The organism is Serratia sp. AR11 (assembly GCF_056376275.1).
The window spans coordinates 5283874-5397450 of sequence record NZ_CM150739.1 but is presented as its reverse complement, the minus strand read 5'-3'; the positions used below and the strand labels follow the sequence as shown (position 1 = coordinate 5397450).

Sequence of the window (113577 nt, the reverse complement as noted above, 5' to 3'; positions counted from 1 at the left end):
GGCCGCATGATCGAGGTGCAGGGCACCGCCGAGGGCGAGCCGTTCAGCCACGATGAGCTATTGGCGCTGTTGGCGCTGGCCCGAGGGGGCATCGATACCATCTTCCAGGCGCAGAAAGCGGCGCTGGCAGACTAATTATTAAGGCGACTCAAGGGTCGCCTTTTTTACGCCCGGCGATCGGGCGGCAGTATTAACAGATCTAACGACCAGACGAGGAGAAGCAGTAATGAAAGCCTATCAGCGCCAGTTTATCGAGTTCGCGCTTAACAAGCAGGTATTGAAATTCGGCGAGTTCACCCTGAAATCCGGCCGGACCAGCCCGTATTTCTTTAATGCCGGCCTGTTTAATACCGGGCGTGATCTCGCGCTGTTAGGGCGCTTCTATGCCGAAGCGCTGGTGGATTCCGGTATTGAGTTCGACCTGCTGTTTGGCCCGGCCTACAAAGGCATTCCGATCGCGACCACCACTGCGGTTGCATTGGCAGAACATCATGAGCGTGATGTGCCGTACTGCTTTAACCGTAAAGAAGCCAAAACCCATGGCGAAGGGGGCACTCTGGTAGGCAGCCCGCTGCAGGGCCGTGTAATGCTGGTGGATGACGTCATCACTGCCGGTACGGCGATCCGTGAATCGATGGAAATCATTGGCGCTGGTGGTGCCACCCTGGCTGGGGTATTGATTTCTCTCGATCGCCAGGAGCGCGGCCGCGCGGATATTTCTGCCATTCAGGAAGTTGAGCGTGACTATCACTGCAAGGTCATTTCCATCGTGACGCTGAAGGATTTGATTGTTTATCTGGAAGAAAAACCGGAAATGGCGGATCACCTGGCGGCAGTTCGTGCTTATCGCGAGCAGTACGGGGTTTAACGCGGAGTCTACTATGCCGGGCGCAACCAAACGCGCCCGGCATAGGGTTTATTGCAGTTGTGCCGCCAACAGTGGCCAGCGGCCATCGAATTCTTGCGTTGGGCGGTAGCGGAATTCGGAGCGTACGTAGCGTGACAGCATGCCTTCACAAAACGCCAGTAACTGGCTGGCCAGCAGCGTTTCATCCACGATAAAGCCTTTGCCTTCCCGCAGTTTGCGTTCTTTCAACACCTGGCGCAGCTGCGCCTCGATGCGTTCAAACAGCTGGTTGATTCGCCCCTGTAGCCGATCCTGCTCAAACATTAGTGCGTGGCCGGTCATGATACGCGTCAGGCCCGGGTTGCGTTCGGCAAACCCCAGCACCAGTAGCAGAATCAAACGCAGGCGGTTAAAGGTTTCTTTCTCATCCTGCAGGATCAGGTTGATGCGCGTGATCAGGCTGTCTTCAATGAACTCGATCAGACTGTCGAACATCCGTGTCTTACTGGGGAAGTGCCGGTACAGTGCAGCTTCGGAGACTCCGACGTTAGCGGCAAGCTTAGCGGTGGTAATACGCTGGCTGCCGTCGCTGGATTCCAGCATTTGGGCTAACGCCTGCAGTATTTCTTCGCGCCGGTTCCTTTTGATTTTTTCTTTTTCTGCCATGTCTGATTAGACCCTTGCTAAAACTGCTTAGACTTTCGAAAACCCGGGCATCGGCCGCTGCAGAGATTATCTCTGTGCGGCTTATGTGATGGCTTTTTTTACGATGCTGGGGTCAGCGGCCTTAACGACCTGTATTCTCCGCGCGTCCTGGTCTGCGCTGAAATCGTAGCCGGGCAAACCTTGCCGCAGAGCTGTCCTTCTCTCCGGTGTGGCAAGATTTCAGGTGACGCTTCCCTGTCGGCAATCGGATATCGCTTAGTGGCGGCCGGAGTGGCCAAAACCACCGGCACCACGTTCGCTGCTGTCGAATTCTTCAACCAGATTGAACTCAGCTTGTACCACCGGCACAAATACCATCTGCGCGATACGTTCGCCGGGTTCAATAGTGAAGGATTTTTGACCGCGGTTCCAGACGGAAACCATCAGTTGACCCTGATAATCGGAATCGATCAGGCCGACCAGGTTGCCCAGCACCACACCGTGTTTATGGCCCAGACCGGAACGTGGCAAGATCACTGCCGCAAGATCGGTATCGGCGATGTGAATAGCCAGGCCGGTAGGCAGCAGCTGGGTTTCACCCGGTGCCAGTTCAACGGCGCTGTCCAGGCAGGCGCGCAGATCCAGGCCTGCAGAGCCAGGGGTGGCGTAGGTCGGTAATGGGAAATCCTTGCCAATACGCGGGTCCAGGATTTTAACGTCGATTTTTTTCATCATAACGGCTGACTATCTCGTCTATTAAACGTTGGCCAAGGAGTGCCTTGTCGCTCAGCGCCAGGCGCTTTTCTCCATCCTGCCAAAAAAGGTGCAAGGCATTGGTGTCACTGTTAAACCCATGCTCTGCAAGCGATACATCATTAGCGCAAATTAAATCCAGTTTCTTACGCGCCAGTTTTTGTCGCGCGTATTCTTCCACATTTTGGGTTTCGGCGGCAAACCCCACGACAAAGGGGCGCTTTTTCGTCATTGCGGCAACGCCGGCGACGATGTCGGGGTTTTTTACCATTTTGAGGATGATTTCATCACCCTGTTTTTTTATTTTTTCATCGGAAATCTGTTCCGCACGGTAATCGGCTACTGCGGCGCAGGAAATAAAAATATCTTGCGCTGCGGCGCGCTGCTGTACCGCCTGCTCCATTTCCAACGCGCTGACGACGTCAACCCGGGTGACCCAGGGAGGGGTTGGCAGATTGACCGGCCCGGCTATCAACGTGACCTGTGCACCCCTGGCAGCGGCGGCGCGGGCGATGGCAAAACCCATCTTGCCGGAACTGTGATTGCTGATGAAACGTACCGGATCCAAGGCTTCGCGCGTCGGGCCGGCGGTGAGCATAATCTTTAAATGTTGCAGATCTTGTGGTGCAGAGAAATGGCTGTTCGCCAGTTCGACAATTTCCAGCGGATCGAGCATGCGACCTGGGCCGACGTCACCGCAGGCCTGGCTGCCGCTGTCTGGCCCCCACAGCAGCATGCCGCGCGCCTGCAGAGTTTGCAGGTTGGCTTGGGTGGCGACGGCACGATACATCTGCTGGTTCATGGCGGGGGCTGCGGCAATGGGTGCCGCGGTGGCCAGGCAAACCGTGGTCAGTAGATCGTTGGCCATGCCGGCGGCGACGCGCGCCAGCAGATCGGCGGTGGCCGGAGCCAGGATCACCAGATCTGCCCATTTACCGAGCTCGATATGGCCCATGGCCGCTTCGGCGGCGGGATCCAGCAGATCGTCTGAGACCGGATGGCCGGAAACGGCCTGCAGCGTCAGCGGCGTGATAAAGGCTTTCGCCGCGCTGGTCATTATCACACGCACTTCGGCGCCTCTGTCACGCAGGCGGCGTACCAGTTCTGGGCATTTGTATGCGGCGATGCCGCCACTGATGCCAAGCACAATATGTTTGCCGGAAAGTCCCGTCATCATGATTGTCCGATTGAATCCGAAAGATGTGCCATTTTAGCATAACCGCCAGACAGGTGAGCGATTCCGCTGTGTCTGCAGTGCGTTACATTGTGCTTTGCGCAGTACTTCGCAATGTTATCAAACACCTGTCGTTGGCCTCTCCGCTGCGTGGCATGCTGTGGCGTTTTCAGGGAGGCGAAGATGAGCAGTCAGGGAATCACCTTGTGGCCGGATACGCTGGCACCACGGGAGAAACTATTGCGTTACGGAGCATCGGCGCTGTCTGATGCGGAGCTGTTGGCCATTTTTCTGCGCACCGGTTTTCCGGGGGTGCACGTCATGCAACTGGCTGAACAGTTGTTGGAGCAGTTTGGCTCGTTGTATCACCTGATGTCGGCGGATCATTCGGTTTTTTGCAGCCACAAAGGGCTGGGCAACTCCAGTTATTCGCAACTGCAGGCGATTTCCGAGTTGGCGTTCCGCTTCTTTTCCAGCCATCTGGCGCAGGAAAATGCCATGCTTAACCCCAGGATGACCCAGCATTATTTGCAAAGTTTGCTGGTACATCATGAGCGGGAAGTGTTTTTGGTATTGTTTTTAGACAATCAGCACCGTGTTATTCGCCATCAGGAGATGTTTGCTGGTACCATCAGCAGCGTTGTCGTATACCCGAGAGAAATTGTGCGTGAAGCGTTGAAGGCTAATGCGGCCGCCATTATTCTGGCGCATAATCACCCTTCGGGTAAGGCGGAACCCAGTCATGCCGATCGTTTGATAACCGAGCAAGTGGTTAATGCCTGCCTGTTATTGGAAATCCGAGTGCTCGATCATTTGGTGATAGGTCGGGGTGAATGTGTCTCTTTTGCCGAGCGCGGATGGCTTTAAGCGATTTTTTCGCGATCCTTCTGGGATCTTTAGCTGTTCGGGACTTGAGCACTTACGCTTCAGAGCGTATACTACGCCACCTTTGAGAATCTTGGGTTTGGCGTAAGAGCCTATCTCAGCAGGTTTCTAACCTGATGTGTGGTTTCTAACCTGATGACGAGAGTCTCCTCAGTATGAAGTTTGCTGAGATGGGCTCTAAAAGCCTGACGAGGCGGCCATACTCTATACGAAGCTCGAGCTGATTTGATTTTTGGAGAATAGACATGTCACGAGTCTGCCAAGTTACTGGCAAGCGCCCGGTGAGCGGTAACAACCGTTCCCACGCAATGAACGCGACCAAACGCCGTTTTCTGCCGAACCTGCACTCACACCGTTTTTGGGTTGAGGCTGAGAAGCGCTTTGTAACGCTGCGTGTATCTGCTAAAGGTATGCGTGTTATTGATAAGAAGGGTATTGAGACGGTCTTGGCCGATCTGCGTACCCGTGGTGAGAAGTATTAAGGAACTGCATCATGGCTAAAGGTGTTCGCGAGAAGATCAAGCTGGTTTCTTCTGCTGGTACTGGTCACTTCTATACCACCACGAAGAACAAGCGTACTAAGCCGGAAAAATTGGAACTGAAGAAATTCGATCCAGTTGTCCGCCAGCACGTGATCTACAAAGAAGCTAAAATTAAATAATTTTAGTGGATTAATAAAAACCCGGCTCAGGCCGGGTTTTTTGCATTCTAAAGGTAGAAAACCGACAGGAGAGCGCCAGATGCCTGAATTACCAGAAGTTGAAACCAGCCGCCGCGGTATTGAACCTTACCTGGTTGGCCATAGTATTCAATATGCGGTGGTACGCAATGCACGCCTGCGCTGGCCGGTCTCCGAGCAAATTCTGGCGTTGAGCGACCAGCCGGTACTCAGCGTACAGCGTCGCGCCAAGTATTTGCTGATTGAACTGGCTAGCGGCTGGATTATCGTCCATCTGGGGATGTCAGGCAGTCTGCGGATGTTGGCGGAGGAAACCGAGGCTGGAAAGCACGACCACGTCGATCTGGTGATCAGCAATGGCATGACGCTCCGTTATACCGATCCGCGCCGTTTTGGTGCCTGGCTATGGTGTGACGATCTGGCGACCAGCAATGTGCTGGCTCACCTTGGCCCGGAACCCTTGAGTGAAGCCTTTACCGGTGCCTACCTGTACGAAAAATCACGCAACAAGCGGACGCTGATCAAACCCTGGTTGATGGATAACAAGCTGGTGGTGGGCGTGGGCAATATCTACGCCAGTGAATCGTTGTTTACCGCCGGGATCCTGCCTGACCGGCCTGCAGGCTCGCTGAGCAAGGTAGAAGCCGAAGTTTTGGTGGCAACCATTAAGGCGGTATTGCTGCGTTCGATTGAGCAGGGCGGTACCACGCTGCGTGATTTCCTGCAGTCGGACGGCAAGCCGGGTTATTTTGCGCAGGAACTGCAGGTGTATGGGCGAGCGGGTGAGCCTTGCCGCGCGTGCGGCACGCCGATCGAGTCCGCCAAGCACGGGCAGCGCAGCACTTTCTTCTGCCCGCGCTGCCAGCGCTGATTATTGCGCGGCGAGTTTTTCGAACAATGCCTGGGTAACCACGGCCGGCAGGAAAGGGGCGATGTCACCGCCGTGGCGCGCCACTTCTTTCACCAGCGAGGACGAGATAAACGACCACTCTTCGGAAGGCATCAGAAACACACTTTCCAGCGTCGGCATCAAATGGCGATTCATATTGGCCAACTGCAGTTCATATTCAAAATCAGATACCGCACGCAGGCCGCGAACCAGAATATTGGCATTCTGATGAGCAGCAAAATGCGCCATCAGTTCACTGAACCCCAGCACTTCCACATTATCCAGATGAGAGGTCACCTGGCTGGCTAAAGCTACGCGCTCATCGAGTGTGAACAGTGGTTTTTTACTCGGGCTGGCGGCAATCGCCAAAATGACGTGATCGAACATCAATGACGCACGGGTTACCAAATCCAGGTGGCCGTTGGTCATGGGATCGAAAGTACCGGGATAAATGGCTTTACGGGTCATGATTCACTTCTCTGAATAGTTGCGGCCCAATGCCCAGAGTGCGGCATATTTATTGAAAGTATATTGCGCGTTGACCACGGCTAACAGCAACCCCTGTTTACCGTCCAGGAAGCCGGCACGCAGCAGCCAGGTTTTGCAGAAGGCGCCAAGAGTGTGGGTCAGTATCGAAAGATAGCCGCAGCGCTTGCCGGCCTGGTGGCGTTGGTTGGCCCATTCTTCGGCATAACGCAGCTGTTTGCGCTGGAAGGCAAAAAAGTCGCGACAGGTCAGATGCAGTAGATCGCCGTTAAGCGGCACCACTTTCGCCCCGTTGGTATTGAGCGACTCATGCACCAGATTGTCGTTATAGCGATAGCGCTGGTTGGCGTACAACCGGTTGACGCGATCCGGGTACCAGCCGCTGTGACGCATAAAACGCCCGAGGAACAGGTTGCGGCGTGCGCAGCTGTAGACTTGATTATCGTCCGGCGCAGTCAACGTTTGTTCAATTGACTGGCGCAGTTCCGGGGTAACGCGTTCGTCTGCGTCGATCATCAGAATATAGTCGTGGCTGGCGTAACTCTGAGCCAGTTGGCGCTGTTTGCCAAACCCCTGCCAGTCGAGGTGGGTGAATACTTTGGCACCCAAACTTTCGGCCACGGCGACGCTGTCATCCTGACTGCCGGAGTCGAGCATGACGATTTCGTCTGCCCAGGCTACGGATTGCAGACAATCCGGCAGCAGCCCGGCTTCGTTCTTGGCGATAATCACCACCGACAGGCTTTTGCGCGCGCTCATTTAATGACTCCGAGGCGGCAGATGCGGTTCTAACAATTGCAGCAGGCGCTGCAGCGCTCCCTGGTTTTGATACAGCACTTCTACCGCGTGGCGGCCGTAATAGCGGCGATAGTCTTCGTCGGTGAGCAGCGTAGCCACTTCCTTGACCAGTGAATCTTCATCGGTCACGGTGATCAGACCTTCGGCCTGTGACAGCTTGGCGCAGATATCCTTGAAGTTGAAAATATGTGGCCCCATCAGCACCGGGATGGCGTGCGCAGCCGCTTCCAGCGGGTTATGTCCACCGCGCTCCACCAGGCTGCCGCCAACGAAGGCCAGATCGGCAATGCCGTACAGCAGCATCAGTTCGCCCATGGTATCGCCGATCACCACCTGGGTACCGCCGGAAGGGATTTCACCACTGCTGCGCAGGGTGTAGCTGAAGCCGGCTTTTTGCACCAGCTCTTTGGCCGTAGCGAAGCGTTCCGGGTGGCGTGGCACCAGGATCAGCAGCAGGTCAGGGTGTTTTTCCAGTAGTTTACGGTGCGCGGCCAGCAGAATGCTTTCTTCACCTTCGTGGGTGCTGGTGGCGATCCACACCGGGCGACGCGGCGCCCATTGGCGGCGTAACGTGATTGCACGCGCAGCCAGCTCCGGGGTAACTGAAATATCGAATTTCAGGCTGCCGGTTACGGTCAGTTGTGAGCGTTTCAGGCCGAGTTCGACAAAACGTTCGCCATCTTCCTGATTTTGCGCGGCGATCAACGTAATGCGGCGCAGCATATCGCGGACAAAACCGCCGATTTTTTTATAGCCTGCGGCAGAGCGGGCGGAAAGTCGGGCGTTGGCAATGACCAGAGGGATCTGACGCTGATGCAGGGCGTTAATCAGATTGGGCCACAGCTCGGTTTCCATGATGATGACCAGCTTGGGGTTCACCTGATCCAGAAAACGATGCATCGAGCCTGGTAGGTCGTAAGGGAGATAAACATGATGAACGTCTTTACCGAAGGCGGACTGCACGCGTTCTGAACCAGTCGGCGTCATGGTGGTCACAGTAATCGGTAAATAGGGGTAGCGGTGGCGCAGTGCGCGGACCAACGGGATGGCCGCCAGCGTTTCACCCACGGAGACGGAGTGCAGCATGATGCCACCCGGTACGACTTTTCCGGCGCAGAAGCCATAGCGTTCTGCCCAGCGTTTACGGTAGGCTGGAGCTTTGCGGCTGCGCAACAGTAAGCGGAGCCAGATCAGGGGTTGGATGAGGTAGAGTAGTACCTGATATAAACGCAGCAACATTCTATCAATTTCATTTATATGGGTTATTCAGAATAGTACCATAACTGGAAGGGAAAGGCGCTAATTTGGTAACCTTGGGTGTCAGTTTCAGACAACAGGCGAGAGATTTCGCTGATAGGCTTGGAATGAAGAATATTTTAATTATTCGCCGCGACAATATTGGCGATCTTGTTTGTACCACTCCGCTGATCGAAGGGGTGAAAATTGCCTATCCGGATGCCAAACTTTATCTGTTAATCAATAAAGTCAGTCAGGATGTTGTTAAAAATAACCCGCACCTTGAAAAGGTCTTCGTCTATAAAAAGGCAAAGCACAAGGCGAAAAATGAAACCACATTGGGGGTTTATTTCGAACGCCTGATGATTTTTCTTAAACTGCGTAAAATAAAATTTGATGCGGCGATCCTGGCCAACCCGGTTCCCTGCAAGTACAGCCTGCGATTGGCAAAAATGGCGGGGATCGGCAATATTATTGGTGCAGATTTGGGTACGCCTGAGATTCATCATCCTTTTCGTAAGGAGAATTTCAGCGGCAAGCATCAGGTAGAGCACACCTACAGCTACCTTTCGGCGATTACCGACCAGCGTATACCCATCCCCCCGGTGCGGGTGTACCTGACGGCTGAAGAGCGCCAGCAGGCGGCGCAGCGTTTGCAACAATGCCTGCCGCCGGTCGAGCGAGTTTTTGCGGTTCATATCAGCAGTCGCAGCCCTAAGCGGCGTTGGCCGATCGAGCGCTATGCCGAAATTATCAACCGCTTACTCGCCGAACAGAATACGGCGATACTGATTTTCTGGTCGCCACAGGGCACGCTAACGCCGGATGATGTTGGCGATCAGAAACGCGCAGAGCAGTTGTTGGCGTTATGTCAGAGTGAGCGCGTGGCGCTGTACCCAACGGCGTCGGTGCGTGAACTGCTGGCCGGTTTTGATTTATGCGACAGGGTGCTGTGCAGCGATGGCGGGCAGATGCATCTGGCGGCGGCGTTGAATAAAGACATGGTGGTGTTCTTTGGCGATACGGATAAAGAATCCTGGCATCCATGGTCTGGACGCTACCAGATTCTGCAAACCGAATCGGGCGACTGTATTGATGTTCCTGTTGAGGACGTCTGGCAAAAAATACAGGCACTAAATTAATTAACTATAAGGCAGGGATCCCCTGCCTTATTTATTTCTTGAGTGCCAGGTATTGCTGACAAATAGGCTCTAGTCCATAGCTCAACAGTTGTTGGTAATTAATCTCTGGTGGGTTGGCGTAAATGTCTGCCATTTTCTCCGACAGTGATTTTTCATTAAGTTCCGCCAGTGCGTTATCCATTCCCGCTTTTTCCAGAATTTCCGCAGGCCCGCCGGGGCAACGGGTGCTGACCACCGGAGTACCACAGAGTAACGCTTCCACCAGCACGTTACCAAAGCCTTCGCTGTCAGAGCTAAGTACCAGCAGTGATGCGTGCCGAATAAACGGGTAGGGATTGGCCTGGAAGCCGAGGAACAGTACTCGGTCTGAGATACCCAACTGGTTTGCCAGTTGTTTCACTTCCTCTACGTTGGCTTCGCTGCCGGTGCCAATCAACGCCAGCGGGGCTTGTATGCCCGATTGGGCATAGGCCTTCAACAGCCGATCGTGCCGTTTGTGCGGATGAAAGCGGCCGACGTGTACCAGATAATCTTTGCCTGCCAGCTCACAGGGTTCCGCCGCCTGCTGCTCGATGGCGGCAATATCAAACGGATTATTGATCACCGCCAATCGGTTTGGGCGGATCGGCAAGTTCTGCTGCAAGTCGTTGCCCACGGCTTGTGAGACGGCAACGATATTCCTGCCCTGGTAAACCTGGGTGATTTTCCGTTGTTTCAGCCAACGATCCAGCCCCTTGCGATGGCCCAGATAGGAGGTCGACAGGATACCGTGAATACAGAACCACAGGCGGTCCGACGTGAGCAACTTGCTGCGGCTGACGATGCGATCGGTTTTATGCAGGTTGGAGAACACCAAATCATAGGCACCCTGTTGGCGCTCATTGTCGGCGATCGCCCGATCCAATGCGGCGGCGCGGCGCGACAGTTCGGTCAGTTTGCGCCATGGTGAGCGGCTATGGTCTGCGACCACCTGATAGTGAATGCCGGAGGGAATTGGATAGTTACAGACGTCGCGCAATGAAATCAGGCTGACGTCATGGCCCATTTGCTGCATTCCCTGGCACAGGGTCAGCACCACTTTTTCAGCGCCTCCGCCTGGCAGGCCGTCGATAATCATCAGAATACGCATAGTTAATCCAGCAGCCGGTTATAAAGGGAGATCAGCTGTTCCGACAGGCGCGCCGGGGTAGCCGACATGATACGCGCTCTTGCTGCCTCACCCATGGCGGAGCCCAGGGCCTGGCGTGGTAGCGCTACGATCGCCGCGACCAGCGCGGGGACATCAAGGGCATCGGTAACAAAGCCATTTTGCCCCTGCGTGATAAACTCCGAGCCGCCGCAGGTGGTGCTGGTAATGACCGGCAAACCGCAGGACATGGCTTCCAGAATCACGTTGGGGAACGGATCGTACAACGTGGGCAGCAACAGCGCATCGGCGGCCTGATAGAACGGCAGCGTTTGTTTCTGCACCCCCATAAATCGCACCCGATTGCTGCAGCCCAGTGATTGCGCCAGCGCCTGATAACGCTTTTCCGCCTTATCCTTACCTACCACCAGCAGATAGCTGTCGGTCGCTGCGACGGCACGGATGGCAGCGGCCAGCCCTTTGCGTTCAAAACCGGAACCGACAAAAACCAGGCAGTGAGCCTGCTGCGGGATCTGATACTGCAGACGCAACTGCTGGCGTAGTTCGGCATCGGCGGGCGGAAATTTTTGATTATCAATGGCATTGTAGATCACCGTGATTTTATCGGCGGGGACTCCGAAGTCATCGATGATTTCCTGCTTAATCATTTCGGCATTGCAGATAACGGCCTTCAGCTCCGGCGCAGCGTACATTGCCCGTTCTGCGCACATCACGTAACGGTGATAGCGATTGGAGAACAGCCATTTACGACGCCACTCCGGCAACAAACGAGCCCGCTGCAGTAACCAGCGGCGATGCACGCCATCACCGGCGCGGTAAATATCGCAGCCTGGGATGCGTTCATGGCTTTGTACCAGATCGAAGTTTTCTTTCTGCCACAGTGCTCTGGCCGCTTCGGCAAAGCCACGTTCACGGCTGATGCGGCCGAATTTTAGCGGGTTACACAGGTGGATATGCCAGTTTGGATTGGCGTCACCCTGCCATTCACGGGTGATAACGTTCAGGTCGAGGTCCTGTTGTTCCAGCGCCTCAAGGGCGCGGGAAACGAAACGCTCAGCGCCACCGTCCGGGCGGTATTTTTGGCGAACGATCGCCAAACGAAATGCTTTCATGCAAGCTGGCTCCGCGCGGCTGCAATCACCGCGTCTGTAGGAATAAGGTCCAGATAACGTTCATCGGTGCCGGTATCGATGGCGTCCGGATCGGGTAAGTCGCCGTAGTCTCCGGCCCATATCACGTTGCCAATGACCTGCCAGGGGCGCCAGAACACCAGTTTGGAAGGGCCAAACAGTGCGATGCAGGGGGTCTGCAGCGCCGCGGCCATGTGCATGGGCACCGAATCTACGCCGATAAACAGTTTAGCGTGGTCGATCAGGGCGGCCAGTTGCCTCAGCGTCAGTTGACCCGCCAGCGAAATTACGCCCTGTGGCGGGCAGAGTGCCAAGATGCGCTCCACCATTTCACGTTCTTTTGCGTCCGGCCCGGAGGTGACCACCAATTGGTGACCATCGGCCTGTAACGCGCTGATAGTAGCCGCCATTTTTTCTTCGCTCCAGCATTTGAAGAACCAGCGGGAAGTGGGCTGCACCACAATAAAATCACCGCTAATGCCCTGTTGCTGCAACAACTGTTCGCAGGTCTGCCAGTCCTGCGGCGGGTAGCTCATGGTCACCTGTTGGCTAATATTTGGCAGGTTGAGTGGTTCTAACAGTGACAGGTTCTGTTCAACTGTATGCAACCGGGCGTGATCGCTCACCGGTACCAAATGGGTATGACAATGGCGCCATAAGAAGCCCTGACGTTTGGGAAAATCGAACCCCAGACGAATACGCGCGCCGGTCAACCTGGAGAGCAGGGCGCTGCGCCACTGATCGGCCAGATTGACCACCAAATCGTAACTTTGGGCCTTGAGCTGCCGAATCAGGTTAAGTTCATGGCGCAGATGCGCTTTAGTGCCCTGTTTTTTCCACTGGCGATCGATAGCGAAGACGTTTGTCAGAGCCGGGTGGCTGGCCAGCATCTCCTGAGTTTCTTTATACAGCAGTACGTCGATCTGCGCCTGCGGGTAATTTTGCCGCAGGGTATTGATGACCGGTGTGATCAGCAACATGTCGCCGTGGTGGCGAAGTTTAACGATCAGAATACGCTGTATCGAGGTATCAGGAGCAAGGGCTGGCGCGTCGTTCATCATGAGTCGCTTTCAGGGAAACCAATCTTTGATTCTAAATGACCCGATCGCATGTGGCTACTGTTGCTCGGTTTTCTTGCCGCGAAGCGAAAAAATAGCGTAGAGGAGAGACAAAAGGCCTTTAACGTTGTCCAAACCAGGCAGCGAAGTCGTTTGCCCTGGCGAAACGCCCTGCGTAACATAATGTATATCTATGGATATCAGGCTTTCTATTTATGACCAAACCGGCATTTCTCATCACCATTGATACCGAAGGCGATAATCTGTGGCAAAACCACGATCGTATTTCGACCGAAAACACGCGCTTTTTGCCGCGCTTTCAGGCGCTGTGTGAGAAATATGGCTTTAAGCCGGTGTACCTCACCAACTACGAAATGGCGGTGGATGCAGAGTATGTCGAGTTCGCCCGCGATGTGATTGCGCGTAATACCGGGGAAGTTGGCATGCATCTGCATGCCTGGAACAGTCCGCCGCTGACGCCATTAACCGACGACGACTGGCGACATAAACCCTATCTGATCGAATACCCGGCCGATCAAATCCGCGTCAAGGTCGATCATATGACCAAACTGCTGGAAGACAGCTTCCAGACCAAGATGCTCAGCCACCGTGCCGGGCGCTGGGCGTTTAATGAATACTATGCGGCTTTGCTGCTGGAATATGGCTATCAGGTGGATTGCTCGGTGACGCCGCGAGTTAACTGGCAATATTCACCGGGTAATCCACAAGGCAACGGCGGTACCGACTACCGTAATTTCCCATCGCAGGCCTATTTTATCGATCCGGAAAATATCGCCAGGGCGGGTTCCTCACCGCTGCTGGAAGTGCCGATGAGCATTCAGTATAAGCATTCGGCACTGATGAATACGCTAAAGCAGGGTTACGATAGCCTGCGTGGCAAACAGCGTTCACCGTCGGTCCACTGGCTGCGGCCCAGCGGCGGTAATCTGGAAAAAATGAAGTCGGTGGCGGAGCAATGTCTGGCACAGGGGCATGACTACGTTGAGTTTATGCTGCACTCGTCCGAGTTTATGCCCGGCGGCAGCCCGACCTTTAAAACGCAGCAGGATATTGAAGTGTTATATCGTGATTTGGAGCAGCTTTTTGCCTGGCTGCAGCAACGCACGGTGGGTATGACGTTGGCCGAATATTATCAACTTAAAGTGAACTGACATGTCGAAAAAATGGAAAATTAAGGTCGCGGATTGGTTTTTGCGACGCTATACAGCAAAGACCGACCGCTTCCAGGATAAAGCGACTTTCGACAGTCAGCTGCAGTTTGACAATATCGTCATCTATTCGACCACTGCGTTGGGTGACTTTATGTTTAACACACCTGCATTGCGTGCGATGCGGGAACGCTACCCTGATGCACATATTACGTTGGTGGTGCATAAAAAGAACCAGGAACTGGTAGAGAACGGCCGCTATTATGATCGGGTGGTGTATTGGGACAGCAAAATCAAAACCATGCGCCCATTGCTAAAATCATTGCGTGAGCATCGACCTGACCTGGCGTTGATCCTGCACTCACATCTGCCGTATGACATTATTAGCGCCGTTTTATCCGGGGCTAAATATATTATCAGGGATAACTACAGCTCAGGTATTTGCGGGCTTGAACCCTGGCTGACCAACTATATCTTCCATTACTACGGCCACTTTATTCGTCGCAAGCTGGAGCTGATTTCCATTCTGGGCTGCCGTAGCGATGATCCCACCATGGAAATTCCAGCGCCCTACCAGCCAGGTGTCAAAAGCAGTGAGCACTGTACGATTGGATTCCAGCTTGGGGCCTCTACCGAATCACGTTGCTGGCCGGTTTCGCATTTTGTCCGGCTGGCCGACGAACTGGTGGCCAGGCAGGCCAACGTGCGTATTGTACTGATTGGCGGGCCTTTTGATGAAGGGAAAGCGCAGCAATTCCTGAGCCAGGTCAGTCCTGAAACCAGGACATGCGTCGACAATCAGATTGGTAAAACGGGGTTGCAGGGGCTGCTGACGCTGATCGACAGCTTCCACCTGTTGATCACCGGCGATACCGGACCGTTGCACCTGGCGGTGGCGCTGAAGGTGAAAACCATCAGCCTGTTTGTCACTGCCGATTCACGCTCTACCGGGCCGATTCAGGATCTGGAACTTCATCGGATCATTCAGGTTTCCCGTACCGGCTATACCATGCCGCTGGAGGTGGAAAGCCCGATGGGGGTGATCCAGCCACAGCGCATTTACGCCGAAGTGGTGGATCATCTGTCGTTGGATAAAGCGCAGCTTTAGCCGCGCTTTATCCATTGCCAGCGGATTTTTGACACGCAGGTATCGATCCAGGCGTACCGCATTTGCCGGATTTTCTTATGCGGTACGCCGCTGTTGCGGCATACGTCAGCCAGGCGCTTGAAGGTACGTAGTGTTTCCTGCTCATAGTGATAGTAACCGTGCAGCGCTTTCGACATTCCTCTGATTTCTGAGAAACAGTTCCCGAGCATCAGAGCCGCCAGCTGGCGCAGTGGCTCGTCACCTCGGTGCTGTTCGACAAAACTCAGCATTTTCTTGAGTGCAAATAACATATCTTCAATATCCGTAGGCCGGATATTGCGGGTAATACCTTGGCTGTTATCTCGGTAAAAGTAGAGCGCGTGGTCGAGATGGGTTATTTTCCGCGTTTTGAAATACTGAAAAGGCGTGAAAATGACATCTTCATAGCGCCGACCATTTTCAAGATACTCCCCCTGAAGCAAATTGCGGCGGTACACCCTGGTCACCATATGCCACAGTGATTTTTCAAATACGGGAAGTAAGGGATAAATTCCATTTGATTCAATGTCATAGTCCGTTTGACGGACAACATCAAAGGGCTCATCCTCTGGGGCAGACGTATCAAATTTATGATAATCGAAATCAACCAGATCGTACTTGCCAGACTGTAAAAGTGGGAGCAGCGTTTGAATATATTGACGGCTAACGACATCATCGCTGTCGAGAAAAGTGACGTACTGACCCCGAGCATTTCGTAACCCGGTGTTTTTTGCATGTGCGACGCCTTGATTCTCTTGAGAGATGAATTTGAAATGCTCATGATCCTTAATGTAATTCAGAACTTTCTCTTCTGAACCATCAGTAGAACCGTCATTTATAATGATAACCTCAATATCACGGTCCAACTGAGGACGTAATGACTGCAGGCAGGCAATAATGAAATCATCACTGTTGTACAGAGTGATGATGATACTAAGCAAATAAGATGATGATGTCATAAGCTTATACCTGCGTTATCGTTTTCTTTACAATGAGTGTGCTGAGTATTATAGCAAGGCAGAAAACAATAGTTACCTCACTGCTGAAGAATACAACGTCGCTGCAGCCATAGGCAAAAAGAGCGATAGTGACCGATAACAGCATAGGGTTACGATAGGGTTTGAATGAGAAATAAAACAAACCAATATAGAGGGCCAGTAAAAAAACCACGCCCCAAATGCCTTTTATTGAAAACGTTTCAATAAATTCGTTATGCATATGGACGGTCAAATAAGGCAAGACGCCAGATAAAAGAGGCCTCTGGGCCACCAGTTCGGTGATCTCATGGGCACGTTGCTCTGCAGATTGCCCTAACGGCGCGGACAGACCAGCTTGCATTCCTGCTTTCTGCATTGAAACTCTTGATATTATAGAGTTTTCTCTTTCTGGCTGAGATGCGAGTTGCAAATCTGTCTGGAAAGCCTCTATACGTTGTTCGATCTCGCCCTTAAAAATGAAACCGCAGAGGACAAAAATAGTCAGTAAACTTAATGATAGTTTAGCTTTATTTTTTGATGAAATGAAATCCTTGCTTATGAAAATAGAGACACCCAAAATTATTGGATAAGCTATTATTGAAGAGCGCGTCCCTGTTAATATAATTGAAGAGAATGTCAACAAAAATGCACAAGAATATAGGAATAGGCGGTATCGACTCTTCAGCGTAAGGATCGTATACATTACTACTAAATTGATTGCGGTAATGATATAAGCGGCTGCGGTAGCACGATCAAAGTTAAGTTCCGCTCGATCTATTTTTAACCATGCACCTTGATAAATAACATATGCATTCACTGCTATTCCACAGAGCATGACAATGCTTATCAGGTGTTTTTTAAAGTCTAATTTTTCATTTACAGCTATTAAAAGTATAAATGCTGTGGCGATCTGTAATTTTCCGGATGAGGTATATGAACGGTATATATTTATGTAGTCCCCAGGTTGTTTAAAATATGAAACCCAGAGTACACTTGCCATGCCAATGGTGAAAAATAGTATTGGAAGAATTAAATTTTTATAATTTTGTGTGTAAAATTTAAAGTTAAAAATAAGTGCGATAAAAGAGATGTAGCTGGATATGTAAAACATATCCCTTCCAGTATGCGAGTTAAAAGGTGTGGTACAGAATGCAATCGCACATCCCAAATAAATGAGATAACTGAATGCTGGATGAGGAGCTTTTACTGTCAGCATGCGTCTGAGCTTCCGGATTAATTAATTAAGAGTGATGAACGATCGCAGCGCATCGTCAAATTCTGTTTTGAACATAGCGTAGCTGAAATGTTCGGCCGGGTAACGTTGCGCATTTTGACTCATGATTTGATAGGTTTCTGGCACCATCAGCCTTTCCACCGCATCCGCGCACTCAAGGTGTGACAGCAGTTTCGGCGTTACCAGGGTATCGCTCAGCGGATCGTAGACATCGTGAGGGAAATCCACCAGGATGCCGGTCAGGCGTTGATGTTCTTCAATCGTCGCCGAAGGCGTTAGCCCAATACCGCAGCATCCGTCTTTAATTACCTCGGGTTGGCCATCGACCTGCGGGAAAATCACCGGGACGCCGAAATATAACGATTCCATGCAGGATAAACCAAAGGGCTCGGTGATCGGCGTACTCATATAGATATGCGTGCGGTTGAAGAAGTCGGCGACGTTATCCTGAAAGCCGCTGAAAGTGACCCGGTCGCCCAGCTCAAGTTTTTGCGCCAAGGCTTCAAATTCTTCCCTGTCGGGTCCCTTGCCCGCAATTTCCAGAGTAACATCATGCCCACGACGCAGCAGTTCTTGCATCATCAGCAACGACACGCTGATGCCTTTCAGGCTGACCAGGCGCGAGGCGGTGCCGATCCTGATCGGTTTACTGAGCGGTTTCAGGCTATCGCTGATACCGGAGGGCGTTTTCAGCCGATTGATCACCACGTGATTCGGGCAGGGCAAATTAAAGCGCAGTTCCATCACCCGTTTTGAGGCAAATGAGGCCGAGATCACCCCGTCCAGCATGGCGAGAAAACGTAAGGTCTTTTGATTCTTTGGGTAGCGCCATGAACAGCCGTGATCGTAATACACCAGCTTGCCGCGTTTCGGTTTGGCGGCCAGACCGGGCACCAGGTCCCAAACGATCACCACGTCGGCATTGGCCTTTTCGATTTTGCTTTTCAGCAGGTATTTGCGCAAAAACTGCGGGCAGCGCAGTGGCAAAGCGTTCACCAGCCGGTTGGCAAAGGTGACTTTCTGGCCAGGCATTTGCCGGCGGATCTCTTCACCGACCTCGCTACTGATGCAAATCACCTCGTTACTGCCGTCGGTGGTGTCGTTGATATACTGCAGGAACAGGCGTTCGACTCCACCCATTTTCCCTAAATTGATAACATGCAGCTTTTTCATCCAATAACCTTTTGCAACTCTGCCCAGGCTGCGTCGGCGGTGAGGGTTGCCATGCTTTTTTCTGGGGAAATCAATGAGTGTTGATTCTGACCATAGCCTCCGATCAATCCTGGATCGGTGGGGCCGAACAGCGTGATGTTCGGTCTGTCTAGCGCGGCGGTCAGGTGGCTGAGGCCGGTATCAACCGAGACCACGGCTTTCGCACCGGCCAGCACTTCGGCCACCTGCTGCAGGCTGAGCTTGGGTAAAACCTCCACCTGTGGGAAACCTTCCGCCAGACGCAGTGCGCGTTGACGCTCGTGCTCTGCGCCCCACGGCAGTTTGATCTTCAAACCGGTTGCCTCAGTTAACGCAATCAGCGCACGCCAGTGTGTTTCCGGCCAGTGTTTCTCATCGCGAGTGGTAGCATGTAAAAACACCAGATACTGGCCGGCATCGGCTGGCAGATGGCTGAGAAAACGGGCCGCAATGGCGTAATCGCCGACGCTGTCGGGTTTTTCGTAGCCCAGGCTTTTGGCAAACAGCTCGCGCGTACGCTCAACGGCATGTTGCTGTTTGTCGATATCGTAGCGGTGGTTGTAGAACCAGCTGGCGAAGGGCTCACGGGCGCTTTTGCTGTCCTGACCGTGTTTGCTGCCTTTGGCGATGCGGGTGATCAGTGCGGCGCTTTTGATTAGCCCCTGGGCGTCGATCACCGCGTCGTAATTTCGTTCCTGCACCACACGTTTAAAGTCGCAGCGTTGCTGGCGAGTTTCGCTGCCAAACCAGTTTTTTCGCCAGCGGCGGATTGCCACCGGGATCACGCGGTCTACCGCCGGGTGCCAGGTGGGAATTTGGCTGAAACCTTCCTCTACCACCCAATCGAAGCGAATGCCGGGGATCGCCCGCATCGCGTCGGTTAACGCCGGCAGCGTATGGAGCACATCTCCCATGGAGGAAGTTTTTACAATCAACACCTGCATGTTTATTCCTCGCTGGCGGCAAGTAACGGCGTCAGCGCGTCCAACACCTGCTGTGGCTGAATATCGATCAGGCTCTGATGATAACCCTGCTCGGCATCGCCTTTGCGTATCTTATGGTAACCGCTTATTAAGCGGATCACTTTGGCCTTGTCGGACAGCGGCGGCGTGAAGTCCGGGCTGCTTGGGCCGTACAAGGCAATCAGCGGCTTATTTAACGCGGCTGCTACGTGCATCAAACCGGAGTCGTTACTGACCACGGCCGAACAGGAAGCCAGCAGGATCACCGCTTGCTCAAGCTGGGTTTCCCCGGCCAGATTCATGCAAAAGCCACGGGAGTCATCATCCAGCGCGGTCCGTATCTGCTCACCCGCTTCATTATCTTTGGCGGAGCCAAACAGGGCGATTTGATAACCCCGGTCGATCAGCTTCTGCGCCAGAGCGGCATAGTGATAGTGCGGCCAGCGTTTGGCCGGGCCAAATTCGGCGCCTGGGCAAAAGCCGATAATCGGCCGATGGTCGGTCAGATTGAAGGCGGCGGTGGTTTCGGCAATCTCTTCGTCGCTGACCTGCAGTTGCGGCCACAGCAGTGGCTGCGGCAGATCTTCTGCGCGCTGAATGCGTTGTTTATCGTAGGCCAGTGCCACGTAACGCTGCACCATCAGTGGGAAGGCGGCTTTGTCCAGCAAGCGAATATCATTCAGCACGCCATAGCGCATTTCCCCGCGCCAGCCAGTGCGTTGCGGCACCTTGGCAAAGAAGGGCACCAGCGCAGATTTGAACGAGTTCGGCAGCACATAGGCGCGATCGTAGCCGTTGGCTCGCAGGGCATGCCCCAGTCGTCGACGTTCACCGAGTGCCAGCGCACCGTGGCCCAGTGGCATCGACAGGGCCTGATTGACCTCTGGCATGCGCGCCAGTAATGGACGACACCAGGCCGGTGCCATCACATCAATTTCTGCCGTCGGGTGCTCGGCCTTCAGGGTGCGGTAGAGACTTTGCGACATCATCATATCGCCAACCCAAGAAGGGCCGATAACCAGTATTTTCATACCCTACGTCAAATCCCTTCAGCTTAAGCGGTGCGGTTTAACCAGGCCATGTACTCTTTCACGCCTTCGGCGACCGTTTTGAACGGTGCGTCATAGCCGGCAGCGCGCAGTTTGGTCAGGTCGGCCTGAGTGAATGCCTGGTAGCGACCCTTCAGTTTTTCCGGGAACGGAATGTTTTCTACCGCACCTTTCTGGTGGAAGTCGACCACGGCATCGGCGACCGCCTGGAAGGTTTCCGCACGGCCGGTGCCGCAGTTGAAGATGCCGGATACGCCGCTTTTCAAGAACCACAGGTTCACTGCCGCCACGTCGCCGACGTAGATGAAGTCACGCTTGAAGTCCTGGCTGCCGTCGAACAGTTTTGGGTTCTCGCCACGGTTGATCTGGCCGTTCAGGTGGAACGCCACGCTGGCCATGCTGCCTTTGTGGCCTTCGCGCGGGCCGTAGACGTTGAAGTAACGGAAGCCGCAGATCTGTGATTCTGCCTCAGGCAGAATTTCACGGACATATTGGTCGAACAGGAATTTTGAGTAGCCGTAGACGTTCAGCGGTGCTTCAAATTGGCGCTCTTCGATAAATTCTTCGCGGCCGCCGTAGGTGGCAGCAGACGAGGCATACAGGAACGGGATCTCACGATCCAGGCAGTAGTGCAGCAGGTCTTTGGAGTACTGATAGTTATTGTCCATCATGTACTTGCCGTCCCACTCGGTGGTGGAAGAGCAGGCGCCCTCATGGAAGATGGCGTCGATTTCGCCCAGATCGTCACCGGCAATGATGTTGGCGATGAAATCTTCTTTATCGATATAGTCGGCGATATCGAGATCGACCAGGTTGGCGAATTTGGTGCCGTCTTTCAGGTTATCTACCACCAGGATATCGCGATACCCTGTGTCATTCAGCGCCTTAATGATATTGCTGCCGATCATGCCGGCGCCACCAGTGACGATAATCATTGGGTTACCCCTGTTATTCTGCCCGGTGGGACAGGCTGTCCCACACACAATGTCGCTTATAATAGCATTTCATGTCGCCGCAAACATCGGACGGGCTCCGAATATCCCGCGTTGTCGAGTGCTGCAGCACTTTGCCGTGATATCTGCTGCAATTTTCATATTCTCTCCCGCAGATTCTCGTCAGTTTGGTTACAAATCAGTAAAATATGTTGAAAACAGACCAATCCTGGAGATAACCGAATGTCCGCGTCTTTTTATCAGCAGTTGGAACAACAACTTGAGACCACCCGCAGCGAAGGTTTGTTCAAAGAAGAACGCATTATTACCAGCGCTCAGCAGGCGGATATTGCCGTTGCTGACGGCCGCCATGTGATCAACTTCTGTGCCAACAACTATCTTGGCCTGGCCAACCACCCGGCAATGATTGCGGCAGCCAAGGCCGGTATGGACAGCCACGGTTTCGGCATGGCGTCGGTGCGCTTTATCTGCGGCACCCAGGACAGCCATAAACAGCTGGAGCAAAAGCTGGCCGATTTTCTCGGCATGGAAGACGCCATTTTGTACTCCTCCTGCTTTGATGCCAACGGCGGGCTGTTCGAAACCCTGTTGGGCCCGGAAGACGCGATTATCTCCGATGCGTTAAACCATGCGTCGATCATTGACGGCGTTCGCCTGTGCAAGGCGAAGCGCTACCGTTACGCCAACAACGACATGACCGAACTGGCCGCGCAGCTTGAGCAGGCGAAAGCCGACGGCGCACGCCACATTATGATCGCCACCGACGGCGTGTTCTCAATGGACGGTGTGATCGCCAACCTGAAAGGGGTGTGTGACCTGGCGGACCAATATCAGGCGCTGGTGATGGTCGATGACTCCCACGCGGTCGGTTTTGTCGGGGCCAACGGGCGCGGCACCCACGAATATTGTGAAGTCATGGGCCGCGTCGACATTATTACCGGCACCCTGGGCAAGGCATTGGGCGGCGCTTCCGGCGGTTATACCGCAGCGAAAAAGGAAGTGGTGGAGTGGCTGCGCCAGCGTTCGCGCCCATATCTGTTCTCCAACTCGTTGGCACCGGCTATCGTTGCCGCTTCGATTAAAGTCCTGGAACTGCTGGAGCAGGGTGACGCGTTGCGCGACCGCCTGTGGGCCAATGCCAGCCTGTTCCGTGAAAAAATGACCGCGGCGGGCTTTACGCTGGCCGGGGCCGATCACGCCATCATCCCGGTGATGTTGGGTGAAGCAAAACTGGCGCAGGAATTTGCCAATGCGTTGCTCAAGGAAGGCATTTATGTAACGGGTTTCTTCTATCCGGTGGTGCCGAAAGGCCAGGCGCGCATCCGTACCCAGATGTCCGCCGATCATACCCCGGAGCAAATTGAACGTGCGATTGCGGCGTTCATTCGTATCGGTAAAGATCTTGGCGTTATTGCATAAGGTAAAACCATGAAAGCATTGTCAAAACTGAAAGCGGAAGAAGGGATTTGGATGACCGATGTGCCTCAGCCGGAGCTGGGCCATAACGACATCATGATTAAAATCCGTAAAACTGCGATCTGCGGTACCGATGTTCATATTTATAACTGGGATGAATGGTCACAGAAAACCATCCCGGTCCCTATGGTGGTCGGCCACGAATATGTGGGTGAAGTGGTCGCCATCGGCCAGGAAGTCAAAGGCTTCACCGTAGGTGACCGCGTTTCCGGCGAAGGCCATATCACCTGCGGCCATTGCCGTAACTGCCGTGGTGGCCGTACGCACCTGTGTCGCAACACCACCGGCGTGGGCGTGAACCGTCCAGGCTCATTTGCTGAATATCTGGTGATCCCGGCGTTTAACGCCTTCAAAATCCCGGACAATATTTCCGATGAGCTGGCGTCTATCTTCGACCCGTTCGGCAATGCGGTTCACACCGCGCTGTCGTTTGATCTGGTTGGCGAAGACGTGCTGGTTTCCGGTGCCGGGCCGATCGGCATCATGGCGGCGGCGGTGTGCAAGCACGTTGGCGCCCGCCATGTGGTGATCACCGACGTTAACGAATACCGCCTGGATCTGGCGCGCAAAATGGGCGTGACCCGTGCGGTGAACGTCAGCAAAGAAAACCTGAATGACGTGATGGCCGAGCTGGGCATGACTGAGGGCTTTGACGTTGGGTTGGAAATGTCCGGTGCGCCACCGGCGTTCCGTACCTTGCTCAATGCGATGAACCACGGCGGGCGTATTGCCATGCTGGGTATTCCGCCGTCGGATATGTCGATCGACTGGAATCAGGTGATCTTCAAAGGGCTGTTTATCAAAGGGATTTACGGCCGCGAAATGTTTGAGACCTGGTACAAGATGGCAGCACTGATCCAGTCTGGTCTGGATCTGACACCTATCATCACCCACCGTTTCTCAGTCGACCAGTTCCAGCAGGGCTTTGACGCCATGCGTTCCGGCCTGTCCGGCAAAGTGATTTTGAGCTGGGACTAGTTTTTCAATCCGGGTTTGATGTGGGTAAAAGGGCCGGAATTTCCGGCCCTGAATGACGTGGTCAGGTAATTAACCGCACAGCCGCGTACGGTGCCCCGGTCAGATAGTTTTAATACACATCACCTGGTATTTACCATCGGTAATGGTAATACCTGCAGTTTCGTGTTCAAACCCTGCGAAGGTGTCATCCCATTTTTGCAATGCGCGCAGGTAGGCAATTTGCGCACTTTCTTTCCCATCGCTGCCTGCTTCACCGAATTTTTCGCCGGACATCAGCATAGGGATACCCGGTGGATAAGGGAGAACCGCATTGGCTGCTACCCTGCCATGCAGGTCATCAAGACCGACCAGCTCACATTCGCCTTGAACCATTTTTTGGTACGCGGCACGCGGTGTATGCACCGGTGTTGGCAGATCGTCATAGGCCTGATTAAGCAGTTTGCCGAGGTTATCCTGTTTCAGGAAGGCAAACATCTTATCACCGAGATCTTTCAGGCCCAGGGCGCCGTACTCCGCGCTGTATTTTGTGGCAAGATCCGGCAACACTTCGGACAGTGGGGTGTTGGCGTCATAATGGCGCTTAAAGGACAGCAGCGCTTCCAGCAAAGTCCCCCATTTGCCTTTGGTCACCCCCATAGAGAACAGGAACATCAGTTGGAAGTCGGTGGTGCGGGTTGGCACAATGCCGTTGCGGGCTAGCCAGGCGTTAACCAGGGCTGCCGGCACCCCGGTGTCTTCCAGCGTACCGTCCACTTTAATGCCCGGAGCCAGGATGCTGACTTTGACCGGGTCGATCATCGCCCAATCCGCGTCGAGACCTTTGAAGCCATGCCACTCATCATCTGGATTCATTACCCAGTAGCTTTGATCGGTAGCCAGAGCCTCTGCGGGGATATCTTGGAATGGGACGTCTTTTTGCGTTTTGGGATCGAGGCCTTCTTCGATATTCCAGGGTTTAAAGAACCACTCACCTTTTTTCTGGAATTCTGCATACAGGCGGGCTAATGCCTGGCGGAAGTCCACTGCTTCATTGATGGCCTCTTGGGTTAGCGATTGGCCGCATTCCCCGTCCATCATCTGTGCGGCAATATCGTTAGACGCGGCAATGATATAAGACGGTGAGGTGGTGGTGTGCATCATATAGGCTTGGTTAAAGCGCGGGAAATCTAATGGAGCCGTTTGGCCATTACGGATATGAATGTAAGAGGCGGGCGACAGCGCATTGAGCATTTTATGGCTGGACTGGGTGGCAACGATCGTTGATGCATAAGGTGCCTTAGGCGCTTTTGGATCACCACGCATGGCAAAGTAATTTTTATACATCGGGTTAAAGCGGGCATAGCCATACCAGGCTTCATCAAAATGAAGCACTGGAACTATACTTTCCCGTCCCGCCCCGGGACTAATAGCGCGCTCTATCGCTGCTACGTTATAACAAATACCGTCATAAGTACTGTTTGTTAGTACAAGGTATCCATTATCCCGCTCGCCAAATGGATTATGCAGCAGTTTATATTTTATGGTGTTGTACCACATCTCTGAATTTGGTACTGGCCCAATAATCCCATAAGCATTGCGGATGGGGTTCATATAGACCGGTGCGGCCCCGGTGAGAATTAGCCCCTGCTCGATTGATTTATGACAATTACGGTCGACTACTGCAGCCAGTTTCTCGGTCAAACAGGCCTGCATCACGCTGCGGTTGTTGCCAGAAGTGCCCACCACGCCGGAATAGGATTGTTGTGCACCAAACACGCGGGCAATGTTTTTTTCGCTGTCTTTAAAGGCACCGGTATGGTCCAGCAATGAGCCCATTGCGGTTCGTTCGATGCCTGAATCGGTGCGAAACAGGTTCTCGCCATAGAAATCGTGATAGACGCGGCCGGCTGGCGTTTTGGTAAAGCCCACCCCGCCCTGGTGCCCAGGTGCCGACCAGGAATATTCATGGGTCTGGTTGTATTTCATTATGGCCGACATCAGCGGCGGCAGTAGCTGCTGTCGGTAGCGTCTAATGGCGGCCATAATGCGCCCGGCGATAAAATCAGCCGAGTCTTCCAGGATCCAGGCGAATTCACTGATTTGTTCCATCATCTCGAGGCTAAGTTCTTTGGTGACGGTGCCGCGGTCGCTCAGCAGAAACACCGGCGCATTTTCTTGGCGCTTATGTAGTTTATCCAATAAGTTCTGTGCGGGATCGACTTCTTTCGGGTCCATGCTACGGGCCAACAGCAGGCAATCAATAGGCTCGTTAGCGTCGATAATGGACTCACCGTCCGGCACAGAAGTGGCGCGCATGACTTCAATATCACGGTTATTCAACTGCTTAATCAGGCGTTCTATTGCGGCGGTGGGGTAACCGCCTGGTGTTGTAAACTTGCTTTCTACCAATAGTGCTTTCATATCAATTAACTCCATTTATGTATTGATCGTTGTTTAACCTATGCCTGTTCTGCCGACGTATTATTGACATAGGTTAATAAATATTAACTTTTTCTGGTGGTATTAATGTCTTTGCGATCATGTGAAATGGAATGATTGGTATGGTTTTGCATTGAAATTATTTGATTTATTTTATTATTGTTGCTTTTGTTTTTACATTTCTGCTATTTCAAAATGATATTTTTATCATCATAATTAAAGAATTATTAATGAGTTTATCGGGTGTGATGATCGGGATTACGGGCAGGTGTGAGGGGATTTCAGGAAAAGAAAAGCGACAAGCAGAAGGCTCTGCTTGTCGCCTGTTTTAGCGGGAAAACTTACGACTTGGTTTGTTCCGGCCCTGTCCAGCGTTGCCACTGGCGTTGAATAAATGTCACGGCGGGTGACTGCGCCACGCTTTCGCCGATCACGCTCATCACCTTGCCGGCGTTGACTTTTTCTTTCGGCAACTTGACCTTGCACTGCTTGATACCGCCAGTGAACGGGTTCTTCGGCTGCGGTTTCGGCGGTTTGGCCACTGGTGGGACGTAACTACCGCCGCTGCCGCCCTGCGGTTCATTCAGCAGAGAGCTGGGTTTTACCAACACAATATCGGCTGGTAATGTCGGCAGCATTTGCTGCAACACTCTTACCGTTGCCGGGCGCGGGTGGCCAATGGCGATGGCGGAGCCGTTGCGTCGTGCCAGCTCGACCGCGCGGTTGAACTGACGGCGGATGTCGGCTTCGTTGGCGGTATCGTCCAGGAATACCTTCCGCTTGATCACCTTCACGTGTGTGCCGGCGGCAGCGCGGGTGGCCTGGCTATTGCCAATGGTCATGCTGTCGAGGAAATAGAGCTGGTAGCTGTCGAGCGCCTGCATCACCTTCTGCATGGCCGGCAGGCTGGAGGTCATGGCGCTGCCCATATGGTTATTCATACCCACCGCATAGGGCACATTATTGACCGCATTGCGGATAATGCGCTGGATCTCTTCGCTGCTCATCGAAGGCTGCAACGTATCGCGTTCCAGCGGTTGCTTGCTGAGCGGTGCCATCGGCATATGGATCAGCACTTCGCGGCCCTGACTGTGGGCGCGGGTGGCCATTAAATGGGCATGAGGGGCGTTGGGCAGTACGGCGACGGAGATAGCCGTCGGCATCTGCAGCACGGCACCTTCCTCATGCGGGCGATAACCCACGTCATCGATAACGATGGATAACTTCCCTGCCTGTGCGGCACAAACCTGCAGCAGACAGCCAATCAATACGACAGTACGGGTTTTGATATAGCGCAAATCTATCTTCCCAACCACGGCAGTGGGTTAACGGCCTGACCCTGGCGACGAATTTCGAAATAGAGCGACGGCGTTCCCTGGCCCCCGCTGGTACCCACTAAGGCGATTGGTTGACCGGCACGCACCTGCGCCCCGACATTGACCAACGCGCTTTGGTTGTAGCCATACAGACTCATGTCGCCCTTACCGTGCTCGATGACGACCACCAGGCCATAGCCCTGTAACCAGTCGGCCAGCAATACGCGGCCATCGGCAATGGCTTTCACTTCGCTGCCTTCTCTGGCCTCAATGACCATGCCTTTCCAGCGTAGCTCGCCCTGCAGCTGTTCGCCGAAACCGTGCAGTGTGCGGCCGCGCACCGGCCATATGGCCTGTCCGTTTGGTCGACCGAGGCCGCCGGTACGGGCCATCAGTGAACGGTCGGCTTCGCTTGGTTTATAGCTGGTGCCGGTTTTCTTCGCCTGCTGTTCTTTGACGCGAACCTGTTCGCGCACCTTGGCGGCTTCACGCGCTTCGCGTTCCGCACGGGCGCGGGCTTCTCGTTCGGCCCGGGCAATTTTGTCGCGCATGCGGGTTTCGTTCTGACGCAGTTCCACCAGACGTTGCTGATCTTTTTCCAGCGAGGCTTCCAGTGCGGTCAGCGTTTTCTTACGTGCTCCGCGTGCCTGCTCCAGCTTCTGTTGCTGCGTCTGTTGCTCGCCCAGCAGCGATTTCTGTTGGCCTTGCTTGGCGACCAGCGTAGTTTTTTGCCTGGCCAGTTCGGCGCGGGTTTGTTTCAGCTCTTCAATCGTTTGCTGGCGTGCTTCGTTCAGATAACCGAAGTAAGCCAAAATACGTTCGCTGCGTTGGCTCTCTTCACCACTAAGCACCAACTGGACGGCGCTGTGCTGGCCCTGCCTAAAGGCGGCATCGAGTTGCTTGGCAAGGATTTCCTGCTGGGTTGACTGCTGTTTTTGCAGCTTGGCGATTGAGGCGTTCAGGCCGGAGATATCTTTCCCCAACTGGCTCAAAGTGCCCTGGGTATCACGCAGCAGGCGGCTGGCCTGCGCGATGGTTTTTTCTTGCTGCTTAAGCTGATCCTGCAGTGAGCTGCGCTGTTGCTGCTGCTGTTTAACCGCCTTTTCTTTCTCGGCGATGCTCTGCTGGATGTCTTTGAGTTGGGATTTGTTGTCTTCCGCCGCCTGGCTGGCTAACGGCAACAACAAGACGCCAGCGTAAAATACGCTGGCGCACATGGTGGTCAACTTCCTTGGCGCGGTGCGTTCAGGCAGCGGTTGGCTGCCTGCGTTTGCGCTTCGGGTTACCCTTGATAGTGCAAAAAACGCCTTTTCCCTCATGGAGAAGGATTATTCCACGATGAACAGCGGCTTACCAGTCATCTCTTGCGGGATTTCCATTCCCATCAGCGCCAGCATGGTTGGTGCGATGTCCGAAAGCTTGCCACCATTGACTGCGCTGGCAGGCTTGCCGATGTAAATCAGCGGTACCGGCAGGCTGGTGTGAGCGGTATGCGCCTGACCGGTAGCCGGATCGCGCATTTGTTCGGCGTTGCCGTGATCGGCGGTGATCAGCAACTGCCCGTCGACGGCCTTAACTGCCTCAACCACCTGAGCAATGCAGTTATCCAGAGTTTCTACTGCCTTCACTGCCGCGTCGTAGACCCCGGTATGGCCCACCATGTCCCCATTCGGATAGTTGCAGATAATGGCGTCGTATTTACCACTGGCAATGGCGGCCAGCAGTTTGTCGGTTAGCTCGGCGGCGCTCATTTCCGGCTGCAGATCGTAGGTAGCGACCTTCGGTGAGTTGATCAGCACGCGATCTTCACCGGTGAAGGGTTCTTCAACACCGCCGTTAAAGAAGAAGGTGACGTGAGCGTATTTTTCGGTTTCCGAGATGCGTAGCTGGGTCTTGTCGTGTTTCATCAGCCACTCACCGAAGGTATTGCTCAGCGATGCAGGCGGATAGGCGCAAGGGGCTTTGATATCGGCGGCATACTCGGTCAACATCACGAAATCACCAAAATTGATGACTTTGGCGCGAGGGAAGCCGTCGAAATCGGCATTAACGAAAGAGCGGACGATCTGGCGTGCGCGATCGGCACGGAAGTTCATGAAGATCAGTGCGTCGCCATCATGTAATTCGGCCTTGGCTTCACCGGCGGCTTGCAGCACGGTCGGCTTGACGAATTCGTCGTTTTCACCGCGCTCGTAAGCGGCCTGCAGAGCAGCCACGGCGTTATCGGTGACGTAATCGCCCTTGGCCTGGGTCAGCAGATCGTAGGCCAGTTGAACACGGTCCCAACGGTTGTCGCGGTCCATGGCGTAATAACGGCCAATCAGCGACGCGATGCGCCCGGTGCCCAGTTTGGCAAAGGCATCGCTAAAGCGTTGCAGAGAGGCTTCTGCGCTGCGTGGCGGGGTATCGCGACCGTCCAGGAAGGCGTGCAGGTAAACGGCTTTGGCGCCGCGCTGCGAAGCCAGTTCAATCATCGCCAGAATATGGTCTTCGTGGCTGTGGACGCCGCCCGGTGACAGCAGGCCCATGATATGTACCGCTTTGCCGGCCTGTACGGCCTTATCGACCGCCGCCGTCAGCGTCGGGTTGGCGAAGAAATCGCCTTCTTTGATTTCTTTATCCAGTCGGGTCAAGTCCTGATAAACGATGCGCCCGGCACCCAGGTTGACGTGGCCGACTTCCGAGTTACCCATCTGACCGTCAGGCAGGCCGACATCCAGCCCGGACGCGGCGATCAGCTGGTGTGGCTGCTGTTGCCACAGACGGTCCATTACCGGCGTTTTGGCGTTCAGAATGGCGTTGTCCTGTTGCTCCTCGCGGTGGCCGTAACCGTCCAGGATCACCAGTACCATCGGCTTTTTGTTACTCGACATTGCGTTAACCTCGTTATGAACTTTTAAGTTGTGAATAGTCATCAACCCCTGGCCGGGCGGATGACTATTCACTCTCAAAACCGCCCGATTTTACAACGCGACCGCTTAAAAAGAGCCCAGAGAGATCAAAGTTGCGGTGAACAAGGGCGGCTTTTATGCTGTGGCATCGTGAATTTCTCAGCGTAGCCCGCAGTTTCTGCAATAGCGCTTGCTTATTGGCTGTATTTGCTGCACTCGGCAGGTATACTCTGGAACCTTGAGTTATTTTTTCCCTTAACTAACGGGAGTTGTTACACCCCATGCTGCAAGAAATTATGCAATTCGTTAGCAAGCATCCCATACTGAGCCTGGCCTGGATCGCCCTGCTGGTTGCGGTGATCGTCATGACGTTCAAGAGCAGTTTCTCCAAGGTGAAAGAGATCACCCGTGGTGAAGCCACCCGCCTGATTAATAAAGAAGATGCTGTTGTGGTTGATACCCGCAGCCGTGATGATTTCCGCCGTGGCCACCTGGCCAACGCCATCAACCTGACCGCCAGCGAAATCAAAAGCGGCAGTCTGGGCGAGCTGGAAAAACACAAGGCTCAGCCGATCATCGTGGTTTGTGCCAACGGCACCACCTCCCGCGAGCCGGCAGAGAACCTGAGCAAGGCCGGTTTTGAAAACGTAGTTACGCTGAAAGACGGTATTGCCGGCTGGAGCGGGGAAAACCTGCCGTTAGTGCGCGGTAAGTAATTCTTTAACGTATTTGAGGTGGTAATCCATGGCTAACATTGATATCTACACCAAAGCGACCTGTCCGTTCTGTCATCGCGCCAAAGCGTTGCTGAACAGCAAGGGAGCCGCGTTTAACGAAATCGCCATTGATGGTGATAATGAAAAACGCGAAGCGATGATTGCGCGCAGTGGGCGCACCACCGTGCCTCAGATTTTCATCGACGGCCAACATATTGGCGGCTGTGATGATTTATATGAACTCGATGCTCGTGGTGGTCTGGATCCGCTGCTTTAAGCGGATGACTGCCGGTTACTGAGTATCAATAAGGACGTTTAACCAAGGGTATTACACACATGTCAGAACAAAACAGCACAGAGATGGCTTTCCAGATCCAGCGTATTTACACCAAGGATATCTCCTTCGAAGCGCCAAAGGCTCCGCAGGTTTTCCAGCAGGAATGGCAGCCAGAAGTTAAACTGGATCTAGATACCGCTTCCAGCCAGTTGGCTGATGAAGTGTATGAAGTTGTACTGCGCGTAACCGTGACGGCCTCTCTGGGCGAAGAAACTGCGTTCCTGTGTGAAGTGCAGCAGGCGGGTATCTTCTCCGTAGCGGGCATCGACGGTACTCAGTTGGCGCATTGCCTGGGTGCATACTGCCCGAACATTCTGTTCCCGTATGCGCGTGAGTGCATCACCAGCCTGGTTTCTCGCGGTACATTCCCGCAGTTGAACCTGGCACCGGTTAACTTTGACGCGCTGTTCATGAACTATCTGCAGCAGCAGTCAGAAGGCGAAGGTGCCGCACCACATCAGGATGCCTGATGAACACCGTCAATGCTTCAATGACTGTAATCGGTGCCGGCTCGTACGGCACCGCATTAGCTATTACGCTGGCGCGTAACGGCCACTCCGTGGTGCTGTGGGGTCATAACCCCGAGCAAATCCAAAAGATGCAGCGCGATCGCTGCAATCAGGCATTTCTTCCCGATGTCGCTTTCCCCGATACCCTGTTGCTTGAAGCCGATCTGGCGCGCGCGCTGGCTGCCAGCCGCGATGTGCTGGTGGTAGTGCCAAGCCACGTGTTCGGTGACGTGCTGCGCCAGTTGAAACCGCATCTGCGTCCGGATGCCCGCATTGTGTGGGCCACCAAAGGGCTGGAAGCGGAAACCGGCAGGCTGTTGCAGGACGTGGCGCGCGAAGCGCTGGGCGAGGCTATTCCGCTGGCGGTGGTCTCAGGGCCGACGTTTGCCAAAGAGCTGGCCGCCGGGCTGCCGACCGCGATTGCGCTGGCTTCTACCGACGCGCAGTTCGCCGAAGATTTGCAGCAGTTGTTGCACTGTGGCAAAAGTTTCCGCGTGTACAGCAACCCCGATTTTATCGGCGTTCAACTGGGCGGGGCGGTGAAGAACGTGATTGCCATCGGTGCCGGGATGTCAGACGGTATCGGTTTTGGTGCCAATGCGCGTACGGCACTGATTACCCGTGGCCTGACGGAAATGACCCGTCTTGGCTCTGCGTTGGGGGCTGACCCATCGACCTTTATGGGCATGGCCGGGTTGGGCGATCTGGTGTTAACCTGCACCGATAATCAATCGCGCAACCGCCGTTTCGGTATTATGCTGGGACAGGGTAAAGGCGTGCAGGAAGCGCAGGACAGCATCGGTCAGGTGGTCGAAGGCTATCGCAATACCAAAGAGGTATTGGCACTGGCGCAACGCTACGGCGTGGAAATGCCGATTACCGAACAGATTTATCAGGTGTTGTATTGCCATAAAAATGCCCGAGAAGCTGCGCTGAGCCTGCTGGGGCGTACCAGAAAAGACGAAAAGCACAGCGCATAACCTAGATACCCTGCAGCTTGAAAGATGACGGGTATAAAAACGATATGCGGGGCGGCATGCTGACCCGGCAATTGAATTGGGCTGCCTGACTGCGATGCGGTGAGGCAGCCTGTTTTGCAAGGCGGAGAGGAACCTGATGTCGTCAGAAGAGTTAGAGCAGGTCTGGAATAGCATCAAATCAGAGGCAAGAGAGCTGGCTGAGTGTGAACCGATGCTGGCTAGCTTTTATCATGCGACGTTGCTCAAGCACGACAACCTGGGGGGTGCGCTCAGCTATATTCTGGCAAACAAGTTGGCCAACCCGATTATGCCCGCTATTGCGGTGCGTGAAGTGGTGGAAGACGCTTACCTGGCCGATCAGCAAATGATCGTTTCGGCGGCTCGCGACATCCTGGCGGTGCGCTTGCGTGACCCGGCAGTAGACAAGTACTCGACGCCGCTGTTGTACCTGAAAGGCTTCCATGCGCTACAGGCTTACCGTATCGGCCACTGGCTGTGGTTGCAGGGGCGACAGGCGCTGGCGATCTATCTGCAAAACCAGATTTCGGTCGCTTTTGGCGTGGATATCCATCCGGCTGCGACCATTGGTTGCGGCATCATGCTCGACCACGCTACCGGCATTGTGATCGGTGAAACCGCGGTGGTAGAAAATAATGTCTCTATTCTGCAATCGGTCACCCTTGGTGGTACCGGAAAGACCAGCGGCGATCGCCACCCGAAGATCCGCGAAGGCGTAATGATTGGCGCCGGGGCTAAAATTCTCGGCAATATCGAAGTGGGTAAAGGCGCGAAAATCGGTGCCGGTTCGGTGGTGCTGCAATCGGTGCCACCGCATACTACGGCTGCCGGTGTGCCGGCGCGCATTGTCGGTCGACCGGAAAGCGATACGCCATCGATGGATATGGATCAGTACTTCAACGGTACCAACCACGGTTTTGAGTACGGCGACGGCATTTAAGCCGGTGGGTTCAAGAATAAATTCAGGGGAGCTTCGGCTCCCCTGATGCTTTCTGACGCGGGATTAACCCTGTTTCGGGAAGTTGGTGATATCGGTGACGACGTCGTCGATCGCCGCTTTCACATCCTCTGCAGTGACCGGCGTGCTGTCGTTGCTAACGGTTTTGCCATAGGTTTTACGCACGACTTCCAGCACTGTTTTACCGGTGTCCTGATCGATCAACTCACCTTCAATATAAAGCGTGGTGTTTTGAGTTCTGTGGCCACTGGCAGCCATGGTGCCGGCAACCACCGCGGCAACTGGAACGACCTCATAGAATTTCATGTCTTCATCTTCAGCGGAGACGGCGGTAATGGCGAGTTTGGCCACCAGAACGCGCGAACCAGCCGGACTTTTCAGGATGGTAAAGCGATCCTGAAGCGCAGCTTTTATCCGCTGGGTGGAATAGGCCTTGATTTTATTCAGCGTGTCCTGGCTCACACGTGTGGTCGGTTTTTCCGCTGGGAAATAGACGACCGGCTGGAAATACAGGCCGCGGTAGTTGGATTCTTTGTAGCTTGGGTCGATCCAACGCAGCGTTTTATGGCCGCTTGGCGACGTCGTTTCTTGCAATTTGCTGTAGTCAGACAGGAACCCCGAGTACTGCTTTGTAGTGGTCACTTTGGACGAACAACCCGCCAGCAACAAACTCACTGCCAATGCCGCCATGGCAACGCTCAAGCGTTGTTTTTTCATACGATTTCCTATGATGAGTGCCGATAACCCTTACAAAAGATAGCTCATTATCTTCTGCCATAGCGAATGTTTTGGCGCTGTGCGTGCCATGTTACGGGGCGGCCTATCAGGATCGTGATGCGCAGCTTGTTTTTACTTGCAAAGCGCGTAGTCAGGATTTGATCAGCGCACCCGCATAGTCCAGTTGCCGCCAGGCTTCATACACCACTACGGCCACGGCGTTGGACAGGTTCATGCTACGGCTTTGTGCCTGCATCGGAATGCGGATTTTCTGTTGTGCCGGCAAGGCTTCGAGGATTTCAGCAGGCAGCCCGCGGGTTTCCGGCCCAAACAGCAAATAGTCGCCGGCCTGATAGCTGACCGCGCTGTGCGCGGGGGTGCCTTTGGTGGTCAGGGCAAACAGCCGCTGCGGATTTTCGCTGGCGATAAAAGCGGCGTAGTCGGCGTGACGTCGGATGCTGGCGAATTCATGATAGTCCAGCCCGGCGCGGCGCAGGCGTTTGTCATCCCACGGGAAGCCCATCGGTTCTATCAGGTGCAGTTGAAAACCGGTATTGGCACACAGGCGGATGATATTGCCGGTATTGGGTGGAATTTCGGGTTCGAATAAAACAATGTTCAACATGTAAAAAGCCCCTCATGACGAGGGGCGCAGAATAGCAAAATCTTACCGGCCTGTCTTAGGCGATCAGCGCTGATGCAACGGTAACCACAGGACTAACCGCAGGCCACCGAGCGGACTGTCTTCCGCTTTTACCCAGCCGCGATGCTGGTTGACTGCCGCTTCTACGATCGCCAGGCCCAAGCCGGTGCCGCCGGAGGCGCGATCGCGTGCTTCGTCGGTGCGATAAAACGGTCGGAAAATTTGCTCGCGATCTTCCGTACTGACGCCAGGGCCGTCATCGTCGACCACAATGGTAATGCCCTGGTTGTCCGCGCTAAACGCCACGGCGATCCTGGTGTTCGAATAGCGCAGTGCGTTACGCACAATGTTTTCCAGTGCGCTGTCCAACGCGCCGGCGTTGCCGAACAGCGTCCATGGACCGGGAGGAGCGGTGACTTCCAAATGCTTGCCCATTTGCTCGGCTTCAAAGCCAGCGTCATCGAGTACATTGGCCCAGAGCTCATTGGCAAGCAGCCGCTCACGGACCAACTCGCTTTTCTGCTGTCCTCGTGACAGCACCAACAGATCGTTGATCATCGAGTCCAGACGCTGCGCCTCGGTCTCGATGCGCTCCAGCTCACGGCCTTCACCGTGGCGACGACGCATTAACGCGGTAGCCAACTGCAGACGGGTTAGCGGGGTGCGCAGCTCGTGCGAGATGTCGGAGATCAGCCGTTGCTGAGCGGTCATCATGCGTTCCAGCGAACTGACCATTTGGTTGAAACTGGCGCCGGTCGCCAGAAACTCTTGCGGCCCGGCTTCCAGCTCCGGATGCTGTTTCAGATTGCCACGGGCGACGTCATCGGCCGCGTTTTTCAGCTTGCGTGCCGGTTTCGCCAGGCTCCAGGCCAGCCATAGCAGCAATGGGGCGCTGATCAACATGGTGACGATCAGCAGCAGCAGCGGCCGGTCGAACATCAGGTTGATGAAGTCGGATTGTGGGCTGTTGGCCGGACGAATTAAGTACAACTGGTAGTTGTCTTCACCATCGCGTACGGAGAAGGGGCCGACCAGTTCGACGCGGCCGTATTTTTTCTTCTTCGGATGGTCGGAATTATCAGATTGGCCGATAAAATTACGCACCAACTGCATTTCGTTGCGTTGCATGTTGCCAATCACCCGGCCTTCGCTGGTGACCAGGATCAGGCGCTGCCCTGGCGGGGCCCATTTTTCAATGGCGCGGAATAAACGCCGCCACCACATCAGGTCGTTGGCCGGATCGTTTTGCAACTCGGCCTCGACATGTTGTTCCAGCATCAGCCCCTGCCGCTGCTCGCTGTCCAGCAGCGAGGTCATTTGGCGGGAGTCGAGCTTGGGCACCATCAACACCAGCATCAGCACCAGGGCCAATGTGAACCAAAAAATGGCGAAGATACGTGCCGTCAAACTGTTGATCATGTTGCAGATACCATTAAGTAACCCCGTCCACGCAAGGTTTTGAACCACGGGTGGCCGTCTTTGCGGTTCGGCAGTTTACGTCGTAAGTTAGAGATGTGCATATCGATGGCGCGATCAAACGGCGTCAGACGTTTGCCCAGCACTTCCTGGCTCAGCAGTTCACGAGAGACTACCTGGCCGAGATGCTGTGCCAGCAGGTACAACAGGGTAAATTCGGTGCCGGTAAGATCCAGCGTTTGGCCGTCGAAACTGGCTTCCTGGCGGCCCGGATTGAGTTGCAAACCGTCAACGTCCAGCGTGGGTGCGCCGGTATCGACATTTTGCTGCTGCTCGCTCCAGTTGGAGCGGCGCAGAATCGCACGAATACGTGCAACCAGTTCGCGATCGTTAAAAGGCTTTGGCAAGTAGTCATCGGCACCCAGTTCCAGACCCAGTACCCGGTCCAATTCGCTGCCGCGAGCGGTCAGCATAATGACTGGCGTCTGGTGGTGCTGACGCAGCTCTTTTAACGTATCGATACCGTTTTTCTTCGGCATCATGATATCGAGCAACAGCAGATCAATGGAGCTGTCCAGAAGCGACAACGCCTGTTCACCATCGTAGGCCACGACGATAGTAAAACCTTCCATTTCAAGAAGTTCTTTTAACAGCGAGGTCAGCTCGCGGTCGTCGTCAACTAACAGAATTTTGTTCATTGTATTTTTTCCTCCTGACGCAAAATACGTCATCAACTGTTGGCATTCCATGACTTTACGTAGTTTTACATGCACTGACGCATGTTTGCAGGTGCAGCAGTACACTGCTCCTCGTTGATTCGCAAAGTGAGAAAGCACGAGGAGTTAAAATGCGTAAGGTGACCGCATTAGTTATGGCATCAATGCTGGCAATAGGTTCTACCGCTGCGTTTGCTGCTGACACTAAATCGGAAACTGTACCGACTCCCGGCAACGACGCGATGACCCGAGCACCAGGTCAGCACCACATGTTTGACGGTGTCAGCCTGTCTGAACAGCAGCGTCAGCAAATGCGCGATTTAATGCGCCAGGCGCGCCACGATCTGCCTGGTGTCAATGTAGCTGAAATGGAAGCCATGCATAAGCTGGTGACCGCAGACAAATTTGATGAAGCCGCCGTGTATGCCCAGGCGGAACAGATGGCTCAGCAACAGGTTAAGCGCCAGGTCGAAATGGCCAGAGTACGCAATCAAATGTATAACCTGCTGACGCCACAGCAAAAAAGTGTTTTAGACCAGAAACATCAGCAGCGCATGCAGCAGATGGAGCAACAAATTTCTGGTTTGCAGCAAACTTCTGCCCAGAAGTTAAGTATGACTGAGTAGTCCCTGTTTTTCCTTGCCATAGACACCATCCCTGTCTTCCCCCGCCATGATGGCGGGGTTTTTTTTGTCCATCATTCCGCTATATTGGCCCTCTCAACGTTTAACCTGGATGGGTTATGGAACCGCAATATGCGCGTTTGGTGAAATCTGCCGCGTTAGCTGCCACTGCGTTGGCCTCGATACTGCTACTGATCAAAATTGTCGCCTGGTACCACACCGGTTCGGTGAGCCTGCTGGCCGCTTTGGTAGATTCCCTGGTGGATATCGCCGCGTCGCTGACCAACTTGCTGGTGGTGCGTTATTCGCTGCTGCCGGCCGACGAGGAACACACCTTCGGGCATGGTAAGGCCGAGTCGTTGGCCGCGCTGGCGCAGAGCATGTTTATTTCCGGCTCGGCACTGTTTCTGTTCCTGACCGGCTTCCAGCATCTGTACTCTCCGGAAACGCTGCGCGATCCCGGTATTGGTATTGCCGTGACGGTGGTGGCGTTGTTCAGCACCTTGCTGCTGGTCACCTATCAGCGTTGGGTGGTAAGGAAAACCCGTAGTCAGGCCGTACGAGCAGATATGCTGCATTATCAGTCAGATGTCATGATGAATGGTGCTATTCTTATAGCGCTTGCGCTAAGCTGGTACGGTTTTCAACGGGCGGATGCGCTGTTTGCATTGGCCATTGGCGTCTACATTCTTTATAGCGCGCTGCGGATGGGCCATGAGGCGGTGCAATCGCTGCTGGACAGGGCATTGCCGGATGACGAACGTCAGGCAATTATTGATGTGATTTCTTCCTGGCCAGGGGTGAAAGGTGCGCACGATCTACGGACCCGCCAGTCCGGTCCGACGCGTTTTATCCAGTTGCATCTGGAAATGGACGATGCGCTGCCGCTGATGCAGGCGCATCTTCTGGCCGAGCAGGTGGAACAGGCACTGTTGCATCGTTTCCCCGGAGCGGATGTCCTCATTCACCAGGATCCCTGTTCCGTGGTGCCAGAGGGCCGACAGGGGCGTTGGGAGCTATAATCAATACAGAGCCTGTAAGATCGGTGCAACGGGTGAATGGCGGAGTTAGCTCAGCGTGCCATGATGGTTTTTTACCGCAATATTGCGTGACTTGAATCAATTCAGCTGGGTGTTTTTGTTATAATATCCAGCAATAAGCCGTAAAGCTGATTTTCTACAGCCGGAGAGGTTCCAGGACAATCGGCGAATACAGAATTCTTAAGAAATTGCATCTACAGTTCAGAGGTAGTCATGATCAAGAAAATCGGTGTACTGACAAGTGGCGGTGATTCGCCGGGTATGAACGCTGCGATCCGTGGCGTTGTGCGTGCTGCACTTTCAGAAGGTCTGGAAGTTTTTGGTATTTACGATGGCTACCTTGGCTTGTACGAAGATCGCATGGAAAAATTGGACCGCTACAGCGTGTCCGATATGATCAATCGCGGCGGCACCTTCCTTGGTTCTGCCCGCTTCCCGGAGTTCAGAGACGACAGCGTACGTGCCAAGGCGATTGAAAATCTGCAAAACCGCGGTATTGATGCGCTGGTGGTGATTGGCGGTGACGGTTCCTATATGGGGGCTAAACGCCTGACGGAAGAAGGTTTCCCTTGTATTGGCTTGCCGGGCACTATCGATAACGACGTGGCCGGTACCGACTACACCATCGGTTTCTTCACCGCGCTTGAAACCGTGGTGGAAGCGATTGACCGCTTGCGCGATACCTCATCTTCACATCAGCGTATTTCTATCGTTGAAGTGATGGGGCGTTATTGCGGCGATCTGACGCTGGCGGCGGCGATTGCCGGCGGTTGCGAGTTCATCGTGTTGCCTGAAATTGAGTTCAACCGCGAAGATCTGGTGTGTGAAATCAAAGCCGGTATCGACAAGGGTAAAAAACACGCGATCGTGGCGATCACCGAGCATATCTGCGATATCGATGAGCTGGCACGCCATATCGAGCAAGAAACCAAGCGTGAAACCCGTGCTACCGTGTTGGGGCATATTCAGCGCGGTGGTTCACCGGTAGCCTACGACCGTATTCTGGCTTCCCGCATGGGTGCTTACGCCATCGAGCTGTTGTTGCAGGGCTACGGCGGCCGCTGTGTCGGTATCCAAAACGAGAAGATGGTGCACCACGACATCATCGATGCGATCGAAAACATGAAGCGTCCATTCAAGGGCGACTGGCTGGAAACGGCGAAAAAACTGTACTGATCCCGTTTTAATTCAGTCAACAGAAGCCTCCGCATGCGGAGGCTTTTTTTATGTCTGCTGCGGTTATATTCCAGAATCGTCTAGCCCAACATTTTTTATTCTTTAATTGATAGCCAAGTTTCTGGCAGGCTCTGATGCTAAATCAACCGATTGAGGTTGCGATTATTTTTCCTGGGGGAGCAAGTCGATGCGTATGCGTAAATGGGGTGCAGGTCTGACAATAATGCTGCTGGCGTCCGGCGTCATGGCGAAAGATATCCAATTGCTGAACGTTTCATACGACCCGACGCGTGAGTTCTATCAGGAATATAACACCGCATTCGGTAAATACTGGCAGCAACAGACCGGTGATAAAGTCACGGTGCGTCAGTCGCATGGTGGCTCCGGCAAGCAGGCGACTTCGGTGATTAACGGCATTGAGGCCGACGTGGTGACACTGGCATTGGCCTATGACGTGGACGCTATCGCTGAGCGCGGGCGCATTGATAAAGAGTGGATCAAACGTCTGCCGGACAACTCGGCACCTTATACCTCGACCATTGTGTTCCTGGTGCGCAAAGGTAATCCAAAGCAAATTCACGATTGGGCGGATTTGATCAAACCGGGCGTCTCGGTAATCACCCCGAACCCGAAAACCTCTGGTGGCGCGCGTTGGAACTATCTGGCGGCCTGGGGTTATGCACTGCATCAGAACAATAACGATCAGGCCAAGGCGCAAGAATTCGTTAAAAACCTGTATAAGAACGTCGAAGTGCTGGATTCCGGTGCGCGCGGTTCAACTAATACCTTCGTTGAACGCGGTATCGGTGATGTGCTGATCGCCTGGGAGAACGAAGCGCTGCTGGCGGAAAAAGAGCTGGGCAAGGACAAGTTTGAGATTATCACCCCAAGCGAATCGATTCTGGCCGAGCCGACCGTGTCGGTGGTGGATAAAGTGGTTGATAAGCGCGGTACCCGTGATGTGGCTACGGCTTACCTGAAGTATCTGTATACGCCGGAAGGGCAGACCATCGCGGCGAAAAACTATTACCGTCCACGCGATGCGGCGGTAGCGGCCAAGTTTGCCGATCAGTTCCCGAAACTGAAACTGTTCACCGTGGATGATACTTTCGGTGGCTGGACTCAGGCGCAGAAGGTGCACTTTGCCACCGGCGGCGTGTTTGACGAAATCAGCAAACGTTGATGCTCAATGGGCACCAATAAAAAACCCCGGCAAGCCGGGGTTTTGTTATTTATAAGCCGGGAGAAATCAGGCTTTTTTAGCAGCAGCAGCGGCTTTGACGATCACGGCGAAAGCATCGGCTTTCAGTGATGCGCCGCCAACCAGCGCGCCGTCGATGTCCGGCTGAGTGAACAGCTCGGCAGCATTTTTGTCGTTCACGGAGCCGCCGTACTGGATGATCACTTCTGCAGCCACGGCTGCGTCCTGCTTGGCGATGTGATCGCGGATAAATTTGTGTACTGCCTGTGCCTGCGCAGGAGTGGCAGACTTGCCGGTACCGATAGCCCAAATTGGCTCATAAGCGATAACCGCGCCTTTAAAGGCTTCTGCACCCTGGGTTTTCAGTACGGCGTCGATCTGACGTGCGCAAACTTCTTCGGTTTTACCCGCTTCGTTTTCAGCGTCAGTTTCACCGATGCACAGCACTGGGATCAGACCGGCAGTTTTCAGCACGGCAAATTTCTCGGCGATCGCAGCGTCAGTTTCTTTGTGGTAAGTACGACGCTCGGAGTGGCCGATGATGATGTATTGCGCACCAATATCTTTCAGCATGTCGGCAGAAACTTCACCGGTGAATGCGCCGGACAGGTTCACGTCTACGTTTTGGGCGCCCAGAGCGATGCGGCTGCCGGCCAGCGCGTGCTTGGCCTGGTCCAGGTACATGACCGGTGGTGCGATAGCGACGCCACAACCGTCAACACTGCTCAGTTCATTGCGCAGTGCGGCGATCAGTTCGTTAACCATGTGAGTGCTGCCGTTAAGCTTCCAGTTACCCATAACTAATGGATGACGCATGTTTTTTCCTCCAACAAGGGAACGCGAGAGTCGAAATAACCACTGCCGGACCGGCAGTTTACCTGCCCAACAGTATAGAGATGATTAAGCGCGAAGGCTTTGCTTTTCGTCATTAAATGACCGGCTGTTACGGCTCGGATAGCGTCAGCTTAACCGGTTCAACAGCGAAAGTTACCCCTTTATCGCCGTTGTCCGCGACCACATAACGGATCGCACCGACCTGCTGTTGGTAAAAGCGTGAACCTTTGCCTTTCTCCAACAGGTTGGCCACTTTGCTCAGGCTTTTTTCCACCGTCAGCGCCGGTTCAAACTGGCGCATCAGTGCGGCCATATAGTTGATGGCAATGGTGCGGGCCGCCTTTTCTTCGCTGCTTTGCTGCAGCGGCAGATGGGTAATTTGCAGCGTTTTGATTTTGCCGGTGCCCTTTTCCAGCGCAGTGGAGGCGTAGAGATTTTCGTTCAGCTTGCTGGCGGCACGCGTCAGCAGTGGCGTATCGTCCTCTGCGGTTGCGATGGCGCGAAATTCGCCAATCGGCAGCGTCGGGTTGTCGCGGTTATATTTTTCGCGGAATTTGACCACCGTCAGATCAAAGGTCGGTGCCCCGGCCAGCAGATACGGCGCGGTGGGCGATGCACTGACGACGGCATCCGGCGGATCGGCCCAGGCGCTGCTGATACTCAGCAACAGGCAGGCGATGGCGATGGTTTTTCTCAGCATGGTATAACACGGCATCAAGAACAAAGATGGCTCCGATTAAAGCGATAACCCAGGGGGATTGTCAAAGATCCCGCGCCATTATCGCTTGCTGACAGGAAAGCTGTGCGTTACTCCGCGTAATGCAGGGCAGAAATCTTCGCCCGGCAGCGCCTATGTTACACTGCACGGCAGAATATGGGCAGGCTAACAACGCAGGATTCAATGACAATACAACAGTGGTGCTTTTCGTTTAAGGGCCGAATTGGGCGGCGTGACTTTTGGATTTGGATGGTGCTGTGGCTGGTGCTGATGGTTGTGGCTTTTTCTCTCGCCAGTCGTGAACTGGTGGATATCCAGACCATCGCATTCTTTATCGTGGGCTTGCTATGGCCGACGGCGGCGGTGCTGGTGAAACGGCTGCACGACCGCAATAAAGCCGGCTGGTGGGCGTTATTGCTGATCCTGGCGTGGTTGCTGGCGGCGGGTAACTGGCAGATGCTGGCACCGCTCTGGCAATGGGGCGTCGGGCGTTTTATCCCGACGCTGATCATTGTGATGATGATGATCGATTTGGGCGCCTTTGTCGGCACGCCCGATGCCAACCGTTTTGGCCCGCCGGCCGAGCCGGTGAAGTTCAGCGCACAATGAGGCCGTACGCTACCAGTATTGCTCGCTGGTGATATGGCCAGGCTTGCGGCGCAGGTGCTTGCGCATCTGCCGCTGATCCTTCAGCGTTTGCTGGGTATCCCGCACCATTTGCGGGTTACCGCACAGCATCACATGGTCGGTTTCCGCGTCGAGGGGTAATCCCACGGCCGCTTCCAGCCGTCCATCCTCGATCAGCGCCGGTACGCGGCCGGTCAGCGAGCCGGTGACCTCTTCGCGGCTGACAATAGTCTGAATGCGCAGTTTGCCATTGTAACGCTGCTGTAATTGCTGCATTAGCGGCAGGTAGCTGAGATCGCGTGCAAAGCGGGTGGCATGCACCAACACCAGATTTTTGAAGCGTTCCAGGTCTTTGCCTTCCTGCAGCATCGACAGGTAAGGGCCTATGGCGGTGCCTGTCGCCAACATCCACAGGGTGTCGCATTCAGGCACTTCCTCCAGCACGAAAAATCCGGCGGCCTCTTTGGTCACCATCACTTCGGAACCCGGTCGCAGTTGATTGAGGCGTGGGCTCAGTTTGCCTTCCGGCACGGTGACCAGGTAAAACTCCAGGTTCGGATCGCTGGGGGCATTGACGTAGGAATAGGCGCGCTGCACGCGTTCGCCGTCAATTTCCAGCGCCAGTTTGGCAAATTGCCCGGCGGTAAAGGGAGCAATGGGGGCATGGACGGTGATGCTGAACAGCCCGTCGGTCCATTGCGTGACTTGTGTAACCTTGCCATTAACCCAGTCAGCCATACTCTAAAGCTCCAATGGTCGAATCAAATAAGCGCAATGTCGTGAGCCGGAAATAGCATGCGCAGTACGCTCTATGCGATAACCTTGGCCAAACAGACGGTTAAACAGTTGCAGCTCCGAGTTGCACAGGCTGCTGCAGGCGGTGGCCGCCACGCCGATTGGGCAGTGGTTTTCCACCAGTAGCATGCCCTGCGGGTGCTCTAACAGTTCGGCCATGTAGCCATCATGCTGCCGCAGGCGCACCAATCGGGCGAGTTTGGCCTGATGGCAGTCTTCCTCAGACAGTTCTTCAGCATAGCGCTGATAAAGCTTGTCTTCGCGCGCGCTGAGCAACTGCTCCACCCCTTCCGCCCCAAACAACTGATGGGCAGCTCCCAACAGCTCTGTCGCCAGCCGATCGTGGCCATTGGCAAACTGGGCGTGGCCCTGCTGGGTCAGCGACCAGTAGCGTGTGGGGCGACCTACCTTGGTACGCGCTTCCTCGTAACCCACCAGCTCACGTTTTTCCAGAGATTGCAGATGCTGACGGATACCCATGGGGGTGATGTCCAGACGCTCAGCCAGCATTTTGGCAGAGTGCGGCCCCAAGGTTTTTAACTGCAATAAAATCAGCTCTGTTGTCTTCATAAACCCAATCCCTATGGCGTTATTTTATTTCAAGATGATGAAAATAATTATCGATTAAATGCTAAAGCCAAACTATTGAAAGTTTGCCATTTTTAACCCATAAGCAGTAGACGTACAGTTTAATTTACGAGGCTGGTTGGCTTTGCTGCCACTGTGACGGAGATCAATATTTGCCGGAAACTCGCTAAAAAAATTAAATTTGTTAGCTTATGCCGCCATAGAGGGCTGCTCGCCGTTCTGGCTGAATTAGGGGCCATACCGGGACGCTGTGACGAGTTAATACGTTAACGAAGATAATGAGAAAAATAGAAAACTTTCACCTGTTGGTGATGCTTACCCTGTTAGTGGCCGTCGGTCAGATGGCACAAACCATTTATGTCCCCGTGATTGCTGATATTGCCAAGGATCTGTCGGTGCGCTCCGGTGCCGTGCAGCGCGTGATGGCGGCTTATCTGATGACCTATGGCTTCTCGCAGTTGATTTACGGCCCGCTGTCGGACCGTATTGGCCGTCGGCCGGTGATCCTGGCCGGGATGATGATTTTTATGATGGGTGCGCTTGGCGCGCTGCTGTCCACCAACCTGACGATGCTGGTTGCCGCCAGTGCCATTCAGGGGATGGGGACCGGCGTGGCGGGGGTGATGGCGCGAACCATGCCGCGTGACCTGTATGCCGGTACTTCGCTGCGCTATGCCAACAGCCTGCTCAACATGGGCATTCTGGTCAGTCCGCTGTTGGCACCGATCATCGGTGGGGCATTGGCGATGATATTTGGCTGGCGCGCCTGTTATGCCTTCCTGTTGGTGTTGTGCGCCGGCGTGGCCTTCGCCATGTTCCGCTGGCTGCCGGAAACCCGACCGCAGCAGACTGAAAAACGGCGCATGCTGGCGAGCTTCCGCAAGCTGCTGGCGGACAGTACTTTTAGCTGTTATCTGGTGATGCTGATTGGTGCTCTGGCCGGGATCGCGGTCTTTGAAGCCAGCTGCGGCGTGCTGATGGGCGGCGTACTGGGCCTTAGCGGACTGACCGTCAGTATCCTGTTTATTCTGCCAATCCCGGCGGCGTTCTTTGGTGCCTGGTATGCCGGTCGTGACGGCAAAAGCTTCCACAGTCTGGTGTGGCATTCGGTGATCAGTTGCCTGCTGGCGGGCCTGATGATGTGGATCCCCGGGTGGTTTGGCGTGATGAACATCTGGACGCTGATTGTGCCGGCTGCGCTGTTCTTCTTCGGCGCCGGGATGCTATTCCCGCTGGCCACTACCGGGGCGATGGAGCCGTTTCCTTATCTGGCCGGTGCGGCTGGCGCATTGGTTGGGGGCATGCAGAACATGGGCTCCGGCCTGGCGACCTGGCTTTCCGCCATGCTGCCGCAGACCGGGCAGTTTAGCCTCGGCCTGCTGATGTTTGCCATGGCATTACTGATTTTGCTGTGCTGGTGGCCGTTATCGCACCGGATGCAGCATCAGGGACATACCGTATAAAACTGACAGGGCGCCGAAGGCGCCCTGATTATTTACAGCAGGAATTCGTGCAGCGCCGGGTCTTTACGATCCAGGTAGTGGGTTGAGCGGATACGGCGGATAGTGCGTGATTTGCCGCGGATCAGCAGGGTTTCTGTGGTGGCCATATTGCCCTGACGGCTAATGCCTTCCAACAAATCGCCCTTGGTGATGCCGGTAGCGGAGAAAATCACGTTGTCGTTGCGCGCCATATCATCCAGCAGCAATACCTTGCCGGCTTCAATCCCCATCTCTTTGCAACGCGCCAGTTCTTCCTCACCGATGCGGCGATTCTCGGCGCTGTCGCCTTTAACCTGGTGGCGCGGCAGCAGGCGTGCCTGCATATCACCGTCCAGAGCACGGATCACCGCGGCGGAAATGACCCCTTCAGGCGCACCGCCGATACCGTACATCACGTCGACTTCACTGTCGGGCATACAGGTCAGGATTGAGGCCGCCACATCGCCGTCGGGGATAGCGAAGACTCGTACCCCGAGTTGCTGCATCTGGGCAATAACGCCGTCGTGACGCGGCTTGGCCAGAATGACCACCGTCAATTGGCTCAGCGGTTTGCCCAGACAGACCGCGACCTTGTTCAGGTTCTCGGCCAGCGGCAGGTTAAGATCGATCGCGCCGCGCGCTGCCGGGCCCACTACCAGTTTTTCCATATACATGTCAGGGGCGTGCAGGAAGGTGCCGCGATCGCCCACCGCCAGTACAGCCAACGCATTGGGCTGACCCATGGCGGTCATGCGGGTGCCTTCGATCGGGTCGACGGCGATATCCACCGCGTCGCCCTGGCCGCTGCCGACCTGCTCGCCGATATACAGCATTGGCGCTTCATCAATTTCGCCTTCGCCGATCACTATGCGGCCATCGATATCCACTTTATTAAGCATAATGCGCATTGCGTTGACCGCAGCACCATCGGCGGCGTTCTTATCGCCGCGTCCCAACCATTTGTAGCCCGCCAGCGCGGCAGCTTCGGTAACACGGGAAAATTCGATGGCTAATTCACGTTTCATGGCAAAACCTGTCTGTGAGAAAGGGAGAAAATATCGACAAAGTTTATCACAGCGGGCGATGGTGGGACGGGGCAAAAAAAACGCGCCACCCGGAGGCAGCGCGTGATGAGGTCAACAAAGCAAAACAGCGTTAGTCGTGCTCTTCCCATGCTTGCGCGCGGGCAACCGCTTTTTTCCAGCCGCTGTAACGGAAGTTACGCTCGGTGGTTTCAATGCTTGGACGGAACTCACGCTCGATGACCGCCTTGCTCTTCACTTCATCCAGGTCATTCCAGTAGCCGATAGCCAGGCCTGCCAGGAATGCCGCACCGAGCGCAGTCGACTCACGCACTTCAGGACGCTCTACACGGGTCCCGAGGATGTCAGACTGGAACTGCATCAGGAAGTTGTTGGCGACCGCGCCACCGTCCACACGCAGCGATTGCAGGCGGGTGTTGGAGTCGGCCTGCATCGCATCCAGCACGTCGCGCGTCTGGTAGGCAATGGATTCCAGCGTGGCACGGATAATGTGGTTGCTGTTCGCGCCACGGGTCAGACCGAAGATCGCGCCACGGGCATACGGGTCCCAGTAAGGCGCGCCCAGACCGGTAAAGGCAGGCACCACATATACCCCGTTGCTGTCTTTCACCTTGGTGGCGAAGTATTCGGAGTCGGCCGCATCGCTGATCAGTTTCAGCTCATCGCGCAGCCACTGAATAGAAGCGCCGCCGATGAAGACTGCGCCTTCCAGCGCATAGTTCACTTCGCCGCGTGGGCCGCAGGCGATAGTGGTCAGCAGGCCGTGGCTGGAACGTACCGCTTCTTTGCCGGTGTTCATCAGCAGGAAGCAGCCGGTGCCGTAGGTGTTTTTCGCCATGCCCGGTTGAACGCACAGTTGGCCGTACAGTGCCGCCTGCTGGTCACCGGCAATACCGGCGATAGGAATACGCGTACCGCCTTTACCACCGATGTTGGTCTGGCCGTACACTTCAGAGGATGGACGAACTTTCGGCAGCATGGCGCGCGGGATATCCAGCGCCTCCAGCATGCGCTCATCCCAGTCCAGCTCATGGATATTGAACATCATGGTGCGCGAGGCGTTGGTGTAATCGGTCACATGCACCCGCCCCTGGGTCATTTTCCACACCAGCCAGGTATCGACGGTGCCGAACAGCAGCTCGCCGCGCTTGGCGCGTTCACGGGCGCCTTCAACGTGATCGAGGATCCATTTTACCTTGGTGCCGGAGAAGTACGGGTCAACCACCAGGCCGGTGTTGTGACGGATATACTCTTCCATGCCGTCGCGTTTGAGTTTTTCACAGATATCGGCGGTGCGGCGGCATTGCCAGACGATGGCGTTATAGATCGGTTTGCCGGTGTCTTTTTCCCAGACGATGGTGGTTTCGCGCTGGTTGGTGATGCCGATGCCGGCGATCTGATCGGAATTGATGTCGGCTTTCGCCAGCACTTCCACCAGCGTGGAGCTCTGTGATGACCAAATCTCCATTGGATCATGCTCAACCCAGCCGGCTTTCGGGTAAATCTGCGTGAATTCACGCTGCGACACCGCAACAATATTGGCATCGTGGTCTAGCACTACGGCACGTGAACTGGTAGTTCCCTGGTCGAGAGCGACAATGTATTTTTTTTCTACAGTCATGATTTTAGTCCTGCTGTTGTTAACCGTTTTAAAACTGTGCCAATCACGCTTTACGCTGCTGAGCCTTGGCGGCGGGTTTTTCTTCTTCTACGCAAACGTCACACGGCAGATTGCGGCCAATGAGCATGCGGTAGCCGAAGGCACCCAGGCAGGCACCGATGATTGGGCCAAAGATTGGCACCAGGAAGTACGGGATATCACGCGCACCGGTGAAGGCCACTTTGCCCCAGCCGGCCAGATAAGCGAACATTTTCGGACCGAAGTCACGGGCCGGGTTCAGCGCAAAGCCGGTCAATGGTCCCATAGAGGCGCCGATCACGGCAATCAGAATACCGATTAACAGCGGTGCCAGCGGGCCACGTGGAATGCCGTTGCCGTCGTCGGTCAGCGCCAGGATCAGGCACATCAGGATCGCGGTAATCACCGTTTCAACCAGGAAAGCCTGACCCACGGAGATGTGTGCATTAGGGTAGGTGGAGAAGATACCGGCCAGGGCCAGGCTTTCGTCGCTGCCACGTACCATATGGTTGGCCGCTTCAAAATCGAAGAACAGGTTGTAATACAGCCCGTAGACCAGCGCTGCGGCGCAGAAGGCTCCGGCGATCTGCGCGACGATGTAAGGTAATACTTTGCGTCCGTCAAAGCAGGCGAACAGCCACAGTGCGATGGTGACTGCCGGGTTGAGATGCGCACCAGAGATGGCAGCGGTCAGATAGATGGCCATGGCAACGCCCAGGCCCCAAATGATACTGATTTCCCACTGGCCGAAGCTGGCGCCAGCCAGTTTCAACGCGGCAACGCAGCCTACGCCAAAAAATATCAACAGGCCGGTGCCGAGAAACTCGGCGATACATTGGCCTTTTAGGGTCGGACTGGTGGTTTGGCTCATAATGTTGTTGTCCTGCAAAACGGCGGTTATGGGTTTATAGGCTCTGGGTGTGTATCGATCTGGCCTATGGGTACAGTTTTTTTCATCTCGTCCAATTATTAATTGAGGACGTGATGTAAATTTATCGTTAACGAACATAAACGAGAAATAGCGAAATCAAAATGTGTGTGCTTCGTCATAAAATTGAGCGAATTCGCGTCGTTTTGTGTTCTTTCTGCTCCATGAAACTGTGATCTGACCAGTGATTTGGCCACCGTTCGTTAACAAAGCGATTTACACGCGGTGAGTATTTTCAGTTTTTGCTGATAGTGGCGGCAGGAAAATTGCAACAGACTGCGCGTTGAGCCGGATGTTGCTAGACAGTCGGGGACAGGCTACTTACAATCGTTTTTATCGAAAGAAGCGTTTTATCGAGACAGGCGCGTTATTTTCAATAAAAGCGTGTGTCACTTGGCGCGATGCATATTCGCAGCAGTTGCAACCAGAGTTGCGGCCGTTACCTATAGATGTACGCCTTGCTATCATGAGGGGACTGAAGAATGTCATTTGAAGTATTTGAGAAATTGGAATCAAAAGTTCAGCAGGCGATCGATACCATCACCCTGCTGCAGATGGAAATTGAAGAGCTGAAAGACAAAAACAACACTCTTTCACAGGAAGTTCAGGCTGCCTCCGGCAACCACGAATCGTTGGTACGCGAGAACCAGCAACTGAAAGAAGAGCAGCACGTATGGCAAGACCGTCTGCGTGCGCTGTTGGGCAAAATGGAAGAAGTCTGATTCCGTATTGCACGATCGAAAAGGGCGCCTTAGGCGCCCTTTTTCCTGTCTGAAAATCACTCGATATCGAGTGGATCCTCGGACAGGATAATACCGGTATTGTCGGCATACAGATGATCGCCGGAGAAGAAGGTCACACCGCCGAAGTTAACGCGGATGTCGCTTTCGCCAATGCTTTCACTGGCGGCGCCGACCGGAATGGCCGCCATTGCCTGAATACCGATGTCCATCTCTTCCAGATCGTCTACCTGGCGAACCGCGCCGTACACCACGATGCCTTCCCACTCGTTCTGGGTGGCCAGACGTGCCAGTTCTGCGTTGATCAGGGCACGACGTACCGAGCCGCCGCCGTCAATCACCAGGACGCGACCACGGCCGTTTTCTTCAAGCAGCTCGAATAACAGACCGTTATCCTCAAAGCATTTCACCGTAGTGATTTGCCCGCCAAATGAAGTACGCCCGCCAAAATTGGAGAATAGAGGCTCAACTACGTTCACCTCTTCGTGATAGATGTCGCAAAGTTCGGAAGTATCGTATTTCATAGGATTTTACGTCTGTTTGCCGCTGGAATAACCAGTATATCCCTTTATTCGCCCTGTTGGCAAAATCATCAGTTCGATGGCTAACTGAGCACCACGCCGATAGCGAACAATATATTGGCCAGCAGCGCCGCCTTGACCATATGTTCAAGCATCGGCCGCATACCGGCTGGCGTAGGGTCACGCAACACGCGCAAGCCATGGCGTACCAGCAACGGGATAGCCAAGACAAACAACCAGCCCCACAGGCTATGCAGGTTGAGCAACGTGAACAGCGTAAAGCACGCCACCGCGCCGATCAGCAGCAACAGGTGGTAATAACGCGCCTTCTGCGGCCCGAGCCGGACTGCCAGGGTATTCTTGCCGTTGGCGCGATCGCTTTCGATATCGCGCAGATTATTGATATTGAGCACCGCCGCTGCCAGCAGGCCACAGGCGGTGGCCGGCAGCATCACGATGCTGTCAAAGGCGTGGGTTTGCAGGTAAAAAGTGCCTGCGACGCTCAGCCAGCCGAAGAACACCAGCACCGAGATATCGCCCAAGCCCAGATAGCCGTAAGGTTTGTTGCCGACGGTATAGGTAATGGCTGCGACGATAGAAAGCCCGCCCAGCACCAGGAAACCCACCACATCGCTGGGTTGTTCACAGGCCACGGCAATTAGCGAACTGCCGGCGATGGCGATCAGTACCACCGTCACCACCAAAGCCCGTTTCATCTGTGCCTGGGTGATCATGCCTTTTTGCATACCACGTAGCGGCCCGATACGATCTTCTTTGTCGCTGCCTTTTACCGCATCGCCATAGTCGTTCGCCAGGTTGGAGAGAATTTGCAGCAGGCCGGCCGTCAGCAGCGCCAGCAGCGCCACGCCGGGCTTCAGGCTACCTTGCCAGGCGGCAATGGCGGAACCGACGACGATCGAGGCAAAGGCCAGCGGCAGGGTGCGCGGTCGTAAACTTTCAAGCCAGGCTCTGGCCGGGGAGATGGTAGTTGATGAGCTCATTTTTCGCTTCAGAGTTAGTGGCTGTGTCCGTTAGAAATAGTTGTGGGAGGCAAATGCCTCCCACAGATGACTGACTGGACATGATTGAGCGATTATAGGATAAAACGACTCAAATCTTCATCCGCTACCAGTTCATCCAGATGATTACCTACGTAATCCGCATCAATTGTAATGGATTGACCGTTAATTTCACTCGCATCATAAGAAATATCTTCCATCAGACGCTCGAGCACGGTGTGCAAACGACGTGCGCCGATGTTTTCGGTGCTTTCGTTAACCTGCCATGCGGCTTCGGCGATGCGGCGGATACCTTCGGCGGTGAACTCGATATTGACGCCTTCGGTGCCCATCAGCGCTTTATACTGCTCGGTCAGCGAAGCGCTTGGCTCGGTCAGAATACGCTCGAAGTCTTCGGTGGTCAGCGCCTGCAACTCAACGCGGATCGGCAGACGGCCCTGCAATTCCGGGATCAGGTCTGAAGGGCTGGCGGTCTGGAATGCGCCGGAAGCGATAAACAGAATGTGATCGGTTTTGACCATCCCGTGCTTGGTGGAAACGGTACAGCCTTCCACCAGCGGCAGCAGGTCGCGCTGCACGCCTTCGCGAGACACGTCCGGGCCGGAGCTTTGGCCGCCGCGCTTACAGATTTTGTCGATCTCGTCGATAAACACGATGCCGTGCTGCTCAACCGCTTCGATCGCCTGTTCTTTCAGCTCTTCCGGGTTCACCAGCTTGGCGGCTTCTTCTTCCACCAGCAGTTTGAAGGCTTCTTTGATCTTCAGCTTGCGCGGTTTCTGCTTCTGGCCGCCGAGGTTCTGGAACATTGACTGCAGCTGGTTGGTCATTTCTTCCATGCCAGGAGGAGCCATGATTTCTACGCCCATCGGCGCTGCGGCCAGATCGATCTCGATTTCCTTGTCGTCCAACTGGCCTTCACGCAGTTTCTTGCGGAATGCCTGGCGTGCCGAGGACGGCTCCTGATGCTCTTCCGCCTGGCCCCAGTTGTTCTTGGCCGGTGGGATCAACACATCAAGGATACGTTCTTCCGCCAGTTCTTCGGCGCGGGTACGGTTCTTGTCGATTGATTGCAGACGCACCATTTTGATCGCAGCATCGGTCAGGTCGCGGATAATAGAATCCACTTCTTTCCCAACGTAGCCCACTTCGGTGAACTTGGTGGCTTCAACCTTGATGAACGGCGCGTTGGCCAGTTTCGCCAGACGGCGGGCGATTTCGGTTTTACCGACGCCGGTCGGGCCGATCATCAGAATGTTCTTTGGCGTGACTTCGTGGCGCAGCATCTCGTTGAGCTGCATCCGGCGCCAGCGGTTACGCAGGGCGATGGCAACGGCACGTTTGGCTTTGTTCTGGCCAATGATGTAGCTGTCCAGTTCGCTGACGATCTCGCGCGGGGTCATTTCAGACATAGTATTCGATCCTTACGCTTTGGAAGGCAATTCTTCAATGGTGTGGAAATGGTTGGTGTAAATACAGATGTCACCGGCGATGTTGAGAGACTTATCAACAATTTCGCGGGCGCTCAGCTCGGTATTTTCCAACATCGCGCGGGCGGCTGCCTGGGCGTACGGACCGCCGGAGCCAATCGCAATCAAATCATTTTCAGGCTGGATCACGTCACCGTTGCCGGTGATGATCAGCGAGGAGTTTTCATCCGCGACTGCCAGCAGCGCTTCGAGCTTGCGCAGCATGCGGTCGGTGCGCCAGTCTTTCGCTAATTCAACGGCTGCTTTCACCAGGTGACCCTGGTGCATTTCCAGCTTGCGCTCGAACAGCTCAAACAGCGTGAAGGCATCCGCGGTGCCACCGGCAAAACCGGCAATCACTTTGTCGTTATACAGGCGACGCACTTTCTTGACGTTGCCCTTCATTACCGTATTGCCCAAGGTAGCCTGGCCATCGCCACCGATCACTACCTGGCCGTTACGGCGTACGCTTACAATTGTTGTCACGAGCAGACCCTCGTTGAAGACGGAAAGAAGCCCTCGCAGCATCTGCTTGCGCAGACACTACGAGGCATATTGAGAGTATAGATGGGGGGGGATTGAAGCTTTTCAACCCCCAACGGAGAGGGGAATGCAACTTGACATGCCTACGCCCTTCAGACGCGACAGGGTTTTGTCCGCAGCAGCCCGGCTGCTGTATGGGCCGAGCACCACACGATTCCAGCCGCCGCCGGCGGTGATACGGCTTTCAATACCTTCAAACGCCAGGCGCGCACGCACGGATTCTGCCTGGTCGGTTGCGCGGAACGAGCCACACTGCACCATCCATTTTTGCTTCGACTCTGGCTTGGTTTCCTGCTTGGCCGTTTCCTGTTTCACTTCCGGCTTGGTTTCCGGTTTGACCTCAGGTTTCGGCTGCTTAACCTGCACCGGCGGCTGCGTTACCGGCTGCGGCTTGGGTTGTGGCTTCGGCTGAGCCGGCTGCTGTACCGGTGCTGTCGTCGCGCCGTTGTTAAACGGGTTACGCGGTTGAGTCACCGGTGGTTGCTGCACCTGCTGCTGCTGAATCTGCTGTTGTTGCACCTGCTGCTGACGGCTACGTGCGGCGGCCTGGGAAGGGTCGTTATACGGCACTTCATTGAGCTGTGTCGGACGTTGTTGCATATCCGCCTGCATTTGATCCAGCAGTTGGCGTTGCTCTGCAGTCAACTGAGTCTTGGAGTTGGCTTCACCGCCTGCCGTAGGTTCGGTCGGGGTTTGCACGCCAATCTGACGATTCTCCAGCTCTTTGATGTAGCGCCAGCGTTCCTCCGGTTTCGGCGGCAAGCCGTTACCTGGACGATTGCTGTGCACAGGCAGCAGCGGCGCGTCATCCGGCTTGTTGTGCGTAATGAAATAGAGGCCACCGATAAAGACAACCAGAAGTGCGACGGCTAACGCCAACACGGTTTTGGAAACCTTCGGAGAACTGCGTTTTTTACGGCTGGGGGTTTTACGCTTAGCTCCTGCTGCGCGCCCACGGCTTACATAGTCTTTTTGTGCCACTATTATTCCGCTGTGTCCTGATGAGGGGATAAGTCCGTCATGTTACTGAACCCTAAAATATTTGACTAGCGTTTCGGGGCAGCGGTGCTGCCTCTGATAATCAATTCACTGTCCAATAGCCGGGAGCCGCTTGCCACGGTCTGCCCGTGTAGCTGCTCCAACAGCAATAACATGGCCTGCTGGCCAATCTGGTAGCGCGGTTGAGCCACTGTGGTTAACGGTGGATCGCAATACTGCGCCAGTTTGATGTCGTCAAAGCCGATGATAGAAAGGTCCTGCGGTACTCGCAGCCCCATCTTTTTCGCCTGCGACAGCACGCCAATGGCCATCACATCACTGTGGCAGAACACTGCCGTCGGCGGTTTTGGCTGTGCCATCAACGTTGCCAGCGCCTGAGCGCCAGCCTCGTAGGTGAAATCACCCCGGGTAATATAGCTGCTTTCGACGGTAATGCCATTACGACGTAGCGCCTGAATGTAACCTTGCAGGCGATAATGGCTGAGCGGCATCTGTTCCGGCCCGGCGACACAGGCGATTTGCTGGTGGCCGAGCTGATGTAAATAATGCACGGCTTCGAAGGCGGCGGTCAGGTTATCGATGTGCACCGTCGGCAGTTCCAGCTCCGGAGCAAACTCGTTGGCCATCACCATCGGCGGCAGGTTACGCTGTTCTTCCTTGCTGGCATCGAACGGCAGGTTGGAGCCAAGCAGCAGCATGCCATCGATTTGTTTGGTAATGATCAGGTTGACGAAGGTGCGTTCCTGCTGGTTTTGCTGAGCACAGTCACCAATCAGCACCAGGTAGCCCTGTTGTGCGGCGGTTTGCTCGATCCCCTGGATCACATCGGCGAAAAACGGATCGCAAATGTCGGGGACGATCACCAGGATAGTCCGGGATTCGTTACGCTTGATATTGCGTGAGAGGGCATGAGGAGAATAGCCCACGGCCAGTACGGCCTGTTCCACTTTCTGACGCGTCGGCGTTGACACCTTTTCCGGGTTCATCAGCGCACGCGACACGGTTGCCGTTGAAACGCCCGCCATTTCGGCAACGTCTTTCATGGTTGCCATGGATAATTCTTTCTTGTGTTCCAACGCCTTTCTCCTTGCGTTAGCCCCATGCCAACGCGACGACTTCAGTTTGCTCACAAATTCTGGCGTGCGGTGGTGTTGTTATCATTTAGCGCCATCCGCGCTCAAACATTCCATCACTGTCCTGCAAGAGGTGACAAATTGCCTTCGCAGTTATTCTAAACAGAATACGTCCTGCCTTTGTTACCTAATTTGCATAAAAAGTGTGACCTGGGAAGGTTTTTTAGCGTTCGCTCGCAATTTCAAGGGTAAACGTTTGCATTGGATGAACTGAATCGGACTTTTCTGGGTTCAGCTGTCTATTGGATCGATATCCAGCGTCCATTTCACCTTACGTGCCTGTGGCAGGGTACTGACCAGCGGCAGGGAGCTTTTCATTAACTGTTGCAGTACCCGCCGGGAAGGGTGTTGCAGCAGCAGCTGCCAGCGGAAACGACCGCCGCGTTTCGACTGCAGCGCCGGGACCGGCCCCATCACCCATAGCGAGTCATCTTTCAGCGGGCTGGCTTCCAGCAGATTGCGCAGTTGCTGCAGGAACTGGGGGGCCTGCTGGTTATCGTGATCTTCCGAACGCACGATGATATGGCTGGTATAGGGCGGCAGGAACACGCTGTTGCGCTCCGCCAACGTCTGTTTGGCAAAGGCGTCGTAACCCTGTTGCAGCAGAATTTGCAGCAGTGGGTGTTCCGGGTGGTGAGTCTGCAACAAGACCTCGCCGGGCTTACCGGCACGGCCGGCGCGGCCGGAGACCTGGGTATACAGCTGGGCAAAGCGCTCGGCAGAACGGAAGTCGGCCGAGAACAGAGCGCCGTCGACATCCAGCAGGGCTACCAACGTCACATCCGGGAAATGGTGGCCCTTGGCCAGCATCTGGGTGCCGATCAAAATGCGCGAGCCGCCGCGGTGAATATCCGCCAGATGCTGTTCCAGCGAGCCTTTGCGGCTGGTGGTGTCGCGATCGATACGGGTGATCGGCGTTTCCGGGAACAGCGGCGCCAGTTCATGTTCCAACTGTTCTGTGCCGACGCCGACCGACACCAGATGAGTAGAGCCGCATTGTGGGCACTGGTGGGGGACCGGACGCTGGCTGTCGCAGTGGTGGCAGCGCAGTTGACGATGATTCTGGTGGAAGGTGTAGTAATGATCGCAGCGCTGGCACTCGGCGATCCAGCCGCACTCGTGGCACAACAGCGCCGGTGCGTAGCCGCGCCGGTTAAGAAACAGCATCACCTGATTACCGGCCTTCAAATGGTGCTGCATGCTTTTCAGCAACGGCTGCGAAAGACCCACTTTCAGCGGCAGGCCTTTCAGATCGATCAGATGCTGCGTCGCCGGTTTGGCATTACCTGCACGCTGGGTGAGTTTGAGCTGGCGATATTTACCCAGTTGCACATTGTGCAGCGTTTCCAGTGCCGGCGTGGCGGTGCCCATCACCATCGGGATGTTTTCCTCGCGGGCACGGAATACCGCCAGATCGCGGGCGTGGTAGCGCCAGCCTTCCTGCTGTTTATAAGAGCTGTCGTGTTCTTCGTCGATGATGATCACGCCCAGGCGCGAAAACGGCGTAAACAGCGCCGAGCGGGTGCCGATTACAATTGCCGCCTCGCCGCTGCGGGCGCGCAGCCAGACTGCCAGCCGTTCACTGTCGTTAAGGCCGGAGTGCAGCACCTCCACCGGAGCGTTGAAACGTTCGCGAAAACGGGCAATGGTCTGCGGCGTCAGGCCGATTTCCGGCACCAGTACCAATGCCTGTTTGCCCTTCGCCAGGATGTTTTCCAGTACGCTGAGATAGACCTCGGTCTTGCCGGAACCCGTGACCCCGGCCAGCAGCCAGGTGGCGAACTGCTCGTCTTCGCTGCGAATGGCACCCACGGCGGTCGCCTGCTCGGTGTTTAGCCGCAGCCGTTCGCCCAACACTTCAAAACCGGGCCGCCAGTCCTGCACCGCCAACGTCTGAGAGCGTAAATCGATCAGCCCCTTGGCGCGTAATGCCTGCAAGGCGCTCTCGGTTAATTCCAGTTCATTGACCTGATGGCGATAGACCGGACGTTGCAGCAACGCGGCCAGCGCTTGCTGCTGCTTGGGCGCGCGTTTCAGGCTTTCCGGCAGCGTAGCGCGGCCCTGTTCGGTAGCGAACCACTGCCACAGCGGTGCCGCTTCAGCCGGTTTTCCCTGACGCAGCAGGATAGGCAATGCGTGGAACAGCACTTCACCGATGGGGTAATGATAATAGTCGCTGGCCCAGCGCAGAATGCGCCACAGGCTGGGTGAGAACAGCGAGGCGCTGTCGAGCACGCTGTCGATGGGTTTAAGCTTGTCCAGCGGCAATTCGCTGGTTTCGCTGCAGCCGGTGACGATACCGATCGCCCGTTGCTTACCCCAGGGCACACCTACGCGCGCGCCGACCGCCGGCTGCAGGCCTTGCGGCAGCAGATAGTCGAAGGTGCGGGCGAGGGGGACCGGCAAAGCAACGTGAACAACAGGCATGGGGTCATCCAGAGTGAAAAAAAGAGTCCATCAGTTTACACTGCGCATCGGCAAATGTACGGTTCCGATTGCGCGGTACTTTTAATTCTGTATAATTTGCCGCCTTTGGTATAATTCGATACCAAATTCTTTATCAACCACGTGTGGTGTCTGGCGAAACAGGGCTGGATAGCGACACGGCCTTAACTGAGGTTTCCCATGAAACAAGGTATCCACCCAAAATACGAAGAAGTTACTGCTAACTGCTCTTGCGGTAACGTGATCAAAATCCGCTCTACAGTGGGTCACGATCTGAACCTGGACGTTTGTGGCGAATGTCACCCGTTCTACACTGGCAAGCAGCGTGATGTTGCTACCGGTGGCCGCGTTGACCGCTTCAACAAGCGTTTCAGCGTGCCAGGCGCTAAGAAATAAGATTTCTTATCGTCAGATGAAAAAGGCGCCTTCGGCGCCTTTTTTCGTTTCTACCGTCTGCAAGCAAGTGCAGACCGGCGCTTAGTATTCCCAGGTATCGGGATCCACACCCAATTCACGCATCAGCAGTTTCGCGGCTTCCGGGATTTCATCGCTGCGTTCTTTGCGCAGGTCTTCGTCGTTCGGCAGCGGCTGGCCGGTAAAGGCGTGCAGAAATGCTTCGCACAGCAATTCGCTGTTGGTGGCATGGCGCAGGTTATTTACCTGGCGACGCGTCCGTTCATCGGTAAGGATTTTCAGGACCTTCAGCGGAATGGATACCGTGATTTTTTTTACTTGCTCGCTTTTTTTACCGTGTTCAGCGTAAGGGCTGACATACTCGCCGTTCCACTCAGCCATGGGACACCTTAAAATTGTCAGAAAAATTACAAAATTCTAAAAACCGGCCAATTATGCCCGATCTTCACTGTTCTCACTAAATAAATGTCAATTTTACGCGACCAGGGTCACTGAATGCGGACGATCAATAGGCGTCGCCTATGCATTCCGGGTTAACATCGTATCGTCATCTAAAACTGGCATAATTTTAGCGGGTATTAGGCTTTTGCTCAATCTATACGCAAAGAAGTTTAGATGTCCAGATGTATTGACGTCTATCCTCACTGCGATTAATCTTTAGGCCTCATTCATCCCAATCCCGAGAGCCGAGAGACCCTATGACGCGTAAACCTGCCACGATTGCCGTACGTAGCGGCCTGAACGATGACGAACAGTACGGCTGCGTTGTCCCGCCGATCCACCTTTCCAGCACCTATAATTTCACCGACTTCAACCAGCCTCGTGCTCATGACTACTCACGTCGCGGTAACCCGACGCGTGACGTGGTCCAGCGTGCGCTGGCGGAACTGGAAGGGGGCGCCGGTGCGGTGATGACCAGCAGCGGGATGTCGGCAATCCACCTGGTGACCACGGTATTCCTGCAACCCGGCGATCTGCTGGTGGCGCCACATGATTGCTATGGTGGCAGCTACCGTCTGTTCGATAGCCTGAGCAAGCGTGGCGCTTACCGCGTGCTGTTTGTCGATCAGGGGAATGAAGAAGCGCTGCAGCAGGCGTTGGCGCAAAAGCCCAAGCTGGTGCTGATTGAAAGCCCAAGCAACCCACTGCTGCGTGTGGTGGATATTGCGGCGATTTGCGATGCGGCACACGCCGTGGGGGCCTTGACGGTGGTGGACAACACCTTCCTCAGCCCGGCGCTACAGCAGCCGATTGGGCTGGGTGCCGATTTGGTGGTGCATTCCTGTACCAAATACCTCAATGGCCATTCCGACGTGGTGGCCGGCGCGGTGATCGCCAAAGATAAAGATCTGGCGGTGGAATTGGCGTGGTGGGCCAATAATATCGGCGTGACCGGTGGCGCGTTCGACAGCTATTTGTTGCTGCGCGGCATGCGCACGCTGTCGCCGCGTATCAAGGCGGCGCAACAAAACGCCGATGCGATTGTCAGTTATTTACAGCAGCAACCCTTGGTGAAAAAGCTGTATCATCCTTCTCTGCCTCAGAACCCTGGGCACGAGATTGCACGTCGTCAGCAACGCGGCTTTGGCGCGATGCTCAGCTTTGAACTGGACGGTGATGAAGCGCTACTGCGCCGTTTTCTGTCTGCCCTTGAGCTGTTTACTCTGGCAGAATCCTTGGGCGGCGTAGAAAGCCTGATCTCGCATGCAGCGACCATGACCCACGCAGGTATGGCGGCAGAAGCCCGTGCGGCGGCCGGTATTTCCGAGAGCCTGCTGCGTATCTCCGTGGGTATTGAAGACAGTGAAGATTTGATTGCCGATCTGGAACGAGCCTTCCAGGCGGCGGCAACGAGGTAAGCATGAATGCAATTGCGGTAGCAGGGCCGGTGAGCGGGCGTCAACTACACAAGTTTGGCGGCAGCAGCCTGGCAGACGTGAAGTGTTATCTGCGGGTGGCCGGGATCATGGCCGAATACAGCCAACCGGGTGACATGATGGTGGTGTCGGCTGCCGGCAGCACCACCAACCAACTGATTAGCTGGCTGAAGCTCAGTCAAAGCGATCGTCTTTCTGCACATCAGGTTCAGCAGACGCTGCGTCGCTATCATAGCGAATTGATTGGCGGTCTGCTCCCACCGGAAACTGCCGAGCCGTTGATCGCCGAGTTTATTCAGGATCTGGAGCGTCTGGCGGTGTTGCTGGACGAAAAGCTCGACGACGCCGTATACGCCGAGGTCGTTGGGCACGGTGAGATTTGGTCGGCGCGGCTGATGGCGGCGGTACTGAACAAGCTGGATATGCAGGCCGCCTGGCTGGATGCGCGTGACTTCCTGCGCGCGGAGCGTGCCGCTCAACCCCAGGTTGACGAAGGCCGCTCTTATCCATTGCTGCAACAGTTGCTGGCTCAGCACCCGGGCAAACGCCTGGTGGTGACCGGCTTTATTTCACGCAACGACGCCGGTGAAACCGTGTTGTTGGGGCGTAACGGCAGTGACTATTCCGCAACCCAGGTCGGCGCGTTGGCCGGTGCGGAGCGCGTGACCATTTGGAGCGATGTGGCCGGGGTGTACAGCGCCGATCCGCGCAAGGTAAAAGATGCCTGCCTGCTGCCACTGTTGCGGTTGGATGAAGCCAGTGAACTGGCTCGCCTGGCAGCACCGGTGCTGCATACCCGTACCCTGCAGCCGGTGTCCGGCAGTGATATCGATCTGCAACTGCGCTGTAGCTATCAGCCGGAACAAGGCTCAACGCGTATCGAACGCGTGCTGGCCTCCGGCACCGGCGCGAAGATTGTCACCAGCCATGACGACGTGTGTTTGATTGAGCTGAACGTTGCCAGCCAGCATGACTTCACACTGGCGCAGAAAGAGCTGGATTTGGTACTCAAGCGCGCGCAAATCAAACCGCTGGCGATCGGCATTCACCCTGACCGTAATCTGGTTCAACTGTGCTACACCTCGGAAGTGGTCAATAGCGTGCTGCGTACCTTGCAGGAAGCGGCATTACCGGGTGAGCTGCGGCTGCGTGAAGGCCTGGCGCTGGTGGCGCTGGTGGGCGCGGGCGTTTGCAAGAATCCGCTGCACAGCCACCGTTTCTATCAACAGTTGAAAGACCAGCCGGTAGAATTTATCTGGCAGGCCGAAGACGGCATCAGCCTGGTGGCGGTACTGCGTCAGGGGCCGACCGCGTTGCTGATCCAGGGCCTGCATCAGACCCTGTTCCGCGCCGAAAAAAGCATTGGCCTGGTACTGTTCGGTAAAGGCAACATCGGCGCACGCTGGCTGGAGCTGTTTGCCCGCGAGCAGAAAAATATTTCCGCACGCAGCGGCTTTGAGTTCAGCCTAGCGGGCGTGGTGGACAGCCGCCGCAGCCTGCTCAATTACGATGGGCTGGATGCCAGCCGCGCCCTGGCGTTCTTTGAGGACGAAGCACAGGAGCTGGACGAAGAGTCACTGTTCCTGTGGATGCGTGCGCATCCGTTCGACGATCTGGTGGTGCTTGACGTGACCGCCAGTGAGGAGCTGGCCGAACAATATCTGGATTTCGCCAGCTATGGCTTCCATGTGATCAGCGCCAATAAACTGGCGGGCGCATCTTGCAGCGATAATTATCGCCAAATCCGTGATGCTTTCGCCAAAACCGGCCGCCACTGGCTGTATAACGCTACCGTCGGTGCCGGCCTGCCGGTTAACCATACGGTGCGAGATCTGCGTGACAGCGGCGACAGCATTCTGGCGATCAGCGGTATCTTCTCCGGTACGCTTTCCTGGCTGTTCCTGCAGTTCGACGGCACGGTGCCGTTCACCGAGTTGGTGGATCAGGCCTGGCAGCAGGGGCTGACCGAACCGGATCCGCGGGTCGATCTCTCCGGCCAGGACGTGATGCGCAAGCTGGTGATCCTGGCGCGTGAAGCGGGCTACGATATTGAGCCGAATCAGGTACGAGTCGAATCGCTGGTGCCTGCGGGGGCCGAACAGGGCTCCGTCGATCAGTTCTTCGAAAACGGCGATGCGTTGAACCAGCAGATGCTGCAACGTTTTGAGGCCGCCAGTGAAATGGGGCTGGTACTGCGCCACGTGGCGCGTTTCGATGCCAATGGTAAGGCGCGTGTCGGCGTGGAAGCGGTTCGGCCTGAACATCCGCTGGCATCGTTGCTGCCGTGCGATAACGTGTTCGCTATCGAAAGCCGCTGGTACCGCGACAACCCACTGGTGATCCGCGGGCCGGGTGCCGGGCGTGACGTCACTGCCGGTGCGATCCAGTCAGACCTTAACCGTTTGGCACAACTGCTTTAATTTTCTTGTGGGCGCGCATCCGCCGCGCCCTTCGTTTTTCCTGCCATAATTATTCTTATTCTGAACGTGAAATTCTTTCTCTTAACGGGTGAGGATTAATCATCTTATTCCCCTCAGTTTCCTGTTGACTCTTTAGTCAACATACGGCATTTTCTATCTAGACGTCTAAACGTATAGACGCTTAATAAGATAAAGCAAAACAGCGATCGATAAGAGGCGGACAGGGTATGAGTTTTTTTCACGCAAACCAGCGGGAAGCGCTGAATCAGAGTCTGGCAGAGTTAAACGGCCAGATTAACGTATCATTCGAGTTCTTCCCGCCGCGCACCAGCGAGATGGAAGACACCCTGTGGCAGTCCATCGATCGTCTGAGCAGCCTGAAACCTAAATTTGTCTCTGTGACCTATGGTGCCAACTCCGGCGAGCGCGATCGCACCCACAGCATTATCAAAGGGATTAAGGAGCGTACCGGTCTGGAGGCAGCACCGCACCTGACCTGCATCGACGCCAGCCCGGCTCAGCTGCGTGAGATTGCTACCGACTACTGGAACAGCGGCATCCGTCATATCGTGGCGCTGCGTGGCGACCTGCCACCGGGCAGCGGTAAGCCCGAAATGTACGCTACCGATTTGGTGGCCTTGCTCAAAGACGTCGGCGATTTTGATATCTCGGTGGCGGCCTACCCTGAAGTGCACCCGGAAGCCAAAAGTCCGCAGGCGGATCTGATTAACCTGAAGCGTAAAATCGATGCCGGTGCCAACCGCGCGATTACCCAGTTCTTCTTTGATGTGGAAAGTTACCTGCGTTTTCGTGACCGCTGCGTGGCGACCGGTATTGACGTGGAAATCGTGCCGGGCATTCTGCCGGTGTCCAACTTCAAGCAGTTGCAGCGTTTTGCCACCATGACTAACGTGCGTGTGCCGAGCTGGATGACCAGCATGTTTGAAGGGCTGGACGACGATGCCGAAACCCGCAAAATGGTCGGTGCCAATATCGCGATGGATATGGTGAAAATTCTCAGCCGCGAAGGGGTGAAAGACTTCCACTTCTATACGCTGAACCGCGCCGAGATGAGTTACGCCATTTGCCATACGTTGGGCGTGCGCCCGGCGGCGGCATAATCTACTCTATTTGTCATTGAGAAGGGCGCTGGGTAAAGACAGCGCCCTTTTTGTTGGATAAAAAAAACGGCCCCTGTGAACAGGAGCCATTTTTTACAACGCTCTACCTAGCCGGTGTTGCGCATCCCGGCGGCGACGCCGGCAATGGTCACCATCAGCGCCTGCTCAACGCGGGCATCCGGTTGTTCCTGTTGACGTGAACGGTGCAACAGTTCCGCCTGCAGTACGTTGAGTGGATCGGTATACACGTTACGCAGCGCAATGGATTCGGCGATCCACGGCAAGTCTTCCATCAGGTGCGCGTCATTGGCGATGGTCAACACTACCTTGATGTCGCTTGCCAACTGGTCGCGCAATTGCTGGCCCAGTGGCCACAGCGATTTGTCGACCAGACGCTGATCGTAGTATTCCGCCAGCCACAGGTCGGCCTTGGCGAACACCATTTCCAGCATCGCGATGCGGGTGGAGAAGAACGGCCAGTCGCGGCACATGGCTTCCAGTTGATCCTGCTTACCGGCCTTCACCGCCTCTTGCAAACCGGCACCGGCACCCAGCCAGGCCGGCAGCATCAGGCGGTTCTGCGTCCAGGCGAAGATCCATGGAATGGCGCGCAGGCTTTCAACGCCGCCGTTTGGCTTGCGTTTGGCCGGGCGTGAACCCAACGGCAACTTGCCCAGCTCCAGTTCCGGCGTCGCGGCGCGGAAGTACGGCACGAATTCCGGATTTTCACGCACGTAACCACGATACATTTTGCATGAGGTGTCTGACAGGTCATCCATCAGCGCACGCCACTCTTTTTTCGGCTCAGGCGGCGGCAACAGGTTGGCTTCCAGGATCGCACCGGTGTACAGCGCCAGGCTGCTGATGGTGACTTCCGGCAGGCCAAATTTGAAGCGGATCATCTCACCCTGTTCGGTGACGCGCAGGCCGCCTTTCAGGCTGCCCGGTGGTTGCGACAGCAGTGCCGCATGCGCCGGGGCGCCACCACGGCCAATCGAGCCGCCGCGACCGTGGAACAATGTCAGCGCCACGCCGGCTTTCTCACAGGTTTTGATCAGTGCGTCTTGCGCGCGGTACTGCGCCCAGGAGGCGGCCATCACTCCGGCATCTTTTGCCGAGTCGGAATAGCCAATCATCACCATCTGTTTGCCCTGGATAAAGCCGCGGTACCAGTCAATATTCAGCAACTGGGTCATCACGTCGTCGGCGTTGTTCAGGTCGTCGAGGGTTTCGAACAGCGGGGCCACCGGCAGTGCGAACGGGCAACCGGCTTCTTTTAGCAACAGGTGAACCGCCAGCACGTCAGAAGGCGTACGTGCCATGGAAATCACGTAGGCGGCAATCGAACCCTGTGGCGCTTCGGCGATCACCCGACAGGTTTCCAGCACTTCCTGGGTGTCGGCACTCGGCTCCCATTTTAGCGGCACCAGCGGGCGTTTGGAGTTCAGTTCGCGGATCAGGAACGCCTGTTTGTCGGCTTCCGACCAGCTTTCGTAGTCGCCCAGCCCCAGATAGCGGGTCAATTCGGCGATGGCTTCGGTGTGGCGGGTACTTTCCTGACGCACGTCGATCCGCACCAGCGGCACGCCAAAGCAGCGCACGCGACGCAGGGTATCGAGCAACTGGCCATTGGCGATGATGCTCATGCCACAGGCCTGCAGCGACTGGTAACAGGCGAACAGCGGTTCCCACAGCTGTTCGTTATTCACCAGCAGGTCGTGCGGTTTCAATACGCGCTCACCCTTCAGGCGACCTTCCAGATAAGCCTGAGAGCTCATCAACTGGCTGCGCAGTTGCTTCATGATTTCGCGGTACGGCTCTTGCACTTCATCGCCACCGGCCCGTGCACGCAGTTCCGGGGTACATTCGGTCATCGACAGCTCGGACACCAGCACCTGAATATCGCGGGTGAACAGGTCGCAGGCCTTCCAACGGCTGAGCAGCAGTACATGGCGGGTAATTTCAGCCGTCACATTCGGATTGCCGTCGCGGTCACCGCCCATCCAGGAGGTGAAACGTACCGGCACCGCTTCCGCCGGCAGGCTGTAATCGATGGAGTTTTCCAACTGTTCGTTGAATTCGCGCAGGAAGGCAGGCACCCCTTCCCACAGGCTGTTTTCCACCACCGCAAAGCCCCACTTGGCTTCGTCGATCGGGGAGGGACGATGTTTGCGGATCTCGTCGGTATGCCAGGATTGGGCCACCAATTGGCGCAGACGGCGCATGATCTTGTTGCGCTCGTAGTCGGCCAGATCGTTATGGTCGAGTTGGCTGAGGCAGGTGTTGACCTCAACCAGCTTGTGGATCAGGGTGCGGCGAGTGATTTCCGTCGGGTGCGCGGTCAGCACCAGTTCGATGGACAGCTGGGATACCGCATTTTGCAGCTCTTTGGTGCTGAGCTTTTTGTCTTTTAGCCGGGTGAACAACTGCGCCAGCGCTTCCGGGTTGCTGGCGGCTTCACCATTGGGTGAAATGCTGTGGTACTGCTCGGCGACGTTGGTCAGATTAAGAAACTGGCTGAAGGCGCGTGCGACCGGCAGCAATTCGTCGTTGGACAGGTTTTGCAAGGTAGAAAGCAGCTCCTGGCGATGCGCTTCGTTACCTGCACGTGAAGATTTGGAAAGCTTACGGATAGTTTCAACGCGATCGAGAATATGCTCGCCCAGCGCTTCTTTGATGGTATCGCCGAGCAATTTGCCGAGCATACTGACATTACTTCGCATTGCCGAATATTGTTCGTTCATATAACCCCTGACCCAGTTCTGTATGATTTTTATCTTGTAAGTAAATTTCACGTGTCAGGCGAACAGCGCCTGTTTCATCTCGCCACGTTCCTGTCCAATGGTCAATTGACACTATTTTTAGCAAAAAAACATCAAAATCGGCGCATTTTCTGAAATTTAATTACGCTGCGCCGGTTATCAGTCTGGCTTATTTCCTTGGTTTGCTACTTATTAGTGGGTAGGGAGATGATAAATCATTAACCCTACCCTGTGTCAGGTTTATTGGCGGCAGAAGTGGCTGACCAACTGACCCAGCAGCTTGCGCGTCGGTTCGATAAAGCCGGTATCTATGTATTCGTCCGGTTGATGCGCCTGGTCGATAGAGCCAGGGCCCAACACCAGCGTCGGGCAGACCTGCTGAACGAAGGGGGCCTCAGTGCAATAGTTGACCACCTGCGTGCGGGTGCCCAGCAGTTTCTCAATCACCGCCACCATATGGTGATCGGTCGGGCACTCATAACCCGGAACCGAGGCATGCAACTCCTCAATGCTCAGGCGGCCCGGCCAGCGCTGGCTGACTGGCTCCAGCGTTTGCTGCATCAGTTCGTTGATGTTGTCGAGCGTCATGCCCGGTAACGGGCGGATATCCAGATGCAGCTCGCAGCAGGCGCAGATACGGTTGGCCGCATCGCCCCCGTTGATATGACCGAAGTTCATGGTCGGGTAGGGCACGGCAAAGGCCGGGTTGTTAAAGCGCTCTTGCAGCGTTTTGCGCAGTTCCATCAGGCGGCCGATGGTTTCATGCATCAGGTCGATGGCGTTCACGCCGCGCGCCGGGTCGCTTGAGTGGCCGGATTGGCCGACGATGCGAATGGCGTTGGCTATGTGGCCCTTGTGCGCACGCACCGGCTGCAGCGAGGTTGGCTCACCGATAATGGCGAAGTCCGGACGGATGCTGGTCGAGGCGGCAAAATAACGTGCGCCGGCCATCGTCGTTTCTTCATCTGCGGTGGCCAGAATGTATAAAGGCTTGGTCAGTTGGCTGGCGTCGATGTCGCGTACCGCATCCAGAATAAAGGCAAAGAAGCCTTTCATATCGGCGGTGCCCAGACCGTACAGCTTATTGTCGTGTTCGGTCAGGGTGAAAGGGTCGCGCGTCCAGCGGCCTTCATCATAAGGCACGGTGTCGGTGTGACCCGCCAGCAGCAGGCCACCGCTGCCTTCGCCAATGCTGGCCAGCAGGTTGAATTTGTTGCGGCTGTCCGGCACCGGCTGCACGTCGACGCGGAAGCCCAAATCGGCAAACCAGCCGGCCAGCAAGTTGATTAACGCTTCATTACTCTGATCGAGGGCGCCATCGGTGGCGCTGATCGACGGAGTGGCGATCAACGCCCGGTACAGCTCAATAAATGGAGGTAATTTCATCTTCACTGTTGACAGCCTTTGGTTAGGTTGGTATCAATATTCATGCATTTATTGTGAATAAAAATACAATAAGCTGGAGCGTAAGGGAACCCGATTCCCGGATGATTATAAAAACATCAACGCTCGACCTCGTGGGTGAACGGCAAAACAACGCTGGTGAGCCTGGAAACCTGAGTCGAATACGACCAAACGCAAGTCTAGAAGGTGAAAGGCCCCATGTTGAATACGCTGATTGTCGGTGCCAGCGGTTATGCCGGAGCAGAGCTCACGGCGTACCTTAATCGTCACCCACACATGAACATAACCGCTTTAGCGGTTTCAGCGCAAAGTGCAGATGCAGGAAAATTGCTTTCCGATTTGCACCCCCAGTTAAAAGGCATCGTCGATCTCCCCTTGCAGCCGCTGGTTGACGTAGCCGCCGCCGCTGCTGGTATCGACGTAGTGTTCCTGGCGACGGCACACGAGGTCAGCCACGATATCGCGCCGGCATTCCTGGCCGCAGGTTGCGTGGTGTTTGACCTGTCCGGCGCATTCCGCGTGAAAGATACCGCCTTCTACAGCCAATATTACGGTTTTGAACATCAGCATGCCGACTTGCTGGAGCAGGCGGTGTATGGCCTGGCGGAATGGCAGAGCGACAAAATCAAACAGGCTCAGCTGATCGCCGTACCGGGCTGTTATCCGACGGCGGCGCAGTTGGCGCTGAAACCGTTGATCGACCAGGAGTTGCTGAACCTTGATCAGTGGCCGGTGATCAACGCGACCAGCGGCGTCAGCGGTGCAGGCCGCAAGGCCAGCGTGACCACCAGTTTCTGTGAGGTGAGCCTGCAGCCGTACGGTATTTTCAACCACCGTCACCATCCAGAAATCGTCGCGCATTTGGGCGTGCCGGTCATCTTCACACCACATTTGGGTAACTTCCCGCGTGGTATTCTCGAAACCATTACCTGTCGCCTGAAAGCCGGTGTGACCGCGCAGGATGTGGCTGCCGTTTATCACGCCGCCTATGACGACAAACCGCTGGTGCGGCTGTACGACCAGGGCGTACCGGCATTGAAGTCAGTCGTCGGGCTGCCGTTCTGCGACATCGGCTTTGCCGTGCAGGGCGAACACCTGATTGCCGTGGCGGCGGAAGACAACCTGTTGAAAGGCGCAGCCGCTCAGGCGGTGCAATGCCTGAATATCCGTTTTGGGTTCCCTGAAACCCAGTCATTACTTTAATAAATCACCAGCGTGGGATGTATACAGCGATGAACCCGTTAATTATCAAGTTAGGTGGCGTGTTATTAGACAGTGAAGAGGCGCTGGAGCGTCTGTTTACCGCACTGGACAGCTACCGTCAGCAGCATCAGCGCCCGTTGGTGATCGTTCACGGCGGCGGTTGCCTGGTCGATGAACTGATGAAAAAGCTTTCCCTGCCGGTGGTGAAGAAGAATGGCCTGCGTGTGACCCCGGCCGATCAGATTGACATTATTACCGGCGCGCTGGCCGGCACCGCCAATAAAACCTTGCTGGCGTGGGCCATCAAGCACCAGATTAACGCGGTCGGCCTGAGCCTGGCGGACGGTGGCAGCGTCACCGTCACCCCGCTGGATCCGGCGCTGGGCCACGTGGGCAATGCGCAACCGGGCTCCCCGCTGTTGCTCAATACCCTGCTGGGCGCCGGTTACCTGCCGGTGATCAGTTCCATCGGTATTACCGCCGATGGGCAGTTAATGAATGTGAACGCCGATCAGGCGGCGACGGCTCTGGCCGCCACCCTGGGTGCGGATTTGATCCTGCTGTCGGATGTCAGTGGCATCCTCGATGGAAAAGGGCAACGCATCGCAGAAATGACGGCGCAAAAAGCGGAACAACTGATTGCCCAGGGCATCATCACTGATGGTATGGTGGTGAAGGTGAATGCGGCGCTCGATGCGGCCCGCACCCTCGGTCGCCCGGTAGATATCGCCAGTTGGCGCCATGCCGATCAGCTTCCTGCACTGTTTAACGGCGTGTCAATTGGCACCCGGATCCTCGCTTAAATATAGAATTAAAAAGGAAAAGACCATGCAAAACCAAGGCATCAAAAAAATCGTTCTGGCGTACTCTGGCGGTCTGGATACTTCGGCCATCATTCCCTGGCTGAAAGAAAACTACGGCGGCTGCGAAGTGGTAGCCTTCGTGGCGGATATCGGCCAGGAGCGCAGCGATCTGGAAGGTGTGGAGCAAAAAGCCCTGCAATCCGGTGCCTCTGAGTGCCACGTGGTTGATCTGCGTGAAGAATTCATCCGTGATTACGTTTACCCGGTACTGCAGACCGGCGCCCTGTATGAAGGCAGCTACCTGCTGGGCACCTCCATGGCGCGCCCGATTATCGCTAAAGCGCAGGTTGAACTGGCGCTGAAAGTCGGTGCTGACGCGGTGTGCCACGGCGCAACCGGTAAAGGCAACGACCAGGTGCGTTTCGAAACCACCTATACCGCACTGGCCCCACATTTGAAAGTGGTTGCCCCTTGGCGTGAGTGGAACCTGCGTTCCCGTGAAGCGCTGCTGGACTACCTGAAAGAGCGCAACATCCCGACCACCGCGTCGCTGGAAAAAATCTACAGCCGTGACGAGAATGCTTGGCATATCTCTACCGAAGGCGGCGTGCTGGAAAGCCCGTGGAACGCACCGAACAAAGACTGCTGGGTCTGGACTGTCGATCCGCAGGAAGCGCCGGATCAGCCTGAGCAAGTGACCATCACCGTAGAGAAAGGCTGCGTAGTGGCGGTTAACGGTGAAGCTCTTAGCCCGTACAAATGTCTGGAAACCCTGAACGTGCTGGGTGCCAAGCATGGCGTGGGCCGTATCGATATCGTAGAAAACCGTCTGGTAGGCATCAAATCCCGCGGCTGCTACGAAACCCCGGGCGGCACCATTATGGTGGCGGCACTGCGTGGCGTTGAACAGCTGGTGCTGGATCGCGACAGTTTCAAATGGCGTGAGCAACTGGGCCTGGAAATGTCTTACGTGGTGTACGATGGCCGTTGGTTTGCTCCACTGCGTCGTTCGCTGCAGGCCTCCGCCGAAGCGCTGGCCGAAGAAGTTAACGGTGAAGTGGTGTTGCAGCTGTATAAAGGCCAGGTGACGGCGATTCAGAAGAAATCCGCCAACAGCCTGTACTCCGAAGAGTTCGCGACCTTCGGTGAAGACGAAGTTTACGATCACAGCCACGCGGGCGGTTTTATCCGTCTGTTCTCACTCTCTTCACGCATTCGCGCGCTGAACGAGATCAAGAACAAGTAAATTATTAATTATTCGGCGTGACTTGATAGGGGCGCAGCGTGCTGCGCCCCTATTCGCATAAAATCAGGAGTAAGGTATGGCACTTTGGGGCGGACGGTTCAGTCAGGCGGCAGATCAGCGGTTCAAACAATTAAACGATTCTCTGCGCTTCGATTATCGCCTGGCGGAACAGGACATTGTGGGTTCGGTGGCCTGGTCGAAAGCGCTGGTCACCGTCAACGTATTGACGGCAGCCGAGCAGCAGCAGCTTGAGCAGGCGTTGAACGGGCTGTTGGCAGAAGTGCAGGCCGATCCACAGGCGATTGTCAGCAGCGATGCAGAAGATATTCACAGTTGGGTGGAGCAGAAGCTGATCGACCAAGTCGGCGATCTGGGCAAAAAACTGCACACCGGCCGTAGCCGTAACGATCAGGTCGCGACCGATCTGAAATTGTGGTGCAAACAGCAGATCGGCGAACTGCATCAGGCCATCGTGCAGCTGCAACAGGCGCTGGTGGAAACTGCCGAAGCCAATCAAGACGCGGTAATGCCGGGTTATACCCACCTGCAACGCGCGCAGCCGGTGACCTTTGCCCATTGGTGTTTGGCCTATGTGGAAATGCTGGCGCGTGACGAAAGCCGTTTGCAGGACACGCTGAAGCGCCTGGACGTCAGCCCATTGGGCAGCGGTGCGCTGGCCGGCACCGCCTATCCGATCGACCGTGAACAACTGGCCGGTTGGCTGGGCTTTGCTTCGGCCACCCGTAATAGTCTGGACAGCGTTTCCGACCGCGACCACGTGCTGGAGTTGTTATCCAATGCTTCTATCAGCATGGTGCACCTGTCGCGCTTTGCCGAAGACCTGATTTTCTTCAACAGTGGCGAAGCTGCATTTGTCGATCTGTCTGACCGTGTGACCTCCGGCTCATCGCTGATGCCGCAAAAGAAAAACCCGGATGCACTGGAGCTGATCCGTGGCAAATGTGGCCGCGTGCAAGGTGCATTGACCGGTATGATGATGACGTTGAAAGGCCTGCCGTTGGCATATAACAAAGACATGCAGGAAGACAAGGAAGGGCTGTTCGACGCGCTTGATACCTGGATGGATTGCCTGCAGATGGCTGCGCTGGTGCTGGATGGTATCCAGGTGAAACGTCCGCGCTGTAAAGAAGCGGCGGAACAGGGTTACGCCAACTCGACCGAACTGGCGGACTATCTGGTCGCCAAAGGCGTGCCGTTCCGTGAGGCGCACCATATCGTCGGTGAAGCGGTAGTGGAGGCCATTCGTCAGGGCAAGGCGCTGGAAGCCCTGCCGTTGACTGATTTGCAGAAATTCAGCGCAGTGATTGGTGACGATGTGTACCCGATCCTGGCACTGCAGTCTTGCCTGGATAAGCGCTCGGCCAAAGGAGGCGTTTCTCCTCAGCAGGTCGCCAGCGCGATCGCCGCAGCGAAACAACGCTTGGCTTAATTAGGTTACTCAGTATCAAGGGCACAGTTCATAGGCAGAACTGCGCCCTTTGTTTTTAGAAAGATTACTCGCCCGGGCAGCGCTGGCAGCGTTCGGCCTCGGCCTCACCCAGTTTAAGTTTGGCCTGCAGATCGCGCAGCGCGGTGCGCAGACCTTCTTCGATCACCGGATGATAAAACGGCATATCCAGCATCTGATTGATGGTCATTTGCTGCTGATGCGCCCAGGCCAGCAGATGGGCGATGTGCTCGACGTCCGGCCCCATCATCTCGGCACCGAGGAAACGTCCGGTGCCCTGTTCGCCGTAGACGTGCAGGATACCTTTGTTACGTAGTATCACGCGTGAACGTCCCGGCAATGCGCGCCTGATCTCCGGCGTAGTTGCGTACCGTGCTGTCAGTCAACGGGCCGATGGCGCCGCCAACGCCAAACACCTTGGTCTCGACCCCGAGGCGATTCAGCTCCACCGATAACGGCGACGTCAACATTCAACTGTTTCATACCCGCTCCTGAAAGCTAAAAAAAGGGCGGGCCGAAGCCCGCCAAAAGTTCACGTTGGCTTTGTTATTACTTATAAATGTTATTACTTATCAATCAGGCTGACAGGAAGTTTTCCAGGTCATCGCTACCGCCAATATGACGGCCACCGATGAACACCTGCGGTACCGTGGCACGGCCGCTGACGGCGCGCAGGCTGACGGTCGTTGCGTCCTGACCCAGTACAATCTCTTCATACTGGATGCCACGTTCCTGCAGCATTTGTTTGGCTTTGGTACAGAACGGGCAGCCCGGCTTGGTAAACAGGGAAACCGACTCTTGCACTTTGAATTCCGGTGCCAGGTATTTCAGCATGGTGTCGGCGTCAGACACTTCAAACGGGTCGCCCGGCTTGTTGGGCTCGACAAACATTTTTTCCACTACGCCGTTACGTACCAGCATCGAATAACGCCATGAGCGTGGGCCAAAGCCCAGATCGGCTTTTTCGACCAGCATGTTCATGCCTTTGGTGAATTCACCGTTGCCGTCCGGCACGAAGGTGATGTTTGCAGCATGTTGATCGGCTTTCCAGGCGTTCATCACGAAAGTGTCGTTCACCGAGACGCACAGAATGCTGTCAACGCCGTGCTGTTTGAATACGCTGGACAGCTCGTTGTAGCGTGGCAGGTGGCTGGAAGAACAGGTTGGGGTGAACGCGCCCGGCAGTGAAAATACGATGACGGTTTTATCTTTAAACAGGTCGTTGGTAGTCACATCTATCCATTGATCACCCTGGCGGGTGTGGAAGGTGACCTGAGGAATTTTTTTGCCTTCTTGACTGGTAAACATCAATTAACCCTTTAATTAGGAGAAATAATTTCTAGCTGACAGCGTAGTGCCGCTTTGTTGGGACACATTATCGACCTCGGGGCTTGATAGTTCTAATCGCTCATTGCTATCTTATCTATCGCCATGAGCTATCGTGGTCTGGAGGGAAACAATGAATATTCGTGATTTAGAGTACCTGGTCGCCTTGGCCGAGCACCGGCATTTCCGCCGTGCCGCCGATTCATGCCATGTTAGCCAACCCACGCTCAGTGGGCAGATCCGCAAGCTGGAAGACGAACTGGGTGTGATGTTGCTCGAACGCACCAGCCGTAAGGTGCTATTTACCCAGGCGGGCCTGTTGCTGGTGGAGCAGGCGCGTACTGTGCTGCGCGAAGTCAAAGTGCTGAAAGAGATGGCCAGCCAGCAGGGCGAAGCCATGTCCGGGCCGTTGCATATCGGCCTGATCCCGACCGTCGGGCCTTATTTGCTGCCGCAGATCATCCCTACGCTGCATAAAACCTTTCCCAAGTTGGAAATGTACCTGCATGAGGCGCAAACCCAACAGCTGCTGGCGCAACTCGACAGCGGTAAACTGGACTGTGCGATCCTGGCGTTGGTGAAGGAAACCGAAGCCTTTATCGAAGTGCCGTTGTTTGATGAGCCAATGAAGCTGGCGGTGTACTCTGATCACCCATGGTCGCAGCGTGACCGTGTGGCGATGCCGGACTTGGCAGGGGAAAAACTGCTGATGCTGGAAGATGGGCACTGCTTGCGCGATCAGGCAATGGGCTTTTGCTTCCAGGCCGGTGCCGACGAGGATACCCATTTCCGGGCGACCAGCCTGGAAACGCTGCGCAATATGGTTGCGGCGGGCAGTGGTATTACGTTGTTGCCTTCATTGGCGGTACCGCCACAGCGCGAGCGTGACGGCGTGTGCTATCTCGACTGTTATAAACCTGAACCCAAGCGCACCATTGCGCTGGTGTACCGCCCCGGCTCCCCATTGCGCAGTCGTTATGAGCAATTGGCCGAGGCGATCCGCGAGCACATGCAAAACTACCTGGGTACCACGCTAAAACAGGCGGTTTAAGCCGTTCAGCGCTGCCACCCGGTAGGCTTCGGCCATGGTCGGATAGTTGAAGGTCGTATTAACGAAATACTCGATAGTATTGCCTTCACCTTTCTGTTCCATGATCGCCTGGCCGATGTGAATGATCTCCGCCGCACGCTCACCGAAGCAGTGGATCCCGAGGATCTGCAGGGTGTCGCGATGGAACAGGATCTTCAGGCTGCCGACGTTCATCCCGGCAATCTGCGCACGCGCCAGATGTTTGAACTGGGCGCGGCCCACTTCATACGGCACCTTCATCGCCGTCAGTTCCTGCTCGGTTTTACCGACGGAGCTTATTTCCGGAATGGTGTAGATACCGGTGGGGATGTCTTCAATCAGATGCCCGCTGGCTTCGCCTGAAGCAATCGCCTGCGCGGCAATACGGCCCTGATCGTAAGCGGCAGATGCCAGGCTTGGGTAACCAATTACGTCACCCACGGCATAAATGTGCGACAGCGCAGTCTGGTACATGCTGTTCACTTTCAGCAGGCCACGGCTGTCTGATTCCAGACCGACGTTCTCCAGCCCCAGTGAGTCGGTGTTACCGGTACGGCCGTTGGCATACAGCAGGCAGTCCGCTTTCACTTTTTTGCCGGATTTCAGGTGAACAATCACGCCGTCGTCGGTGCCTTCGATCTTCTCGAACTCTTCGTTGTGACGGATCACCACGCCGTTGTTCCAGAAGTGGTAAGACAGCGAGTCCGACATTTCCTGGTCGAGGAACGCCAGCAGGCGATCGCGGGTGTTGATCAGATCGACCTTCACGTTCAACCCGCGGAAGATAGATGCATATTCGCAGCCGATAACCCCGGCGCCGTAAATGATCACGTGGCGTGGTTCGTGGTTCAGTTCGAGGATTGAATCGCTGTTGTAAATGCGCGGATGGTTAAAATCGACGCTCGACGGATTGTAAGGGCGCGAACCGCAGGCGATGACGATATGGTCGGCGCGGATAGTGTCCTGAGTGCCATCCATATAGCTGACGCTGACGGTGTTGGCGTCGATAAAGCGTGCGTCGCCGGCAAACAGCTTGCATTGGTTACGCTCATAGAATCCCTGGCGCATCCGGGTTTGCTGGTTAATCACGTTATCGGCATGGCGCAAAATATCAGGGAATGTCGCGCTGAGCGTGCGTGAGTTGTTATAAAGCGGGTTCTGGTTGAATTCGATAATGCGGCTAACGGCGTGGCGGAGGGCTTTGGACGGGATGGTACCCCAGTGGGTACATCCGCCGCCTACGTTATTGTACCGTTCGATAACGGCCACGCGGGCGCCCTGTTTCACCAACCCCATAGCGGCACCTTCACCACCAGGGCCCGAGCCAATAACTATGGCATCAAATTGATAGTGCTGTTGCATAGGGGAGAGACCTGTCTTAATTACAAAATTACAACGGTATCTTAACATCATAGCGCTGAGTGCCCAATCACCATTAGGCTTTTTGAGGCAAAGCACAAATGGTGCAGGCGGAAACTGTGACAGGGCGCGTTTGTATAAATGCTGTTGCAATAAAATTTGCTATATTGCCGGGTCTACGGCGTTAGACTGACAAAATGGATCTTATCTGGATATGCATATGGGCGTCAGAGCACAACAAAAAGAACGGACGCGTCGTTCCCTCATCGAGGCGGCCTTCAGCCAGCTAAGCGCCGAACGCAGCTTCGCCAGCCTGAGCCTGCGTGAAGTCTCGCGTGAAGCGGGCATCGCACCGACTTCATTCTACCGCCACTTTCGTGACGTAGATGAGCTGGGGCTGACCATGGTTGATGAGAGCGGCCTGATGCTGCGGCAACTGATGCGTCAGGCACGCCAGCGTATTGCCAAGGGGGGCAGCGTGATCCGCACCTCTGTCTCCACCTTTATGGAGTTTATCGGCAATAATCCCAACGCCTTCCGTCTGTTGCTGCGTGAGCGCTCCGGTACTTCATCGGCCTTTCGTGCGGCGGTAGCGCGTGAGATCCAACACTTTATCGCCGAACTGGCAGATTACCTCGAGCTGGAAAACCATATGCCGCGCAGTTTTACCGAAGCGCAGGCGGAAGCCATGGTGACTATCGTATTCAGCGCCGGTGCTGAAGCGCTGGATATCGATATCGAACAACGGCGTCGGCTTGAGGAACGTTTAGTGCTGCAACTGCGGATGATTTCCAAAGGTGCTTATTATTGGTATCGCCGCCAACAAGAAAAAGCTTCTGTATCCCACGTATAAAAGGTAGAAAGCGATGGAAAAACCAAGCCGTGAGAATGGCACCTTACTGCTGGCGTTGATTGCCGGCCTCTCGATCAACGGTTCGTTCGCCGCGCTGTTCAGCTCGGTGGTGCCGTTTTCGATTTTCCCTATCCTGACTTTGGTGTTGGCGGTTTACTGTCTGCACCAGCGTTATTTGCACCGTGCGATGCCGGACGGCATGCCCAAGCTGGCCGCAGCGACCTTCCTGTTGGGGGTGTTGTTGTACAGTGCGATCGTCCGGGCCGAATACCCGCAGATTGGCTCTAACTTCCTGCCGGCGATCATTTCCGTGGCGTTGGTGTTCTGGATTGGTATCAAGCTGAAGGCGCGCAAGGCGCTGGATGAGAATACGCCGGCCTGATGGGCGTAAAGCAGGGGCGCAGCAATAATGGCGCCCCTGTCAGATTAAACGCGTTTCTCCAACAGTACGCCGCATTCCATGTGATGGGTGTACGGGAACTGATCGAACAGCGCCAGGCGGCTGATGCTGTGGGTTTCCTGCAAGGTCTCCAGATTGGCGCACAGCGTTTCCGGGTTGCATGAGATATACAAAATACGCGGATAGGCCTGCACCATTTTCACCGTTTCATCGTCCAGCCCACTGCGTGGCGGATCGACGAAAATGGTTTCGCAGTTATAGCTGCTTAAATCGATACCCTTCAACCGATTAAACTCACGCACTCCGTTCATCGCCTGGGTGAAATCTTCCGCTGCCATACGGATAATCTGCACGTTATCGATCTGGTTGGCCGCAATATTGTACTGTGCCGCAGCGACCGAAGGTTTGGCGATTTCGGTAGCCAGCACCCGCTCGAAGTTACGCGCCAATGCCAAAGAGAAGTTACCGTTACCGCAATACAACTCCAGCAAATCGCCTTTAGAACCGGTGGTGACGTCCAGCGCCCATTCCAGCATCTGTATATTCAGCGCCGCATTCGGCTGGGTGAAGCTGTTTTCCACCTGGCGATAGATCATGTCGCGGCCGGCTACCGGCAGCACTTCGTCTACATAATCCTGATCCAGCATGATTTTCATTTTAGACGCGCGGCCAATCAGCTGCAGGTCAAAGCCCTGCGCGCGCAGATCATCACGCAGCTTTTCTGCCTGCTGCTGCCATTCGTCGTCCAGCTTGCGGTGATACAGCAGTGAGGCAATAATTTTGCCGCTGCGGGTCGACAGGTAGTCAATCTGGAAAAGCTTACGGCGCAGAATCGGCTCCGGCTTGATGGCAGCGATCAGGGCGCTCATCAGGCGGTTAATCAATTCACTGGCGGCAGGAAACTTGTCGACGCGGATGCGTTGTTTGGTCTGCTGATCAAACATGATGTGGTACATCTCGTCTTCATCATGCCAGATGCGGAATTCGGCGCGCATGCGGTAGTGGCTTACCGGCGAGCGGAACACTTCCGGCTCGGGTGCCGTGAACGGAGACATCAGCGTTTTCAGCCGGGCAGTTTTCTCCGCCAGTTGGTCATCGTAACGTTCAATAGGCAAATTCTCGGGCGTCATGTTTCTTCTCGTCAGGCAAAATTGATCAGCGGGGATTGTAGGGAATCAGTCCGTGAAGTCCAGTTTTGTCGTGTTTATTATTTGTAACACTGATAGCAGTCTAGACATCTATTTACATTGATCGTAGCATTGTCGTCCGGCCTCAAGCAGCGAGTGAAAAGGGAATCCGGTTCGAATCCGGAGCTGACGCGCAGCGGTAAGGGGAAGTCACGGCGATAGCGTTTTACGCAGACACTGTCCATTGCAGGATGGGAAGTCATCGCCCGGTGCAGGTAGCTCACAGGCCACCCGCAACTCCCAAGCCCGAAGACCTGCCGGTGTTACGTCGCAATGTCCGTGGCCGTCGCGAAATACCGGCCATGATCCTGCGGCATCCGCCAATTAAGTTTGGATGCTTTTTCATGACAATTACAAAAAATACACTGCTGGCGGTGGTTTCTTCCATCACGGCTTTTTCTGGATGGGCGCAAGACAACACCACAGCCAATAACAGCGATGACCTGGTGGTTTCCGCCAACCGCTTCCCACAGCCGGTTTCTTCCGTGCTGGCACCCACCTCTGTCGTTACCCGTGACGAAATCGACCGCTGGCAGGCAAAAAGCCTGACCGATGTGATGCGCCGCCTGCCGGGGGTGGATGTCGGGCAGAATGGTGGCCTGGGACAAAAAAGCTCGCTGTTTATCCGCGGTACCAACTCCAGCCATGTCCTGGTGCTGATCGACGGTATTCGCCTTAACCAGGCCGGTATCAGTGGTTCCTCCGACCTCAGCCAGATCCCGATTTCGCTGGTGCAGAAAGTCGAATATATTCGCGGACCGCGTTCGGCTGTCTATGGTTCCGATGCCATCGGTGGCGTGGTGAACATTATTACCACCCGTGAAAAGAACGGCACTACGCTTTCTGCCGGTATGGGTTCAAACGGCTATCAGGCCTATGACGCTTCCACTCAGCAACAGTTGGGCGACAGCACGGTGGCGACGCTCGCCGGCAACTATACCTATACCAAAGGCTATGATGTAGTGGCTTACGGCAGTACCGGTATGCAGAGCCAGCAGGATCGCGATGGCTACATGAGTAAAGCGCTGTACGGCGCTGTTGACCATCAGTTCAATGAGACCATTAGCGGCTTTGTGCGTGGTTATGGTTATGACAACCGTACGGCTTACGATGCTTATTATTCCTCCCCGACCAGCCCACTGGTAGATACTCGCAAGCTGTACAGCCAGACCTGGGATACCGGCCTGCGTTATAAAGAAGGTATCTACGCGACACAACTGATTGGCAGTTATAGCCATAGCAAGGATTATGATTACGATCCTCGACTGGGTATGCATGACAGTTCGGCAAGTTTGGTGGATTCAGAGCAATACAACCTGCAGTGGGGGAATACCCTGCAGTTGGGCCAGGGGACGGTCAGCTCAGGGGTTGATTGGCAACACCAGGAGATCAAGCCGAACTCCACTACGGTCAACGGTGAGAAAAGTCAGCGTAACGCCGGTATCTATCTGACCGCTCAGCAGTTGGTTGGCCCGGTAACCCTGGAAGGGGCGGTGCGTGGTGACGATCATTCTGAATTCGGCTGGCATGGTACCTGGCAAACCAGCGCGGGCTGGGAGTTTGTCGAAGGGTACCGCTTTATTGCTTCCTATGGTACGGCGTTTAAAGCCCCAAATATGGGCCAGCTGTATGGCAACTTTGGTAATAATACCGATTTGAAGCCGGAAGAAAGTAAACAGTGGGAAGGCGGTTTTGAAGGTTTGACAGGTCCGGTGACCTGGCGCGTTTCCGGCTACCGTAACGATATTGATAACCTGATTGATTCCACAGGGGAGACCAATTACGTTTATTACAATATCGGCAAGGCTACTATTAAAGGTATAGAAGCCACGGCTTCGTTTGATACCGGGCCGTTAACCCACCATATCGGCTACGACTATGTCGACCCACGCAATGCCAAAACCAACGAAGTGCTGCTGCGTCGCGCCAAACAGCAGGTGAAGTATGAGCTGGACTGGCAGGTCTATGATTTTGACTGGGCGGTCACCTATCAATACCTGGGGGAGCGCTATGACAAAGACTACAGCACCTACCCCGAGCAAAGCGTCAAACTCGGCGGCGTCAGCCTGTGGGATCTCGCAGTTTCGTATCCGGTCACATCTCATCTGACAGTTCGTGGTAGAATCGCCAACCTGTTTGATAAAGATTATGAGACGGCTTATGGCTACGCTACTCCAGGAAGAGAATACTACCTCACTGGAAGCTATACCTTCTAACACCACCGCGAAGACCCGTCCGACGGTACTGGTATTTGATTCCGGCGTCGGCGGGTTATCGGTGTATCAAGAGGTTCGGCAACTGTTGCCGGACCTGCACTATATATACGCTTTCGATAATGTGGCGTTTCCCTACGGTGAGAAATCCGAAGAGTTTATTGTTGAACGCGTGCTGGAGATTGTCAGTGCGGTGCAGCAGCGCCATCCTCTGGCGATAGTCATCATCGCTTGTAACACCGCCAGTACCGTATCCTTACCGGCCTTACGTGAACGCTTTACCTTCCCGGTCGTTGGTGTGGTACCTGCCATCAAACCTGCCGCCCGTCTGACCGCCAATGGCGTTGTCGGCCTGCTGGCTACCCGCGGTACCGTACAGCGCACCTATACTCATGAGTTGATTGCCCGCTTCGCCACCGATTGCAAAATTGAGCTATTGGGGTCCTCAGAGCTGGTGGAACTGGCAGAAGCCAAGCTGCATGGCGAAGCTGTACCCTTGCCAACGCTGAAGAAAATCCTGCATCCATGGCTGAGCATGCGTGAGCCGCCGGATACCGTAGTTCTCGGTTGCACCCACTTCCCTTTATTAGCAGAAGAGTTAATGCAGGTGTTGCCTGAGGGAACCCGGCTGATCGATTCCGGCGCGGCAATCGCCCGTCGTACCGCCTGGTTGATCTCGACACAGGAAAATCTGGTGTCTACGCAGGAAGATAATCTGGCGTATTGCATGGCGTTAAATGAAGACACTGACGCTTTATTGCCCGTTCTGCAGGGATATGGCTTTAAATCGTTGAAAAAACTGCCTGTTTAAGCGCGTTTTGGTTAAACATTCAACGGTCGGAAAAAATATTGAAATTAGGGGTTGCGGCGTTCTGAGAACTCCCTATAATGCGCCTCCACTGACCGGGAACAACGACTCCTCTAACGAGAACCAAGTCGCCCAGCCAGGAAGAAGCAAGCCGGTGAAAACACCGTTTCTTAATAAGAAAAAAGCTTGACTCTTCAGCGGGAAAGCGTAATATGCACCTCCCGCGTTACCGAGAGTTATCTCCGTAACGAACGCTCTTTAACAATTTATCAGACAATCTGTGTGGGCACTCCACAAGACGATATCCAGAACCTTCGGGTTCGAAAAAATATCAAGTCTTGAAGAGTGACCAAGCAATAAGTTGTTTCGTTGGCTTGTCCAACTGAATGACTATTACGAAAGTTATTTTCGAGCATCGCTTCACGAGTTGAAGCAAATCAAGCTTTTAATTGAAGAGTTTGATCATGGCTCAGATTGAACGCTGGCGGCAGGCCTAACACATGCAAGTCGAGCGGTAGCACAAGAGAGCTTGCTCTCTGGGTGACGAGCGGCGGACGGGTGAGTAATGTCTGGGAAACTGCCTGATGGAGGGGGATAACTACTGGAAACGGTAGCTAATACCGCATAACGTCTTCGGACCAAAGTGGGGGACCTTCGGGCCTCACGCCATCAGATGTGCCCAGATGGGATTAGCTAGTAGGTGGGGTAATGGCTCACCTAGGCGACGATCCCTAGCTGGTCTGAGAGGATGACCAGCCACACTGGAACTGAGACACGGTCCAGACTCCTACGGGAGGCAGCAGTGGGGAATATTGCACAATGGGCGCAAGCCTGATGCAGCCATGCCGCGTGTGTGAAGAAGGCCTTCGGGTTGTAAAGCACTTTCAGCGAGGAGGAAGGGTAGTGTGTTAATAGCACATTGCATTGACGTTACTCGCAGAAGAAGCACCGGCTAACTCCGTGCCAGCAGCCGCGGTAATACGGAGGGTGCAAGCGTTAATCGGAATTACTGGGCGTAAAGCGCACGCAGGCGGTTTGTTAAGTCAGATGTGAAATCCCCGCGCTTAACGTGGGAACTGCATTTGAAACTGGCAAGCTAGAGTCTTGTAGAGGGGGGTAGAATTCCAGGTGTAGCGGTGAAATGCGTAGAGATCTGGAGGAATACCGGTGGCGAAGGCGGCCCCCTGGACAAAGACTGACGCTCAGGTGCGAAAGCGTGGGGAGCAAACAGGATTAGATACCCTGGTAGTCCACGCTGTAAACGATGTCGACTTGGAGGTTGTGCCCTTGAGGCGTGGCTTCCGGAGCTAACGCGTTAAGTCGACCGCCTGGGGAGTACGGCCGCAAGGTTAAAACTCAAATGAATTGACGGGGGCCCGCACAAGCGGTGGAGCATGTGGTTTAATTCGATGCAACGCGAAGAACCTTACCTACTCTTGACATCCAGAGAATTTGCTAGAGATAGCTTAGTGCCTTCGGGAACTCTGAGACAGGTGCTGCATGGCTGTCGTCAGCTCGTGTTGTGAAATGTTGGGTTAAGTCCCGCAACGAGCGCAACCCTTATCCTTTGTTGCCAGCACGTAATGGTGGGAACTCAAAGGAGACTGCCGGTGATAAACCGGAGGAAGGTGGGGATGACGTCAAGTCATCATGGCCCTTACGAGTAGGGCTACACACGTGCTACAATGGCGTATACAAAGAGAAGCGAACTCGCGAGAGCCAGCGGACCTCATAAAGTACGTCGTAGTCCGGATCGGAGTCTGCAACTCGACTCCGTGAAGTCGGAATCGCTAGTAATCGTAGATCAGAATGCTACGGTGAATACGTTCCCGGGCCTTGTACACACCGCCCGTCACACCATGGGAGTGGGTTGCAAAAGAAGTAGGTAGCTTAACCTTCGGGAGGGCGCTTACCACTTTGTGATTCATGACTGGGGTGAAGTCGTAACAAGGTAACCGTAGGGGAACCTGCGGTTGGATCACCTCCTTACCTAATGATATTGATTGCGTGAAGTGCTCACACAGATTGTCTGATGAAATGAAAGAGAGCATAAGGCTTAATCTTCGCGGTTAAGTCTTAAAGCACCTTGTCGGGTCTGTAGCTCAGGTGGTTAGAGCGCACCCCTGATAAGGGTGAGGTCGGTGGTTCAAGTCCACTCAGACCCACCAATTCTCTCCTATCCTGCGTTGTCGCCCTATTCGTTTATGTGAATAAACGTCGTAGGACATCGCTTTGACGAGAAGCGAATTGGCGAAGGTAGTAGATAAGGTGTGAAAAATGCTTTTCTGATATGGGGCTATAGCTCAGCTGGGAGAGCGCCTGCCTTGCACGCAGGAGGTCAGCGGTTCGATCCCGCTTAGCTCCACCATATCAAAAAATCTTAAAACTGATTCGCAAGAGTCATGTTTAAGATATTGCTCTTTAACAATCTGGAACAAGCTGAAAATTGAAACATGACAGCTGAAACTTACTCCTCCGTAGATGTACTGGAGTAAGGAGTACCCTGTCATAGAGTCTCTCAAATGTAGCAGCACGAAGGTGGAAACACTTTTGGGTTGTGAGGTTAAGTGACTAAGCGTACACGGTGGATGCCTAGGCAGTCAGAGGCGATGAAGGGCGTGTTAATCTGCGATAAGCGTCGGTAAGGTGATATAAACCGTTATAACCGGCGATACCCGAATGGGGAAACCCAGTGCAATTCGTTGCACTATCATACGATGAATACATAGTCGTATGAGGCGAACCGGGGGAACTGAAACATCTAAGTACCCCGAGGAAAAGAAATCAACCGAGATTCCCCCAGTAGCGGCGAGCGAACGGGGAGGAGCCCAGAACCTGAATCAGTTCTTGTGTTAGTGGAAGCGTCTGGAAAGTCGCACAGTAAAGGGTGATAGTCCCGTACACTAAAATGCATTAATTGTGAGTTCGATGAGTAGGGCGGGACACGTGACATCCTGTCTGAATATGGGGGGACCATCCTCCAAGGCTAAATACTCCTGACTGACCGATAGTGAACCAGTACCGTGAGGGAAAGGCGAAAAGAACCCCGGCGAGGGGAGTGAAATAGAACCTGAAACCGTGTACGTACAAGCAGTGGGAGCCTACTAGTTGGGTGACTGCGTACCTTTTGTATAATGGGTCAGCGACTTATATTTTGTAGCAAGGTTAACCGTATAGGGGAGCCGTAGGGAAACCGAGTCTTAACTGGGCGAATAGTTGCAAGGTATAGACCCGAAACCCGGTGATCTAGCCATGGGCAGGTTGAAGGTTGGGTAACACTAACTGGAGGACCGAACCGACTAATGTTGAAAAATTAGCGGATGACTTGTGGCTGGGGGTGAAAGGCCAATCAAACCGGGAGATAGCTGGTTCTCCCCGAAAGCTATTTAGGTAGCGCCTCGTGAACTCATCTTCGGGGGTAGAGCACTGTTTCGGCTAGGGGGCCATCCCGGCTTACCAAACCGATGCAAACTCCGAATACCGAAGAATGTTATCACGGGAGACACACGGCGGGTGCTAACGTCCGTCGTGAAGAGGGAAACAACCCAGACCGCCAGCTAAGGTCCCAAAGTCATGGTTAAGTGGGAAACGATGTGGGAAGGCATAGACAGCCAGGATGTTGGCTTAGAAGCAGCCATCATTTAAAGAAAGCGTAATAGCTCACTGGTCGAGTCGGCCTGCGCGGAAGATGTAACGGGGCTAAACCATGCACCGAAGCTGCGGCAGCGACGCTTAGGCGTTGTTGGGTAGGGGAGCGTTCTGTAAGCCGTTGAAGGTGGCCTGTGAGGGTTGCTGGAGGTATCAGAAGTGCGAATGCTGACATAAGTAACGATAAAGCGGGTGAAAAACCCGCTCGCCGGAAGACCAAGGGTTCCTGTCCAACGTTAATCGGGGCAGGGTGAGTCGACCCCTAAGGCGAGGCCGAAAGGCGTAGTCGATGGGAAACAGGTTAATATTCCTGTACTCGGTGTTACTGCGAAGGGGGGACGGAGAAGGCTAGGCTAGCCGGGCGACGGTTGTCCCGGTTTAAGCGTGTAGGGGGAGTGACCTGGTAAATCCGGTTGCTTATCTAACCCTGAGGCGTGATGACGATGCACTACGGTGCAGAAGTAGTTGATGCCAAGCTTCCAGGAAAAGCCTCTAAGCATCAGGTAACACAGAATCGTACCCCAAACCGACACAGGTGGTCAGGTAGAGAATACCAAGGCGCTTGAGAGAACTCGGGTGAAGGAACTAGGCAAAATGGTGCCGTAACTTCGGGAGAAGGCACGCTGGCGCGTAGGTGAAGAGACTTGCTCTCGGAGCCGAAGCCAGTCGCAGATACCAGCTGGCTGCAACTGTTTAATAAAAACACAGCACTGTGCAAACACGAAAGTGGACGTATACGGTGTGACGCCTGCCCGGTGCTGGAAGGTTAATTGATGGGGTCAGCCGCAAGGCGAAGCTCTTGATCGAAGCCCCAGTAAACGGCGGCCGTAACTATAACGGTCCTAAGGTAGCGAAATTCCTTGTCGGGTAAGTTCCGACCTGCACGAATGGCGTAATGATGGCCAGGCTGTCTCCACCCGAGACTCAGTGAAATTGAACTCGCTGTGAAGATGCAGTGTACCCGCGGCAAGACGGAAAGACCCCGTGAACCTTTACTATAGCTTGACACTGAACATTGAGCCTTGATGTGTAGGATAGGTGGGAGGCTTTGAAGCGTGGACGCCAGTCTGCGTGGAGCCAACCTTGAAATACCACCCTTTAATGTTTGATGTTCTAACTCGGCCCCGTGATCCGGGGTGAGGACAGTGTCTGGTGGGTAGTTTGACTGGGGCGGTCTCCTCCCAAAGAGTAACGGAGGAGCACGAAGGTTAGCTAATCACGGTCGGACATCGTGAGGTTAGTGCAAAGGCCTAAGCTAGCTTGACTGCGAGAGTGACGGCTCGAGCAGGTACGAAAGTAGGTCTTAGTGATCCGGTGGTTCTGAATGGAAGGGCCATCGCTCAACGGATAAAAGGTACTCCGGGGATAACAGGCTGATACCGCCCAAGAGTTCATATCGACGGCGGTGTTTGGCACCTCGATGTCGGCTCATCACATCCTGGGGCTGAAGTAGGTCCCAAGGGTATGGCTGTTCGCCATTTAAAGTGGTACGCGAGCTGGGTTTAGAACGTCGTGAGACAGTTCGGTCCCTATCTGCCGTGGGCGTTGGAAGATTGAGAGGGGTTGCTCCTAGTACGAGAGGACCGGAGTGAACGCACCACTGGTGTTCGGGTTGTCATGCCAATGGCATTGCCCGGTAGCTAAGTGCGGAAAAGATAAGCGCTGAAAGCATCTAAGCGCGAAACTTGCCTCGAGATGAGTCTTCCCTGGGAACTTGATTCCCCTGAAGGAACGTTTAAGACTAAGACGTTGATAGGCTGGGTGTGTAAGTGCAGCGATGCATTGAGCTAACCAGTACTAATGATCCGTGAGACTTAACCTTACAACACCAAAAGTGTTTTGATTTGAGAGATTTTCAGCGATGTTCCGAGATTGGTTCTGGTGGTTACTGAGGTAACGGCCAAGAATGAAACAGAATTTGCCTGGCGGCAATAGCGCGGTGGTCCCACCTGATCCCATGCCGAACTCAGAAGTGAAACGCCGTAGCGCCGATGGTAGTGTGGGGTCTCCCCATGCGAGAGTAGGACACTGCCAGGCATCAATTAAACGTTATCGGTTTGACACCCGGTAATGAGCAGGATCGCCAAGCGCGATTTTGCCACATCGAAAGATGTAACGTGAAAGAACCGGTGGAGCGGTAGTTCAGTTGGTTAGAATACCTGCCTGTCACGCAGGGGGTCGCGGGTTCGAGCCCCGTCCGTTCCGCCACTTATTTAAATTATGCCTGCTAACTTTAGCAGGCATAATGTTAAGCATGATTTAGGGGCGTAGCTCAGTTGGTAGAGCACCGGTCTCCAAAACCGGGTGTCGCGAGTTCGAGTCTCTCCGCCCCTGCCATATTAGAAACCCTTTGCGAAAGCGAAGGGTTTTTTTTGCTTTCAACTTTCCCAAATCTTCGCTATTCCTCTGATAAATTGCCTAAAAACCCTGCCAAAACTGTTCCAAATTTATACATTTTTAGCTGGATCCATGTACAAAATGGTTGTTCTCCCGTGATGTGATGCTGCTCATTATTCCTGCCTGATTTTCGACTACACCTAATGGGTGTCCGAGTCTTTGGATACCCACTTCACCAGAAAAATATGCAGCATACACAACAACAGTTACCACTGCCTGAGGCCGCCTGATGCCTGGGCAGTGCGGGGAGAACACAAACATGATTAAACGTCTGCTGTTAGCGGCCGCCATCACTGGCGCATTGATAAGTACGGTACAGGCGGCACCGCTGGTCGTCGGTTTTTCTCAGATTGGTTCGGAATCGGGCTGGCGTTCTGCCGAAACCAAGGTGTCGAAACAGGAAGCGGAAAAACGCGGTATTACGTTAAAAATAGCCGATGCGCAGCAAAAACAGGAAAACCAGATCAAAGCGGTCAGATCCTTCATCGCCCAGGGTGTTGATGCCATTTTCATTGCACCGGTAGTCGCCACCGGGTGGACTCCGGTACTGCAAGAGGCCAAAGAGGCCAAGATCCCGGTGTTCCTGCTCGACCGGATGATCGAAGTGAACGATCCCTCGTTGTATACCGCAGCCGTGGCGTCCGACAGCGTGCATGAAGGTAAAGTCGCAGGAGAGTGGCTGGTGAAAGAGGTCGCCAGCAAGCCCTGTAACGTGGTGGAACTGCAGGGGACCGTGGGCTCCAGCGTCGCCATTAACCGCAAGAAAGGCTTTGCCGACGGCATAGCCACCGCTGCCAACGTTAAAATCATCCGCTCGCAATCCGGCGACTTTACCCGCAGCAAGGGCAAAGAAGTGATGGAAAGCTTTATCAAGGCCGAGCAAAACGGCAAAAATATTTGTGCGGTGTATGCGCATAACGACGATATGGCGATTGGTGCTATTCAGGCAATCAAAGAGGCGGGTTTAAAACCGGGCTCACAGATCAAAATTGTCTCTATCGACGGTGTGCCTGACATATTCAAAGCAATGATGAATGGTGAAGCCAATGCCTCGGTCGAATTGACGCCGAATATGGCCGGCCCGGCGTTTGATGCGCTGCTGGCGATGAAGAAAGATGGCACTCAGCCGCCGAAGTTTATCCAGACTGAATCGAAACTGCTGCAGCCAGATACCGCGAAACAGGAATTCGAGCTGAAGAAAAGTATGGGTTATTAATCCACTTACCGGCGGGACAGAAGATGGACACATCTCAGACCACGTTATTGGCGATTAAGGGATTATCCGTTGAGTTTCCTGGCGTTAAAGCGCTGGAGCAGGTCGATATCACGTTACAGCGCGGAGAGATCATGGCGTTGCTGGGTGAAAATGGCGCGGGAAAATCCACGTTAATCAAAGCGTTAACCGGGGTCTATCAGCGTTCCGCCGGTGAGATACTGCTGGAGGGGCGCGCAATCGCCCCACAGAGCACCGCACAGGCGCAAGTGCTGGGGATTGGTACGGTCTATCAGGAGGTTAACCTGCTGCCGAATATCTCGGTGGCGGCCAATCTGTTCATTGGCCGTGAGCCAACGCGCTTCGGTTTGGTCGATCAAAAGAAGCTTCTGCACCAGGCCCAACAGCTTTTATTGGGGTATGGATTACAGTTGGATGTCAGCCAGCCATTGGGCAATTACTCCATTGCGATCCAGCAGATTATCGCTATCGCGCGGGCGGTCGACCTGTCAGCGAAAGTCCTGATCCTGGATGAGCCAACCGCCAGTCTGGATGCTAAAGAAGTCAGCATGCTACTGGGTATTCTCAGCCAGCTCCGCACCCAGGGCATGGGGATGATATTTGTCACCCACTTCCTCGATCAGGTTTACCGCATTTGCGATCGCATCACTGTACTGCGCAACGGTAAGTTAGTGGGGACCAAGATTACCGCTGATTTACCGCGCCTGGAATTGGTACAGATGATGCTTGGCCATGCCTTTGACGAATCGCTGCTCAAACGCGGTGAGCACGGGCTAACTGAGGCGCCATCTCTGGTCGAATTCAGTGGTTACGGGCGGCGCGGTATGGTTGAACCCTTCGATCTGCAAATACGTCCGGGCGAGATAGTTGGCCTGGCCGGCCTACTGGGATCGGGGCGCACGGAAACGGCTCAGCTGATATTCGGCATCAAACCTCGTGATAGCGGTAGTGCCAAAGTCGGGGGACGTACGGTGAACATCCGTACGCCTCGTAAAGCGGCCAGTCTCGGTTTCGGCTATTGCCCTGAGGATCGTAAAACCGACGGGATTGTCGGCGCTGCAACGGTGCGGGAAAACATCATTCTGGCTCTGCAGGCGCAACGCGGTTGGTTAAAACCCTTATCGCTGCGGGAACAAACCCGCATTGCCGAGAGTTATATCCAACTGCTGGGCATCCGTACTCCGGGGCCGGAACAGCAGATCCAATATCTCTCCGGTGGCAATCAGCAGAAAGTGTTGCTGTCCCGCTGGTTGGCGACCAAACCGCGTTTTTTGATCCTGGATGAACCGACACGCGGAATAGACGTTGGCGCACATGCTGAAATCATTCGTTTAATTGAAAAACTCTGTGATGAAGGGCTGGCGCTGCTGGTGATTTCTTCCGAACTGGAAGAGCTGGCGGGCTATGCCGATCGTATCTTGGTGCTACGCGACAGAAAGCACGTGGCGCAGCTTGAACATGACGCCATTACGGTGCCTGCAATCATGCAGGCGATTGCCGCGCAACAGGGGGTTGAATGAACCTCAGGAGTTTTTCCATGTCCGGTGGGCCACGCAAGGTCAGATGGGTGTTCCCCGCTGGGGCAACGCAACTGGGGGCGCTGGCGGTGATTTTGCTGATCGACAGCCTGGTCGCCCCGAATTTCTTTTCCATCCACATTCAGGACGGCCGACTGTTTGGTAGCGTGATCGACATCGTTAACCGTGGCGCGCCGGTAGCGTTATTGGCATTGGGCATGACGTTAGTGATCGCCACCGGGGGTATCGACCTTTCCGTGGGGGCGGTGATGGCGATAGCCGGTGCCACGGCCGCAACCTTGACCAGTGCCGGTTATCCGCTGGGGTACGTGCTGGCCGCTGCTTTGGCGGCCGGAGCGCTGTGTGGCTTGTGGAACGGTTTTCTGGTGGCGGTACTGCAGATACAACCGATTGTTGCCACGCTGATGCTGATGGTGGCCGGTCGTGGCATTGCACAACTGATCACCGAAGGACAAATCGTTACCTTTGAACGAGAAGGGTTGGCGTGGCTTGGTAGCGGCGCGCTGATGTATTTGCCGCTGCCGGCGATCATTGCCGCAGTGATGCTGCTGTTGATCTGGCTGCTGACGCGTAAAACGGCGCTGGGGCTGTTTATCGAGGCTGTGGGCATCAATCTGCGTTCGGCCCGCAATGCGGGGGTCAGTACGCGCTGGGTGGTGATGGCGGTATATGTGATCTGCGGGCTCTGTGCTGCGGTGGCCGGGATCATAGTCACGGCGGATATCCGGGGTGCAGATGCCAACAATGCCGGGCTGTGGCTGGAGTTGGATGCGATCCTGGCGGTGGTGATCGGCGGCGGTTCATTGCTGGGGGGGCGTTTTAACCTGCTGTTGTCGGTGGTGGGGGCATTAATTATTCAGGGGATGAATACCGGTATTCTGCTCTCCGGCTATCGGCCGGAGTTTAATCTGGTGCTGAAAGCGATCGTGGTGCTGGCGGTGCTGATGGTGCAATCACCCAGCGTTTCGTTGCGTCAACTGCTTAGGAGAAAAAGGCCATGATCAAGCGTAATCTGCCACTGTTGATGACTGTCCTGGTGTTCCTCCTGGGCTATGGTTTTTGCCTTACTCAGTTCCCCAGCTTTGCCTCAACGCGTGTGTGGTGTGACTTGCTGACCGACAACGCCTTTCTTGGCATTGTCGCGGTAGGCATGACGTTTGTGATCCTTTCCGGCGGTATTGATCTGTCGGTCGGCTCGGTGATCGCCTTCACCGGGGTGCTATTGGCCAAATTGATCGGAACCTACGGTATTGCCCCGGGCTATGCGTTTGTTATTGCGCTGCTGATGGGGGCATCGTTTGGCGCACTGATGGGCTGGATCATCGATGTGTTGAAGCTACCGGCGTTTATCATCACGCTGGCCGGAATGTTCTTCGTGCGGGGCATGAGTTTTATCGTCTCGGAAGAGTCGATTCCCATTGATCACCCGTTGTATGCCACGCTGGCGAACTACGCCTGGAAACTGCCGGGCGGCGGCCGTTTCACGCTGCTGGCGTTGGTGATGCTAATGGTGGTGGCGGTCGGCATAGTGTTGGCGCATCGCACCCGATTTGGCCACAACGTCTACGCCATCGGCGGTAATCGGGTGTCTGCGGCGCTGATGGGCGTACCGGTGCAACGGACTACGGTGTTGATTTATATGCTCTCAGGCACGCTGGCTGCGTTGTCCGGGATTATTTTCTCGTTATATACCTCAGCGGGCTACGCGCTGGCGGCCAGCGGGGTCGAGCTGGATGCCATTGCTGCGGTAGTGATTGGTGGCACCTTGTTGACCGGTGGGGTTGGCACCGTATTAGGCACGCTGTTCGGCGTGCTGATCCAGGGGCTGATACAGAGTTACATCACTTTCGACGGCACGCTTAGCTCCTGGTGGACCAAAATTGTCATCGGCATTCTGTTGTTCGGCTTTATCGGCCTTCAGAAGGCGATGAGCGCGTTTTGGCTCGGTAGACGAACCAAACCCCGGCATCCTCGCTTAACGCCGTTATAACGCCTCATGCCGTAGTATTTAAAGGTATTTTCAGCAGTTGCCGGATCAGCGGCTGCTGATCGCTATTTTGCAGCCAAACGGCATACAGCGGGCGGATTATCGGCGGGATGTCGGCAATGGCGGCCAACTGCGGGTAGTCCTTCTCCCATTGACTGGGCAGGAAGGCGCAGCCGCCGGTGGTTTCCAGCAGTTGTCGGGTCAGATGTGCGGAGGTTGTGGTGAGTACCGGCAAATTATCCCCCTCCAGCATACGGCTCTCCTGCTGATGAAAATCCGCCCCCCATTCCAGCTTGATATACGGCATCGGCGCATGTTTATCACGCAGGGTGGAGGAGAACAGCCGCAGCGAGAAATTGCCCAACAGCTGGCTGGCCAGTTCATCCATTTTTGGCGGCTCGGTGGTGATGAGCAAATCGAGCTGTCTTTCATGCAGCTGTTTTACCAAAGAGTGCCGTAACGCCACCCTGGCTTCCAGCTGTAATGCCTCGCGTTGTTGGTACAACGATTGCAGCCACGGGGTCAGATAAGCTTCCCACAATGACGCGGTGGCACCGATGGACAATTCAGTATGCTGCAGCGAACGCACCACCTCTTTTTTCGCCAATTGCCAGGTGGTCATCAGGCTCTCAGCATAGGGCAGAAGCCGCTCCCCTGCTGGCGTCAGACGGATATTGTTACGATGTCGGGTGAATAAATTCGCGCCCAATTGGGTTTCTAACTGGCGGATACGAAAACTAACGGCGGACTGCGTTAAGTACAAGGATTCTGCGGCTCGGCCAAAGTGACGCGTTCTACTGACCTCCAAAAAGGTTTTCAGTAATTCGGTATCCACACCCATCTCCAGAAATTTTTATCGTTAAGATTTAAATGTTTTGTTTTACACAATGTCAAGCCTATCTAATACTCCGCGCCATAAACAGCACGGCCATGAGAGAATTAGGAGCGTGTCAGATGGCGGATAGCTTCACCACGACCAGTCGTTTTTTTGATAATAAACATTATCCTCGCGGGTTCTCCCGTCACGGCGATTTCACCATTAAAGAAGCGCAATTGCTAGAGCGTTTCGGGTATGCGTTCAATGAGCTGGACGCGGGCAAACGTCAGCCGGTCACTGAAGAAGAACAGTTGTTCGTCGCAGTGTGCCACGGTGAGCGTGAGCCGGTTACCGAGCAGGAAAAAGTATGGGCTAAATATCTGGTGCGCACACGCCGCCCGAAAAAATTCCATACCCTGTCCGGCGGCAAGCCGCAGGCTGATGCGGTGGAAGATTACACCGACAGCGACGATTGATAACGATGGGGCCTTTGGGCCCCATTTTTACTCCAGGCTGCGGTGCAGCTGCAGCAACAGGCGATCCATACTGCGATAGCCCAGCGCTTCGCTCAAATGGCGTTTATCAATATCCCGATCTCCTGCTAAATCCGCCAGGGTGCGAGCCACTTTTAAAATCCGCTGCCAGGCGCGAACCGATAATCCCAATCGATTTAACGTCGTCTCAAGAAAATCTGCGTCCGCCTCGCTCAATGCGCAATCACGCTCTACCTCGTGATTATTCAGCAGGGCGTTGATCTTCCCTGCACGGTTGAGCTGCCTTTCGCGTGCCAGCAGCACCCGCTTTCGTACCTGAGTACTACTTTCACCGGCGATGCGTCGTTTGCTCAGCACGCCCGGTGGCAGCAGTGGCACTTCAATCGATAAATCGAAGCGATCGAGAAACGGCCCTGAAAGCCGCCCGAGATAGCGCAGGATCTGTTGTGGGGACGCGCGGTTATGCATGCCCTGATAATGCCCGGTGGGGCTGGGGTTCATGGCGGCAATTAGCTGCACTCTGGCCGGAAAGCAGACCTTGGCCGTAGCGCGAGAAATGACTATTTCGCCGGACTCCAGGGGTTCACGCAGGGCATCCAGCACTCGTCTTTCAAATTCGGGCAACTCATCAAGAAACAGCACGCCGTTGTGCGCCATGGATATCTCACCCGGCCGCGGCAGTGAGCCACCGCCGACCAGCGCGGCCATCGAGGCACTGTGATGCGGTGCGCGAAACGGCCGCTGTCGCCATGGCAGCGCTTGTGCAGGATGATGCAGCAGACTGGCTACCGCGATGCTTTCCAGTGCCTCTCGTTCGGTCAGCGGGGGCAGCAGGCCATTCAAACGGCTGGCCAACATGGTTTTCCCGGTTCCCGGTGGGCCGACCAGCAGCAGGTTGTGACCCCCGGCCGCGGCGATCTCCAGCGCCCGTTTAGCCTGTTCCTGGCCCAGGATATCTTGCAGGTCGGCAGGTTCTTGCGCGCTCTCCATTGCCGGCGGCGCGCTGGCTATCGGTAAGTCCCCTTTACCCAGCAGAAAGGCGCACACCTCCAGCAGGTGTTCTGCCACCAGGGTTTCGCTCTGGGTAATCAACCCCACCTCCCGGCCATTGGTGGCAGCCAGAATCAACTGCCTGCCCGCATCCATTGCGGCCAGCGCGGCGGGTATCGCGCCACTGACTCCCCGTAGTGCGCCGGATAGCGCCAACTCCCCAAGGAACTCATAACGAGCCAGCTTATCGGCCGGTAACTGTTCGGAGGCGGCGAGGATCGCCAAAGCGATCGGCAGGTCATAACGCCCACCTTCCTTGGGTAAATCGGCCGGTGCCAGATTGACGGTGATACGCCGCGCGGGAAAGGTGAAGCCATTGTTGATCAACGCACTGCGTACCCGATCGCGGGCTTCTTTCACCGTAGTTTCCGGCAGGCCGACCATGGTCAGACCGGGTAGCCCGTTGCTGATATGCACTTCCACCGTAACCGAAGGGGCCTGAACGCCCAGCGTGGCTCGGGTATAGATAACCGCCAGTGACATATTGCTCTCCTTGCTGTAGGCAACATGATGCGGCAAAGGCCCTGGCAGGGCGCGGTAACCTTGGAATGTTTGCGTGGAAAGCCGCAATTAAAACAATGAATTTCATAGGGATAACGGATTTTTGTGCAGCACTGCGCAAGTTGCGGCAATACCCCTTAACAAATACGTGAATGCTGCAACAAATTAGCAAGCTAACCAAGTTGCAGTGAGAGGGGGAATGGGTGTATTTAACAATTGATTAAAATAAAAATCACTTCGTTAACAAACTCCGACCGCCGTCGCCTTCCGCTGCGGCAGCCGCTAAACCTCATGACCTCGTATTCCAGAGTAGGGATAACACTATGTTTGGTTGGACCCCGCTGCAACGCAATGCAGCCATCGCCAGCTTTTCAAGCTGGACGCTTGATGCTTTCGATTTTTTCGTGCTGGTCTTTCTGCTCAGCGATATCGCGCAATCTTTCCATGTCGGCATGGAGGAGGTGACGCTGGCTATCTTGCTGACGCTGGCGGTGCGACCGATTGGTGCACTGATCTTCGGCCGGGCGGCGGAAAAATACGGCCGCAAACCGATTTTGATGCTGAATATCGTGTTCTTCTCGATCTTTGAACTGTTGTCCGCAGCGGCACCGTCGTTGACGGTATTCCTGTTACTGCGGGTGCTGTACGGCGTGGCGATGGGCGGGATCTGGGGCGTGGCGTCGTCGCTGGCGCTGGAGACCATTCCGGATCGCTCGCGTGGCCTGATGTCGGGGATTTTCCAGGCCGGTTACCCGTTCGGTTATCTATTGGCGGCGGTGGTGTATGGCCTGCTGTTTGAGGTGATTGGCTGGCGCGGCATGTTTGTGATCGGGGCGGCACCAATTTTACTGCTGCCGTTTATTTACTACTGCGTGCAGGAGTCGCCGGTGTGGTTGGCGGCGCGTGAACGCAAGGAAAGCAGCGCCCTGCTGCCGGTGCTTAAGAGCCACTGGAAGCTGTGCGGCTATCTGGTGTTACTGATGGCGGCATTCAATTTCTTCTCGCACGGCACCCAGGATATGTATCCGGTGTTTTTGAAAGTTCAGCACGGTTTCGATCCTAAAACCGTCAGTATCATCGCTATTAGCTACAATATCGCGTCAATTATCGGCGGTGTTTTCTTCGGTGCGCTATCGGAAAAAATTGGTCGCCGTAAGGCAATTATCATTGCCGCGTTATTGGCCTTGCCGGTGATCCCGCTGTGGGCATTTTCCAGCGGCTCGTTGATGCTGGGGATTGGCGCCTTCCTGATGCAGTTCATGGTGCAGGGCGCCTGGGGCGTGATACCGACTTATCTCACCGAACTGGTACCGGCCCATACCCGTGCGGTGCTGCCAGGGTTTGTTTACCAGTTGGGTAACCTGATTGCTTCGGTCAACGCCACGCTGCAGGCGACGATAGCCGAGCATCACGGCCATAATTATGGCCTGGCGATGGCGATTATTGCCGGCACGGTGGCGATTGTCATTGCGCTACTGGTGTTCTTTGGCAAGGACACGCGCGGCAAGGCAATCTCGGGTGAGGTTAACTCTTCGGGCGTGCAGGCTAACGTTTGAAATCCGGGCATTTTGCACGAGGTATGACCAGATTGCGCCGAATAATAACGCAAAAAAAGTGTTGTCATGCCGCGCGGGACTATGGTACCTCTGTAGGCATTAGTTCGAAACGAGCACAGTGAACAAACCTATTATGAAAGCCTTTGCCCAAGTGATTAGCCTAGTCGTGATTAGCGTGGTGGTGATTATTATCCCACCGTGCGGGGCTGCACTTGGACGAAGAATGGCTTAGAAAACAAGCCGGAATCGCAAGAGAACCCCCGCACCGAAAGGTCCGGGGGTTTTTTATTGGCAAGAGAAAAGTGAAACGAGGATAACAATATGAATAACAGAACAAAATCCTGCAGTTGTCGAAGTAAGGCGGGGAAATAACTATGAACGGGGCTCAGTGGGTAGTACAAGCATTGCGTGCACAGGGGGTTGATACGGTATTCGGCTACCCGGGTGGCGCAATCATGCCGGTCTACGATGCATTGTATGACGGTGGGGTGGAACACCTGCTGTGCCGCCACGAGCAAGGCGCCGCGATGGCTGCCATTGGCTATGCCCGTTCAACCGGTAAGGTCGGCGTTTGTATCGCCACTTCCGGCCCCGGCGCCACCAACCTGATCACCGGCCTGGCCGATGCGCTGCTGGATTCTGTTCCGCTGGTGGCGATCACCGGTCAGGTAGGCTCCGCACTGATTGGCACCGATGCCTTTCAGGAGATCGATGTCCTCGGCCTGTCGCTGGCCTGCACCAAACACAGCTTCCTGGTGGAATCACTGGATGCGCTGCCGGGCATCATGGCGGAAGCCTTCGCCATCGCCAGCAGCGGTCGTCCTGGCCCGGTGCTGATCGATATCCCGAAAGACATCCAACTGGCGCACGGCGAATTACACCCGCACCTAATGCCGGTAGAGGAAGAACTGCACTACCCGGCTGCGGAGCTGGCGCAGGCCGCTGAATTGCTGTCGCAGGCGCACAAGCCGATGCTGTACGTCGGCGGCGGTGTTGGCATGGCGCAGGCGGTACCGGCGCTGCGAGAGTTCATCGCGGTGACCCAAATGCCCAACGTTGCCACGCTGAAAGGGCTGGGCGCACCGGACGCTGAGCAGCCGTACTACCTCGGTATGCTGGGAATGCACGGCACCAAGGCCGCCAACCTGGCGGTGCAGGAGTGCGATTTGTTGATTGCCGTTGGCGCGCGTTTTGACGATCGCGTAACCGGTAAACTGAATGCTTTCGCCCCGCACGCCAAGGTGATCCACATGGATATCGACCCGGCGGAAATGAGCAAGTTGCGCCAGGCGCACGTGGCGCTGCAGGGCGATTTGAAAGCCTTGTTACCGGCATTGCAGCAGCCGTTGAAGATCGCAGCCTGGCAGCAGCGAGTGGTTGAACTGAAAGAAACCCATACCTGGCGTTATGACCATCCAGGCCAGCCGATCTACGCGCCGCTGTTGTTGAAGCAGCTGTCCGAGCGCAAGCCGGCCAACAGCGTAATCACCACCGACGTGGGCCAGCACCAGATGTGGACCGCGCAGCACATGACCTTTGAACGCCCGGAGAATTTCATCACCTCCAGCGGTTTGGGCACCATGGGTTTTGGTGTGCCGGCCGCGGTTGGCGCCCAGATGGCCCGCCCGGAGGATACGGTGGTCTGCGTATCGGGCGACGGTTCTTTCATGATGAATGTGCAGGAGCTGGGTACCATCAAACGCAAACAGTTACCGCTGAAAATCGTTTTGCTGGATAACCAGCGTTTGGGAATGGTTCGTCAGTGGCAGCAGCTGTTTTTTGACGGGCGTTACAGCGAAACCAATCTCTCCGATAACCCCGATTTCCTGATGTTGGCCAATGCCTTTGGCATCCCCGGCCAGCGTATTACTCGTAAAGACCAGGTAGCAGACGCGCTCGACGCCTTATTCAACAGCGAAGGGCCTTACATGCTGCATGTGTCGATCGATGAGCTTGAAAACGTCTGGCCGCTGGTGCCGCCGGGTGCCGGTAACGAAACCATGTTGGAGAAAATATCATGATGCAGCATCAACTCTCGATCCAGGCCCGTTTTCGCCCTGAAATGTTAGAGCGCGTATTGCGTGTCGTGCGTCATCGTGGCTTTCAGGTTTGTGCTATGAATATGGCAACGGCGGCAAATACCGACAAGATTAATATTGAATTGACCGTTGCCAGCCAGCGCCCGGTGGATCTACTGTCATCTCAGTTGAGCAAACTGATGGATGTCTCCTGCGTTGAGATCCAGCAACAAACATCACAACAAATACGCGCCTGATGCGCGAGAAGGATAAATAACAATGACGAAGAAAGCCGATTACATTTGGTTCAATGGTGAGATGGTTCCTTGGGCTGACGCCAAAGTGCACGTGATGTCGCATGCGTTGCACTACGGCACTTCGGTGTTTGAAGGGGTCCGTTGCTACGACTCCCATAAAGGCCCGGTGGTGTTCCGTCACCGTGAGCATATGCAACGCCTGCATGACTCGGCAAAAATCTACCGTATGCCGGTGTCGCAAAGCGTTGATGAACTGATGGAAGCCTGCCGCGCCACGCTGCGTAAAAATAATCTGGGCAGCGCTTATATTCGCCCATTGGTGTTTGTCGGTGACGTCGGCATGGGGGTTAACCCTCCGGAAGGTTACAAAACAGACGTGATTATCGCGGCGTTTCCTTGGGGCGCGTACCTGGGTGAAGAGGCGCTGGATCAAGGTATCGATGCGATGGTTTCGTCCTGGCACCGCGTGGCGCCAAACACCATCCCAACCGCGGCCAAGGCCGGCGGTAACTATCTTTCCTCCCTGCTGGTGGGCAGTGAAGCGCGCCGCCACGGTTATCAGGAAGGGATCGCGCTGGATGTGCACGGCTATATTTCCGAAGGCGCAGGTGAAAACCTGTTTGAAGTGAAAGACGGCGTGCTGTTCACCCCGCCGTTTACCTCTTCCGCGCTGCCGGGTATCACCCGCGATGCCATCATCAAGCTGGCGAAAGACATGGGCTTCGAAGTGCGTGAGCAAGTGCTGTCGCGCGAGTCGCTGTATCTGGCCGATGAAGTGTTCATGTCCGGTACCGCCGCAGAAATTACCCCGGTTCGCAGCGTTGACGGCATCAAGGTCGGCATTGGTAAATGCGGCCCGGTGACCAAACAGATCCAACAGGCGTTCTTTGGCCTGTTTACCGGTAAGACCGAAGACAAATATGGTTGGCTGGATCCGGTAAATCCATAAAATCCTTACCCGCAACCTGAAAGGCAACGGGTAAATCGACAGACAGATAAGAATATCCAGGCGGTTCGTTCGCCGCCTGTAATAAATACATTTGGAGTGAAGAGCATGCCTAAGTACCGTTCCGCCACCACCACCCACGGCCGCAACATGGCGGGTGCCCGCGCATTATGGCGCGCGACCGGAATGACCGACGACGATTTTGGCAAACCCATTATTGCGGTGGTCAACTCATTTACCCAGTTCGTTCCGGGCCATGTGCACCTGCGTGATTTGGGCAAACTGGTTGCAGAACAGATCGAGGCCTCAGGCGGCGTCGCCAAAGAGTTCAACACCATTGCGGTGGATGACGGTATCGCCATGGGCCACGGCGGCATGCTCTATTCCCTGCCGTCGCGCGAATTGATCGCCGACTCGGTTGAATACATGGTGAATGCCCACTGCGCGGATGCGATGGTGTGTATCTCCAACTGCGACAAGATCACCCCAGGGATGCTGATGGCGTCACTGCGCCTGAATATTCCGGTGATTTTCGTTTCCGGCGGCCCGATGGAAGCCGGCAAAACCAAGCTTTCCGACAAGATAATCAAGCTGGATCTGATCGACGCCATGATCCAGGGCGCCAACCCGAACGTCAGCGATGCCGACAGCGCGCAGATCGAACGTTCCGCCTGTCCGACCTGCGGCTCCTGTTCCGGTATGTTCACCGCCAACTCGATGAACTGCCTGACCGAAGCCCTGGGCCTGTCCCAACCGGGCAACGGCTCGCTGCTGGCGACCCACGCTGACCGTAAGGATCTGTTCCTCAACGCCGGTAAACGCATCGTTGCGCTGACCAAGCGCTACTACGAGCAGGACGACGAAAGCGCACTGCCACGCAGCATCGCCAACAAGGCCGCATTCGAAAACGCCATGACGCTGGACATCGCCATGGGCGGTTCGACCAACACCGTGTTGCACCTGTTGGCGGCGGCTCAGGAAGGTGAAATTGATTTCACCATGGAAGATATCGATCGTCTGTCGCGCAAGGTACCGCACCTGTGCAAAGTGGCGCCAAGCACTCAGAAATACCATATGGAAGACGTACACCGTGCCGGTGGCGTACTGGCGATTCTGGGTGAGCTGGATCGTGCGGGTCTGATGAATCGCGACGTCGATAACATCCTGGGCCTGAAGCTGACGGAAACGCTGAACCAGTACGACATCATGCTGACTCAGGACGAAGCGGTGAAGAAAATGTTCCGCGCCGGGCCAGCGGGTATCCGTACCACCCAGGCGTTCTCGCAGGATTGCCGCTGGGACACGCTGGACGATGACCGCGCAGAAGGCTGTATCCGTTCGCTGGAAAATGCCTTCAGCCTGGAAGGTGGCCTGGCCGTGTTGTACGGCAACATGGCACTGGACGGCAGCATTGTGAAAACCGCCGGTGTGGATAAAGACAACCTGACCTTCCGTGGCCCGGCCAAAGTGTATGAAAGCCAGGACACCGCGGTAGAAGCGATCCTCGGCGGCAAAGTGGTTGCCGGCGACGTAGTGGTGATCCGCTATGAAGGGCCGAAGGGCGGGCCGGGCATGCAGGAAATGCTCTATCCAACCACTTACCTGAAATCCATGGGCCTGGGTAAGGCCTGTGCGCTGATCACCGACGGTCGTTTCTCTGGTGGGACTTCGGGTCTGTCTATCGGCCACGTTTCTCCGGAAGCGGGCAGCGGCGGTCTGATTGCGCTGATCGAAGACGGCGACATGATCGACATCGATATTCCAAAACGCAGCATGGTGCTGGATGTCAGCGACAGCGAACTGGCGGCACGCCGCGAAGTTGAACTGGCACGTGGCGATCGGGCCTGGACACCGAAAAACCGTGAGCGCCAGGTTTCCTTCGCTCTGCGCGCCTACGCCACACTGGCGACCAGCGCGGACAAAGGCGCAGTACGCGACAAGAGCAAGCTGGGAGGCTAAGCATCATGGCGGTATCGCAACCCCTACCCGACGCCCCCTGTGGCGCGGAGTATTTGCGAGCGGTGCTCCGCTCGCCGGTTTACGAGGTGGCTCAGGTCACCCCGTTGCAGACCATGAGCAAAATCTCTTCGCGGCTCGGCAATACTATTTTGGTGAAGCGCGAAGATCGTCAGCCAGTACACAGCTTCAAGCTGCGTGGGGCCTACGCGATGATCGCCAGCCTGAACGAAGAGCAAAAGGCGCGCGGCGTGGTGACGGCTTCGGCCGGCAACCATGCGCAGGGCGTGGCCTATTCAGGCAAACGGCTGGGGATCAAAACGCTGATCGTGATGCCGGTGACCACCGCAGACATCAAAGTGGATGCGGTACGCGGCTTTGGTGGCGAGGTGCTGTTGCACGGCGCCAACTTTGATGAAGCCAAGGCCAGAGCGATAGAGCTTTCACTCAAGCAGGGCATGACCTTCGTGCCGCCGTTCGACCACCCAACGGTGATCGCCGGGCAGGGCACGCTGGCGATGGAACTGCTGCAGCAGGACGCGCATCTTGATCGGGTGTTTGTACCGGTTGGCGGTGGCGGTCTGGCGGCGGGCGTGGCGGTATTGATCAAGCAACTGATGCCGCAGATTAAGGTGATCGGCGTGGAGGCGGAAGACTCCGCCTGCCTGCGCGCGGCGCTGGATGCCGGACATCCGGTGGATCTGGCCCGCGTTGGGCTGTTCGCCGAAGGCGTGGCGGTAAAGCGCATCGGTGACGAAACCTTCCGCCTGTGTCGGGAATACCTGGACGACGTGATCACCGTCGACAGCGACGCTATCTGCGCCGCGGTCAAAGATCTGTTTGAAGACGTGCGTGCCATTGCCGAGCCGTCCGGTGCGCTGGCGCTGGCCGGGCTGAAAAAGTATGTGCAGCAGCACAATATTCAGGGCGAACGTCTGGCGCACGTGTTGTCCGGCGCCAACCTGAACTTCCACGGTTTGCGCTACGTGTCGGAACGCTGCGAACTGGGCGAACAACGCGAAGCCCTGTTGGCGGTCACCATTCCTGAGCAGAAAGGCAGCTTCCTGAAGTTTTGCCAACTGCTGGGCGGGCGCTCGGTGACCGAGTTCAACTACCGTTACGCCGATGCCGATAACGCCTGTATTTTCGTCGGTGTCCGCCTGACGCGCGGCCATGCCGAACGTCTGGAAATCATCGATGAACTGCAGGCCGATGGTTATCAGGTGGTGGATCTGTCCGACGATGAAATGGCCAAGCTGCACGTGCGTTATATGGTGGGGGGACGTCCTTCGAAGCCGTTGCGCGAGCGTCTGTACAGCTTCGAATTCCCGGAGTCACCGGGCGCACTGCTGAAGTTCTTGCAGACGTTGGGCACCCATTGGAATATTTCACTGTTCCATTACCGCAGCCACGGCACCGATTTTGGCCGCGTGCTGGCAGGTTTTGAGCTGTCGCAGACCGAACCCGAGTTTGAGCAGCACCTGCAGGCGCTGGGCTATGACTGCCACGATGAAACCGACAACCCGGCGTTCCGCTTCTTTTTGCAGGGTTGATAAGAAATACATAAGTAATCGTGACCTATAAGCCAGTTTATAGGTTGCGTTGTTGTGATTTTGTTGTGCATTTTTATACTGCCAAGACTTTTGACGTATAGGGATGCGCGACAATGACAACGGCTTTTTCTTCGCCATTTGGTTCTCCCGAAGATCAATTAACCAGCGCCGAGTTCGCTCGAATGCTCGGTAACGGCAATGTGCAGGCAATGTATCGGGATATTGATTTACAAGCCTTGCAAGACTCCCTGGATTGCAGTATCGCTTTTCATGGGGTGGGGATTATTTTTTCTGACGGCCAAAATTCGTATTTGGTCAGGCCGACCAAACATACCGGTTACTCAACGTCCTCACAGGTCACCCACGTGGTGATCACCAAAACCGTTGCGCATACTTCACGTACCGCGGCAACCAATACCCTGTCTGAGGCTTTGACCAAACCGAACGTCGGCAAAGAACTGGCTTCGGCAGCGGTATCAGCGGCACTTTGTCCTCGCCTGCTAATGTGAAGGAAACGGGGCAATATTTTGTTGGGATCATGCAAAAATTACCGCAGATGGTGAGGTAATGTCGGACTGGATGATTAACCGCCTGATATCTCAAGGGCGAGAAATGGAACAGCAAATCCTGCAGCGGGATCCGGCGGTATATGCCGGCGTGGATGCGCAGCTTGAGCAACATTTTTTGACGCCGGGGCAGCGTTTGTCGCCGCCGGGCGTGGGCAATGTCATGTTGCTGCTAATTTGTCTTACGCTGGGGTTGGCGGGAACCATGGGGCTATTGGCCGATATAGCCCTTGCGGTAACCGGCAGTGCCTCTGCTGCCACCTTATTAGGCAGCGGCGCCATCATGGCCGTGTGGATGACGCTTGTCCTGTTTCACCTGGTTCAGGGTAAAAACACAGGGGTAGTATTGCTGAAATATTATCTTGGCATGCTGGCCGCGCTTTTGGTCGGTGCAGTAGTGGCCTGGGCAGCAAACATCACCGGTATTGCCAATGGCCTGATGTTGCTGTGTGCCTGCATTGGCGGGATTATTTTCAGTAACCGGGCGGTGTTTTATCTGTATGTTGCCTATTTCAGGACGCGCCGGCGCGTTTTTCTAAAGCGCCGTTGGCAGATGGAAGCCATGCATAACCCCCGCTAGAAAGCTTGTTACGGGAAGGAACATGACGCAGCAATTTAATGGTTTTAGCCAGCAGGGCCTGAATTTTCTTCAGCAGGTGCGCATTGAGAACGACAAGGAATGGTTTGAGGCCAACCGTGACGTTTACGATCGTGAACTATTAACGCCATTCCGTACGTTGGTAGCCGAACTGAGCCCGGCGATGTTGGCGATCGATCCCCTGTTCGAGACCCGGCCGGCGATCGGCAAAACGCTGTCGCGCATTCATCGCGACACGCGTTTTTCCCACGACAAATCGCGCTACCGCAGCCGCATGTGGCTGACGTTCAAACGGCCAAGCAAAGACTGGAAGGACGCGCCGGTCTACTTCTTCGAACTGGGGCCGGACATGTTGCGTTACGGGCTGGGTTATTACAGCGCCAACAAACCGACCATGGATCTGTTTCGCCATACGCTGCAACGCCGACCGCAGCCCTTTTTGGAGGTCGCGGCCTGCTGCCGGCCACCGTTCGAGCTGGTGGGTGAAAGCTACAAGCGGCCGTTAGTGAAAGAGCAGGCACCAGAAATCGCCACCTGGTACAACCGCAAATCCTTTGCGGTGATGGCGACCGACAGTCAGGTGGAAAAGTTGTTCAACGCCGGGTTGGTGCAGACTCTGGCGCAAGGTTTTCTGCAACTGGAACCGCTCTATCACTGGCTGATGCAGGTGGAGGCGATGAAGCAAGTCGATCCAGCGGATTTATGAAAGTAAGCGCCAGAAAGCGTCGATCAGCGGATCGCTGAGGCGTTTTTTCTGCACGCAGACCCCCAGCTCGAACGGCTCGACCATGGAAATATTCTCCAGTTGCGAGATGCGATTACGCACCGGCTCCGGGCTGTTGTCCACCACCACGCCGGGGATCAGCGCGATGCCGCAGCCCAGCGCCACCATCGAAACGATGGCCTCGTGGCCGCCAACGGTGGCGTAAATCAGCGGGTTGGTAATGCGCTGGCGACGGAACCACAGTTCGATGCGTTTTCGCGACGGGCCGTGCTCCGGCAGGATAAACGGAATATTGGCCCAGTCGGGTTGTTCGGCAAACGCCTGGCTGCGTACCGCGCAGGGCAGCGCCGGAGCAATCAGCACCAGCGGGATCTCACCGATTTTAGTGAACGCCACGCTGGTGGGCAGGGTTTCGGGCCGCCCGGCAATGCCGAGATCGGCTTCGTTGGACTGCACTTTGTCGACCGCATCGGCGGCGTCACCGGTGGTCAGTTTTATTTCTACCAGTGGATGCTGTGCGCGGAAGCGATCGAGGATCGGCGGCAGGTGGCTGTAGGCGGCGGTAACCGAGCAAAACAGCCGTAATTCGCCGCTTAGCGAAGGGCCATGTTGGCCCAGAGAATGCTTCAGTTGCTGGTATTGCAGCAGCGTCTGCTGGGCAAAATCTTTTAACTGTTCACCGGCGTCGGTGAGCTGTACGGTGCGGTTATCGCGCAAAAACAGCGGCTGCCCGAGGATCTCTTCCAGCCGTTGGATCTGGCGGGACAGCGTCGAAGGACTGACGTGCATCGCCTTGGCGGTGCGGCCAAAGTGATGGCTTTCAGCCAGATGGAGGAATAGCTTTAAATCACGCAAATCCATATCAGTACGCTCGCAGCAAGAGTGTTGCATAAATTGCAATGTCACATTCGTAATATATCAATTTAAGCAACGCGTTTCCTGTTATACATTGAGTTTAACGAATCTCCGCACAGACAGGGCGGGGAATGAAAATAACATCGATACCCATAGTCGACACAACATCTAACTGGAGCACCACCATGGCTAACTATTTCAACACCTTGAACCTGCGTCAGCAGTTGGCGCAATTGGGCAAGTGTCGCTTTATGGCACGTGAAGAATTTGCTGATGAAGCCGGCTACCTGAAAGGCAAAAAAGTGGTGATTGTCGGCTGTGGCGCGCAGGGGCTGAACCAGGGCCTGAACATGCGTGACTCCGGCCTGGACGTGGCCTATGCCCTGCGTAAGGAAGCCATCGACGAAAAACGTCCTTCATGGCGTAAAGCGACCGAAAACGGCTTCAAGGTAGGGACCTACGAAGATTTGATCCCACAGGCAGACCTGGTGGTTAACCTGACGCCGGACAAGCAGCATACCTCGGTCGTTCGTGCCGTACAGCCGCTGATGAAAGACGGTGCGGCGCTGGGCTACTCCCACGGTTTCAACATCGTAGAAGTGGGCGAGCAGGTACGTAAAGACATCACCGTAGTGATGGTAGCGCCAAAATGTCCGGGCACCGAAGTGCGTGAAGAATACAAACGTGGTTTCGGCGTGCCGACTCTGATTGCGGTTCACCCGGAAAACGATCCGAAAGGCGAAGGCATGGCGATTGCCAAGGCCTGGGCAGCGGCGACCGGCGGCCACCGTGCGGGCGTACTGGAATCTTCCTTCGTTGCCGAAGTGAAATCGGACCTGATGGGCGAGCAGACCATTCTGTGCGGCATGCTGCAGGCGGGTTCGCTGCTGTGCTTCGACAAACTGGTTGCTGAAGGCACTGACCCGGCTTATGCAGAAAAACTGATCCAGTTCGGCTGGGAAACCATCACCGAAGCGCTGAAGCAGGGTGGCATTACCCTGATGATGGATCGCCTGTCCAACCCGGCCAAACTGCGTGCCTATGCGCTGTCTGAGCAACTGAAAGAGATCATGGCACCGCTGTTCCAGAAACACATGGACGACATCATCTCCGGCGCTTTCTCCGGTGGCATGATGGCTGACTGGGCAGAAGACGACGTGAAACTGCTGAACTGGCGTGAAGAGACCGGCAAATCGGCGTTCGAAAATGCGCCACAGTTCGAAGGTAAAATCAGCGAGCAGGAATACTTTGACCATGGCGTGTTGATGGTAGCCATGGTGAAAGCCGGTGTTGAGCTGGCATTCGAAACCATGGTTGACGCGGGTATCATCGAAGAATCCGCTTACTACGAATCACTGCACGAGCTGCCGCTGATCGCCAACACCATTGCGCGTAAGCGTCTGTACGAAATGAACGTGGTTATCTCTGATACTGCAGAATACGGCAACTACCTGTTCGCCAACGCGGCAGTGCCGCTGCTGAAAGAGTTCATGACCACCCTGCAGGCGGGTGACCTGGGCAAATCCGTGGCCGGTACTTCGGTAGACAACGCGCAACTGCGTGACGTGAACGAAGCGGTACGTAATCACCCGATCGAATCCGTTGGTCGCAAGCTGCGCGGGTATATGACCGATATGAAACGCATCGCGGTAGCAGGCTAAATACCCGGAGTCTTTCAAGCTGTAGCGTTGTTACCTGCACTATCACACCCCAGTCACTTACTAAAGTAAGCTCCTGGGGATGAGATAGCTTGGCGCCTAGCTACAACTTGAAATCCATAGGGTATTAAGATTGGTTTTCGAGTCCAATAAAAAGGCCAGCGTTGTTGCTGGCCTTTCGCATTTTTGGAGATCAGGAATTATTGCGGCATGGCCGCCAGTGGAATAATGGCTCCGCGGTGCTGGATTACCGTGCTGGCGGTCAGATGACCGCACTGCGCCGCCTGCACGGCATCACCACCGGTTAAACGCACAGCCAAATAACCGGCGCTGAAGGAATCGCCTGCCGCAGTGGTATCCACCACCTTTTCTTTTGGCAGGCGCACTGCCGGGATTTCAAATTCGCTGCCTTCGGCGCTGAACACCAGGCAGCTATCCGCGCCGCGTTTAATCACTATCTCCGTTACCCCGAGCTGCTGAGTGCGCTGCACCACCTGTTCCAGCGGCAGTTTGCCCCATAGCAGATCTTCGTCATCCAGGGTCAGGAAGGCAATGTCGGTGCAGGCCAGTACTTCGCGGTAAACCTGCTGCGTTTCTTCCCGGCTTTGCCACAGGCGCGGCCGATAGTTGTTATCGAAAATCACCTTGCCGCCGTTGGCGCGACACTGTCTTAGCAATGTCAGCAGCTTGCTGCGGCTGACCGTATCGAGGATTGCCACGCTGATGCCGCTGAGGTACAGATAATCGAATTGGGCCAGTTGTTCGCACAAATTCTCCGCCTGTGGGCCAGCCAGCCAGTAGCGAGCGGCAGCGTCGTTGCGCCAGTAATAGAAGGTGCGTTCGCCGGTGGCATCGGTTTCAATCACGTACAGCCCCGGCAGCTTGTTCTCCAGCCGTTGTATCAGGCTGGTGTTGACCTTTTCCTGCTGCCACGCCTGCAGCATTTCCTGGCTGAAACTGTCGGTGCCGAGTGCGGTCACGTAATGCACCTGCAGCGTGCTTTCCGCCACCTGGCGGGCAATGTAGACGGCGGTGTTTAACGTATCGCCGCCAAAACCGCGGCTCAGATCCGCGCCTTTCTGCGACAGTTCAATCATGCATTCGCCGATCACGGCAAGATTTTGGGTGGTCATAGTCAACGAGCCCTGGCTGAAAGAAGAAGATGAATTGATGCGAAATACAGCCAGTCTCAATGCAAGGGATGGGGGAGTCAATAAAAATAAAACAACGTTTTAATTTATTTATGACGGCGATCGGGAAACTAAAAAGTTTCCCGATGCGTAGCCAACCTGCGGCCGTTATTTAGCGGCGGCGCGCAGGTCGGTGACGCTTTGGCCACCAATACCCCAGTTGTCGGTTTCTACTTCGTCAATGACCACCACGGTGGTAGCCGGGTTCTTGCCCAGCGTATCTACCAGCAGTTGGGTCACCCCGGCGATCAGCTGTTTCTTTTGCTCCGGCGTCGCGCCTTCGCGGGTAATTTTGATATTGACGTAGGGCATGTATTTTCCTTGGGTTTTAATACCAGTATTCAATGTAGAAGGCTTTCGTCGCCGCTTAAAGTTTTATCGCCCGCTGCCGATAAATCAGGGAGGCAATCATGCAAGCCTGAGCGTTTTCATTTCCCTTCGATGGCAATAGTACCAATGACAACCAAGATGACTTCGGGTCTGCTGGCGCCACTCCTCGCCGTATGCACGCATATCAAAGCGCAGCATTATTGGCGTCAATGCCGCCGTCAGTACACCTTCCAGCCGATCTACCGCACCTGTGGCGCTTTACTGGCGCTTGAACTACTAACCGCGGTATCTCATCCGTCCGCGCCGGACAAACGACTGTCCCCGGAGCACTATTTCGCCGCCCTCGACGTCCGCAAGCGCCTGCAGATCATTCAGGAACAGCTGGAACTGCTGCAGTACTGGCAGCCGCTGCTGACCCGCCACGGGTTGATGGTGTCGGTCAATATCGACGGTATTGCCTTGCAGGCATTGCAGCAGCACGGCGCGTTGCAACGTCAGATTGCTGGCATGCCCTATCTGCGTTTTGAGCTGGTGGAGCATGCCGGGATGGCATTAAACGGCCCGTTGCAGCAGATTGCCGGTGCAGAGCGGCTGTGGCTGGATGACTTCGGTAGCGGCCTGGCGAATTTCTCGGCCGTCAGCACCTGGCGTTATCAATACATCAAGGTTGCGCGTGAGCTATTCACCTTGCTCAAGCAAACGGAAGATGGTGTCCAGTTACTTGTTACCCTGATCAAAATGATGAACCAGCATAGCGAAGGGGTGATCGTCGAAGGGGTGGAAACCGAGCAGGAATGGTTGCTGGTGCAGCGCTCTGGCGCGCTGGCTGCCCAGGGTTACTTTCTTTCTCGCCCGGCCCATTTCGACACCCTGCAAAGCCTGCCTACGCGATTTTCCATGCCTGCCGCCTGAGCCCCGTCTCCCTCTAAAGCGTGAACTCTTGCCTATCCTCGGCTAGGCTTGGTAAAGCCACTTATCAATTTATGGGTAAGCTATCGCGTTCAGGGAGCCGTTATGACAAGAACAGGAAAAGCGTTCACTTGGGTTGGCGGCATTGTGCTGCTGATCATCGCCGCGTTGGTGGTCTTTGTGCTGACCTTCGACTGGAACCGCCTCAAACCGACCATCAATGACAAGGTGTCGGCCGAGTTGCATCGTCCGTTCGCCATCCGTGGCGATTTGGGGGTGGACTGGTCACGCGATGATAAAGATATAGGTGGCTGGCGCGCCTGGGTGCCCTGGCCGCGAATTCATGCCGAAGATGTTGTGCTGGGCAACCCGAAAAATATCCCTGGCGACAGCATGGTGCAGTTACAGCGCGTCGAAGCGAGCATTTCGCCGCTGGCACTGCTGGGCAAACAACTGTTGATCCCGCGTATCTGGCTGAAGCAGCCGAACGCCAGCTTGCAGCGGTTGGCCAACGGTGAGAATAACTGGACCTTCAACCTGGCCGGTGACCCTAACCAGCCGCCGTCTGCCTGGTCGGTGAATATTCATGACATCGTCTTCGATCGCGGCCAGATTGCTTTTAAGGACGCCACGCTGAAGGCCGATTTTCGCGCGGAGATTGATCCACTCGGCAAGCCTTTGCCATTTAGTGAAGTCACCGGCAAAAAAGATGCCGGCACGACGATCCCCCAAGACTATATTTTCGGCTGGAAGGTGAAAGGCAAATACAACGGCGAGCCGTTATCGGGCAGTGGCAAGATTGGCGGCATGCTGTCGTTGCAGAATGCCGAGGTGCCATTCCCGCTGCAGGCCGACGTACGCTCCGGTTCCACTCGGGTGGTGGTGGCGGGGACGTTGTCCGACCCGATGAACCTTGGCGGGTTGGATCTGCGGCTTAAATTCTCCGGCGACAGCCTGGGTAACCTGTATGCCCTTACCGGCGTGTTGTTGCCCAATACCCCGCCATACTCCACCGATGGCCACCTGACTGCCCGACTGCACGAGAAAGGCGGCGCGGTGTTCCAGTACCAGAAATTCGACGGCAAAATTGGCGACAGCGATATCCACGGTGATTTGAAATATGTCGCCGGAAAACCCCGGCCTACGCTGAGCGGCGAAGTGTTGTCGAAACAGCTGCGTTTTGCCGATCTGGCACCGCTGATTGGTGCCGACTCCAATACGCAAAAAGCCGGTCGCGGTGAGAAGAGCCGCCAGCCAGCGGGCAAAGTGCTGCCGGTAGAGAAATTTGATACCAAAAGCTGGAAGGTGATGAATGCGGACGTCAAATTCACCGCCAAACGCATTGAACACGGCAGTTCGCTGCCGTTGAGCGATCTCTATACCCATCTGCAATTGGATAACGGCGTCATAGTGATGGATCCGCTGCGGTTCGGCGTGGCGGGCGGTAACCTCAATTCGACCGTCCGGCTCGATGGCAGCAAAAATCCGATGCAGGGTCGGGCTGATTTGCATGCGCGTAAATTCCAGCTCAAGCAGTTGCTGCCGGATGTAGGCTCGATGAAGCGTAGCCTGGGGCAATTGAACGGCGATGCCAAACTGACCGGCAGCGGCAATTCGGTGGCCGATCTGCTGGCGACCAGCAGCGGCGATTTGCGCATGGTGATTAACAACGGGGTGATTAGCC

The 113577-nt window shown here is 55.1% G+C and carries 103 protein-coding genes, 4 tRNA genes, 3 rRNA genes, 1 pseudogene and 1 riboswitch (2 of these 112 cut by a window edge); of the genes and pseudogenes, 61 read left to right on the top strand and 50 right to left on the bottom strand.

Annotated features, from left to right (window positions below):
• Both rph and pyrE read left to right on the top strand, forming a co-directional pair.
• A protein-coding gene (rph, locus tag ACSOSI_RS25470) for a ribonuclease PH (RefSeq protein ID WP_012147518.1) crosses the window boundary here: on the top strand, nt 1-135 show its final stretch. The gene continues 582 nt to the left of window position 1, outside the view; only the last 135 of its 717 coding nucleotides appear in the window; the start codon falls outside the window, past its left edge; its stop codon occupies nt 133-135.
• A 91-nt stretch (nt 136-226) separates the two neighbouring features.
• Nucleotides 227-868, top strand: a complete 642-nt coding sequence (gene pyrE, locus ACSOSI_RS25465; RefSeq protein ID WP_012147517.1) for an orotate phosphoribosyltransferase — start codon at nt 227-229, stop codon at nt 866-868.
• A 48-nt stretch (nt 869-916) separates the two neighbouring features.
• Here pyrE and slmA read toward each other — a convergent pair whose 3' ends face one another.
• The 3 genes from slmA to coaBC form a co-directional block, all read right to left on the bottom strand.
• Nucleotides 917-1513, bottom strand: coding sequence for a nucleoid occlusion factor SlmA (gene slmA / locus ACSOSI_RS25460; RefSeq protein ID WP_012147516.1), 597 nt, complete (start codon nt 1511-1513; stop codon nt 917-919).
• Between the two features lie 255 nt (nt 1514-1768).
• Complete coding sequence (gene dut / locus ACSOSI_RS25455) at nt 1769-2227, bottom strand: dUTP diphosphatase (RefSeq protein ID WP_012147515.1); 459 nt, start codon at nt 2225-2227, stop codon at nt 1769-1771.
• Nucleotides 2205-3422 (bottom strand): bifunctional phosphopantothenoylcysteine decarboxylase/phosphopantothenate--cysteine ligase CoaBC, encoded by a 1218-nt coding sequence (gene coaBC / locus ACSOSI_RS25450; RefSeq protein ID WP_012147514.1) that lies wholly within the window; start codon nt 3420-3422, stop codon nt 2205-2207. The genes dut and coaBC overlap by 23 nt, the downstream gene beginning before the upstream one ends.
• A gap of 180 nt (nt 3423-3602) precedes the next feature.
• Here coaBC and radC point away from each other — a divergent pair, with 180 nt between their 5' ends.
• The 4 genes from radC (at nt 3603) to mutM (ending at nt 5854) form a co-directional block, all read left to right on the top strand.
• Complete coding sequence (gene radC / locus ACSOSI_RS25445) at nt 3603-4286, top strand: RadC family protein (protein WP_012147513.1); 684 nt, start codon at nt 3603-3605, stop codon at nt 4284-4286.
• A gap of 263 nt (nt 4287-4549) precedes the next feature.
• Nucleotides 4550-4786, top strand: coding sequence for a 50S ribosomal protein L28 (rpmB, locus tag ACSOSI_RS25440; protein ID WP_004953342.1), 237 nt, complete (start codon nt 4550-4552; stop codon nt 4784-4786).
• 11 nt (nt 4787-4797) lie between these two features.
• Nucleotides 4798-4965 (top strand): 50S ribosomal protein L33, encoded by a 168-nt coding sequence (gene rpmG / locus ACSOSI_RS25435; protein ID WP_004392084.1) that lies wholly within the window; start codon nt 4798-4800, stop codon nt 4963-4965.
• Between the two features lie 79 nt (nt 4966-5044).
• Nucleotides 5045-5854 carry a bifunctional DNA-formamidopyrimidine glycosylase/DNA-(apurinic or apyrimidinic site) lyase gene (gene mutM, locus ACSOSI_RS25430; RefSeq protein WP_012147512.1) on the top strand — a complete coding sequence of 270 codons (810 nt, stop codon included), beginning with the start codon at nt 5045-5047 and terminating at the stop codon, nt 5852-5854.
• On the opposite strand, the gene coaD is transcribed toward mutM, so the two are convergent.
• The 3 genes from coaD to waaA are packed head-to-tail and all read right to left on the bottom strand — an operon-like array spanning nt 5855 to nt 8395.
• Nucleotides 5855-6340 carry a pantetheine-phosphate adenylyltransferase gene (gene coaD / locus ACSOSI_RS25425; RefSeq protein ID WP_012147511.1) on the bottom strand — a complete coding sequence of 162 codons (486 nt, stop codon included), beginning with the start codon at nt 6338-6340 and terminating at the stop codon, nt 5855-5857.
• A gap of 3 nt (nt 6341-6343) precedes the next feature.
• Nucleotides 6344-7117: a glycosyltransferase family 2 protein gene (locus ACSOSI_RS25420; RefSeq protein ID WP_476706339.1), complete on the bottom strand. Its 774-nt coding sequence runs from the start codon at nt 7115-7117 to the stop codon at nt 6344-6346.
• Complete coding sequence (waaA, locus tag ACSOSI_RS25415; protein WP_012147509.1) at nt 7118-8395, bottom strand: lipid IV(A) 3-deoxy-D-manno-octulosonic acid transferase; 1278 nt, start codon at nt 8393-8395, stop codon at nt 7118-7120.
• 125 nt (nt 8396-8520) lie between these two features.
• Between waaA and ACSOSI_RS25410 the strand changes: the two genes are divergently transcribed.
• The gene (locus tag ACSOSI_RS25410; RefSeq protein ID WP_012147508.1) at nt 8521-9534 is read left to right on the top strand and encodes a glycosyltransferase family 9 protein; all 1014 of its coding nucleotides are present in this window, start codon (nt 8521-8523) and stop codon (nt 9532-9534) included.
• A gap of 31 nt (nt 9535-9565) precedes the next feature.
• On the opposite strand, the gene ACSOSI_RS25405 is transcribed toward ACSOSI_RS25410, so the two are convergent.
• The 3 genes from ACSOSI_RS25405 to rfaQ are packed head-to-tail and all read right to left on the bottom strand — an operon-like array spanning nt 9566 to nt 12872.
• A complete protein-coding gene (locus ACSOSI_RS25405; protein WP_476706338.1) occupies nt 9566-10663 on the bottom strand; it encodes a glycosyltransferase in 1098 nt (365 codons plus the stop codon).
• A 2-nt stretch (nt 10664-10665) separates the two neighbouring features.
• A complete protein-coding gene (locus tag ACSOSI_RS25400) occupies nt 10666-11793 on the bottom strand; it encodes a glycosyltransferase family 4 protein (RefSeq protein WP_476706337.1) in 1128 nt (375 codons plus the stop codon).
• Nucleotides 11790-12872: a putative lipopolysaccharide heptosyltransferase III gene (gene rfaQ / locus ACSOSI_RS25395; RefSeq protein WP_012147505.1), complete on the bottom strand. Its 1083-nt coding sequence runs from the start codon at nt 12870-12872 to the stop codon at nt 11790-11792. The genes ACSOSI_RS25400 and rfaQ overlap by 4 nt, the downstream gene beginning before the upstream one ends.
• 212 nt (nt 12873-13084) lie before the next feature.
• Here rfaQ and ACSOSI_RS25390 point away from each other — a divergent pair, with 212 nt between their 5' ends.
• Complete coding sequence (locus tag ACSOSI_RS25390; RefSeq protein ID WP_476706336.1) at nt 13085-14041, top strand: polysaccharide deacetylase family protein; 957 nt, start codon at nt 13085-13087, stop codon at nt 14039-14041.
• Between the two features lies 1 nt (nt 14042).
• On the top strand, nt 14043-15146 hold the full coding sequence (locus ACSOSI_RS25385) for a glycosyltransferase family 9 protein (protein WP_476706335.1): 1104 nt from the start codon (nt 14043-14045) through the stop codon (nt 15144-15146).
• Here the strand turns inward: ACSOSI_RS25385 and ACSOSI_RS25380 are convergent.
• The 6 genes from ACSOSI_RS25380 to rfaD are packed head-to-tail and all read right to left on the bottom strand — an operon-like array spanning nt 15143 to nt 21512.
• Complete coding sequence (locus tag ACSOSI_RS25380) at nt 15143-16123, bottom strand: glycosyltransferase family 2 protein (protein WP_476706334.1); 981 nt, start codon at nt 16121-16123, stop codon at nt 15143-15145. The two genes, ACSOSI_RS25385 and ACSOSI_RS25380, sit on opposite strands and share 4 nt — an antisense overlap.
• 4 nt (nt 16124-16127) lie before the next feature.
• Nucleotides 16128-17357, bottom strand: a complete 1230-nt coding sequence (locus ACSOSI_RS25375; protein WP_476706333.1) for an O-antigen ligase family protein — start codon at nt 17355-17357, stop codon at nt 16128-16130.
• A 21-nt stretch (nt 17358-17378) separates the two neighbouring features.
• Nucleotides 17379-18548, bottom strand: a complete 1170-nt coding sequence (locus ACSOSI_RS25370; protein ID WP_476706332.1) for a glycosyltransferase — start codon at nt 18546-18548, stop codon at nt 17379-17381.
• Nucleotides 18545-19510 (bottom strand): lipopolysaccharide heptosyltransferase RfaC, encoded by a 966-nt coding sequence (rfaC, locus tag ACSOSI_RS25365; RefSeq protein ID WP_476706331.1) that lies wholly within the window; start codon nt 19508-19510, stop codon nt 18545-18547. Before rfaC ends, ACSOSI_RS25370 begins: the two co-directional genes overlap by 4 nt.
• A gap of 2 nt (nt 19511-19512) precedes the next feature.
• Entirely contained in the window at nt 19513-20559 is a 1047-nt protein-coding gene (rfaF, locus tag ACSOSI_RS25360) for an ADP-heptose--LPS heptosyltransferase RfaF (RefSeq protein WP_476706330.1), read from the bottom strand.
• A 23-nt stretch (nt 20560-20582) separates the two neighbouring features.
• Nucleotides 20583-21512, bottom strand: a complete 930-nt coding sequence (gene rfaD / locus ACSOSI_RS25355; RefSeq protein ID WP_012147498.1) for an ADP-glyceromanno-heptose 6-epimerase — start codon at nt 21510-21512, stop codon at nt 20583-20585.
• Between the two features lie 240 nt (nt 21513-21752).
• Here rfaD and kbl point away from each other — a divergent pair, with 240 nt between their 5' ends.
• Together kbl and tdh are read left to right on the top strand one after the other, a co-directional pair.
• Nucleotides 21753-22949, top strand: coding sequence for a glycine C-acetyltransferase (gene kbl / locus ACSOSI_RS25350; protein ID WP_012147497.1), 1197 nt, complete (start codon nt 21753-21755; stop codon nt 22947-22949).
• A 9-nt stretch (nt 22950-22958) separates the two neighbouring features.
• Complete coding sequence (tdh, locus tag ACSOSI_RS25345) at nt 22959-23984, top strand: L-threonine 3-dehydrogenase (RefSeq protein ID WP_476706329.1); 1026 nt, start codon at nt 22959-22961, stop codon at nt 23982-23984.
• Between the two features lie 99 nt (nt 23985-24083).
• On the opposite strand, the gene adiA is transcribed toward tdh, so the two are convergent.
• The 4 genes from adiA to gpmM all read right to left on the bottom strand — a co-directional run bounded on the left by adiA (nt 24084) and on the right by gpmM (nt 30591).
• Nucleotides 24084-26384: an arginine decarboxylase gene (gene adiA / locus ACSOSI_RS25340; RefSeq protein WP_476706328.1), complete on the bottom strand. Its 2301-nt coding sequence runs from the start codon at nt 26382-26384 to the stop codon at nt 24084-24086.
• 359 nt (nt 26385-26743) lie between these two features.
• Nucleotides 26744-27700: a divergent polysaccharide deacetylase family protein gene (locus tag ACSOSI_RS25335; RefSeq protein ID WP_476706327.1), complete on the bottom strand. Its 957-nt coding sequence runs from the start codon at nt 27698-27700 to the stop codon at nt 26744-26746.
• Nucleotides 27701-27702: 2 nt separating this feature from the next.
• Nucleotides 27703-29037, bottom strand: a complete 1335-nt coding sequence (envC, locus tag ACSOSI_RS25330; RefSeq protein ID WP_261422858.1) for a murein hydrolase activator EnvC — start codon at nt 29035-29037, stop codon at nt 27703-27705.
• 9 nt (nt 29038-29046) lie between these two features.
• Nucleotides 29047-30591, bottom strand: coding sequence for a 2,3-bisphosphoglycerate-independent phosphoglycerate mutase (gene gpmM / locus ACSOSI_RS25325; RefSeq protein ID WP_218218251.1), 1545 nt, complete (start codon nt 30589-30591; stop codon nt 29047-29049).
• A gap of 299 nt (nt 30592-30890) precedes the next feature.
• Here gpmM and ACSOSI_RS25320 point away from each other — a divergent pair, with 299 nt between their 5' ends.
• The 5 genes from ACSOSI_RS25320 (at nt 30891) to cysE (ending at nt 34109) form a co-directional block, all read left to right on the top strand.
• Nucleotides 30891-31325 carry a rhodanese-like domain-containing protein gene (locus tag ACSOSI_RS25320; protein ID WP_012147491.1) on the top strand — a complete coding sequence of 145 codons (435 nt, stop codon included), beginning with the start codon at nt 30891-30893 and terminating at the stop codon, nt 31323-31325.
• A gap of 28 nt (nt 31326-31353) precedes the next feature.
• Complete coding sequence (grxC, locus tag ACSOSI_RS25315; protein WP_012147490.1) at nt 31354-31602, top strand: glutaredoxin 3; 249 nt, start codon at nt 31354-31356, stop codon at nt 31600-31602.
• Nucleotides 31603-31661: 59 nt separating this feature from the next.
• Nucleotides 31662-32132 carry a protein-export chaperone SecB gene (gene secB, locus ACSOSI_RS25310; protein WP_012147489.1) on the top strand — a complete coding sequence of 157 codons (471 nt, stop codon included), beginning with the start codon at nt 31662-31664 and terminating at the stop codon, nt 32130-32132.
• Nucleotides 32132-33151, top strand: coding sequence for an NAD(P)H-dependent glycerol-3-phosphate dehydrogenase (gene gpsA / locus ACSOSI_RS25305; RefSeq protein WP_012147488.1), 1020 nt, complete (start codon nt 32132-32134; stop codon nt 33149-33151). The genes secB and gpsA overlap by 1 nt, the downstream gene beginning before the upstream one ends.
• Before the next feature lie 136 nt (nt 33152-33287).
• Nucleotides 33288-34109, top strand: a complete 822-nt coding sequence (gene cysE, locus ACSOSI_RS25300) for a serine O-acetyltransferase (RefSeq protein ID WP_012147487.1) — start codon at nt 33288-33290, stop codon at nt 34107-34109.
• A gap of 63 nt (nt 34110-34172) precedes the next feature.
• On the opposite strand, the gene ACSOSI_RS25295 is transcribed toward cysE, so the two are convergent.
• The 4 genes from ACSOSI_RS25295 to cpxR form a co-directional block, all read right to left on the bottom strand.
• Nucleotides 34173-34844 (bottom strand): DUF3313 domain-containing protein, encoded by a 672-nt coding sequence (locus tag ACSOSI_RS25295; RefSeq protein WP_012147486.1) that lies wholly within the window; start codon nt 34842-34844, stop codon nt 34173-34175.
• A 151-nt stretch (nt 34845-34995) separates the two neighbouring features.
• The gene (gene trmL / locus ACSOSI_RS25290; protein WP_012147485.1) at nt 34996-35469 is read right to left on the bottom strand and encodes a tRNA (uridine(34)/cytosine(34)/5-carboxymethylaminomethyluridine(34)-2'-O)-methyltransferase TrmL; all 474 of its coding nucleotides are present in this window, start codon (nt 35467-35469) and stop codon (nt 34996-34998) included.
• 63 nt (nt 35470-35532) lie between these two features.
• Nucleotides 35533-36906: an envelope stress sensor histidine kinase CpxA gene (gene cpxA / locus ACSOSI_RS25285; RefSeq protein ID WP_012147484.1), complete on the bottom strand. Its 1374-nt coding sequence runs from the start codon at nt 36904-36906 to the stop codon at nt 35533-35535.
• Nucleotides 36903-37601, bottom strand: coding sequence for an envelope stress response regulator transcription factor CpxR (cpxR, locus tag ACSOSI_RS25280; RefSeq protein ID WP_004953234.1), 699 nt, complete (start codon nt 37599-37601; stop codon nt 36903-36905). Before cpxR ends, cpxA begins: the two co-directional genes overlap by 4 nt.
• Before the next feature lie 149 nt (nt 37602-37750).
• Between cpxR and cpxP the strand changes: the two genes are divergently transcribed.
• From cpxP to ACSOSI_RS25260, 4 genes are all read left to right on the top strand, one after another.
• Nucleotides 37751-38245 carry a cell-envelope stress modulator CpxP gene (gene cpxP / locus ACSOSI_RS25275; RefSeq protein WP_017894426.1) on the top strand — a complete coding sequence of 165 codons (495 nt, stop codon included), beginning with the start codon at nt 37751-37753 and terminating at the stop codon, nt 38243-38245.
• Nucleotides 38246-38361: 116 nt separating this feature from the next.
• Nucleotides 38362-39264, top strand: a complete 903-nt coding sequence (gene fieF / locus ACSOSI_RS25270) for a CDF family cation-efflux transporter FieF (RefSeq protein WP_476706326.1) — start codon at nt 38362-38364, stop codon at nt 39262-39264.
• A 231-nt stretch (nt 39265-39495) separates the two neighbouring features.
• Entirely contained in the window at nt 39496-40458 is a 963-nt protein-coding gene (gene pfkA, locus ACSOSI_RS25265; protein WP_012147481.1) for a 6-phosphofructokinase, read from the top strand.
• Between the two features lie 193 nt (nt 40459-40651).
• Entirely contained in the window at nt 40652-41641 is a 990-nt protein-coding gene (locus ACSOSI_RS25260) for a sulfate ABC transporter substrate-binding protein (RefSeq protein ID WP_476707298.1), read from the top strand.
• Between the two features lie 66 nt (nt 41642-41707).
• Here the strand turns inward: ACSOSI_RS25260 and tpiA are convergent, their stop codons facing one another.
• Nucleotides 41708-42475 (bottom strand): triose-phosphate isomerase, encoded by a 768-nt coding sequence (tpiA, locus tag ACSOSI_RS25255; protein WP_012147479.1) that lies wholly within the window; start codon nt 42473-42475, stop codon nt 41708-41710.
• A 127-nt stretch (nt 42476-42602) separates the two neighbouring features.
• Nucleotides 42603-43193: a DUF1454 family protein gene (locus ACSOSI_RS25250; RefSeq protein WP_476706325.1), complete on the bottom strand. Its 591-nt coding sequence runs from the start codon at nt 43191-43193 to the stop codon at nt 42603-42605.
• A 201-nt stretch (nt 43194-43394) separates the two neighbouring features.
• Here ACSOSI_RS25250 and ACSOSI_RS25245 point away from each other — a divergent pair, with 201 nt between their 5' ends.
• Entirely contained in the window at nt 43395-43820 is a 426-nt protein-coding gene (locus ACSOSI_RS25245) for a DUF805 domain-containing protein (protein WP_112363578.1), read from the top strand.
• A 9-nt stretch (nt 43821-43829) separates the two neighbouring features.
• Here ACSOSI_RS25245 and fpr read toward each other — a convergent pair whose 3' ends face one another.
• Both fpr and ACSOSI_RS25235 read right to left on the bottom strand, forming a co-directional pair.
• On the bottom strand, nt 43830-44576 hold the full coding sequence (gene fpr / locus ACSOSI_RS25240; RefSeq protein WP_218218538.1) for a ferredoxin--NADP(+) reductase: 747 nt from the start codon (nt 44574-44576) through the stop codon (nt 43830-43832).
• Between the two features lie 3 nt (nt 44577-44579).
• The gene (locus tag ACSOSI_RS25235) at nt 44580-45203 is read right to left on the bottom strand and encodes a helix-turn-helix transcriptional regulator (RefSeq protein ID WP_476706324.1); all 624 of its coding nucleotides are present in this window, start codon (nt 45201-45203) and stop codon (nt 44580-44582) included.
• Between the two features lie 296 nt (nt 45204-45499).
• Here ACSOSI_RS25235 and emrD point away from each other — a divergent pair, with 296 nt between their 5' ends.
• On the top strand, nt 45500-46684 hold the full coding sequence (gene emrD, locus ACSOSI_RS25230) for a multidrug efflux MFS transporter EmrD (RefSeq protein ID WP_012147474.1): 1185 nt from the start codon (nt 45500-45502) through the stop codon (nt 46682-46684).
• Between the two features lie 32 nt (nt 46685-46716).
• Here the strand turns inward: emrD and glpX are convergent, their stop codons facing one another.
• From glpX to ACSOSI_RS25215, 3 genes are all read right to left on the bottom strand, one after another.
• Nucleotides 46717-47727, bottom strand: a complete 1011-nt coding sequence (gene glpX / locus ACSOSI_RS25225; protein WP_017894418.1) for a class II fructose-bisphosphatase — start codon at nt 47725-47727, stop codon at nt 46717-46719.
• Nucleotides 47728-47857: 130 nt separating this feature from the next.
• Nucleotides 47858-49366, bottom strand: coding sequence for a glycerol kinase GlpK (gene glpK, locus ACSOSI_RS25220; RefSeq protein ID WP_017894417.1), 1509 nt, complete (start codon nt 49364-49366; stop codon nt 47858-47860).
• A gap of 43 nt (nt 49367-49409) precedes the next feature.
• The gene (locus ACSOSI_RS25215) at nt 49410-50255 is read right to left on the bottom strand and encodes an MIP/aquaporin family protein (protein ID WP_012147471.1); all 846 of its coding nucleotides are present in this window, start codon (nt 50253-50255) and stop codon (nt 49410-49412) included.
• A gap of 539 nt (nt 50256-50794) precedes the next feature.
• Between ACSOSI_RS25215 and zapB the strand changes: the two genes are divergently transcribed.
• The gene (gene zapB / locus ACSOSI_RS25210) at nt 50795-51034 is read left to right on the top strand and encodes a septal ring assembly protein ZapB (protein ID WP_012147470.1); all 240 of its coding nucleotides are present in this window, start codon (nt 50795-50797) and stop codon (nt 51032-51034) included.
• Between the two features lie 56 nt (nt 51035-51090).
• Here zapB and rraA read toward each other — a convergent pair whose 3' ends face one another.
• The 7 genes from rraA to priA all read right to left on the bottom strand — a co-directional run bounded on the left by rraA (nt 51091) and on the right by priA (nt 59160).
• Nucleotides 51091-51576, bottom strand: coding sequence for a ribonuclease E activity regulator RraA (gene rraA / locus ACSOSI_RS25205; RefSeq protein ID WP_012147469.1), 486 nt, complete (start codon nt 51574-51576; stop codon nt 51091-51093).
• Between the two features lie 80 nt (nt 51577-51656).
• On the bottom strand, nt 51657-52574 hold the full coding sequence (locus ACSOSI_RS25200; protein ID WP_012147468.1) for a 1,4-dihydroxy-2-naphthoate polyprenyltransferase: 918 nt from the start codon (nt 52572-52574) through the stop codon (nt 51657-51659).
• 92 nt (nt 52575-52666) lie between these two features.
• A complete protein-coding gene (gene hslU / locus ACSOSI_RS25195; RefSeq protein WP_017894416.1) occupies nt 52667-54001 on the bottom strand; it encodes an HslU--HslV peptidase ATPase subunit in 1335 nt (444 codons plus the stop codon).
• A 12-nt stretch (nt 54002-54013) separates the two neighbouring features.
• Nucleotides 54014-54544, bottom strand: coding sequence for an ATP-dependent protease subunit HslV (gene hslV / locus ACSOSI_RS25190; RefSeq protein ID WP_012147466.1), 531 nt, complete (start codon nt 54542-54544; stop codon nt 54014-54016).
• Between the two features lie 102 nt (nt 54545-54646).
• Nucleotides 54647-55582: a cell division protein FtsN gene (ftsN, locus tag ACSOSI_RS25185; RefSeq protein ID WP_476706323.1), complete on the bottom strand. Its 936-nt coding sequence runs from the start codon at nt 55580-55582 to the stop codon at nt 54647-54649.
• 65 nt (nt 55583-55647) lie between these two features.
• A complete protein-coding gene (cytR, locus tag ACSOSI_RS25180) occupies nt 55648-56676 on the bottom strand; it encodes a DNA-binding transcriptional regulator CytR (RefSeq protein WP_012147464.1) in 1029 nt (342 codons plus the stop codon).
• A gap of 288 nt (nt 56677-56964) precedes the next feature.
• Nucleotides 56965-59160 carry a primosomal protein N' gene (priA, locus tag ACSOSI_RS25175; protein ID WP_261423145.1) on the bottom strand — a complete coding sequence of 732 codons (2196 nt, stop codon included), beginning with the start codon at nt 59158-59160 and terminating at the stop codon, nt 56965-56967.
• Between the two features lie 198 nt (nt 59161-59358).
• On the opposite strand from priA, the gene rpmE reads away from it, so the two are divergent.
• Nucleotides 59359-59574 (top strand): 50S ribosomal protein L31, encoded by a 216-nt coding sequence (gene rpmE / locus ACSOSI_RS25170; protein WP_012147462.1) that lies wholly within the window; start codon nt 59359-59361, stop codon nt 59572-59574.
• A gap of 81 nt (nt 59575-59655) precedes the next feature.
• Here the strand turns inward: rpmE and metJ are convergent, their stop codons facing one another.
• The gene (gene metJ / locus ACSOSI_RS25165; protein ID WP_012147461.1) at nt 59656-59973 is read right to left on the bottom strand and encodes a met regulon transcriptional regulator MetJ; all 318 of its coding nucleotides are present in this window, start codon (nt 59971-59973) and stop codon (nt 59656-59658) included.
• A gap of 317 nt (nt 59974-60290) precedes the next feature.
• Between metJ and metB the strand changes: the two genes are divergently transcribed.
• The 3 genes from metB to metF all read left to right on the top strand — a co-directional run bounded on the left by metB (nt 60291) and on the right by metF (nt 65010).
• Complete coding sequence (gene metB, locus ACSOSI_RS25160; RefSeq protein WP_012147460.1) at nt 60291-61451, top strand: cystathionine gamma-synthase; 1161 nt, start codon at nt 60291-60293, stop codon at nt 61449-61451.
• Between the two features lie 2 nt (nt 61452-61453).
• Nucleotides 61454-63889 (top strand): bifunctional aspartate kinase/homoserine dehydrogenase II, encoded by a 2436-nt coding sequence (locus ACSOSI_RS25155; protein ID WP_012147459.1) that lies wholly within the window; start codon nt 61454-61456, stop codon nt 63887-63889.
• Nucleotides 63890-64116: 227 nt separating this feature from the next.
• The gene (gene metF / locus ACSOSI_RS25150) at nt 64117-65010 is read left to right on the top strand and encodes a methylenetetrahydrofolate reductase (RefSeq protein ID WP_112363572.1); all 894 of its coding nucleotides are present in this window, start codon (nt 64117-64119) and stop codon (nt 65008-65010) included.
• Nucleotides 65011-65117: 107 nt separating this feature from the next.
• On the opposite strand, the gene ppc is transcribed toward metF, so the two are convergent.
• Together ppc and argE are read right to left on the bottom strand one after the other, a co-directional pair.
• Nucleotides 65118-67754, bottom strand: a complete 2637-nt coding sequence (gene ppc, locus ACSOSI_RS25145) for a phosphoenolpyruvate carboxylase (protein ID WP_012147457.1) — start codon at nt 67752-67754, stop codon at nt 65118-65120.
• 258 nt (nt 67755-68012) lie between these two features.
• Complete coding sequence (argE, locus tag ACSOSI_RS25140; protein WP_165366704.1) at nt 68013-69158, bottom strand: acetylornithine deacetylase; 1146 nt, start codon at nt 69156-69158, stop codon at nt 68013-68015.
• A 216-nt stretch (nt 69159-69374) separates the two neighbouring features.
• Here argE and argC point away from each other — a divergent pair, with 216 nt between their 5' ends.
• The 4 genes from argC (at nt 69375) to argH (ending at nt 73878) form a co-directional block, all read left to right on the top strand.
• Nucleotides 69375-70379, top strand: coding sequence for an N-acetyl-gamma-glutamyl-phosphate reductase (gene argC / locus ACSOSI_RS25135; protein WP_012147455.1), 1005 nt, complete (start codon nt 69375-69377; stop codon nt 70377-70379).
• 29 nt (nt 70380-70408) lie between these two features.
• Nucleotides 70409-71182 (top strand): acetylglutamate kinase, encoded by a 774-nt coding sequence (gene argB / locus ACSOSI_RS25130; protein ID WP_012147454.1) that lies wholly within the window; start codon nt 70409-70411, stop codon nt 71180-71182.
• Between the two features lie 25 nt (nt 71183-71207).
• Nucleotides 71208-72428, top strand: a complete 1221-nt coding sequence (locus ACSOSI_RS25125; RefSeq protein ID WP_012147453.1) for an argininosuccinate synthase — start codon at nt 71208-71210, stop codon at nt 72426-72428.
• 76 nt (nt 72429-72504) lie between these two features.
• Nucleotides 72505-73878, top strand: coding sequence for an argininosuccinate lyase (argH, locus tag ACSOSI_RS25120; protein WP_012147452.1), 1374 nt, complete (start codon nt 72505-72507; stop codon nt 73876-73878).
• 64 nt (nt 73879-73942) lie between these two features.
• On the opposite strand, the pseudogene ACSOSI_RS25115 reads toward argH, so the two are convergent.
• The 3 genes and pseudogenes from ACSOSI_RS25115 to ACSOSI_RS25105 form a co-directional block, all read right to left on the bottom strand.
• A pseudogene (locus tag ACSOSI_RS25115) lies at nt 73943-74230 on the bottom strand (dihydrolipoyl dehydrogenase); the annotation flags it as partial.
• Complete coding sequence (locus tag ACSOSI_RS25110) at nt 74205-74366, bottom strand: hypothetical protein (RefSeq protein WP_261278484.1); 162 nt, start codon at nt 74364-74366, stop codon at nt 74205-74207. The pseudogene ACSOSI_RS25115 and the gene ACSOSI_RS25110, both read right to left, overlap by 26 nt.
• Before the next feature lie 106 nt (nt 74367-74472).
• Nucleotides 74473-75204: a redoxin family protein gene (locus ACSOSI_RS25105; protein ID WP_476706322.1), complete on the bottom strand. Its 732-nt coding sequence runs from the start codon at nt 75202-75204 to the stop codon at nt 74473-74475.
• A 151-nt stretch (nt 75205-75355) separates the two neighbouring features.
• Between ACSOSI_RS25105 and oxyR the strand changes: the two genes are divergently transcribed.
• Nucleotides 75356-76273: a DNA-binding transcriptional regulator OxyR gene (gene oxyR, locus ACSOSI_RS25100; RefSeq protein WP_012147449.1), complete on the top strand. Its 918-nt coding sequence runs from the start codon at nt 75356-75358 to the stop codon at nt 76271-76273.
• Here oxyR and sthA read toward each other — a convergent pair.
• A complete protein-coding gene (gene sthA / locus ACSOSI_RS25095; protein WP_012147448.1) occupies nt 76256-77653 on the bottom strand; it encodes a Si-specific NAD(P)(+) transhydrogenase in 1398 nt (465 codons plus the stop codon). The genes oxyR and sthA overlap by 18 nt on opposite strands.
• A 217-nt stretch (nt 77654-77870) precedes the next feature.
• On the opposite strand from sthA, the gene fabR reads away from it, so the two are divergent.
• Together fabR and ACSOSI_RS25085 are read left to right on the top strand one after the other, a co-directional pair.
• Nucleotides 77871-78503: an HTH-type transcriptional repressor FabR gene (gene fabR, locus ACSOSI_RS25090; protein ID WP_085120094.1), complete on the top strand. Its 633-nt coding sequence runs from the start codon at nt 77871-77873 to the stop codon at nt 78501-78503.
• 13 nt (nt 78504-78516) lie between these two features.
• Nucleotides 78517-78885, top strand: a complete 369-nt coding sequence (locus ACSOSI_RS25085) for a YijD family membrane protein (RefSeq protein WP_012147446.1) — start codon at nt 78517-78519, stop codon at nt 78883-78885.
• 44 nt (nt 78886-78929) lie between these two features.
• Here the strand turns inward: ACSOSI_RS25085 and trmA are convergent, their stop codons facing one another.
• Nucleotides 78930-80033: a tRNA (uridine(54)-C5)-methyltransferase TrmA gene (gene trmA / locus ACSOSI_RS25080; protein ID WP_115183542.1), complete on the bottom strand. Its 1104-nt coding sequence runs from the start codon at nt 80031-80033 to the stop codon at nt 78930-78932.
• A gap of 124 nt (nt 80034-80157) precedes the next feature.
• Nucleotides 80158-80366, top strand: a riboswitch (cobalamin riboswitch).
• Nucleotides 80367-80434: 68 nt separating this feature from the next.
• Between trmA and btuB the strand changes: the two genes are divergently transcribed.
• From btuB to yjfF, 13 genes are all read left to right on the top strand, one after another.
• Nucleotides 80435-82306 (top strand): TonB-dependent vitamin B12 receptor BtuB, encoded by a 1872-nt coding sequence (gene btuB / locus ACSOSI_RS25075; protein ID WP_476706321.1) that lies wholly within the window; start codon nt 80435-80437, stop codon nt 82304-82306.
• Nucleotides 82251-83114 carry a glutamate racemase gene (gene murI / locus ACSOSI_RS25070; protein WP_012147443.1) on the top strand — a complete coding sequence of 288 codons (864 nt, stop codon included), beginning with the start codon at nt 82251-82253 and terminating at the stop codon, nt 83112-83114. The genes btuB and murI overlap by 56 nt, the downstream gene beginning before the upstream one ends.
• 443 nt (nt 83115-83557) lie before the next feature.
• Nucleotides 83558-85100 (top strand): 16S ribosomal RNA (locus ACSOSI_RS25065).
• Between the two features lie 102 nt (nt 85101-85202).
• A tRNA-Ile gene (locus ACSOSI_RS25060) sits at nt 85203-85279 on the top strand.
• A 124-nt stretch (nt 85280-85403) separates the two neighbouring features.
• A tRNA-Ala gene (locus tag ACSOSI_RS25055) sits at nt 85404-85479 on the top strand.
• A gap of 193 nt (nt 85480-85672) precedes the next feature.
• Nucleotides 85673-88581, top strand: a 23S ribosomal RNA gene (locus ACSOSI_RS25050).
• Nucleotides 88582-88680: 99 nt separating this feature from the next.
• A 5S ribosomal RNA gene (gene rrf, locus ACSOSI_RS25045) occupies nt 88681-88796 on the top strand.
• The 16S, 23S and 5S rRNA genes sit together here with 4 tRNA genes alongside, the layout of an rRNA operon.
• Before the next feature lie 94 nt (nt 88797-88890).
• Nucleotides 88891-88967: transfer RNA gene (locus ACSOSI_RS25040), tRNA-Asp, on the top strand.
• A 53-nt stretch (nt 88968-89020) separates the two neighbouring features.
• A tRNA-Trp gene (locus ACSOSI_RS25035) sits at nt 89021-89096 on the top strand.
• A 319-nt stretch (nt 89097-89415) separates the two neighbouring features.
• Entirely contained in the window at nt 89416-90372 is a 957-nt protein-coding gene (gene ytfQ, locus ACSOSI_RS25030; protein WP_476706320.1) for a galactofuranose ABC transporter, galactofuranose-binding protein YtfQ, read from the top strand.
• A gap of 23 nt (nt 90373-90395) precedes the next feature.
• Nucleotides 90396-91910 (top strand): galactofuranose ABC transporter, ATP-binding protein YtfR, encoded by a 1515-nt coding sequence (gene ytfR, locus ACSOSI_RS25025; protein ID WP_261278602.1) that lies wholly within the window; start codon nt 90396-90398, stop codon nt 91908-91910.
• A gap of 17 nt (nt 91911-91927) precedes the next feature.
• Nucleotides 91928-92929 (top strand): galactofuranose ABC transporter, ATP-binding protein YtfT, encoded by a 1002-nt coding sequence (gene ytfT / locus ACSOSI_RS25020; protein ID WP_041418828.1) that lies wholly within the window; start codon nt 91928-91930, stop codon nt 92927-92929.
• Nucleotides 92926-93918 (top strand): galactofuranose ABC transporter, permease protein YjfF, encoded by a 993-nt coding sequence (gene yjfF, locus ACSOSI_RS25015; RefSeq protein WP_012147439.1) that lies wholly within the window; start codon nt 92926-92928, stop codon nt 93916-93918. The genes ytfT and yjfF overlap by 4 nt, the downstream gene beginning before the upstream one ends.
• Nucleotides 93919-93922: 4 nt before the next feature.
• Here yjfF and hdfR read toward each other — a convergent pair whose 3' ends face one another.
• Nucleotides 93923-94750 carry an HTH-type transcriptional regulator HdfR gene (gene hdfR / locus ACSOSI_RS25010; RefSeq protein ID WP_026142584.1) on the bottom strand — a complete coding sequence of 276 codons (828 nt, stop codon included), beginning with the start codon at nt 94748-94750 and terminating at the stop codon, nt 93923-93925.
• 119 nt (nt 94751-94869) lie between these two features.
• On the opposite strand from hdfR, the gene ACSOSI_RS25005 reads away from it, so the two are divergent.
• The gene (locus ACSOSI_RS25005) at nt 94870-95208 is read left to right on the top strand and encodes a MaoP family protein (protein ID WP_012147437.1); all 339 of its coding nucleotides are present in this window, start codon (nt 94870-94872) and stop codon (nt 95206-95208) included.
• Nucleotides 95209-95235: 27 nt separating this feature from the next.
• Here the strand turns inward: ACSOSI_RS25005 and ACSOSI_RS25000 are convergent, their stop codons facing one another.
• Nucleotides 95236-96759, bottom strand: coding sequence for a YifB family Mg chelatase-like AAA ATPase (locus ACSOSI_RS25000; RefSeq protein WP_476706319.1), 1524 nt, complete (start codon nt 96757-96759; stop codon nt 95236-95238).
• 341 nt (nt 96760-97100) lie between these two features.
• On the opposite strand from ACSOSI_RS25000, the gene ACSOSI_RS24995 reads away from it, so the two are divergent.
• The 10 genes from ACSOSI_RS24995 (at nt 97101) to ACSOSI_RS24950 (ending at nt 106933) form a co-directional block, all read left to right on the top strand.
• Nucleotides 97101-98333 carry an MFS transporter gene (locus tag ACSOSI_RS24995; protein WP_476706318.1) on the top strand — a complete coding sequence of 411 codons (1233 nt, stop codon included), beginning with the start codon at nt 97101-97103 and terminating at the stop codon, nt 98331-98333.
• 133 nt (nt 98334-98466) lie between these two features.
• Nucleotides 98467-98565 (top strand): ilv operon leader peptide, encoded by a 99-nt coding sequence (ilvL, locus tag ACSOSI_RS24990; RefSeq protein ID WP_015962288.1) that lies wholly within the window; start codon nt 98467-98469, stop codon nt 98563-98565.
• A 142-nt stretch (nt 98566-98707) separates the two neighbouring features.
• Nucleotides 98708-100354 (top strand): acetolactate synthase 2 catalytic subunit, encoded by a 1647-nt coding sequence (ilvG, locus tag ACSOSI_RS24985; protein ID WP_261139706.1) that lies wholly within the window; start codon nt 98708-98710, stop codon nt 100352-100354.
• Nucleotides 100351-100608 carry an acetolactate synthase 2 small subunit gene (ilvM, locus tag ACSOSI_RS24980; protein ID WP_012147433.1) on the top strand — a complete coding sequence of 86 codons (258 nt, stop codon included), beginning with the start codon at nt 100351-100353 and terminating at the stop codon, nt 100606-100608. The genes ilvG and ilvM overlap by 4 nt, the downstream gene beginning before the upstream one ends.
• Nucleotides 100609-100630: 22 nt before the next feature.
• Nucleotides 100631-101557, top strand: coding sequence for a branched-chain amino acid transaminase (locus ACSOSI_RS24975; protein ID WP_012147432.1), 927 nt, complete (start codon nt 100631-100633; stop codon nt 101555-101557).
• A gap of 105 nt (nt 101558-101662) precedes the next feature.
• The gene (ilvD, locus tag ACSOSI_RS24970; RefSeq protein ID WP_012147431.1) at nt 101663-103513 is read left to right on the top strand and encodes a dihydroxy-acid dehydratase; all 1851 of its coding nucleotides are present in this window, start codon (nt 101663-101665) and stop codon (nt 103511-103513) included.
• A 5-nt stretch (nt 103514-103518) separates the two neighbouring features.
• The gene (ilvA, locus tag ACSOSI_RS24965; protein WP_012147430.1) at nt 103519-105063 is read left to right on the top strand and encodes a threonine ammonia-lyase, biosynthetic; all 1545 of its coding nucleotides are present in this window, start codon (nt 103519-103521) and stop codon (nt 105061-105063) included.
• Between the two features lie 113 nt (nt 105064-105176).
• Nucleotides 105177-105572 carry a hypothetical protein gene (locus tag ACSOSI_RS24960; RefSeq protein ID WP_476706317.1) on the top strand — a complete coding sequence of 132 codons (396 nt, stop codon included), beginning with the start codon at nt 105177-105179 and terminating at the stop codon, nt 105570-105572.
• Nucleotides 105573-105630: 58 nt separating this feature from the next.
• Nucleotides 105631-106209, top strand: coding sequence for a hypothetical protein (locus tag ACSOSI_RS24955; protein ID WP_261133072.1), 579 nt, complete (start codon nt 105631-105633; stop codon nt 106207-106209).
• Between the two features lie 22 nt (nt 106210-106231).
• Nucleotides 106232-106933 carry a DUF2461 domain-containing protein gene (locus ACSOSI_RS24950; RefSeq protein ID WP_135344816.1) on the top strand — a complete coding sequence of 234 codons (702 nt, stop codon included), beginning with the start codon at nt 106232-106234 and terminating at the stop codon, nt 106931-106933.
• On the opposite strand, the gene ilvY is transcribed toward ACSOSI_RS24950, so the two are convergent.
• Nucleotides 106928-107812: an HTH-type transcriptional activator IlvY gene (gene ilvY / locus ACSOSI_RS24945; protein WP_041418826.1), complete on the bottom strand. Its 885-nt coding sequence runs from the start codon at nt 107810-107812 to the stop codon at nt 106928-106930. The genes ACSOSI_RS24950 and ilvY overlap by 6 nt on opposite strands.
• A 179-nt stretch (nt 107813-107991) precedes the next feature.
• Between ilvY and ilvC the strand changes: the two genes are divergently transcribed.
• Nucleotides 107992-109467 carry a ketol-acid reductoisomerase gene (gene ilvC, locus ACSOSI_RS24940; RefSeq protein WP_017894390.1) on the top strand — a complete coding sequence of 492 codons (1476 nt, stop codon included), beginning with the start codon at nt 107992-107994 and terminating at the stop codon, nt 109465-109467.
• Nucleotides 109468-109664: 197 nt separating this feature from the next.
• On the opposite strand, the gene kdgK is transcribed toward ilvC, so the two are convergent.
• Nucleotides 109665-110597, bottom strand: a complete 933-nt coding sequence (kdgK, locus tag ACSOSI_RS24935) for a 2-dehydro-3-deoxygluconokinase (protein WP_476706316.1) — start codon at nt 110595-110597, stop codon at nt 109665-109667.
• Nucleotides 110598-110762: 165 nt separating this feature from the next.
• Nucleotides 110763-110966: a 2-hydroxymuconate tautomerase family protein gene (locus tag ACSOSI_RS24930; protein WP_012147423.1), complete on the bottom strand. Its 204-nt coding sequence runs from the start codon at nt 110964-110966 to the stop codon at nt 110763-110765.
• Nucleotides 110967-111110: 144 nt separating this feature from the next.
• Between ACSOSI_RS24930 and pdeH the strand changes: the two genes are divergently transcribed.
• Together pdeH and ACSOSI_RS24920 are read left to right on the top strand one after the other, a co-directional pair.
• Nucleotides 111111-111896 carry a cyclic-guanylate-specific phosphodiesterase gene (gene pdeH, locus ACSOSI_RS24925; RefSeq protein ID WP_112363558.1) on the top strand — a complete coding sequence of 262 codons (786 nt, stop codon included), beginning with the start codon at nt 111111-111113 and terminating at the stop codon, nt 111894-111896.
• Nucleotides 111897-111998: 102 nt separating this feature from the next.
• On the top strand, nt 111999-113577 hold the 5' portion of the coding sequence (locus tag ACSOSI_RS24920; RefSeq protein ID WP_012147421.1) for an AsmA family protein. It continues 458 nt past the right edge of the window; 1579 of the gene's 2037 nt are visible here — the first part of the coding sequence; it begins with the start codon at nt 111999-112001; its stop codon lies beyond the right edge, outside the window.

Coding starts and splice junctions, on each gene's coding strand:
- ACSOSI_RS25000 (WP_476706319.1), bottom strand. CDS start 96,759: ATGTCACTGGCGGTTATCTATACCCGAGCCACGCTGGGCGTTCAGGCC.
- trmA (WP_115183542.1), bottom strand. CDS start 80,033: ATGACGCCCGAGAATTTGCCTATTGAACGTTACGATGACCAACTGGCG.
- ACSOSI_RS25390 (WP_476706336.1), top strand. CDS start 13,085: ATGACCAAACCGGCATTTCTCATCACCATTGATACCGAAGGCGATAAT.
- ACSOSI_RS25375 (WP_476706333.1), bottom strand. CDS start 17,357: ATGCTGACAGTAAAAGCTCCTCATCCAGCATTCAGTTATCTCATTTAT.
- cpxP (WP_017894426.1), top strand. CDS start 37,751: ATGCGTAAGGTGACCGCATTAGTTATGGCATCAATGCTGGCAATAGGT.
- ACSOSI_RS25410 (WP_012147508.1), top strand. CDS start 8,521: ATGAAGAATATTTTAATTATTCGCCGCGACAATATTGGCGATCTTGTT.
- ilvD (WP_012147431.1), top strand. CDS start 101,663: ATGCCTAAGTACCGTTCCGCCACCACCACCCACGGCCGCAACATGGCG.
- argC (WP_012147455.1), top strand. CDS start 69,375: ATGTTGAATACGCTGATTGTCGGTGCCAGCGGTTATGCCGGAGCAGAG.
- ACSOSI_RS25320 (WP_012147491.1), top strand. CDS start 30,891: ATGCTGCAAGAAATTATGCAATTCGTTAGCAAGCATCCCATACTGAGC.
- ytfQ (WP_476706320.1), top strand. CDS start 89,416: ATGATTAAACGTCTGCTGTTAGCGGCCGCCATCACTGGCGCATTGATA.
- rraA (WP_012147469.1), bottom strand. CDS start 51,576: ATGAAATACGATACTTCCGAACTTTGCGACATCTATCACGAAGAGGTG.
- glpK (WP_017894417.1), bottom strand. CDS start 49,366: ATGACTGTAGAAAAAAAATACATTGTCGCTCTCGACCAGGGAACTACC.
- metF (WP_112363572.1), top strand. CDS start 64,117: ATGAGTTTTTTTCACGCAAACCAGCGGGAAGCGCTGAATCAGAGTCTG.
- ACSOSI_RS25005 (WP_012147437.1), top strand. CDS start 94,870: ATGGCGGATAGCTTCACCACGACCAGTCGTTTTTTTGATAATAAACAT.
- ACSOSI_RS25400 (WP_476706337.1), bottom strand. CDS start 11,793: ATGAAAGCATTTCGTTTGGCGATCGTTCGCCAAAAATACCGCCCGGAC.
- ilvC (WP_017894390.1), top strand. CDS start 107,992: ATGGCTAACTATTTCAACACCTTGAACCTGCGTCAGCAGTTGGCGCAA.
- argH (WP_012147452.1), top strand. CDS start 72,505: ATGGCACTTTGGGGCGGACGGTTCAGTCAGGCGGCAGATCAGCGGTTC.
- coaD (WP_012147511.1), bottom strand. CDS start 6,340: ATGACCCGTAAAGCCATTTATCCCGGTACTTTCGATCCCATGACCAAC.
- ACSOSI_RS25235 (WP_476706324.1), bottom strand. CDS start 45,203: ATGAAGACAACAGAGCTGATTTTATTGCAGTTAAAAACCTTGGGGCCG.
- ACSOSI_RS25105 (WP_476706322.1), bottom strand. CDS start 75,204: ATGTTTACCAGTCAAGAAGGCAAAAAAATTCCTCAGGTCACCTTCCAC.
- ACSOSI_RS25250 (WP_476706325.1), bottom strand. CDS start 43,193: ATGCTGAGAAAAACCATCGCCATCGCCTGCCTGTTGCTGAGTATCAGC.
- kdgK (WP_476706316.1), bottom strand. CDS start 110,597: ATGACCACCCAAAATCTTGCCGTGATCGGCGAATGCATGATTGAACTG.
- ACSOSI_RS24995 (WP_476706318.1), top strand. CDS start 97,101: ATGTTTGGTTGGACCCCGCTGCAACGCAATGCAGCCATCGCCAGCTTT.
- ilvG (WP_261139706.1), top strand. CDS start 98,708: ATGAACGGGGCTCAGTGGGTAGTACAAGCATTGCGTGCACAGGGGGTT.
- cpxR (WP_004953234.1), bottom strand. CDS start 37,601: ATGAACAAAATTCTGTTAGTTGACGACGACCGCGAGCTGACCTCGCTG.
- priA (WP_261423145.1), bottom strand. CDS start 59,160: ATGCCTGTTGTTCACGTTGCTTTGCCGGTCCCCCTCGCCCGCACCTTC.
- pyrE (WP_012147517.1), top strand. CDS start 227: ATGAAAGCCTATCAGCGCCAGTTTATCGAGTTCGCGCTTAACAAGCAG.
- grxC (WP_012147490.1), top strand. CDS start 31,354: ATGGCTAACATTGATATCTACACCAAAGCGACCTGTCCGTTCTGTCAT.
- ACSOSI_RS25380 (WP_476706334.1), bottom strand. CDS start 16,123: ATGACATCATCATCTTATTTGCTTAGTATCATCATCACTCTGTACAAC.
- waaA (WP_012147509.1), bottom strand. CDS start 8,395: ATGTTGCTGCGTTTATATCAGGTACTACTCTACCTCATCCAACCCCTG.
- rfaF (WP_476706330.1), bottom strand. CDS start 20,559: ATGAAAATACTGGTTATCGGCCCTTCTTGGGTTGGCGATATGATGATG.
- ACSOSI_RS25085 (WP_012147446.1), top strand. CDS start 78,517: ATGGAAAAACCAAGCCGTGAGAATGGCACCTTACTGCTGGCGTTGATT.
- rfaD (WP_012147498.1), bottom strand. CDS start 21,512: ATGATTATCGTCACTGGTGGCGCCGGCATGATCGGCAGCAATATCATT.
- ilvA (WP_012147430.1), top strand. CDS start 103,519: ATGGCGGTATCGCAACCCCTACCCGACGCCCCCTGTGGCGCGGAGTAT.
- mutM (WP_012147512.1), top strand. CDS start 5,045: ATGCCTGAATTACCAGAAGTTGAAACCAGCCGCCGCGGTATTGAACCT.
- cysE (WP_012147487.1), top strand. CDS start 33,288: ATGTCGTCAGAAGAGTTAGAGCAGGTCTGGAATAGCATCAAATCAGAG.
- adiA (WP_476706328.1), bottom strand. CDS start 26,384: ATGAAAGCACTATTGGTAGAAAGCAAGTTTACAACACCAGGCGGTTAC.
- gpsA (WP_012147488.1), top strand. CDS start 32,132: ATGAACACCGTCAATGCTTCAATGACTGTAATCGGTGCCGGCTCGTAC.
- ACSOSI_RS25215 (WP_012147471.1), bottom strand. CDS start 50,255: ATGAGCCAAACCACCAGTCCGACCCTAAAAGGCCAATGTATCGCCGAG.
- metB (WP_012147460.1), top strand. CDS start 60,291: ATGACGCGTAAACCTGCCACGATTGCCGTACGTAGCGGCCTGAACGAT.
- fieF (WP_476706326.1), top strand. CDS start 38,362: ATGGAACCGCAATATGCGCGTTTGGTGAAATCTGCCGCGTTAGCTGCC.
- ACSOSI_RS25295 (WP_012147486.1), bottom strand. CDS start 34,844: ATGAAAAAACAACGCTTGAGCGTTGCCATGGCGGCATTGGCAGTGAGT.
- ilvM (WP_012147433.1), top strand. CDS start 100,351: ATGATGCAGCATCAACTCTCGATCCAGGCCCGTTTTCGCCCTGAAATG.
- metJ (WP_012147461.1), bottom strand. CDS start 59,973: ATGGCTGAGTGGAACGGCGAGTATGTCAGCCCTTACGCTGAACACGGT.
- ACSOSI_RS24955 (WP_261133072.1), top strand. CDS start 105,631: ATGTCGGACTGGATGATTAACCGCCTGATATCTCAAGGGCGAGAAATG.
- zapB (WP_012147470.1), top strand. CDS start 50,795: ATGTCATTTGAAGTATTTGAGAAATTGGAATCAAAAGTTCAGCAGGCG.
- tpiA (WP_012147479.1), bottom strand. CDS start 42,475: ATGCGTCATCCATTAGTTATGGGTAACTGGAAGCTTAACGGCAGCACT.
- coaBC (WP_012147514.1), bottom strand. CDS start 3,422: ATGATGACGGGACTTTCCGGCAAACATATTGTGCTTGGCATCAGTGGC.
- argB (WP_012147454.1), top strand. CDS start 70,409: ATGAACCCGTTAATTATCAAGTTAGGTGGCGTGTTATTAGACAGTGAA.
- ACSOSI_RS25405 (WP_476706338.1), bottom strand. CDS start 10,663: ATGCGTATTCTGATGATTATCGACGGCCTGCCAGGCGGAGGCGCTGAA.
- rpmG (WP_004392084.1), top strand. CDS start 4,798: ATGGCTAAAGGTGTTCGCGAGAAGATCAAGCTGGTTTCTTCTGCTGGT.
- secB (WP_012147489.1), top strand. CDS start 31,662: ATGTCAGAACAAAACAGCACAGAGATGGCTTTCCAGATCCAGCGTATT.
- ACSOSI_RS24975 (WP_012147432.1), top strand. CDS start 100,631: ATGACGAAGAAAGCCGATTACATTTGGTTCAATGGTGAGATGGTTCCT.
- ilvL (WP_015962288.1), top strand. CDS start 98,467: ATGAAAGCCTTTGCCCAAGTGATTAGCCTAGTCGTGATTAGCGTGGTG.
- ACSOSI_RS25125 (WP_012147453.1), top strand. CDS start 71,208: ATGCAAAACCAAGGCATCAAAAAAATCGTTCTGGCGTACTCTGGCGGT.
- ACSOSI_RS24950 (WP_135344816.1), top strand. CDS start 106,232: ATGACGCAGCAATTTAATGGTTTTAGCCAGCAGGGCCTGAATTTTCTT.
- rpmE (WP_012147462.1), top strand. CDS start 59,359: ATGAAACAAGGTATCCACCCAAAATACGAAGAAGTTACTGCTAACTGC.
- envC (WP_261422858.1), bottom strand. CDS start 29,037: ATGAGGGAAAAGGCGTTTTTTGCACTATCAAGGGTAACCCGAAGCGCA.
- rfaC (WP_476706331.1), bottom strand. CDS start 19,510: ATGCAGGTGTTGATTGTAAAAACTTCCTCCATGGGAGATGTGCTCCAT.
- ytfT (WP_041418828.1), top strand. CDS start 91,928: ATGTCCGGTGGGCCACGCAAGGTCAGATGGGTGTTCCCCGCTGGGGCA.
- ACSOSI_RS25420 (WP_476706339.1), bottom strand. CDS start 7,117: ATGAGCGCGCGCAAAAGCCTGTCGGTGGTGATTATCGCCAAGAACGAA.
- pfkA (WP_012147481.1), top strand. CDS start 39,496: ATGATCAAGAAAATCGGTGTACTGACAAGTGGCGGTGATTCGCCGGGT.
- ACSOSI_RS25260 (WP_476707298.1), top strand. CDS start 40,652: ATGCGTAAATGGGGTGCAGGTCTGACAATAATGCTGCTGGCGTCCGGC.
- ilvY (WP_041418826.1), bottom strand. CDS start 107,812: ATGGATTTGCGTGATTTAAAGCTATTCCTCCATCTGGCTGAAAGCCAT.
- ACSOSI_RS25245 (WP_112363578.1), top strand. CDS start 43,395: ATGACAATACAACAGTGGTGCTTTTCGTTTAAGGGCCGAATTGGGCGG.
- ACSOSI_RS25370 (WP_476706332.1), bottom strand. CDS start 18,548: ATGAAAAAGCTGCATGTTATCAATTTAGGGAAAATGGGTGGAGTCGAA.
- pdeH (WP_112363558.1), top strand. CDS start 111,111: ATGACAACCAAGATGACTTCGGGTCTGCTGGCGCCACTCCTCGCCGTA.
- emrD (WP_012147474.1), top strand. CDS start 45,500: ATGAGAAAAATAGAAAACTTTCACCTGTTGGTGATGCTTACCCTGTTA.
- ACSOSI_RS25200 (WP_012147468.1), bottom strand. CDS start 52,574: ATGAGCTCATCAACTACCATCTCCCCGGCCAGAGCCTGGCTTGAAAGT.
- btuB (WP_476706321.1), top strand. CDS start 80,435: ATGACAATTACAAAAAATACACTGCTGGCGGTGGTTTCTTCCATCACG.
- trmL (WP_012147485.1), bottom strand. CDS start 35,469: ATGTTGAACATTGTTTTATTCGAACCCGAAATTCCACCCAATACCGGC.
- murI (WP_012147443.1), top strand. CDS start 82,251: ATGGCTACGCTACTCCAGGAAGAGAATACTACCTCACTGGAAGCTATA.
- glpX (WP_017894418.1), bottom strand. CDS start 47,727: ATGAAACGTGAATTAGCCATCGAATTTTCCCGTGTTACCGAAGCTGCC.
- gpmM (WP_218218251.1), bottom strand. CDS start 30,591: ATGTCGAGTAACAAAAAGCCGATGGTACTGGTGATCCTGGACGGTTAC.
- kbl (WP_012147497.1), top strand. CDS start 21,753: ATGTCCGCGTCTTTTTATCAGCAGTTGGAACAACAACTTGAGACCACC.
- tdh (WP_476706329.1), top strand. CDS start 22,959: ATGAAAGCATTGTCAAAACTGAAAGCGGAAGAAGGGATTTGGATGACC.
- fabR (WP_085120094.1), top strand. CDS start 77,871: ATGGGCGTCAGAGCACAACAAAAAGAACGGACGCGTCGTTCCCTCATC.
- rpmB (WP_004953342.1), top strand. CDS start 4,550: ATGTCACGAGTCTGCCAAGTTACTGGCAAGCGCCCGGTGAGCGGTAAC.
- rfaQ (WP_012147505.1), bottom strand. CDS start 12,872: ATGATGAACGACGCGCCAGCCCTTGCTCCTGATACCTCGATACAGCGT.
- ACSOSI_RS25155 (WP_012147459.1), top strand. CDS start 61,454: ATGAATGCAATTGCGGTAGCAGGGCCGGTGAGCGGGCGTCAACTACAC.
- ACSOSI_RS24930 (WP_012147423.1), bottom strand. CDS start 110,966: ATGCCCTACGTCAATATCAAAATTACCCGCGAAGGCGCGACGCCGGAG.
- dut (WP_012147515.1), bottom strand. CDS start 2,227: ATGATGAAAAAAATCGACGTTAAAATCCTGGACCCGCGTATTGGCAAG.
- ppc (WP_012147457.1), bottom strand. CDS start 67,754: ATGAACGAACAATATTCGGCAATGCGAAGTAATGTCAGTATGCTCGGC.
- hslU (WP_017894416.1), bottom strand. CDS start 54,001: ATGTCTGAAATGACCCCGCGCGAGATCGTCAGCGAACTGGACAGCTAC.
- fpr (WP_218218538.1), bottom strand. CDS start 44,576: ATGGCTGACTGGGTTAATGGCAAGGTTACACAAGTCACGCAATGGACC.
- sthA (WP_012147448.1), bottom strand. CDS start 77,653: ATGCAACAGCACTATCAATTTGATGCCATAGTTATTGGCTCGGGCCCT.
- radC (WP_012147513.1), top strand. CDS start 3,603: ATGAGCAGTCAGGGAATCACCTTGTGGCCGGATACGCTGGCACCACGG.
- ytfR (WP_261278602.1), top strand. CDS start 90,396: ATGGACACATCTCAGACCACGTTATTGGCGATTAAGGGATTATCCGTT.
- yjfF (WP_012147439.1), top strand. CDS start 92,926: ATGATCAAGCGTAATCTGCCACTGTTGATGACTGTCCTGGTGTTCCTC.
- cpxA (WP_012147484.1), bottom strand. CDS start 36,906: ATGATCAACAGTTTGACGGCACGTATCTTCGCCATTTTTTGGTTCACA.
- slmA (WP_012147516.1), bottom strand. CDS start 1,513: ATGGCAGAAAAAGAAAAAATCAAAAGGAACCGGCGCGAAGAAATACTG.
- ACSOSI_RS24960 (WP_476706317.1), top strand. CDS start 105,177: ATGACAACGGCTTTTTCTTCGCCATTTGGTTCTCCCGAAGATCAATTA.
- ACSOSI_RS25110 (WP_261278484.1), bottom strand. CDS start 74,366: ATGTTGACGTCGCCGTTATCGGTGGAGCTGAATCGCCTCGGGGTCGAG.
- ACSOSI_RS25385 (WP_476706335.1), top strand. CDS start 14,043: ATGTCGAAAAAATGGAAAATTAAGGTCGCGGATTGGTTTTTGCGACGC.
- argE (WP_165366704.1), bottom strand. CDS start 69,158: ATGAAATTACCTCCATTTATTGAGCTGTACCGGGCGTTGATCGCCACT.
- oxyR (WP_012147449.1), top strand. CDS start 75,356: ATGAATATTCGTGATTTAGAGTACCTGGTCGCCTTGGCCGAGCACCGG.